Origin of the sequence: Citrobacter sp. Cpo037 (assembly GCF_030332945.1) — a bacterium.
Taxonomy (GTDB): Bacteria; Pseudomonadota; Gammaproteobacteria; order Enterobacterales; family Enterobacteriaceae; genus Citrobacter; species Citrobacter portucalensis.
In genome coordinates, this window is the sequence record NZ_JAOWGW010000072.1 from 54,825 (window position 1) to 170,167 (window position 115,343).

General features: G+C 51.3%; 105 protein-coding genes, 2 pseudogenes and 1 other annotated feature (2 of these 108 cut by a window edge). Of the genes and pseudogenes, 30 read left to right on the forward strand and 77 right to left on the reverse strand.

Annotated features, from left to right (window positions below; all coding sequences use genetic code 11):
* The 3 genes from pduV to OGX94_RS17975 form a co-directional block, all read left to right on the forward strand.
* Window positions 1–348, forward strand: partial view of a propanediol utilization protein PduV gene (gene pduV / locus OGX94_RS17965; RefSeq protein WP_126317739.1) — the 3' portion only. Its footprint begins 105 nt before the window's first position; the window shows 348 of its 453 coding nt (coding positions 106–453); its start codon lies beyond the left edge, outside the window; its stop codon occupies window positions 346–348.
* Complete coding sequence (locus OGX94_RS17970) at window positions 333–1,547, forward strand: acetate/propionate family kinase (protein WP_257661855.1); 1,215 nt, start codon at window positions 333–335, stop codon at window positions 1,545–1,547. The genes pduV and OGX94_RS17970 overlap by 16 nt, the downstream gene beginning before the upstream one ends.
* 92 nt (window positions 1,548–1,639) lie before the next feature.
* Window positions 1,640–2,506, forward strand: coding sequence for a GHMP family kinase ATP-binding protein (locus OGX94_RS17975; protein WP_003834174.1), 867 nt, complete (start codon window positions 1,640–1,642; stop codon window positions 2,504–2,506).
* A gap of 40 nt (window positions 2,507–2,546) precedes the next feature.
* Here the strand turns inward: OGX94_RS17975 and OGX94_RS17980 are convergent, their stop codons facing one another.
* The 7 genes from OGX94_RS17980 to phsA all read right to left on the reverse strand — a co-directional run bounded on the left by OGX94_RS17980 (window position 2,547) and on the right by phsA (window position 9,820).
* Window positions 2,547–2,882 (reverse strand): DUF496 family protein, encoded by a 336-nt coding sequence (locus OGX94_RS17980; RefSeq protein WP_003834176.1) that lies wholly within the window; start codon window positions 2,880–2,882, stop codon window positions 2,547–2,549.
* 238 nt (window positions 2,883–3,120) lie between these two features.
* Complete coding sequence (locus OGX94_RS17985) at window positions 3,121–4,179, reverse strand: FUSC family protein (protein ID WP_286569662.1); 1,059 nt, start codon at window positions 4,177–4,179, stop codon at window positions 3,121–3,123.
* A gap of 107 nt (window positions 4,180–4,286) precedes the next feature.
* Window positions 4,287–4,754, reverse strand: a complete 468-nt coding sequence (gene sbmC / locus OGX94_RS17990) for a DNA gyrase inhibitor SbmC (RefSeq protein ID WP_257661854.1) — start codon at window positions 4,752–4,754, stop codon at window positions 4,287–4,289.
* 123 nt (window positions 4,755–4,877) lie between these two features.
* On the reverse strand, window positions 4,878–6,050 hold the full coding sequence (gene dacD / locus OGX94_RS17995) for a serine-type D-Ala-D-Ala carboxypeptidase DacD (RefSeq protein WP_032934491.1): 1,173 nt from the start codon (window positions 6,048–6,050) through the stop codon (window positions 4,878–4,880).
* A gap of 139 nt (window positions 6,051–6,189) precedes the next feature.
* Window positions 6,190–6,957: a thiosulfate reductase cytochrome B subunit gene (gene phsC / locus OGX94_RS18000; RefSeq protein ID WP_125112533.1), complete on the reverse strand. Its 768-nt coding sequence runs from the start codon at window positions 6,955–6,957 to the stop codon at window positions 6,190–6,192.
* A complete protein-coding gene (gene phsB, locus OGX94_RS18005) occupies window positions 6,954–7,532 on the reverse strand; it encodes a thiosulfate reductase electron transport protein PhsB (RefSeq protein WP_003844270.1) in 579 nt (192 codons plus the stop codon). Before phsB ends, phsC begins: the two co-directional genes overlap by 4 nt.
* A gap of 14 nt (window positions 7,533–7,546) precedes the next feature.
* On the reverse strand, window positions 7,547–9,820 hold the full coding sequence (phsA, locus tag OGX94_RS18010; RefSeq protein WP_257661853.1) for a thiosulfate reductase PhsA: 2,274 nt from the start codon (window positions 9,818–9,820) through the stop codon (window positions 7,547–7,549).
* A gap of 399 nt (window positions 9,821–10,219) precedes the next feature.
* Here phsA and sbcB point away from each other — a divergent pair, with 399 nt between their 5' ends.
* On the forward strand, window positions 10,220–11,644 hold the full coding sequence (sbcB, locus tag OGX94_RS18015) for an exodeoxyribonuclease I (protein ID WP_164562625.1): 1,425 nt from the start codon (window positions 10,220–10,222) through the stop codon (window positions 11,642–11,644).
* Between the two features lie 59 nt (window positions 11,645–11,703).
* Here sbcB and plaP read toward each other — a convergent pair whose 3' ends face one another.
* The 4 genes and pseudogenes from plaP to OGX94_RS18030 form a co-directional block, all read right to left on the reverse strand.
* A complete protein-coding gene (plaP, locus tag OGX94_RS18020; protein WP_003834188.1) occupies window positions 11,704–13,065 on the reverse strand; it encodes a putrescine/proton symporter PlaP in 1,362 nt (453 codons plus the stop codon).
* The gene (gene yoeI / locus OGX94_RS24835) at window positions 13,055–13,117 is read right to left on the reverse strand and encodes a membrane protein YoeI (protein WP_099045591.1); all 63 of its coding nucleotides are present in this window, start codon (window positions 13,115–13,117) and stop codon (window positions 13,055–13,057) included. The genes plaP and yoeI overlap by 11 nt, the downstream gene beginning before the upstream one ends.
* A 162-nt stretch (window positions 13,118–13,279) precedes the next feature.
* A pseudogene (locus OGX94_RS18025) lies at window positions 13,280–14,264 on the reverse strand (LysR family transcriptional regulator).
* A 41-nt stretch (window positions 14,265–14,305) separates the two neighbouring features.
* Window positions 14,306–15,130, reverse strand: a complete 825-nt coding sequence (locus tag OGX94_RS18030) for an SDR family oxidoreductase (RefSeq protein ID WP_069219577.1) — start codon at window positions 15,128–15,130, stop codon at window positions 14,306–14,308.
* Window positions 15,131–15,304: 174 nt separating this feature from the next.
* On the opposite strand from OGX94_RS18030, the gene hisL reads away from it, so the two are divergent.
* From hisL to hisIE, 9 genes are all read left to right on the forward strand, one after another.
* Window positions 15,305–15,352, forward strand: a complete 48-nt coding sequence (hisL, locus tag OGX94_RS18035) for a his operon leader peptide (protein WP_100250077.1) — start codon at window positions 15,305–15,307, stop codon at window positions 15,350–15,352.
* Window positions 15,328–15,450, forward strand: a sequence feature (His leader region). It overlaps the preceding gene by 25 nt.
* 44 nt (window positions 15,451–15,494) lie before the next feature.
* Complete coding sequence (gene hisG, locus OGX94_RS18040) at window positions 15,495–16,394, forward strand: ATP phosphoribosyltransferase (protein WP_003834191.1); 900 nt, start codon at window positions 15,495–15,497, stop codon at window positions 16,392–16,394.
* Window positions 16,395–16,521: 127 nt separating this feature from the next.
* Window positions 16,522–17,826 (forward strand): histidinol dehydrogenase, encoded by a 1,305-nt coding sequence (hisD, locus tag OGX94_RS18045; protein WP_063940463.1) that lies wholly within the window; start codon window positions 16,522–16,524, stop codon window positions 17,824–17,826.
* Window positions 17,823–18,902: a histidinol-phosphate transaminase gene (gene hisC, locus OGX94_RS18050; protein ID WP_063940464.1), complete on the forward strand. Its 1,080-nt coding sequence runs from the start codon at window positions 17,823–17,825 to the stop codon at window positions 18,900–18,902. The genes hisD and hisC overlap by 4 nt, the downstream gene beginning before the upstream one ends.
* Complete coding sequence (gene hisB / locus OGX94_RS18055; RefSeq protein ID WP_032943910.1) at window positions 18,899–19,966, forward strand: bifunctional histidinol-phosphatase/imidazoleglycerol-phosphate dehydratase HisB; 1,068 nt, start codon at window positions 18,899–18,901, stop codon at window positions 19,964–19,966. The genes hisC and hisB overlap by 4 nt, the downstream gene beginning before the upstream one ends.
* Window positions 19,966–20,556, forward strand: a complete 591-nt coding sequence (gene hisH, locus OGX94_RS18060; protein ID WP_257661852.1) for an imidazole glycerol phosphate synthase subunit HisH — start codon at window positions 19,966–19,968, stop codon at window positions 20,554–20,556. Before hisB ends, hisH begins: the two co-directional genes overlap by 1 nt.
* Window positions 20,556–21,293, forward strand: coding sequence for a 1-(5-phosphoribosyl)-5-[(5-phosphoribosylamino)methylideneamino]imidazole-4-carboxamide isomerase (gene hisA / locus OGX94_RS18065; protein ID WP_257661851.1), 738 nt, complete (start codon window positions 20,556–20,558; stop codon window positions 21,291–21,293). Before hisH ends, hisA begins: the two co-directional genes overlap by 1 nt.
* Complete coding sequence (gene hisF / locus OGX94_RS18070; protein WP_003834199.1) at window positions 21,275–22,051, forward strand: imidazole glycerol phosphate synthase subunit HisF; 777 nt, start codon at window positions 21,275–21,277, stop codon at window positions 22,049–22,051. The genes hisA and hisF overlap by 19 nt, the downstream gene beginning before the upstream one ends.
* Window positions 22,045–22,656: a bifunctional phosphoribosyl-AMP cyclohydrolase/phosphoribosyl-ATP diphosphatase HisIE gene (hisIE, locus tag OGX94_RS18075; protein ID WP_000956425.1), complete on the forward strand. Its 612-nt coding sequence runs from the start codon at window positions 22,045–22,047 to the stop codon at window positions 22,654–22,656. The genes hisF and hisIE overlap by 7 nt, the downstream gene beginning before the upstream one ends.
* A 55-nt stretch (window positions 22,657–22,711) precedes the next feature.
* Here hisIE and wzzB read toward each other — a convergent pair whose 3' ends face one another.
* Entirely contained in the window at window positions 22,712–23,695 is a 984-nt protein-coding gene (wzzB, locus tag OGX94_RS18080; RefSeq protein WP_063940466.1) for an LPS O-antigen chain length determinant protein WzzB, read from the reverse strand.
* Between the two features lie 204 nt (window positions 23,696–23,899).
* On the opposite strand from wzzB, the pseudogene OGX94_RS18085 reads away from it, so the two are divergent.
* Window positions 23,900–24,148: pseudogene (locus tag OGX94_RS18085) on the forward strand (protein CapI); the annotation flags it as partial.
* 60 nt (window positions 24,149–24,208) lie between these two features.
* Here the strand turns inward: OGX94_RS18085 and ugd are convergent.
* The 32 genes from ugd to OGX94_RS18245 all read right to left on the reverse strand — a co-directional run bounded on the left by ugd (window position 24,209) and on the right by OGX94_RS18245 (window position 60,434).
* Window positions 24,209–25,375 carry a UDP-glucose 6-dehydrogenase gene (gene ugd / locus OGX94_RS18090; protein ID WP_197385730.1) on the reverse strand — a complete coding sequence of 389 codons (1,167 nt, stop codon included), beginning with the start codon at window positions 25,373–25,375 and terminating at the stop codon, window positions 24,209–24,211.
* Between the two features lie 234 nt (window positions 25,376–25,609).
* Complete coding sequence (gnd, locus tag OGX94_RS18095) at window positions 25,610–27,016, reverse strand: NADP-dependent phosphogluconate dehydrogenase (protein ID WP_125112543.1); 1,407 nt, start codon at window positions 27,014–27,016, stop codon at window positions 25,610–25,612.
* A 98-nt stretch (window positions 27,017–27,114) separates the two neighbouring features.
* Window positions 27,115–28,215, reverse strand: a complete 1,101-nt coding sequence (locus OGX94_RS18100; protein ID WP_257661849.1) for a glycosyltransferase family 4 protein — start codon at window positions 28,213–28,215, stop codon at window positions 27,115–27,117.
* 62 nt (window positions 28,216–28,277) lie between these two features.
* Entirely contained in the window at window positions 28,278–29,366 is a 1,089-nt protein-coding gene (locus tag OGX94_RS18105) for a glycosyltransferase (protein WP_257661848.1), read from the reverse strand.
* Entirely contained in the window at window positions 29,363–30,148 is a 786-nt protein-coding gene (locus OGX94_RS18110; protein ID WP_257661847.1) for a glycosyltransferase family A protein, read from the reverse strand. Before OGX94_RS18110 ends, OGX94_RS18105 begins: the two co-directional genes overlap by 4 nt.
* Complete coding sequence (locus OGX94_RS18115) at window positions 30,145–31,092, reverse strand: glycosyltransferase (protein ID WP_257661846.1); 948 nt, start codon at window positions 31,090–31,092, stop codon at window positions 30,145–30,147. The genes OGX94_RS18110 and OGX94_RS18115 overlap by 4 nt, the downstream gene beginning before the upstream one ends.
* 699 nt (window positions 31,093–31,791) lie before the next feature.
* Window positions 31,792–33,036: a flippase gene (locus OGX94_RS18120; RefSeq protein WP_257661845.1), complete on the reverse strand. Its 1,245-nt coding sequence runs from the start codon at window positions 33,034–33,036 to the stop codon at window positions 31,792–31,794.
* Window positions 33,033–33,590 carry a dTDP-4-dehydrorhamnose 3,5-epimerase gene (rfbC, locus tag OGX94_RS18125; RefSeq protein WP_257661844.1) on the reverse strand — a complete coding sequence of 186 codons (558 nt, stop codon included), beginning with the start codon at window positions 33,588–33,590 and terminating at the stop codon, window positions 33,033–33,035. Before rfbC ends, OGX94_RS18120 begins: the two co-directional genes overlap by 4 nt.
* Before the next feature lie 3 nt (window positions 33,591–33,593).
* Entirely contained in the window at window positions 33,594–34,472 is an 879-nt protein-coding gene (gene rfbA, locus OGX94_RS18130) for a glucose-1-phosphate thymidylyltransferase RfbA (protein WP_257661843.1), read from the reverse strand.
* 50 nt (window positions 34,473–34,522) lie between these two features.
* Window positions 34,523–35,422 (reverse strand): dTDP-4-dehydrorhamnose reductase, encoded by a 900-nt coding sequence (gene rfbD / locus OGX94_RS18135; protein WP_286569673.1) that lies wholly within the window; start codon window positions 35,420–35,422, stop codon window positions 34,523–34,525.
* A complete protein-coding gene (rfbB, locus tag OGX94_RS18140) occupies window positions 35,422–36,507 on the reverse strand; it encodes a dTDP-glucose 4,6-dehydratase (protein ID WP_257661841.1) in 1,086 nt (361 codons plus the stop codon). The genes rfbD and rfbB overlap by 1 nt, the downstream gene beginning before the upstream one ends.
* Before the next feature lie 369 nt (window positions 36,508–36,876).
* On the reverse strand, window positions 36,877–37,770 hold the full coding sequence (gene galF, locus OGX94_RS18145) for a GalU regulator GalF (protein ID WP_257661840.1): 894 nt from the start codon (window positions 37,768–37,770) through the stop codon (window positions 36,877–36,879).
* Between the two features lie 165 nt (window positions 37,771–37,935).
* A complete protein-coding gene (gene wcaM / locus OGX94_RS18150) occupies window positions 37,936–39,330 on the reverse strand; it encodes a colanic acid biosynthesis protein WcaM (RefSeq protein WP_257661839.1) in 1,395 nt (464 codons plus the stop codon).
* A gap of 11 nt (window positions 39,331–39,341) precedes the next feature.
* Window positions 39,342–40,562 carry a colanic acid biosynthesis glycosyltransferase WcaL gene (gene wcaL / locus OGX94_RS18155; RefSeq protein ID WP_164562619.1) on the reverse strand — a complete coding sequence of 407 codons (1,221 nt, stop codon included), beginning with the start codon at window positions 40,560–40,562 and terminating at the stop codon, window positions 39,342–39,344.
* The gene (gene wcaK / locus OGX94_RS18160) at window positions 40,559–41,839 is read right to left on the reverse strand and encodes a colanic acid biosynthesis pyruvyl transferase WcaK (protein ID WP_257661838.1); all 1,281 of its coding nucleotides are present in this window, start codon (window positions 41,837–41,839) and stop codon (window positions 40,559–40,561) included. The genes wcaL and wcaK overlap by 4 nt, the downstream gene beginning before the upstream one ends.
* A gap of 23 nt (window positions 41,840–41,862) precedes the next feature.
* Window positions 41,863–43,341, reverse strand: a complete 1,479-nt coding sequence (gene wzxC, locus OGX94_RS18165; protein ID WP_257661837.1) for a colanic acid undecaprenyl disphosphate flippase WzxC — start codon at window positions 43,339–43,341, stop codon at window positions 41,863–41,865.
* A gap of 1 nt (window position 43,342) precedes the next feature.
* Window positions 43,343–44,737, reverse strand: a complete 1,395-nt coding sequence (wcaJ, locus tag OGX94_RS18170; RefSeq protein WP_257661836.1) for an undecaprenyl-phosphate glucose phosphotransferase — start codon at window positions 44,735–44,737, stop codon at window positions 43,343–43,345.
* Between the two features lie 54 nt (window positions 44,738–44,791).
* Window positions 44,792–46,162, reverse strand: a complete 1,371-nt coding sequence (gene cpsG / locus OGX94_RS18175; protein ID WP_286569680.1) for a colanic acid biosynthesis phosphomannomutase CpsG — start codon at window positions 46,160–46,162, stop codon at window positions 44,792–44,794.
* Window positions 46,163–46,297: 135 nt separating this feature from the next.
* Complete coding sequence (cpsB, locus tag OGX94_RS18180; protein ID WP_257661834.1) at window positions 46,298–47,734, reverse strand: mannose-1-phosphate guanyltransferase; 1,437 nt, start codon at window positions 47,732–47,734, stop codon at window positions 46,298–46,300.
* Window positions 47,734–48,960, reverse strand: coding sequence for a colanic acid biosynthesis fucosyltransferase WcaI (wcaI, locus tag OGX94_RS18185; RefSeq protein WP_003834255.1), 1,227 nt, complete (start codon window positions 48,958–48,960; stop codon window positions 47,734–47,736). The genes cpsB and wcaI overlap by 1 nt, the downstream gene beginning before the upstream one ends.
* Window positions 48,957–49,436 carry a GDP-mannose mannosyl hydrolase gene (locus OGX94_RS18190; protein WP_164562615.1) on the reverse strand — a complete coding sequence of 160 codons (480 nt, stop codon included), beginning with the start codon at window positions 49,434–49,436 and terminating at the stop codon, window positions 48,957–48,959. The genes wcaI and OGX94_RS18190 overlap by 4 nt, the downstream gene beginning before the upstream one ends.
* Before the next feature lie 2 nt (window positions 49,437–49,438).
* A complete protein-coding gene (gene fcl, locus OGX94_RS18195; protein WP_003834257.1) occupies window positions 49,439–50,404 on the reverse strand; it encodes a GDP-L-fucose synthase in 966 nt (321 codons plus the stop codon).
* Window positions 50,405–50,406: 2 nt separating this feature from the next.
* A complete protein-coding gene (gmd, locus tag OGX94_RS18200) occupies window positions 50,407–51,528 on the reverse strand; it encodes a GDP-mannose 4,6-dehydratase (protein WP_003036748.1) in 1,122 nt (373 codons plus the stop codon).
* A 24-nt stretch (window positions 51,529–51,552) separates the two neighbouring features.
* The gene (gene wcaF, locus OGX94_RS18205; RefSeq protein WP_003834258.1) at window positions 51,553–52,107 is read right to left on the reverse strand and encodes a colanic acid biosynthesis acetyltransferase WcaF; all 555 of its coding nucleotides are present in this window, start codon (window positions 52,105–52,107) and stop codon (window positions 51,553–51,555) included.
* Window positions 52,108–52,116: 9 nt separating this feature from the next.
* Window positions 52,117–52,863 (reverse strand): colanic acid biosynthesis glycosyltransferase WcaE, encoded by a 747-nt coding sequence (gene wcaE, locus OGX94_RS18210; RefSeq protein WP_257661833.1) that lies wholly within the window; start codon window positions 52,861–52,863, stop codon window positions 52,117–52,119.
* Window positions 52,864–52,868: 5 nt separating this feature from the next.
* Complete coding sequence (gene wcaD, locus OGX94_RS18215; RefSeq protein ID WP_125112559.1) at window positions 52,869–54,086, reverse strand: colanic acid polymerase WcaD; 1,218 nt, start codon at window positions 54,084–54,086, stop codon at window positions 52,869–52,871.
* On the reverse strand, window positions 54,061–55,278 hold the full coding sequence (gene wcaC / locus OGX94_RS18220) for a colanic acid biosynthesis glycosyltransferase WcaC (protein ID WP_286569685.1): 1,218 nt from the start codon (window positions 55,276–55,278) through the stop codon (window positions 54,061–54,063). Before wcaC ends, wcaD begins: the two co-directional genes overlap by 26 nt.
* Entirely contained in the window at window positions 55,275–55,763 is a 489-nt protein-coding gene (gene wcaB, locus OGX94_RS18225; protein WP_032943932.1) for a colanic acid biosynthesis acetyltransferase WcaB, read from the reverse strand. Before wcaB ends, wcaC begins: the two co-directional genes overlap by 4 nt.
* Before the next feature lie 2 nt (window positions 55,764–55,765).
* Window positions 55,766–56,608: a colanic acid biosynthesis glycosyltransferase WcaA gene (gene wcaA, locus OGX94_RS18230; RefSeq protein WP_000206145.1), complete on the reverse strand. Its 843-nt coding sequence runs from the start codon at window positions 56,606–56,608 to the stop codon at window positions 55,766–55,768.
* 72 nt (window positions 56,609–56,680) lie between these two features.
* Window positions 56,681–58,843 carry a tyrosine-protein kinase Wzc gene (wzc, locus tag OGX94_RS18235; protein ID WP_257661830.1) on the reverse strand — a complete coding sequence of 721 codons (2,163 nt, stop codon included), beginning with the start codon at window positions 58,841–58,843 and terminating at the stop codon, window positions 56,681–56,683.
* Window positions 58,840–59,289 (reverse strand): low molecular weight protein-tyrosine-phosphatase Wzb, encoded by a 450-nt coding sequence (gene wzb, locus OGX94_RS18240; protein WP_003834265.1) that lies wholly within the window; start codon window positions 59,287–59,289, stop codon window positions 58,840–58,842. Before wzb ends, wzc begins: the two co-directional genes overlap by 4 nt.
* 5 nt (window positions 59,290–59,294) lie before the next feature.
* On the reverse strand, window positions 59,295–60,434 hold the full coding sequence (locus OGX94_RS18245; RefSeq protein ID WP_286569687.1) for a polysaccharide export protein: 1,140 nt from the start codon (window positions 60,432–60,434) through the stop codon (window positions 59,295–59,297).
* 654 nt (window positions 60,435–61,088) lie between these two features.
* On the opposite strand from OGX94_RS18245, the gene OGX94_RS18250 reads away from it, so the two are divergent.
* Window positions 61,089–62,672: a TerC family protein gene (locus tag OGX94_RS18250; RefSeq protein WP_032934495.1), complete on the forward strand. Its 1,584-nt coding sequence runs from the start codon at window positions 61,089–61,091 to the stop codon at window positions 62,670–62,672.
* Window positions 62,673–62,716: 44 nt separating this feature from the next.
* Here OGX94_RS18250 and asmA read toward each other — a convergent pair whose 3' ends face one another.
* From asmA to udk, 3 genes are all read right to left on the reverse strand, one after another.
* Complete coding sequence (asmA, locus tag OGX94_RS18255; RefSeq protein ID WP_286569688.1) at window positions 62,717–64,570, reverse strand: outer membrane assembly protein AsmA; 1,854 nt, start codon at window positions 64,568–64,570, stop codon at window positions 62,717–62,719.
* 26 nt (window positions 64,571–64,596) lie between these two features.
* A complete protein-coding gene (gene dcd, locus OGX94_RS18260; protein WP_003834269.1) occupies window positions 64,597–65,178 on the reverse strand; it encodes a dCTP deaminase in 582 nt (193 codons plus the stop codon).
* 91 nt (window positions 65,179–65,269) lie between these two features.
* Window positions 65,270–65,911 (reverse strand): uridine kinase, encoded by a 642-nt coding sequence (udk, locus tag OGX94_RS18265; RefSeq protein WP_003036776.1) that lies wholly within the window; start codon window positions 65,909–65,911, stop codon window positions 65,270–65,272.
* Window positions 65,912–66,226: 315 nt separating this feature from the next.
* Between udk and OGX94_RS18270 the strand changes: the two genes are divergently transcribed.
* The gene (locus tag OGX94_RS18270) at window positions 66,227–69,556 is read left to right on the forward strand and encodes a diguanylate cyclase (protein ID WP_063940589.1); all 3,330 of its coding nucleotides are present in this window, start codon (window positions 66,227–66,229) and stop codon (window positions 69,554–69,556) included.
* On the opposite strand, the gene alkA is transcribed toward OGX94_RS18270, so the two are convergent.
* A complete protein-coding gene (alkA, locus tag OGX94_RS18275; RefSeq protein WP_063940491.1) occupies window positions 69,524–70,393 on the reverse strand; it encodes a DNA-3-methyladenine glycosylase 2 in 870 nt (289 codons plus the stop codon). The genes OGX94_RS18270 and alkA overlap by 33 nt on opposite strands.
* A 136-nt stretch (window positions 70,394–70,529) precedes the next feature.
* Between alkA and yegD the strand changes: the two genes are divergently transcribed.
* The gene (yegD, locus tag OGX94_RS18280) at window positions 70,530–71,882 is read left to right on the forward strand and encodes a molecular chaperone (protein ID WP_032943940.1); all 1,353 of its coding nucleotides are present in this window, start codon (window positions 70,530–70,532) and stop codon (window positions 71,880–71,882) included.
* A gap of 99 nt (window positions 71,883–71,981) precedes the next feature.
* On the opposite strand, the gene OGX94_RS18285 is transcribed toward yegD, so the two are convergent.
* Entirely contained in the window at window positions 71,982–72,041 is a 60-nt protein-coding gene (locus OGX94_RS18285; RefSeq protein ID WP_106672390.1) for a type I toxin-antitoxin system Ibs family toxin, read from the reverse strand.
* Window positions 72,042–72,320: 279 nt separating this feature from the next.
* On the opposite strand from OGX94_RS18285, the gene OGX94_RS18290 reads away from it, so the two are divergent.
* From OGX94_RS18290 to trhP, 8 genes are all read left to right on the forward strand, one after another.
* Window positions 72,321–73,568, forward strand: a complete 1,248-nt coding sequence (locus OGX94_RS18290; protein ID WP_257661828.1) for an MdtA/MuxA family multidrug efflux RND transporter periplasmic adaptor subunit — start codon at window positions 72,321–72,323, stop codon at window positions 73,566–73,568.
* Window positions 73,568–76,690 carry an MdtB/MuxB family multidrug efflux RND transporter permease subunit gene (locus OGX94_RS18295; protein ID WP_257661827.1) on the forward strand — a complete coding sequence of 1,041 codons (3,123 nt, stop codon included), beginning with the start codon at window positions 73,568–73,570 and terminating at the stop codon, window positions 76,688–76,690. The genes OGX94_RS18290 and OGX94_RS18295 overlap by 1 nt, the downstream gene beginning before the upstream one ends.
* Entirely contained in the window at window positions 76,691–79,771 is a 3,081-nt protein-coding gene (gene mdtC, locus OGX94_RS18300) for a multidrug efflux RND transporter permease subunit MdtC (protein WP_063940494.1), read from the forward strand.
* On the forward strand, window positions 79,768–81,180 hold the full coding sequence (locus OGX94_RS18305; protein WP_257661826.1) for an MFS transporter: 1,413 nt from the start codon (window positions 79,768–79,770) through the stop codon (window positions 81,178–81,180). The genes mdtC and OGX94_RS18305 overlap by 4 nt, the downstream gene beginning before the upstream one ends.
* Window positions 81,180–82,583, forward strand: coding sequence for an envelope stress sensor histidine kinase BaeS (gene baeS, locus OGX94_RS18310; protein WP_003834277.1), 1,404 nt, complete (start codon window positions 81,180–81,182; stop codon window positions 82,581–82,583). The genes OGX94_RS18305 and baeS overlap by 1 nt, the downstream gene beginning before the upstream one ends.
* Complete coding sequence (gene baeR / locus OGX94_RS18315) at window positions 82,580–83,302, forward strand: envelope stress response regulator BaeR (protein WP_003834278.1); 723 nt, start codon at window positions 82,580–82,582, stop codon at window positions 83,300–83,302. The genes baeS and baeR overlap by 4 nt, the downstream gene beginning before the upstream one ends.
* Window positions 83,303–83,429: 127 nt before the next feature.
* The gene (locus tag OGX94_RS18320; protein WP_003834279.1) at window positions 83,430–83,762 is read left to right on the forward strand and encodes a YegP family protein; all 333 of its coding nucleotides are present in this window, start codon (window positions 83,430–83,432) and stop codon (window positions 83,760–83,762) included.
* A 159-nt stretch (window positions 83,763–83,921) separates the two neighbouring features.
* Complete coding sequence (gene trhP, locus OGX94_RS18325; RefSeq protein ID WP_003834280.1) at window positions 83,922–85,283, forward strand: prephenate-dependent tRNA uridine(34) hydroxylase TrhP; 1,362 nt, start codon at window positions 83,922–83,924, stop codon at window positions 85,281–85,283.
* Between the two features lie 338 nt (window positions 85,284–85,621).
* Here the strand turns inward: trhP and OGX94_RS18330 are convergent, their stop codons facing one another.
* The 23 genes from OGX94_RS18330 to OGX94_RS18440 form a co-directional block, all read right to left on the reverse strand.
* A complete protein-coding gene (locus OGX94_RS18330) occupies window positions 85,622–86,515 on the reverse strand; it encodes a type VI secretion system-associated protein TagO (protein ID WP_200080755.1) in 894 nt (297 codons plus the stop codon).
* 675 nt (window positions 86,516–87,190) lie between these two features.
* On the reverse strand, window positions 87,191–88,915 hold the full coding sequence (locus tag OGX94_RS18335) for a hypothetical protein (RefSeq protein ID WP_213735380.1): 1,725 nt from the start codon (window positions 88,913–88,915) through the stop codon (window positions 87,191–87,193).
* Between the two features lie 7 nt (window positions 88,916–88,922).
* Window positions 88,923–89,465 (reverse strand): baseplate complex protein, encoded by a 543-nt coding sequence (locus tag OGX94_RS18340; RefSeq protein WP_000083770.1) that lies wholly within the window; start codon window positions 89,463–89,465, stop codon window positions 88,923–88,925.
* Complete coding sequence (locus OGX94_RS18345) at window positions 89,437–90,159, reverse strand: hypothetical protein (RefSeq protein WP_200080757.1); 723 nt, start codon at window positions 90,157–90,159, stop codon at window positions 89,437–89,439. Before OGX94_RS18345 ends, OGX94_RS18340 begins: the two co-directional genes overlap by 29 nt.
* 102 nt (window positions 90,160–90,261) lie before the next feature.
* Window positions 90,262–90,849: a tail fiber assembly protein gene (locus OGX94_RS18350; protein ID WP_200080758.1), complete on the reverse strand. Its 588-nt coding sequence runs from the start codon at window positions 90,847–90,849 to the stop codon at window positions 90,262–90,264.
* Between the two features lie 3 nt (window positions 90,850–90,852).
* The gene (locus OGX94_RS18355) at window positions 90,853–93,183 is read right to left on the reverse strand and encodes a phage tail-collar fiber domain-containing protein (RefSeq protein WP_286569694.1); all 2,331 of its coding nucleotides are present in this window, start codon (window positions 93,181–93,183) and stop codon (window positions 90,853–90,855) included.
* Between the two features lie 11 nt (window positions 93,184–93,194).
* Window positions 93,195–93,788 carry a phage tail protein gene (locus tag OGX94_RS18360; protein WP_200080759.1) on the reverse strand — a complete coding sequence of 198 codons (594 nt, stop codon included), beginning with the start codon at window positions 93,786–93,788 and terminating at the stop codon, window positions 93,195–93,197.
* On the reverse strand, window positions 93,781–94,965 hold the full coding sequence (locus OGX94_RS18365) for a baseplate J/gp47 family protein (protein WP_200080760.1): 1,185 nt from the start codon (window positions 94,963–94,965) through the stop codon (window positions 93,781–93,783). The genes OGX94_RS18360 and OGX94_RS18365 overlap by 8 nt, the downstream gene beginning before the upstream one ends.
* The gene (locus OGX94_RS18370; RefSeq protein ID WP_006624195.1) at window positions 94,958–95,293 is read right to left on the reverse strand and encodes a DUF2590 family protein; all 336 of its coding nucleotides are present in this window, start codon (window positions 95,291–95,293) and stop codon (window positions 94,958–94,960) included. Before OGX94_RS18370 ends, OGX94_RS18365 begins: the two co-directional genes overlap by 8 nt.
* The gene (locus tag OGX94_RS18375) at window positions 95,290–97,404 is read right to left on the reverse strand and encodes a phage tail tape measure protein (RefSeq protein WP_200080761.1); all 2,115 of its coding nucleotides are present in this window, start codon (window positions 97,402–97,404) and stop codon (window positions 95,290–95,292) included. Before OGX94_RS18375 ends, OGX94_RS18370 begins: the two co-directional genes overlap by 4 nt.
* Window position 97,405: 1 nt before the next feature.
* Entirely contained in the window at window positions 97,406–97,597 is a 192-nt protein-coding gene (locus OGX94_RS25005; RefSeq protein WP_394854919.1) for a DUF6890 family protein, read from the reverse strand.
* Entirely contained in the window at window positions 97,594–97,863 is a 270-nt protein-coding gene (locus tag OGX94_RS18380; protein ID WP_001656609.1) for a putative phage tail assembly chaperone, read from the reverse strand. Before OGX94_RS18380 ends, OGX94_RS25005 begins: the two co-directional genes overlap by 4 nt.
* A 102-nt stretch (window positions 97,864–97,965) precedes the next feature.
* Entirely contained in the window at window positions 97,966–98,349 is a 384-nt protein-coding gene (locus tag OGX94_RS18390; RefSeq protein ID WP_284295189.1) for a hypothetical protein, read from the reverse strand.
* The gene (locus OGX94_RS18395; protein ID WP_000777032.1) at window positions 98,349–98,687 is read right to left on the reverse strand and encodes a M15 family metallopeptidase; all 339 of its coding nucleotides are present in this window, start codon (window positions 98,685–98,687) and stop codon (window positions 98,349–98,351) included. The genes OGX94_RS18390 and OGX94_RS18395 overlap by 1 nt, the downstream gene beginning before the upstream one ends.
* Window positions 98,674–98,985 carry a phage holin family protein gene (locus OGX94_RS18400; RefSeq protein WP_000980879.1) on the reverse strand — a complete coding sequence of 104 codons (312 nt, stop codon included), beginning with the start codon at window positions 98,983–98,985 and terminating at the stop codon, window positions 98,674–98,676. Before OGX94_RS18400 ends, OGX94_RS18395 begins: the two co-directional genes overlap by 14 nt.
* A 4-nt stretch (window positions 98,986–98,989) precedes the next feature.
* Window positions 98,990–99,445, reverse strand: a complete 456-nt coding sequence (locus tag OGX94_RS18405; protein WP_006624202.1) for a phage protein — start codon at window positions 99,443–99,445, stop codon at window positions 98,990–98,992.
* A 3-nt stretch (window positions 99,446–99,448) separates the two neighbouring features.
* Window positions 99,449–100,591 carry a DUF2586 domain-containing protein gene (locus tag OGX94_RS18410; protein ID WP_200080763.1) on the reverse strand — a complete coding sequence of 381 codons (1,143 nt, stop codon included), beginning with the start codon at window positions 100,589–100,591 and terminating at the stop codon, window positions 99,449–99,451.
* A 2-nt stretch (window positions 100,592–100,593) separates the two neighbouring features.
* Entirely contained in the window at window positions 100,594–101,250 is a 657-nt protein-coding gene (locus OGX94_RS18415) for a hypothetical protein (RefSeq protein WP_200080780.1), read from the reverse strand.
* 35 nt (window positions 101,251–101,285) lie between these two features.
* Window positions 101,286–101,762 carry a phage tail protein gene (locus OGX94_RS18420; RefSeq protein ID WP_000080428.1) on the reverse strand — a complete coding sequence of 159 codons (477 nt, stop codon included), beginning with the start codon at window positions 101,760–101,762 and terminating at the stop codon, window positions 101,286–101,288.
* Window positions 101,759–102,232 carry a head completion/stabilization protein gene (locus OGX94_RS18425; protein ID WP_000016519.1) on the reverse strand — a complete coding sequence of 158 codons (474 nt, stop codon included), beginning with the start codon at window positions 102,230–102,232 and terminating at the stop codon, window positions 101,759–101,761. Before OGX94_RS18425 ends, OGX94_RS18420 begins: the two co-directional genes overlap by 4 nt.
* 102 nt (window positions 102,233–102,334) lie before the next feature.
* On the reverse strand, window positions 102,335–103,039 hold the full coding sequence (gene gpM, locus OGX94_RS18430; RefSeq protein WP_200080764.1) for a phage terminase small subunit: 705 nt from the start codon (window positions 103,037–103,039) through the stop codon (window positions 102,335–102,337).
* 2 nt (window positions 103,040–103,041) lie between these two features.
* On the reverse strand, window positions 103,042–104,073 hold the full coding sequence (locus tag OGX94_RS18435; RefSeq protein WP_200080765.1) for a phage major capsid protein, P2 family: 1,032 nt from the start codon (window positions 104,071–104,073) through the stop codon (window positions 103,042–103,044).
* A gap of 23 nt (window positions 104,074–104,096) precedes the next feature.
* Window positions 104,097–105,158 carry a GPO family capsid scaffolding protein gene (locus OGX94_RS18440; protein ID WP_200080766.1) on the reverse strand — a complete coding sequence of 354 codons (1,062 nt, stop codon included), beginning with the start codon at window positions 105,156–105,158 and terminating at the stop codon, window positions 104,097–104,099.
* Window positions 105,159–105,335: 177 nt separating this feature from the next.
* Between OGX94_RS18440 and OGX94_RS18445 the strand changes: the two genes are divergently transcribed.
* The 4 genes from OGX94_RS18445 (at window position 105,336) to OGX94_RS18460 (ending at window position 109,987) form a co-directional block, all read left to right on the forward strand.
* A complete protein-coding gene (locus OGX94_RS18445) occupies window positions 105,336–107,147 on the forward strand; it encodes a terminase large subunit domain-containing protein (RefSeq protein WP_001631635.1) in 1,812 nt (603 codons plus the stop codon).
* A complete protein-coding gene (locus tag OGX94_RS18450; RefSeq protein ID WP_200080767.1) occupies window positions 107,144–108,205 on the forward strand; it encodes a phage portal protein in 1,062 nt (353 codons plus the stop codon). The genes OGX94_RS18445 and OGX94_RS18450 overlap by 4 nt, the downstream gene beginning before the upstream one ends.
* Before the next feature lie 47 nt (window positions 108,206–108,252).
* Complete coding sequence (locus tag OGX94_RS18455; RefSeq protein ID WP_200080781.1) at window positions 108,253–108,522, forward strand: Ogr/Delta-like zinc finger protein; 270 nt, start codon at window positions 108,253–108,255, stop codon at window positions 108,520–108,522.
* A gap of 112 nt (window positions 108,523–108,634) precedes the next feature.
* Window positions 108,635–109,987 carry a KAP family P-loop NTPase fold protein gene (locus OGX94_RS18460; RefSeq protein WP_200080768.1) on the forward strand — a complete coding sequence of 451 codons (1,353 nt, stop codon included), beginning with the start codon at window positions 108,635–108,637 and terminating at the stop codon, window positions 109,985–109,987.
* 96 nt (window positions 109,988–110,083) lie between these two features.
* On the opposite strand, the gene OGX94_RS18465 is transcribed toward OGX94_RS18460, so the two are convergent.
* The 4 genes from OGX94_RS18465 to OGX94_RS18480 form a co-directional block, all read right to left on the reverse strand.
* Window positions 110,084–112,684, reverse strand: coding sequence for a replication endonuclease (locus OGX94_RS18465; protein WP_200080769.1), 2,601 nt, complete (start codon window positions 112,682–112,684; stop codon window positions 110,084–110,086).
* A 14-nt stretch (window positions 112,685–112,698) separates the two neighbouring features.
* Entirely contained in the window at window positions 112,699–113,703 is a 1,005-nt protein-coding gene (locus OGX94_RS18470; protein WP_233594539.1) for a DNA adenine methylase, read from the reverse strand.
* Window positions 113,704–113,773: 70 nt separating this feature from the next.
* Window positions 113,774–114,157 (reverse strand): hypothetical protein, encoded by a 384-nt coding sequence (locus OGX94_RS18475; protein WP_180566264.1) that lies wholly within the window; start codon window positions 114,155–114,157, stop codon window positions 113,774–113,776.
* A gap of 21 nt (window positions 114,158–114,178) precedes the next feature.
* On the reverse strand, window positions 114,179–114,400 hold the full coding sequence (locus OGX94_RS18480; RefSeq protein ID WP_000366435.1) for a phage filamentation protein Fil family protein: 222 nt from the start codon (window positions 114,398–114,400) through the stop codon (window positions 114,179–114,181).
* 138 nt (window positions 114,401–114,538) lie between these two features.
* Here OGX94_RS18480 and OGX94_RS18485 point away from each other — a divergent pair, with 138 nt between their 5' ends.
* Window positions 114,539–115,000 (forward strand): hypothetical protein, encoded by a 462-nt coding sequence (locus OGX94_RS18485; protein WP_180566260.1) that lies wholly within the window; start codon window positions 114,539–114,541, stop codon window positions 114,998–115,000.
* A 4-nt stretch (window positions 115,001–115,004) separates the two neighbouring features.
* Here OGX94_RS18485 and OGX94_RS18490 read toward each other — a convergent pair whose 3' ends face one another.
* Window positions 115,005–115,343 carry the 3' portion of a hypothetical protein gene (locus tag OGX94_RS18490; protein WP_200080770.1) on the reverse strand. It continues 9 nt past the right edge of the window, so 339 of the gene's 348 nt are visible here — the last part of the coding sequence; the start codon falls outside the window, past its right edge; the stop codon is at window positions 115,005–115,007.

Here is a 115,343-nt window from a genome sequence, read left to right on the forward strand (position 1 = left end):
TGGTCTCCTACGACAATAGACACGCCGGGTGAATATCTTGAGAACCGCTGCCTGTACAGTGCGCTGCTGGCCAGCGCCTGTGAAGCAGACATTATTGCGCTGGTACTAAATGCTGACGCGCCGTGGTCACCATTTTCTCCCGGTTTTACCGGACCAATGAACCGACCCGTTATTGGCCTCGTTACCAAAGCCGATTTAGCCAACCCGCAGCGTATTTCTCTTGCGGAGAGTTGGTTAGTTCAGGCTGGTGCGCAAAAAGTATTTGTCACCAGCGCGCTGGAGAATACCGGGGTCGATGAGATGTTCATTTTTCTGAATGCAAAGGAACCTTCATGTCTCACAAAATAATGGCCATTAATGCAGGTAGTTCCTCGCTTAAATTTCAACTACTGGCGATGTCGCAGGGTGAAATGATCTGTCAGGGGTTGATTGAACGTATCGGTTTGTCTGATGCGCAAGTCACCCTAAAAACGCCAGCGCAGAAATGGCAGGAGACTTTGCCCGTAGCCGATCACCGTGAAGCCGTAACGTTGCTCCTGGAAAAACTGCTCAACCACCACATTATCAGCAGTCTGGATGAGATCGACGGCGTGGGCCATCGCGTCGCGCACGGCGGGGAATCCTTTAAAGACTCAGCGCTGGTAACTGATGAAACGCTGGCAGAAATCGAGCGCCTCGCGGAACTGGCTCCTCTGCATAACCCGGTCAATGCGCTGGGGATCGCGGTATTCCGCCAGCTATTGCCCAAAACGCCAGCCGTTGCGGTGTTCGACACCGCCTTTCATCAAACGCTTGATGAGCCTTCTTTCATCTATCCCCTGCCCTGGCGTTACTATGCAGAGTTGGGTATTCGTCGCTATGGTTTTCATGGTACCAGCCACAAATACGTTAGCTCACAGCTTGCTGAAAAACTGGGTGTACCACTCAGCGCCCTGCGCGTTGTTTGTTGTCATCTGGGCAACGGCAGCAGCATCTGCGCCATCAAAGGCGGACAATCGGTGAATACGTCAATGGGCTTTACGCCGCAGTCTGGCGTGATGATGGGCACGCGAAGTGGCGATATCGATCCGTCCATTTTACCGTGGATTGCCCTGCGAGAAGGCAAAACACCGCAGCAGCTCAACCAATTGCTCAACAATGAGTCCGGATTGCTCGGTGTTTCTGGTATCTCACCTGACTACCGCGACGTTGAACATGCCGCAGATACGGGCAATCACCAGGCTGCGCTGGCGTTGACGCTTTTTGCTGAGCGCATTCGTGCCACCATTGGTAGCTATATTATGCAGATGGGCGGTCTGGATGCCCTGGTGTTTACCGGTGGTATTGGCGAAAACTCCGCACGGGCGCGCGCTGCGATCTGTCGTAATCTGAATTTCCTGGGTCTGGCCGTTGATGAGGAAAAAAATCAGCGTAATGCCACCTTCATTCAGACGGAAAATGCGATGGTCAAAGTAGCAGTGATTAATACCAATGAAGAGCTAATGATTGCGCAAGACGTTATGCGTTTAGCGATATCTGAAACTGTGACATTGGGCATTCCTGCATAATACTGCCGCACCGCAAATTGCGGCAAATCATGGTAATAGCGCGATCGCCATGACACTATGCGCCGAGGATTGCTGATCACATAGGTGAAGACGTGGCTGTTGCGCAATGTCCCGCATCGTGCGGAGAACTTATCCAGGGCTGGATACTGGGCAGTGAGAAATTGGTCTCCTGCCCGGTTGAATGGTATAGCACCGTTGAGGTCACTTCAGGTTCACCGCTGACAGATGAACGTCCACTTTCGCGGGCGATGGTTGAGAGGTTATTGCTGCACTGGCAATACCCGGCACAAATGAGTCAGGATATTCGAATTGATGTCCAGTCAACCATTCCTGTCGCTAAAGGGATGGCCAGCAGCACAGCGGATATCGCCGCCACGGCAATCGCCACGGCGCAGTATCTGGGGCATCAGCTAGACGAATCCACTCTGGCGCAGCTTTGCGTTTCGCTGGAACCTACCGACAGCACCGTTTTCCGCCAGCTTACGCTGTTCGATCATAACGATGCCTCCACGCAAATTGCCTGTGAAGCCCAGCCTCAACTCGATCTGCTGGTTCTCGAAAGTCCGGAAACCTTGCTTACTGCTGATTATCACCGTACTCCACGCCAGTCAGGATTACTGGCAGGCGCTCCAGCGCTGAAACGCGCATGGGAAAAGGTACAGGAAGCCTGTATCAGTCAAAATCCCTATCGGATGGGTGAAGCCGCCACGCTGAGCGCGATCGCCAGCCAGTTGCTGTTACCTAAACCAAATTTTGATTCACTTTTAGCGCTGGTAGAAGAATGTGATTTATACGGTGTCAACGTTGCGCACAGTGGCAGCGTAGTCGGTCTGATGCTCGACAGAAAGCGTCATGATGTGGACTACATAAAATGGATGCTGACGCAGAAAAAATTGACGGAGCACTGGCCGGAACAGCATTTGTTGCGGATGGTAACTGGCGGGGTCGAACTGCAATAAGGGCCGCCGCTAAGCAGCGACCCGAACAAGCATAAAATCGTTACTCGGCTTTCGCTTCGCCGTTTTTCACTTCGCCCATCGCTTTCAGCTTTTTAGAGATGTCGCGGCGCTCTTTAGAGATCTCAGCGTTTTTGATGATGTAATCATCAACACGATCTTCATAATCGCTTTTCATGCTGGCGATAATGCCCTGAATCGCTTCCACGCTCATTCCAGGCTTGATGTAGTCGCTCAGGTTGTCCAGCAGCAGAACACGTTTCTGGTTGTCACGGATCTTTTTCTCAACGTCCTGGATTTCACGTTGCAGTTTGTTTTTACGACGGAACAGACGAACAAATTCCAGCACGTCCTGGAAAGAAGGCTTGGTAGTTTCCATTTTTACACCCCTGATAATGTGAGATTCGGATTCGTTAAAACAACGGCTAAAGTGGGTCAACATTACTTTCATGCCCGCCATACTTCAAGTTGCATCTGCATCGACCATGCATGGTTGAAACCTGAATTATCGAGGGTAAAGCCATTGCAGTTACCAATGGTTTTAGCCTTTTTCAGTATCATACCTCTAATCGTTGCTGAATCGAAGCAGCAGTAGAACCAATCCCCTCATCTGCTCTTTATTTGCGCAGCGCGCGACAGATCAAATGAGAGAGCAACTCCAGCTGTCGCGCCATTTCCATATTTAGCCAAACGTAGCCGTGAATGGGCGTTTCAGCGACATTATCGCCCTTATGCTCAGCAATAAGCTGACGTAACTCCACCACGGTGTCATTGAGTTTTTCCGTATTGGCAAGCACCGGTTGTGGATTACCTTCATACAATGCGTGGGTTATCGTCAGTAGCGCCTGTTGTGTCCTGAGCTGTGTTTCACGCAAAGTATGCGCATTCAACATAACAAAGTGGCTTGTACGGCTGGCCCAGAGCGCATTGATTTGCAGCTCAAGCATGCAGACCAGGTTACGATTAACCGTCTGAATAGCTTCAAAGATGGATTTTTGAATGCGGGTTTCTTTGCTGGCAGGAACGATGAGCCCACGCATTTTGACAACATCGCTTAAAAGCTGTTGTAAATGCTTTTCCAGTCGCGGTTGCTCCAGCAGGTTGGGAGATAGCGCAGCCTGATACACCCAATTGTACCCCGTTACGCAATGCGCCAGCTGAATTCGCCAGTGTATAAATGCCCGCTGCGGCCAGATACCGGTAAACAGCATTGCCAGTAATGAACCCAGAATAACATCGCCGCCGCGCCATAACGCTGTGTTCATATCACCAGCGGGGGCGCCCACAACGACCGCAAGCGTTATACCAATCAGCAACGCCTGATACGGCTTTTTACCCAGTGCCAGCCAGCCGCAGAGAAACATCGCTACCGCGCACCATATCAGCATTAGCGGAAGTGAAAAGAGCTCTAGACGAAGAGCCACCAGCCCAAGTACCGAACCCAGAATTGTCCCGCCAATACGCTCAAACGCTCTGGGGACAACGTTCCCCCAAAAGGAAATAGGCCCCATAATTACCACCAACGTAATCAGAGGCCATGTACCTTCAGGAATGTTCAACAGGCGAACCAACAGAAAAGTAAAAAGAAACGCCAGCGCAATGCGAACACCATGCACCACACGATAATGACGATACAAACGAATTTCAAAAGGACTCAGTGACTTATCTGCACGCACTCATGCACTCCGTCAGGGAATTGCAAAGAACAGAATTGTACCTGTTTTTTGAGTGAAAACATCACCCTGATGACCAGGACATTCATCCTGATTTACACCAAAAACAGTTACTTCGACTGTACCGGCACGTACATTTCAATGTCCCAGTAGCCGTCCTCCATGCCATTGTTCATATAAACTTCAAAGCAGGGTTTAGCGGCTATCGCATACGTCGAATCCTGCAGCAGGCGCTCAAAGAACTGATACCACGGCGTCGCGAAGTCATAATTTTCAACGCGCGCAACGGCGATAGCATAGTCGCCCCCCGCCAGTTCGGTCTGGATCACCCCTTCGCTGTTTTCTGGGATCTCAAAACCTTCAGGCACAGACACCACGGTATCACAACGCAGTTTTTCCACCGGAACAACGTCAGGATTGTCGTAATAAACGGCTATCCATTCCAGCGGTACGATCTGCTTACCATCGACCCACATCATTAACTGCTCGAAACCCTGCTTTACCGTTTGTTCCCACGGTCCAACCATATGGAAACCAGCAATTATGCGTTTCTCGACCTGCTTTATCTCGTACTCCATATAACCTCCGCTATTACACTGTATTTATATACAGTGTAATTTTTAGGTATGACGGCCACAAGGAATCAGTGATTATTATGTGAGCAGATTCGCACTCTTGCCAGTCAGGCACATCAGGAAAAACTACGCCTTGTGGTGGAAGTAATCGCTCAAACGCGAGAAGACGCCGCCTTCGTTGACAGACTCCAGCGTAACCAGAGGCCAGTGCGCCACCAGTTTATCCCGATCGTAGAGTTCAATTTCCCCCACACGTTGATGGGCAGCAATGGGGGCAACCAGTTCTTTCTTATCAAGAACATATTTTGCCTTGATATTAGCGACTTCGGCTTTAGGCAGGGCCATCCAGAAATCCTGCTCTGTGCCAAGGCTAATTTTTTCTTTATCGCCATACCAGATCCGTTCAATACCAACTTGCTTACCGCTACGTAAAACCTGCACGGTATCGAAGTTCTGTTGTCCCCATTGCAGCAGTTTTCGCGCCTGGTCTTCACGCCCTTTCGCACTCTCCGCCCCCATCACAACCGCAATCAGGCGGCGCTGCCCATCAACGGCAGAAGCAATCAGGTTGAATCCAGCGCCGGAGGTATGTCCTGTCTTCAGACCATCGACGTTCATGGTTTTATCCCACAACAAACCGTTACGGTTTTGCTGCGTAATTCCGTTCCAGGTAAGGCTTTTTTCACTGTACATATGGTAGAAATCCGGCTCTCCATGGATGATAGCTCTCGACAGCACAGCCAGATCGTAAGCTGAGCTATGCTGACCTGGCGCATCCAGACCATGTACCGTTTCAAAATGCGTGTCCCGCAGGTTCAGCTTTTGCACATAGTTGTTCATCATCGCGACAAACTGCGGCTGCCCTCCGGCGATGTAATCCGCCAGCGCCACACAGGCATCATTACCGGAATCAACAATTAACCCGCGACTCAGATCGCGCACAGAAACGCGATCCCCTTCTTTCAGGAACATTAAGGACGAACCGACGAATACCGGATTATCTTTCGCCCAGGCATCTCGTCCTACAGTGACAATATCTGTCGGACTAATACGCTTGCTGTCGATTGCGCGATCGACAACATAGCCGGTCATCAGCTTGGTCAGGCTGGCAGGGTTGCGCTGCTGGTGTTCATTTCCGGCTGTCAGGATTTGGCCCGTGGTGTAATCCATTAATACCCACGCCCCGGCATTAATTGCTGGAGGCTGTGGAGCGAAACTGGCGACGTCGGTCGCATACGCGGGCGAAAAAATCATCGCAAATAGTGAAGCGGCAATAAACAAACGGCGTTTCAACAGCATGTCCTCAGAAAATGGAGAAATAGCCGTTCTTTTTACGGAAGTTCTGGCGAACAAACATGGATAAATTGCAAGAAAATGTGACATAAGGCACATTTTCTTGCTGTAAGGATAGGATTTCAGATATCAACCACGTCTGGCGTTACCCTTTGCGAGGTGCTGTCTCTGCGTGATGGCTGCGATGACGATGATAGCCATCTATCATGCTGCGGAAAATCTGCCCCGGAGTGTCACCCAGCGTGCACAGGTAAATATGTGCACAGATGAACAGTAAGCCGACAATCGCCAACACCATATGCAGCACCAGCATCACAGGCCCTGCCCCTATTACCTGCGGGTAGAGGCATAACAACCCGGTGATGATTAGCAGCGGAACCAGCGCATACATGATGGCCAGATAAGCCAGCTGTTGTAGCGGGTTAAATTTACTCTCTGCCGTTGCGGCAAACGGGTGTGGTTCCCCCTTCATGATACCATACAGATAAAAGCGCGTTTGCAACAAGCAGCGTGATATCAACCCGTTAAACTTCACCCGGTAATGACAACCGTTGCCGCTGGTTGCGTTGATTAGCACAAAACCAACCCAGAAGGCCAACAAGGCGAAACCGCACCAGGTATGTACCTGCACCATCAATGCCACCGGTCCGACAGAGAAGTGCCCAAACAGGCCGCTCAGCAAAAGCAGGATAAAAAGCAGCGCATTACCCCAGTGCCAGCGGCGAACTGCCAGCGAATAGAGGTAATCCCGATGTTCTTCTCCGGTTGCCGTTTTGGGTGCCAGCATCCGACGTAACAGCGCGTGCATAACCAGGCCCGCAATCATCAGCACAATAACAACGCCTGCATAAATGAGCCACAGCGGCCAGTAGTCCGGCGCATAGTTAAGCTCTGCTCCCCAGATAGAATTCATGCTTTACCCTCCTGATGGATCTCTTTACGCCGATAAACACTCACCGGGCCGCTACGCGTATCCTGCTGGCGATAAACCTCTTTTTGATTTATCCAGTGCTGAATTTCCGGGTCGTCGCGACGACCAAATTTCAGCGCATCCGTCGGACAAACGGAAACACAGGCGGGCGATTGTCCTGTCTCCAGTCGCGTATCTGCGCAGAAGTTACATTTGTCGGCAATTCCCGTTTGCGGATTGAGATAACGGACGTGGAACGGACAAGCGGCAACGCAGTAGTCACAGCCAATACAGCGAGACTTATCCACTTGCACAATGCCATTTTCGTCGCGAAATGACGCACCGGTCGGACAAACGCTGACACACGGCGCATCTTCACAATGCTGACAGGAAACGCGAACAAACTGGAAGTGGGACAGCACCTCGGGTTCATGTTCGGGTGAACGGATCTGCACCTGTAAGCGGCTAAATCCCTCTGGCACATCATTCAAAACTTTGCAGGCAACCGTACATGCCTGACAGCCGATACAGCGTTTCTCGTCATGCAGCATGACATAAGGGTTTGTAGATTGATTCATGATGTTCTCCTTTCTCATGCCCGACGAAGCGTAACGCCAGCGGTGTGGACTACCGTACCGGAAACCGGACTGGTAACATGCGGAAGCAAATTACCGCAGTGAATACCGTGCGTTGTCGCTGCGGTTTTGGCTCCCGCCTTGGCACCAAATCCCATATAAACAAACAGCGTATCGGGCCGAATTCCGGCGGTGACCAGCGCTTTACCTTTTTCCTTGCCGGTCGCATTTTCCAGCCAGATGTCATCACCGCTTTTGATGCCTTTTTCACGGGCCGTTTGCGGGTGGATCCACACCGCGTTATCCCACATCAACTCGCTAAGCAGTGGCACATATTGCGTCGCACCGTTGGTATGAACCGCCACTTTTCCCTGGATAAAATAGAGTTCACTGTCGCCTTTGAGCGCAAAATTGCGCGCGCGCGGAATACCGTAGCCAGGCAGGAGCGTTTCCAGCTCTTCGGAATAGAGTTCAATTTTTCCTGACGGAGATTTAAAGCGCAGTTGCTCGCCATAGGTACCGTCGCTGTCAACCGCCACCGCGCCCGGATAGCGTTCCACAAACTGACGCACCGCTTCAGGTTCACGCAGCAGCAACGGAATCCCCCACTCCCGGTACCCTTTCTGACGCAATTCAGCAGATAGCGCATGATCGCCATTAAGCTGGTACAACTGACGCGTTTGCATATCCTGCCATGAGTAGAATTGGCCAAGGCCTAACTGCACGGCCAGCTCTTTCCAGATTTGCCAGCTCGGACGCGCATCACCAATAGGCTCCACTACCTGTTGGCGCAGGGCATAGGCTGGATTCAGGCCCGACATGTCTGAAACTTCTTCATCGCGCTCAAGGTAAGTACATTCAGGCAAAAGGTAGTCGGCATACGCCGCGCTTTCGCTTAAATAGACATCACAACTGACCACAAGGTCGAGCTGTTCAACGGTTTTGACCAGATCCGGTCGACAGGTAACGGTTTGGAAAGGGTTGTGTCGGGACATAATCCATCCCTTCACCGGATAAGGCGTCTGGTTTAACACAGCATCAATGATGCTTTGCACCACACCACCGCCCGCCGCGATGTACTTAAACTGCGGGGCTACCAGATCGATACGCTGCGCCGTTGGCTTGGGTAATTTGACATCGGGTTTTGCCAGCACCGGAGCGACCTTCTCTCCAGCCAGCTTATTGTAAGTTGCCGCCGCTTTTTTCTGATACAAACCGCCTTCACGCTCAATATTGCCAAGCAGCACATTGAGGGTAAAAATCATGCGCCGCATATCAATTTCTTCTTGCGAAAACGTCGCTCGATGGCCCGGACTGACGATGGCATGAGGCGCGCAGGCGGCCATTTCGCGGGTGACCCGAACAATGACATCAGCAGGCACATCCGCGAGCTGCTGCGCCCATTCCGGCGTGGTCTCTTGTACCGCTTCTGCCAGTTGCTCAAACCCCGTGGTGTAGCGCGCCACAAAGTCCGCGTCATACAGATTTTCATTGATCATGACGTGACACATGGCCATCAGCACCGGTAAGTCGCCGCCCGGTTTGAGCGCATGCCATTCATCCGCCTTGCTGGAGAATACGGACAAACGGGGATCGAAGCTGACCATCTTCGCACCCTTCTCCTGCGCGGTCATCAGCTCATGCGTATCAGCAACCTCGATCCCTTCATAGAGGTTATGGCCAAAAGAGACCATATAACGGGTATTGGCGATATCCATGGCTAAATCACCACCCATCATAACTTTAGCGGCAATGGCTTTACCGGCAGGACACGTTGATGCGTGAGTAAAGGTATTCGGTGACCCGAAAGCCGTCGCGAGGTGGAATAAATGGCCAGACAGCGAGCCGGATTTAGACGAGAAGACGACTCCCTGGGGACCATATTGCGTTTTTATTGCCGTCATTTTTTCGGCGATTTCTTTATACGCCTGTTCCCAGCTAACAACCTGCCAGTCACCGCTCCCGCGAGGTCCTGTGCGTTTCATGGGTTTAACAATGCGATGAGGGTCGTTGACCAGGCTAACGCCGCTGCCGCCGCGAGCGCAGACACGTGTCCCCTGCTGTGGCGCATTAGGGTTTCCCTGAATAAAAACCGTTTTATTATTAATCACCTGAGCCTGAATTGGGCAGCGAAAAGAACACATCTCGCACAAACTTGGCGTCAGGGATGTTTTCCCTTTGATACTCTCCGGAGAATTTCGTGCCAGTGCCCCGGGCGGGAAACTGCCTATCGCACAGGCTGAACAGCCTATACCCACTCCTCGCAAAAAATTACGCCGACTAATGCTCATATAACCTCCTGTTATTAGATATATCCAATAATTATATGGCGTTTAGATTATTTATTTTTTACATCAATCACATTTCATTACAATGCATGACAGCGAATTGACATAAATAAAAACCCATTGTTTATAAAAGATTTTTAAAGTTTCCAGAACACAACAAAGAAGAGGAAAATAACAATAATGGTTATCAGTTAGATTATTTACAAACCCGCAACTTCAAGATATTTTATTTCCGTAATTTATTTTAACAGTGCGAAATTTATTAATTAATTCCATTAATGCCCTGTTTATCTCAATTTTATTGCGTGCACAATCCAGCTTCGATAATGCCATGGCTGATTATCTCGCTATTTTTTGGTATTCTTGAACCAGCGCTAAATTGATCCCGGACATAACTGAACAATGAATGACGGCAAGCAGCAACCTGGTTTTCTCTTCCACGACTACGAGACCTTTGGTACCCATCCGGCGCTGGACAGACCCGCGCAATTTGCGGCTATCCGCACAGATAATGATTTCAACATCATCGGTGAACCAGAAGTCTTTTATTGCAAACCCGCGGACGATTATCTGCCGCAGCCTGAGGCGGTGTTGATTACGGGTATCACACCGCAGGAAGCACGTGAAAAGGGAGAAAATGAAGCCGCTTTTGCTGCACGCATCCACGCCCTGTTCACCGTACCGAAAACCTGTATCCTGGGCTATAACAACGTGCGCTTCGATGATGAGGTGACGCGTAACATCCTGTATCGCAATTTCTACGATCCCTATGCATGGAGCTGGCAGAACGATAATTCGCGCTGGGATCTGCTGGATGTGATGCGCGCCTGCTATGCCCTGCGCCCTGAAGGCATTAACTGGCCGGAAAACGACGACGGCTTACCCAGCTTCCGCCTGGAGCATTTGACCAAAGCCAACGGTATTGAGCATACCAATGCTCACGATGCGATGGCGGACGTATACGCCACAATTGCAATGGCGCAATTAGTGAAGTCGCGCCAGCCGCGTCTGTTTGATTATCTCTACAGCCATCGTAATAAGCACAAGCTGGCCGCGTTGATTGATGTCCCGCAAATGAAGCCGCTGGTCCATGTCTCTGGTATGTTCGGCGCATGGCGCGGCAACACCAGCTGGGTAGCGCCATTGGCGTGGCATCCGGAGAATCGCAACGCGGTTATTATGGTCGACTTAGCCGGTGATATTTCGCCGCTGCTCGAACTCGACAGTGACGCCCTGCGCGAGAGGCTTTACACGTCTAAAGCGGATCTGGGTGATAACCCGGCCGTACCGGTTAAACTGGTGCACATCAACAAATGCCCGGTACTGGCACAGGCGAATACCCTGCGTCCGGAAGATGCCGACCGTCTTGGCATTAACCGCCAGCACTGTCTGGATAATCTCAAAGTTCTGCGCGAAAATCCGCACATACGCGACAAAGTGGTTGCGATCTTTGCAGATGCAGAACCCTTTACACCATCAGATAACGTAGATGCCCAACTTTATAACGGCTTTTTCGGCGATGCTGACCGTGCGGCGATGAAAATCGTTCTGGAAACCGAACCACGCAATTTACCGGCGCTGGATATCTCCTTTGTCGATAAGCGCATTGAAAAACTGTTGTTTAATTACCGTGCACGTAACTTCCCGGGAACGCTGGACGAAGCAGAACAGCAACGCTGGCTGGACCATCGCCGCCAGGTATTCACACCCGAGTTTTTGCAAAATTACGCCAATGAACTGCAGTTATTGAGCCAGCAGTATGCGGATAACAAAGAAAAGTTGATGCTGCTGAAATCACTCTGGCAGTATGCCGAAGAGATTGTATAAGTCCCACGCATAAAAAAACGGAGAATATGTCTCCGTTTTTTTTTAGTTAAATGCCGTTATTACGCGACATCTTCATCGTACTGCGGCACCGGGTTGCGGAAGCTTTTGGTCACACAAGCCAGGTAAATCAGACCAATACCGGCCCAAATCAGACCCAGAACCATTGAGCTCTCTTCCAGGTTAACCCACAGCGCACCAACGGTCAACGCACCGCACATCGGCAGGAACAGATACTGGAAGTGGTCTTTCAGCGTCTTGTTACGCTTCTCACGGATCCAGAACTGGGAGATCACCGACAGGTTAACGAAGGTAAACGCCACCAGCGCACCAAAGTTAATCAGCGCCGTCGCCATCACCAGGTCGAAGTTGATTGCCAGCAGAGCAATCGCACCAACCAGAATGATGTTCATAGACGGAGTACGCCATTTCGGGTGTACATAACCGAAGAAACTTTTCGGGAACACGCCGTCACGCCCCATCACGTACATCAGACGCGCTACGCCTGCATGCGCCGCCATACCGGACGCCAGTACGGTAATGGTAGAGAAAATCAGCGCGCCAACCTGGAAGAACTTACCAGCGACGTACAGCATGATTTCTGGCTGTGAAGCGTCTGGATCCTTGAAGCGCGAGATATCCGGGAAGTACAGCTGCAACAGATAGGTGGAGACGATAAAGATCAGGCCACCAATCAGCGCAGTCAGGAAAATCGCACGCGGGATCACGCGCTCAGCGTCTTTGGTTTCTTCTGACAGGTTGCTGATACCGTCAAAACCGGTGAACGAGAAGCACAGGATGGTAGCGCCTGTGATCATCGGGATCACGTGTGCATCACCTGACCAGAACGGACGGCTGCTCGCCAGCGTACCGGCACCTTCCCCTTCGAACACGCCATAAACGACCATGCCGAGGATCACTGCAATCAGCACCACCTGCAACAACACGATTACGGTGTTGAAATTCGCAACGGATTTAAGGCTGCGCAGGTTAAAGGCTGTCATAAAGGCCACCAGCGCCACCACGAATATCCATGACGGTATCGACGGCACCAGGGCTTCAAAATAAATTTTTGCCAACAGAATGTTAATCATCGGAGCGAACAGGTAGTCCAGCAGTGATGACCAACCCACCATAAAGCCAACGGTCGGGCTAATGGATTTCTGGGCGTAAGTGTAGGCAGAGCCTGCAGACGGATAGCGACGCACCAGTTTACCGTAGCTCAGTGCGGTAAAGAGGATGGCGATCAGTGCAAAGGCGTAAGCTGTCGGGACGTGACCATCGGTCATTCCTGATACGATACCGAATGTATCGAACAGCGTCATCGGCTGCATATAGGCAAGGCCCATCATGACAACCGGAACCAGCGTAAGCGTTTTACGTAATTCCACGCGAGAGGTGTTTGGAGTAGCGTTATGCGACATGGTTATCCCCCATTACGGCGAAAACCGTCGCGTAAGCAAAAAATTGCCCCATTTTTTGTTAATCCTCAGCGACAACAACTGTCGATTTTTAAGTAAGTATCTATCCGGTACGAAGCCCGGCCTCTTTTATGAATGATTGGTTTGATGCAAAAAAATAACCGACGCGTATTAAAACGTCGGTTAATGTCATTTTTTGCAAGCGGCATATTTTGCACTAAATTGGGGAGAAATAACAAGAGATTGAAGTAGCCACAAAAGAATATTTTTTCTTAACTGATTGATTTATCAGCAGCCGTTTTCACATACACCCCTGCAATAGCACTATTTGCTAAAATTTCATCCCGCCACCAGGCACTGGCCAACCCGGCGGTCTGTTCATTCCAGCCTATCCACACGGGTTCAAAGACAATTTGTGCGACCACTTTTTTCTCAATCAGTGCGCCGCTCTCCAGAAATCGCTGCGCCAGGTAGCGCGGAATATAACCACATCCCAGACCGCTGATTTGCAATTCCAGCTTGGTTTTGAAGTCAAAAACGGTAATAGCTTCCTGATCGTCAAGCACCTGGGAACCTGAGACGTTGGCATGCTGCGCATTGTCGCCCACCACAATGGCGCGAAAACGGCGAATGGTACGACGATTTAACGGTTCCTGTTCCTGCGCCAGCGGGTGATGCGGCGCAACCACAAACACCTGTTCCAAAACTCCCAACCGTGCAAAACCAAATTCGCTCGCTGCAGGGGGTTCATGCATGGCGCCAACGATAATATCCGCCCGGCCCTGAATGAGGGCATCCCAGGAGCCGCCCAGCACGCCATTGATAAATTTCAGACGCGTCACGCTGTGGTGTTGATAGAAAGATTCGATGAGTGGGGCCAGCAGTGAAAAGGGAAACGTATCATCTACGCCAATAACCAGTTCATTCTCCCAGCCTTCGTGAAGTTTAATCGCCTGTTTTTCGAGTTCACGGACGGTGTGCAGCACCTCCCTCCCCTTTTCCAGCAGCATCTGTCCGGTGCGGGTGAACTTAGCCCGGTGTCCGCTGCGATCGAGTAGCTGAATATTAAGATCGCTTTCCAGCTTATGGACCGTGTAGCTAAGTGCAGACGGCGTCTTAAACAATTTTGCCGACGCCGCCGCGAAACTGCCCTCTTTTTCTAATGCATCGAGGATGATAAGAACGTCCAGCAGTGGTTTCATACTCGCCCCCTGGCGGTATACAGCGGCACTCTGCTGGATTGTCACTCCATTGGCATCACCAGCGGGTCGGGATACTGGTACTCAAACCCAAGCTCATTACAAATACGGTTGCCATCAATGACTTTACCTTTACCGTTATCCGTACCGCCGCGAAATTCCGGCGGCTCCATCCCCAACTGGCGGGCCATCTGCGGATAGAACACGTTACGCGCCGGATGCATAGGCGCACATATATTATAGATGTGTCCCCCTTTAGGCGCTTGCAGCAGTAACGTGATGGCAGATACTACATCGTCCAGATGCACCAGATTGACGCCATGATGTCCGTCAGGTGCCGTCTTGCCAGCGAAGAAGCGACCAGGATGTCTTCCCGGACCGACCAACCCGGCCAGACGCAAAATATCCACCGACGTACCTGGCAAATTGTGCAACCAGTCTTCAAGTTCTTTCAGGACACGACCGCTCGCCGTGACCGGATTACGCGCCGTTCCCTCTTTCACTGTGCCTTGAGCGTCACCATAAACTGACGTCGAACTGGTAAAAATAATTCGAGGGATGCGGTACGCCAGCGCACTGTCCACCAGTTCCTGCATTGCCTGCAGGTAAAATGCCTCCCCGGGACCGCTACGGCGTGCAGGCAGCGTAATGACCAGCGCATCGGCGTCCATCAGTGCATCGAGATCGTCAGCCTCACAGACCAGTTCAGGTTCCAGGCGCAGCGAGTAACTCTCGATACCGCTCATGCGGGCCGCTTCCACCCCATCCAATGTGGTTTTGCTGCCGGTAACCTGCCAGCCTCTCGCCGCCAGCGACATGGCTAACGGCATGCCTAACCAACCTAACCCGACAATTGCGACCTTTTTCATGCCTTCTCTCCTGACTTTTGGCCTATAACGCAAGGCTACGCCAGCCCACGGTGGCTGACAATTCATAGTATCAATATGAAATGAATTAATGATCAAAAAAAGCCCTTGCTTTCCGTAGCTAAAGTGGTTTAGGTTAAAAGACATCAAATGAATAAACATTCATCGAGAAAATTTATGACACGCGCTCAATTCAAACACCATCATCACCATCATCCTGACTAGTCTTTCAGGCGATGTGTGCTGGGAGACATTTAAATCTTCCAGCGGTGCATGAGCGTATGAGAAAGCCCCCGGAAGATTTCTTCCGGGGGCTTTTTTTGCGCGTGACCCAAACTGATTCAGACAGGATAACGAGGAATAAAGAATGTTAGACAACACCCGTTTACGCATAGCTATGCAGAAATCAGGCCGCTTAAGCGATGATTCACGCGAATTACTGGCCCGTTGCGGCATTAAAATTAATCTTCACACCCAGCGCCTGATTGCGATGGCGGAGAACATGCCGATCGATATTCTGCGCGTGCGTGATGACGATATCCCAGGTCTGGTGATGGACGGCGTCGTTGACCTCGGCATCATCGGGGAAAACGTTCTGGAAGAGGAACTGCTCAACCGCCGGGCCCAGGGTGAAGACCCTCGCTATTTTACCCTGCGCCGTCTGGACTTCGGCGGCTGCCGTCTTTCGCTGGCAACCCCGGTTGATGAAGCCTGGGATGGCCCGGCAGCGCTGAACGGTAAACGTATCGCGACCTCTTACCCACACCTGCTCAAACGTTATCTCGATCAGAAAGGAGTTTCGTTTAAATCTTGTCTGTTAAACGGCTCAGTAGAAGTCGCTCCCCGTGCGGGTCTGGCTGATGCGATTTGCGATCTGGTGTCCACCGGCGCAACGCTTGAAGCCAACGGTCTGCGCGAAGTAGAAGTGATCTACCGCTCTAAAGCCTGTCTGATTCAGCGCGACGGCGAAATGGCCGAAGCCAAGCAACAACTGATCGACAAACTGCTGACCCGTATCCAAGGGGTTATTCAGGCCCGCGAATCCAAATACATCATGATGCACGCGCCGAGCGAGCGTCTGGACGAGGTCATCGCCCTGCTGCCCGGCGCAGAGCGCCCTACCATTCTGCCGCTGGCAGGCGACCAGCAGCGCGTTGCCATGCACATGGTCAGCAGCGAAACCCTGTTCTGGGAAACAATGGAAAAACTGAAAGCGCTCGGTGCCAGCTCAATTCTGGTGTTGCCGATAGAGAAGATGATGGAGTGATCTGTTGCCTGATAGCGCTTCGCTTATCAGGCCTACAAGAATTGTCACAATTATTGATATTACGGGTCTTGTAGGCCGGATAAGGCAGCGCCGCCATCCGGCAACACCCGATGATGGAGTAACGACCATGAGCTTCAATACCCCGATTGACTGGAATAGCTGTAGCCCTGAGCAGCAGCGCGAACTGCTGATGCGCCCGGCAATTTCCGCCTCTGAAAGCATCAGCCGTACGGTGGCCGAGATCCTTGAGAACGTCAAAAATAACGGCGACCGGGCGCTGCGTGAATACAGCGCAAAGTTCGATAAAACCGAGGTTGGCGCGCTGCGCGTGACCGAGGAAGAAATCCAGCAAGCCAGCAGTCGCCTGAGCAACGAGCTAAAACAAGCGATGCAGGCGGCGGTGAGAAATATTGATACTTTCCACACCGCGCAGATCCTGCCGCCGGTGGATATCGAAACCCAGCCAGGCGTGCGTTGCCAGCAGGTTACCCGCCCTATCGCTTCCGTGGGCCTGTATATTCCTGGAGGTTCGGCGCCGCTGTTTTCTACTGTATTAATGCTGGCGACCCCGGCGCGCATCGCTGGCTGTAAAAAAGTGGTGCTGTGCTCACCGCCGCCGATTGCCGATGAAATCCTCTACGCCGCGCAGCTGTGTGGCGTAAAAGAGGTGTTTAATGTGGGCGGCGCGCAGGCCATTGCCGCGCTGGCGCTGGGCACCGAATCTATTCCTAAGGTCGATAAAATCTTCGGGCCAGGCAATGCATATGTGACCGAAGCCAAACGCCAGGTTAGCCAGCGTCTTGACGGCGCGGCCATCGACATGCCTGCTGGCCCGTCCGAAGTGCTGGTTATCGCCGATAGCGGCGCGACGCCGGACTTTGTTGCCTCTGACCTGCTTTCTCAGGCAGAACACGGCCCCGACTCGCAGGTTATTCTACTGACGCCAGACGCTACGCTTGCCGAAGGCGTTGCCAAAGCCGTTGAACGCCAGCTCGCTGAGCTTTCCCGCGCTGAGACCGCACGTCAGGCACTCTCCGCCAGCCGCTTAATCGTGGCGAAAGATCTGGCGCAGTGCGTTGAAATATCTAACGCCTACGGTCCGGAACACCTGATTATTCAGACCCGCAACGCGCGTGAACTGGTTGATGAGATCACCAGCGCCGGTTCGGTGTTCCTCGGCGACTGGTCGCCAGAATCCGCAGGCGACTATGCTTCTGGCACCAACCACGTTCTTCCGACCTACGGCTATACCGCGACCTGCTCAAGCCTTGGGCTGGCTGATTTCCAGAAACGGATGACCGTACAGGAATTAACCCCACAAGGTTTCTCTGCCCTGGCCTCAACCATTGAAACACTGGCCGCTGCTGAACGACTGACTGCCCACAAAAATGCCGTCACCCTGCGCGTTAACGCCCTGAAGGAGCAAGCATGAGCACTGACAACTTTCTCAGCGTCACTGATTTAGCCCGTAAGAATGTTCGCGAATTAACGCCCTATCAGTCTGCCCGTCGTCTCGGTGGTAACGGCGATGTCTGGCTCAACGCGAATGAATACCCCACTGCCGTGGAGTTCCAGCTCAGTCAGCAGACGCTGAACCGCTACCCGGAGTGCCAGCCGAAAGCGGTGATTGAGAATTACGCGCAGTATGCTGGCGTCAAACCGGAGCAGGTGCTGGTCAGCCGCGGCGCAGATGAAGGGATCGAACTGCTGGTGCGCGCGTTTTGTGAACCCGGTAAAGATGCCATTCTCTACTGCCCGCCGACTTACGGCATGTACAGCGTCAGTGCCGAAACGATTGGCGTTGAGTGCCGCACCGTTCCGACCCTTGAGAACTGGCAACTGGATTTGCAAGGCATCGCGGACAAGCTTGATGGCGTGAAGGTAGTCTACGTTTGCAGCCCGAACAACCCAACCGGTCAGCTGATAAACCCGCAGGATCTGCGTTCACTGCTCGAAATGACGCAGGGTAAATCTATTGTGGTCGCTGATGAAGCCTATATTGAGTTTTGCCCGCAGGCCACGCTGGCAGGCTGGCTGTCTGAGTATCCGCATCTGGTGATATTACGCACGTTGTCCAAAGCGTTTGCGCTCGCCGGTTTACGCTGCGGGTTTACGCTGGCGAACGAAGAGGTTATCAATCTGCTGTTAAAAGTGATTGCCCCTTACCCGCTCTCTACGCCGGTGGCAGATATCGCCGCCCAGGCGCTGACGCCGCAAGGGATTTCCGCCATGCGTAAACGCGTAGAGCAGATCCTGGAAGAGCGTCAGTATCTGGTAGATAACCTGAAAACAATTCGCTGTGTAGAGCAGGTATTCGATTCTGAAACCAACTATGTTCTGGCGCGCTTCACCGCATCAAGTAGCGTATTTAAATCTTTGTGGGATCAGGGCATTATCTTACGAGATCAGAATAAACAACCTTCGTTAAGCGGCTGCCTGCGAATTACTGTCGGAACCCGTGAAGAGAGCCAGCGCGTCATTGACGCCTTACGTGCGGAGCAAGTATGAGCCAGAAGTATCTTTTTATTGACCGTGATGGAACCCTGATTTCCGAACCGCCAAGTGACTTTCAGGTCGATCGCTTTGACAAACTCGCCTTCGAGCCGGAAGTTGTTCCCGTTTTACTGAAACTGCAAAAAGCAGGTTTTAAGCTGGTTATGATTACCAACCAGGATGGACTCGGAACCCAGAGTTTCCCACAGGCTGATTTTGACGGTCCGCATAACCTGATGATGCAAATTTTCACCTCTCAGGGCGTGACGTTTGATGAAGTATTGATCTGCCCGCACCTGCCAGCGGACGAGTGTGATTGCCGTAAGCCAAAAGTGAAGCTGGTTGAACAGTATCTGGTTGAACAGGCCATGGATATGGCGAACAGCTACGTCATTGGCGATCGGGTGACCGATATTCAGCTCGCTGAAAACATGGGCATTAGCGGATTGCGTTACCATCGCGACACCCTAAACTGGGCGATGATCGGCGAGCAGTTGACCAAACGTGACCGCTACGCACACGTTGAGCGTAATACAAAAGAAACGCAGATTGACGTCAAAGTCTGGCTGGACCGCGAAGGCCGCAGCAAAATCAATACTGGCGTTGGCTTCTTTGACCACATGCTGGATCAAATCGCCACCCACGGCGGTTTTCGCATGGAGATTGCCGTCAAGGGCGATCTGTATATAGACGATCACCACACCGTTGAAGATACCGGTCTGGCGCTGGGCGAAGCCTTAAAGCTGGCGTTAGGCGATAAACGCGGTATCAACCGTTTTGGTTTTGTACTGCCGATGGATGAGTGCCTGGCACGTTGCGCGCTGGATATCTCCGGCCGCCCACACCTGGAGTACCGCGCGGAGTTTACCTACCAGCGCGTTGGCGATCTGAGCACGGAGATGATCGAACACTTCTTCCGTTCACTCTCCTACACCATGGGCGTCACCCTGCACCTGAAAACCAAAGGCAAAAATGACCACCACCGCGTGGAAAGCCTGTTTAAAGCCTTTGGCCGTACGCTGCGTCAGGCGATTCGTGTAGAAGGCGACACGCTGCCCTCTTCAAAAGGAGTGCTGTGATGAACGTGGTGATTCTGGACACCGGCTGCGCCAACCTGCACTCGGTAAAATCTGCCATCGCACGTCATGGATACGACCCGGTTGTCAGCCGTGACCCGGACGTGGTGCTGCGCGCCGATAAACTGTTTCTGCCGGGCGTCGGCACCGCGCAGGCGGCTATGGACCAGTTGCACGAGCGCGAACTGATTGAACTGATTAAAGCCTGTACGCAACCGGTACTGGGGATCTGTTTAGGTATGCAACTGCTGGGCCGTCGCAGCGAAGAGAGTAACGGTGTCTCCCTACTGGGCATTATTGAGCAGGACGTCCCGAAGATGACCGATTTCGGTCTGCCGCTGCCGCATATGGGCTGGAATCGCGTCTATCCGCAGGCGGGGAACCGTCTGTTCCAGGGCATTGAAGATGGTGCGTATTTCTACTTTGTACACAGCTACGCTATGCCGGTAAACCCGTGGACCATCGCCCAGTGCAATTACGGCGAACCGTTTACCGCGGCAGTACAAAAGGACAATTTCTTTGGCGTACAGTTTCACCCGGAACGTTCGGGCGCGGCTGGGGCACAGTTGCTGAAAAACTTTCTGGAGATGTAATGATTATTCCGGCATTAGATTTAATCGACGGCACGGTGGTGCGTCTTCATCAGGGCGATTACGCTAAGCAACGTGATTACGGCAACGATCCTCTCCCCCGTTTGCAGGATTATGCAGCCCAGGGTGCTGAAGTGCTGCACCTGGTTGATTTAACCGGCGCGAAAGACCCGGCACAGCGCCAGATCCCGCTGATCAAAACGCTGGTCGCTGGCGTCAACGTTCCGGTTCAGGTTGGCGGCGGCGTGCGTACAGAAGCAGACGTGGCGGCGCTTCTTGACGCAGGTGTGGCGCGCGTGGTGGTGGGTTCGACGGCGGTAAAATCCCCCGAGATAGTCAAGAGCTGGTTTGCCCGTTTTGGTTCCGACGCGCTGGTACTGGCGCTGGACGTTCGTATTGACGAGCACGGTAATAAACAGGTTGCGGTCAGTGGCTGGCAGGAAGATTCCGGGGTTTCACTGGAAGAACTGGTTGAGACCTATTTATCCGTCGGCCTGAAGCACGTGCTGTGCACCGATATCTCCCGCGACGGCACGCTGGCCGGCTCAAACGTCGCGCTGTATGAAGAAGTGTGCGCCAAATACCCGCAGGTGGCATTTCAGTCATCTGGCGGCATTGGCGGAATCGAGGACGTAGCGGCCCTGCGCGGGACCGGAGTTCGCGGCGTGATCGTCGGACGCGCCCTGCTGGAAGGAAAGTTCACCGTTGAGGAGGCCATTCAATGCTGGCAAAACGCATAATTCCTTGTCTGGACGTCCGTGACGGGCAGGTGGTAAAAGGCATCCAGTTCCGCAATCACGAGATTATTGGTGACATCGTCCCGCTGGCAAAACGCTATGCCGATGAAGGCGCAGATGAACTGGTGTTCTATGATATCACCGCTTCCAGCGATGGCCGCGTAGTGGATAAAAGCTGGGTATCACGCGTGGCGGAAGTGATCGATATTCCGTTCTGCGTAGCTGGCGGCATTAAATCCATCGACGATGCGGCGCGCATTCTCTCCTTCGGGGCGGACAAAATCTCCATCAACTCCCCGGCGCTGGCCGAACCGGAGCTTATCACCCGTCTGGCGGACCGCTTCGGCGTGCAGTGCATCGTGGTGGGCATTGATACTTGGTATGACGCCGACACCGGTAAATATCATGTAAATCAGTATACCGGAGATGAAAGCCGTACCCGCGTCACGCAGTGGGAAACACTGGACTGGGTGCAGGAGGTCCAAAAACGCGGCGCGGGCGAAATCGTCCTGAACATGATGAACCAGGACGGCGTACGTAACGGTTATGACCTGGAACAACTGAAAAAAGTACGTGACGTTTGCCACGTCCCGCTGATTGCCTCCGGTGGCGCGGGCACCATGGAACACTTTCTCGAAGCCTTCCGGGATGCCGACGTTGACGGCGCGCTTGCCGCCTCCGTCTTCCACAAACAAATTATCAATATTGGCGAATTAAAAGCGTACCTGGCAACACAGGGCGTGGAGATCAGGATATGTTAACGAAGCAACAATGCCGCGAGCTGGACTGGGAAAAAACCGACGGACTGATGCCAGTCATCGTGCAGCATGCGGTTTCCGGTGAAGTATTGATGCTGGGTTATATGAACCCGGAGGCGCTGGATAAAACGCTCGAAAGCGGCAAAGTAACCTTTTTCTCGCGGACCAAGCAGCGCCTGTGGACCAAAGGAGAGACCTCCGGTCACTTCCTGAATGTGGTGAGCATTGCGCCTGACTGCGACAACGACACCCTGCTGGTGCTGGTTAACCCGATTGGCCCGACCTGCCATAAAGGCACTTCAAGCTGCTTTGGTGACGCCAGCCACCAGTGGCTGTTCCTGTATCAGCTGGAGCAACTGCTGGCCGAACGTAAAACCGCTGACCCAGCCAGCTCCTACACCGCGAAACTGTATGCCAGCGGCACCAAACGCATCGCACAGAAAGTGGGTGAAGAAGGCGTAGAAACCGCGCTGGCCGCGACGGTGAACGACCGTTTTGAGCTGACAAATGAAGCTTCTGATCTCATGTATCACCTGCTGGTGCTGCTGCAAGACCAGGATCTCGACCTGACGACAGTGATTGAGAATTTACGTAAGCGTCATCAGTAAGTTGCAGATATGAAAAAACCGGGCACTGCCCGGTTTTTTGTTGTCAGCTTTAGACTTACTCAGCTTTGGCTTTGTAACCACGCAGAGCATTTCGCCCCAGCACCACGCCTGCACCAATCATCCCACCGAGCAGAACCGCCAGCACGAGGGTAATCGCTTTTTTCGGGCTGTCACGACGAATCGGTAACGTTGGTTTCATCACATAGCGGTAGGCGTGTAACTCAGCCCCTTCAAGCTTAAGGCTTTCGATATCCAACAGCTTTTGCTTGGTCTGGAAGTAGTTATCAGACAATATCAAAGGGCGTGTAGATTCGTGCTCAATCATGGACTTCAGGGCATCACTACCCAACAGGAACATACTGTCCTGCGTCACATCCTGCGTCTGCTGAATTTGCGGCTTAATCACCCCGGCCTGCTCTGCATAACGCAGCGCTTCCTGAATTTGCTTAATTCGCAGATCTTTTTGCTCCTGAGCGACCACTTCCTGAGTTTTCAGAGAGTCTTGCAACGTGGTTGTTTGCAACTTGATATTATCAACCAGGTCAAGCTCCAGCTCTTTAGCAACCTTTTCATCTGTTTGTTGAATGTATTCGGCGAGCTGACGCTGAGCGTCTTCTGGTGAGCTACCCACATAAGAAACCGCCAACGGCAGCGGTTGGCCTTTAACAGATTGTTCAATTGACAGTTTCTGTGGTTCTTCCTGATTATCAAGCGTTTCAGCCAATGCAGAGAGAGAAGTACTGAAACGACCAACCACGTTTGTCTGCAGTTCAGTAGCCTTGGGGGCGCTGACACCATACAACACATTGAGGGCGTTGTTATATGTGGCGATCTGACCAACATCCGGTTGAGTAATAATGGCTGTTGAGGTCCATTTCTCCTTAGCAACTGCCAGATAGCCCACAGCAAGCACTATGGCAATAACAATCGCGATAACGATTGTTACTTTCCCACGCCATAACTGTACCAGTAAATCAATCAGATCAATCTGTTCCGGATCGTGACTGCGCCCGGACATGTTGTTATCACTTACAGACATAGAAACCCTAGATAAGGAAAGACTTAAACTGGGATTAGTTTAGCTATAAATTGAGGCAATGCCATAGGATTAATGATAAAAAAATCAAATTGTTTCAGGGATTTTGATTGGTTTTTCAAACACTACTGGAATACGATACGTTTATAAAGTGGACTGATGCAGACACGCAATGGACGTAGAGACGCGCAAGCCCGCGGCCAGCATGCGCCCTATCACGTCGACAATATCGGCAATAGTTAACCGGTTGAGCTAATGGACTATATCCAGGCTTTGGAAGATGCACTGAGTATTGAAGCGAAGAAAAATATGCTACCGCTACTGCCAGGTGATGTGCTGGAAACCAGCGCGGACACTAAAGCACTGTATGAGGTAATTGGTTTTAAACCTGAAACCACGATAAAAGATAGGGTGAAGAACTTTGTTGACTGGTACCGTGATTTCTACAAAGTTTGATTACTGGCCTGATTAAAATAAAAAAGGCCTTATATTAAGGCCTTTTTTATGGAGACGAGATTAATCACTACCAAACAAATCGCGGGTATATACTTTTTCTGCAACATCAGCTAATTCTGACACCATGCGGTTAGAAATAATAATGTCTGCTTCGTTTTTGAACGTATTAAGATCACGCACTACCCGAGAGTGGAAAAATTCGTCCTCTTCTACGACGGGTTCGTAAATAATCACGGGCACGCCCTTTGCCTTAATGCGCTTCATGATGCCCTGAATGGATGATGCACGGAAATTATCGGAACCGCTTTTCATAATTAAACGGTATACGCCAACTACTTTAGGTTGACGGGCAAGAATAGAGTCTGCAATAAAGTCCTTACGCGTACGGTTAGCATCAACGATTGCGCCAATAATGTTATTCGGCACAGATGCATAATTCGCCAACAGCTGCTTAGTATCTTTCGGTAGACAGTAGCCGCCATAGCCGAATGACGGATTGTTGTAGTGATTACCGATACGCGGATCCAGGCACACTCCTTCAATAATCTGCCGTGAGTTCAGACCAAGGCTTTCGGCATAGCTATCCAGCTCGTTAAAGTAGGCCACACGTAACGCCAGATAGGTGTTAGCAAACAACTTGATGGCTTCGGCTTCAGTCGAGTCAGTAAATAAGGTCGGGATATCTTTCTTCACCGCCCCTTCCAGCAGCAACCCGGCAAAGCGCTCGGCACGTTCAGAACGTTCACCAATAACAATACGGGACGGGTGCAGGTTGTCGTATAGAGCTTTACCCTCACGCAGGAATTCAGGGGAGAAGATGATATTATCTGTTCTATATTTTTGACGCATTGATTGAGTAAAACCGACAGGAACTGTCGATTTTATTATCATTATGGCATCTGGATTTATTTCAATAACATCCCTTATGACTGACTCGACACTGCTAGTATCAAAGTAATTAGTTTTAGGATCGTAGTCTGTTGGGGTTGCAATAATAACAAACTCTGCACTCTGATAAGCGTAGTATTTATCTAGTGTAGCTTCGAATTTTATATCTTTTGATTGCAGATACTGTTCAATTTCTTGATCAACTATCGGAGACATCCTATTATTTAGCATCTCGACACGTGAGGGAACAATGTCCAGAGCAATGACCTTATGATGTTGGGCGATAAGAAGACTATTTGACAGACCAACATACCCAGTACCAGAAATGGTGATTTTCATTTCATGCTCTCAGTATTATCTTAATATTTAATCATGATGCCGTACATCTTGATAAGAGGATAATGTTTTAACTTTTTTTTGAATATCATGTCAACGAAGCTTAAAACAATTAAGATTTTCTTTATCAGATTACGCCAGGAATATTAAGAAAAGATTAAGCAATCAACTTAAATCAATAGAATTTGAGATAAAAAAAGCCCGGTCAAAAAACCGGGCTAGTGTACGTCAGAAGACTTACTCCATCCATTCGGTGTGGAATACACCTTCTTTATCTGTGCGTTTATACGTATGTGCACCAAAGTAGTCACGCTGGGCCTGGATCAGGTTAGCCGGCAGTACCGCAGAACGGTAGCTGTCGTAGTAGGCTACCGCTGCTGAGAAGGTCGGTACCGGAATACCGTTCTGCACAGCATAAGCCACTACATCACGCAGCGCTTGCTGATATTCATCAGCGATATTTTTAAAGTACGGAGCCAGCAGCAGGTTCGCGATGCCTTTGTTTTCAGCATACGCGTCAGTAATTTTCTGCAGGAACTGCGCACGAATGATGCAGCCCGCGCGGAAAATCTTCGCGATTTCGCCGTAGTTCAGATCCCAGTTGTACTCGTCAGACGCCGCACGCAGCTGAGAGAAGCCCTGTGCGTAGGAGACGATCTTGCCCAGGTACAGCGCGCGACGGACTTTCTCAATGAACTCGGCTTTATCGCCAGCCAGTTTAGCCTGCGGGCCGGACAGCACTTTAGATGCCGCAACGCGCTGGTCTTTCAAAGAAGAGATGTAGCGCGCGAATACAGACTCAGTGATCAGCGACAGCGGTTCGCCCAGATCCAGAGAGCTCTGGCTGGTCCATTTACCGGTGCCTTTGTTCGCCGCTTCGTCAAGGATCACATCAACCAAGTATTTACCGTCTTCATCTTTTTTGGTGAAGATGTCTTTAGTGATGTCGATCAGGTAACTGCTCAGCTCGCCTTCATTCCACTCGGTGAAGGTGGTAGCCAGCTCTTCGTTAGACAGGTTCAGGCCGCCTTTCAGCAGGGAATAAGCTTCAGCAATCAGCTGCATGTCGCCGTATTCAATACCGTTATGCACCATCTTCACATAGTGACCTGCACCATCAGCACCGATGTAGGTTACGCACGGTTCACCATCTTCGGCAACAGCGGCAATCTTGGTCAGGATAGGCGCAACCAGCTCATACGCTTCTTTCTGGCCACCAGGCATGATAGATGGTCCTTTCAGAGCGCCCTCTTCACCGCCGGATACTCCGGTACCGATGAAGTTAAAACCTTCCGCGGACAGTTCACGGTTACGACGGATAGTGTCCTGGAAGAAGGTGTTACCACCATCAATGATGATGTCGCCTTTATCAAGGTACGGCTTCAGGGAATCGATAGCAGCATCAGTTCCCGCCCCTGCTTTTACCATTAACAGGATACGACGTGGGGTTTCAAGAGACTCGACGAACTCTTTCACCGTGTAATAAGGAACCAGTTTCTTACCCGGGTTCTCGGCAACAACTTCTTCAGTTTTCTCGCGGGAGCGGTTGAAGATGGAGACGGTATAACCGCGGCTTTCGATGTTGAGCGCCAGGTTGCGCCCCATCACTGCCATACCGACGACGCCGATCTGTTGCTTGGACATTACATACTCCTGTCATTTTCGATAACTAATGGTCAGATAACACATTGTAAGAAACATCGGTAAATACATTGGATTTTAAAAAAAATACAATAAGAAAATTAACTTTTATAGACCTTACTTACAGAATCGTTACGCGCATTGAGAGTAAAGTGGTTCTGTACGTAGATTCTGGCATTTTCTGCATGCTGCGACAACATATCAGGATATTGATAATACTGTTTTATTAAAAAAGCCAATTTCTCATCATCAGCAACCTCAAATAAAAATCCGTTATATCCATTTTTAACAAGGTCATTATTTCCTGGTATATTTGTTACCAAACATGGTAGCCCACAACTCATGGCTTCGAGTATGGCTAGCGGCATCCCCTCCCAAAGTGAAGGTAAAACAAATATATTATGCTGTGGTAACAGTTCAGCGATATTATCCTTCCAGCCAAGGAAGTTTATATTCTCGGAATAATTACTAGCAAGATTTTTCAGTTCATGCATAAGTTCACCATCACCAACGTAGGTGACGCTGACACAAACATTTTCATCAAGTAACTTTTTTATCGCACGAAAGAGTGTTTTAGGATCCTTCTGCGGCCACAGTCTGCCAACCATAATGAGTTTGATCTTTTTTGACGACTTAGCAGTCATATTTGGAACAAACTTATCAGTGTCAACTCCATTAGGTATTATATGTACTTTTTCCGCTGAATATCCCAACCTGTTGATAGCAATATTTTTATCGCCTTCATTAAGGACGATCAGTTCATCAGTAAAAAACTTCGCAAACCACTCTAAAAAAAGATATAGAAAATATGTTTTTTTAGACGTTGCAGCAGGAAAAGCATATCCATGCACTGTATGGATAACTTTCCGAACACCCGCAAATTTAGCTGCAATACGTCCAAGCACACCAGTTTTTGATGAGTGAGTATGAATTACATCAAAATTCTCTTTGCGTATCAATTTAAATAATGCTAACAGCGCCTTCAGATCCCTGACAATAGAAATCTCACGACAAAATTCTGGAATAGTATAGCAAGGAACATTAATTTCGTTTAACGCATCTGTCAATGGGCCTTCGTTTGCGCACACAAGCGAGTAATCAAAATCCCTCTTCAGGTGCATTATTTCATTAAGGCTGACTCGCTGTACACCACTTAACAAGGGAAGTAATTGTACATGCAATATTTTAATTCGTTGTTGCATAAATAACAATACGCTCGACATTTGATAGTATATGAACTGGTAATTAAACCATAGATTCTACATTAGAACTCATCTTTGTATATTGATATCCAATGCTGTGTAATGTTTTGGAGAGAGAAAAGTCTCAATATTCGTTTACGATTATTTACGCCTATATTGTTTCGTTCTTCATGAGACAAGCCTAACGCAGTATTAATCTCATCCAGCAATCGAGATGGATTATTAATAGGTACAAGGAATTGTGTAGACCCCATGACTTCACTAACACCTCCGGCATCGGTTGCAATGACTACCCTGCCACAGGCCATAGCTTCAGCGACAACTAAACCGAATCCCTCCCACGCTGAAGAAAGAACAAAAATATCGCTAGCGGATAACCATCCTTCTACATTTTTTTGTATTCCCAACCAATGAACTCGATCTGATATTCCTAACTGCTGAGAAAGCGATATCAATTCATTTTTAAGCGGCCCCGCTCCAATTATCGCCAATTTTGTTTTATAAGCAGGATCTATTTTGGCGAAAGCATGGAGTAGATTAGGATAATTTTTTGCAGTTGTTAATCTGCCAATTGCTATTAACAACTGCGTGTCCTCAGATATCCGTAGTTGATTACGTAGCCGCATACGTGAATCAGAAGAAAAGGTAAACCGATTAGTATCGATACCATTATAGACTAAAATCATGCTTTCCCGCTTTGCGGCTTTGGATTGTATGAAAGCTTCAACGGCTTCCTGGCTTACGTTGGTTGAAATATCAGCAAGGCGATCGGTGAGTCGATAAGCTAACATGCGAACTTTTCCACCCTCGTTAGTATTGTGTGCAGTACAAACTAAGCGCGGAATAGACAATGTTAAACGTAATAATCTTGCAAAGATATTAGCATGAACCATATGGCTATGAACAACATCAGGCTTTATTTTTTTTATGAGTTTCCGAGTCTTAATATATGCTTTGATAAATCCAAGAATTGTTTTATCCATACTAAGAGTAATAACCTTTACCTTTTCATTAGGAAAAACCTCTTGAATATTAACAAGTGAAATGATGGTAATGTCATGATTCAAATCAGCCAAAGCATTAGCAAGGCTACATACTTGCATCTCAGCGCCGCCCATTCCTAGCCCAGTAATGATCATAACTATTTTCATTTCATCTTCTCATATATGAAGCACTGAAAAAAACGAATCATCATCTTTATTTTTTTTATAATTTTTGTTTCGCGAAAAAATTGATCTGCATAAAAAACACGAAAGCTATATGGATATTTTTTCAATTGTTTCTTGAAGTTTTTAGTAAGACCATCATCAAGAAACTCGGCTAAATAAATGACCTTGTTCGCGTTGAATCTAATCTTACCTTCATCCGTTATCTTATTCCAAATATATAACTCAGGAATAAACCTCTCATTTTTATAGAAAGGAAATGGATGTTGTAACATACTCCATTTTTTGAAACAGTAGGCTAAATCAGCTTGAAAAACACCACTTGCTTCAGTTGCACTCAAATAAATTATTGGTTCTTTAAAGTTAGGAGGAACACCCCAAATAGAACCTTCAAATGTTGCTCTTCTAAACCCGACACCAGAGAAAGAGATTTGTGTCTTTTCTGCTTCTACTATCTCAGCTATTAATGAACTTACCGCATCATTAGTTAATGCGTCATCACTATCCACAATAAATATATAATCAAATTGGCACAGTGGCAACCCCGTATTAATAGCACCAGGCTTACCTTTGTTTTGTTGATACAAATAATTAATTCGTATCTTGTTCTCGGAAATAAATGTATCAATTAAAATTCTAGACTCGTCAACACTTCCATCATCCACAATTACCCATTCAAAATTCAAGCAATCTTGCGAACATAAAGAATCATATAATCTTTTTAAGGTATGTTGTCGGTTGTAGGTCGGTGTCATAATTGAAATCATGCGTCAAACTTCCTTCGCAAAAAAAACTTTATCAAAAGCATTAAAAAGCTATTATTCAATGAAAACCTCCCTCGAATTAAATATTTCAACTGTGTTGACTTATTATTGGCATGACCAAATTTAATAAAACAGCGAAATGTTTTTGCTCTTTTTGCGTCTAACCTATTCCCATAAGTTTCAAAAAAAGACTCTTTAACAATAAAATGTTTTTTAGAAAGCAGATAGTTTACTTCAGAATTAATTTTCCCAATTAATTTTTCAATTAGTTTTCCATTAAAACTTTTCATCCCAGTCACAGCCTTCGCGTGCTGGCGGTAAAGCATAAGCTTTTTGGGTAAAAAATAGACTTCACCAAGCGCATGAGCAGCCAAACTGGCAATATCATCATGAAGGTAGATCGCACCCTTATATTCTGATAAAAATTTAACCATTGCTTGGTTAAACATAATAGAACACCCTTGATACCCGCCATTAAAAAAAAGGAATCCACTTAGATCATTTGCATGGTTATGAGATATGCCACTAAAGTCAATGTCCCCGGTTTCATCAGAAAAAGCATACCCGTCAGCATACACAATAGAGGGATTATTGTTATCTGCCAAATTCACACTTTCGGCATATTCAACCATATCACTAATTTTATTTTCAAACCAAATATCATCTTGATCGCAAAAAATGGTATATTCAGAATCAGAATACTTAGCTAATGAAATAAAATTTTTCCCCGGCCCCTGACGAGATATATTGTTATTGACAAAATGAATCCTGGCATCCAAACACTCAAATTCTGTAATAATATCAATAGTGTTATCATTGGAACCATCATCCTGAATGAATAATTTCCATGACTTAAATTTTTGTTGTTGAAGAGAGAGCAATTGATTTCTTAGATGCTCGCCTCCGTTATATGTCGCCATCAATATAGTTACTGTTTTATTTTGCATATTACCGTGAATCACCATAATAAAAACATAAAAAATAGTTTGATATTATCAGAAAGACTAGCTATTGGATTATTTGCAAAAAAAGAGGATACTTACAGCAAGTACAATATAAAAACGAGTTAACTTTACTTTGCCAAAGCACAAATAAATGCAAAAAAACTCCGTATAACATAGCACCTAAATCTACACTATATAAAGAAAAGTCTTGGTAAACAGTTATATAGCATTGTATAACGTTAATTGGAACCGAAACATCAATATAATTGAGAACTGTCAGCATTGCTTCAACTACAGACAGCCCCATTTTATCTGTAACTGCATACAAAAATCTAAAAGTTTATTCCTCTGTACAGCTTCGAAAATTTTCTACAACGACTTCATTTATTTGAACAATAGTACTGTAAATTAGCGTTGAATGAGACGGTTCATCAATGGTTAAAATAAAACATATAGTAGCGTACCATATCAAAAATGTATAAGCTTTGATGGATGGAAATTAATAACATCATTAGAAGTGATTCATTCAATTACGCTTACCAGAAACCATGCGATACAATGCGAAATAAAGGCCAGAACAAATTAATTTTAATATAATTAGAAACGCATCTAACTTTAGAAAAGACTTCCATAACAGATATATATCATGGCTAACTAGCCCTTCTATTTGATGATGACCATTTTTATCTTATTAAGCTATAGTTATCTATCAAGCTTTCGGTCAATTAGAGACAATAATAAATAATCCACACCCATTCTTATTGTCCAAGCAATGGCTGCACCAATAATGCCGTGGTTTTTTATCAAATAAAATAACATTGCCAAATATGGTACTAATTCAAAAAGATGGATATAGGCCGTAATCCTTGCAAATCCACGCGATTGAATGCTTGCAAAAGGCACCTGAGCCAACGAGTTCAATACAAATCCAACTAGCAAAATAGACAGTACCATTGCTGATAATCCTGCAAACGCGGGTCCCATCCAAAGAGTCATCATCCAATTCCCTGCCACTAGTCCAATTAATAGCAACGGTAAAGTTATTAACAGCAACAACAAGGTTACTATTTTTTTACTACGTCTTCTTTCAATTGCGTTGGTTGACGAACTTAACCGAGGGAATATGGCTCGGGCAAATGCTCCGGGGATAATACCTAATCTTGCTACAGCTTCAGATGGTGCTGTATAAAATGCAACAACTGCAGCACCTAGCTGGTTAGAAACGATAAACCTGTCAAAATAAGCCATCAGTGGACTAATGATATTACTGACTGTGATCCAACCTCCAAACATCAATAAACGTTTCAGCGTTGAGCCGCTAAAAAAAAGTTTCGATTGAATTATAATATTCTTACACAGAAAGAAAGCAAAAACCAAACAAAATAACCTTGATATAACCAATCCGATAATAGCGAATTCTAGAGTTGGGCGAATGTAAATAAAAACCACAGGTAATAAAGAAAGCAGTGAGCCAGTGATGGATTTATAAATATTAAGAATACCGAATCTTTCTTCTCCTTCAAGAATGGCTAACCATATCTGTGTCACAAGAAAGATTGGAATTGAAAGTGCTAAAATTTTTAAAGAATTCACAACATGCTGATGTAGAGCAGAACTAATCTTGAGTAGATCAGTAACCGTATCGCTAAAAAAATATAGTACCAGTGTTGCGATGACACCCATTATTATAACCAACAATGATGCCGTAGATATTATTTTCTTTTTTTCTTCCAACTCATCACGAAAAATAGATATTTCTCGGATGACAGCACGGGTTAACCCCACATCAAAAATACTGGCATAGCCTACTATTGCGAGTGCAAGAGTAAATATACCGAACATTTCCGCACCTAATACCCGCCCCAATAGTCCCAAAGCAGGAATAGTGATAATCGCAGGTACAATATAGCCAGCAACATTCCAGATGCTATTTTTTATTATACTCATTCAAATAGCTCATTCACCGGAATAGTATTCAGCAGAGAAGCTCCCTCATCCTTAGGTGAGAGTTTCAAATCGACATTAATCGGCCACTGGATGTTGAGGTTCGGATCGTCATATCTGATGGCCCGTTCCGACTGCGATTTATAGTAGTTAGTGGTTTTATACACAAACTCAGCTGTCTCACTCAGCACCAAAAAACCGTGGGCAAATCCTTCAGGGATCCACAGCTGCCGCTTGTTATCAGCAGAAAGAGTGGCCCCAATCCACTGACCAAACGTGGTAGATGATTTACGAATATCGACTGCAATGTCATAGACTTCGCCTTCGATGCAGCGAACAAGTTTACCCTGAGCATATGGGGCTAACTGAAAGTGTAGCCCACGCAATACACCTTTACTAGATTTAGAGTGGTTATCTTGGACAAATTCAACTTTTCGTCCGATGGCATCCTCAAAAATACGTTGATTATAACTTTCGAAAAAGAAGCCACGATTGTCGCTAAATACCTTCGGTTCAAAAATCAATACGTCAGGAATAGCGGTTTTAATCACATTCATTACTTAGTAACCTTTAATCATTTTCAGCAGGTACTGACCATAAATATTTTTAGCGAGAGGGGCCGCCAGTTTTTTGACCTGCCCTGCATCAATAAAGCCTTTACGAAAGGCGATCTCTTCCGGACAGGAGACTTTCAGCCCCTGGCGTTCTTCTATGGTCTGGATAAAATTGCTAGCTTCGATCAGACTTTGATGTGTTCCTGTATCCAACCAAGCGTATCCACGGCCCATAATAGCTACAGATAGATCACCCTGCTCTAGGTAGAGCCGGTTGATATCGGTAATTTCCAATTCGCCTCGGGAAGACGGCTCTAGACACTTAGCCATATCCACTACCCGGTTGTCATAAAAGTAGAGACCTGTCACCGCGTAGTTACTTTTGGGTTCCAAGGGCTTCTCTTCAAGTGATATAGCTGTACCATCGCGATCAAATTCCACGACTCCATAACGCTCGGGATCGTTGACATGATAAGCAAAAACAGTCGCGCCACACTCTTTATTCAAGGCGGCCTCTAGCTGCTTAGGAAGATCATGTCCGTAGAAAATGTTATCACCTAGTACCAAGGCACAGTTATCGTCACCAATAAACTCTTCACCAATAATAAATGCCTGGGCTAGGCCATCCGGCGTCGGTTGTACTTTATACTGTATATTTAGTCCCCACTGGCTACCGTCGCCCAATAACTGTTCAAATCGCGGGGTATCCTGTGGGGTACTAATAATCAAGATGTCACGAATCCCTGCCAGCATCAGCGTGGAAAGCGGATAATAGATCATAGGCTTATCATAGATCGGCAGCAGTTGCTTGCTTACAGCCATAGTGACTGGATAAAGACGAGTTCCTGAGCCGCCAGCTAAAATAATCCCTTTACGCGTTTTCATTTCATCATCTCTTTGTGTACAAAATGCCCGCTCACGGGCATTAAAAAAGTTCAAATCGCCGTTGTCGTGAACAACTCATTCAGCATACGTTTTACACCAACGTCCCACTGCGGTAATACCAGATCAAAGTTATTCTGGAATTTGTCGGAGTTCAGGCGAGAATTTGTTGGGCGGCGTGCGAGTGTAGGATACGCACTGGTCGGCACCGCATTTAAATGGGTTAATGCCAGTTTAATTCCTGCTTTACGGGCTTCGTCGAACACCAGTGCAGCATAGTCATGCCAGGTCGTGGTTCCACCCGCAACCAGGTGGTAGAGTCCAGCTACGTCGGGTTTGTTCATCGCAACACGGATAGCATGCGCCGTACAGTCCGCAAGAAGTTCAGCCCCGGTTGGCGCACCGAACTGGTCGTTAATCACCGAAAGCTCTGCACGCTCTTTTGCCAGTTTCAGCATCGTTTTCGCAAAATTATTACCCTTACCTGCATACACCCAGCTGGTTCTGAAAATCAAATGGTTGGCGCAGTGCGTCTGAAGCGCCTTTTCTCCCGCCAGTTTGGTTTCACCGTAAACATTCAGCGGCGCTGTAGCATCCGTTTCGCGCCATGGTGTTTCGCCGGTGCCAGGAAAAACATAGTCCGTGGAGTAATGCACCACCCACGCCCCGATTTCTGCGGCAGCTCTGGCAATTTCCTCCACACTGGTCGTATTAAGCAACCGGGCAAATTCAACTTCGGACTCAGCCTTATCTACTGCTGTATGGGCAGCTGCATTGACGACAACGTCAGGCCGGATACGACGCACGGTGTCTGCCACTCCCTGCGGATTACTAAAGTCACCACAATAATCAGTTGAATGTACATCTAACGCAATCAGGTTCCCCAGCGGGGCTAGTGCACGTTGCAATTCCCAACCCACCTGGCCCGTTTTACCAAACAGCAGAATATTCATTACTGGCGTTCTCCGTAATTCTGTTCGATCCACGTCTTGTAGGCGCCGCTTTTCACATTTTCAACCCATTGCGTATTCGACAGATACCATTCAACAGTCTTACGGATCCCGCTCTCGAAAGTTTCCAGCGGCTTCCAGCCCAGTTCATCGCTGATTTTCGCTGCATCAATCGCATAGCGGCGATCGTGTCCAGGCCGGTCAGTCACGTAAGTAATTTGATCGCGATAAGAACCCTCTTTCGGCACGATTTCATCAAGCAGATCACAAATAGTATGTACCACGTCCAGGTTTTTCTTCTCGTTATGACCACCGATATTGTAGGTTTCACCTACAACTCCCTGAGTCACAACTGTATACAACGCTCGGGCGTGATCTTCGACATAAAGCCAGTCGCGAATCTGGTCGCCTTTGCCATAAATTGGCAATGCTTTGCCTTCCAGCGCATTCAGAATCACCAGCGGGATTAGTTTTTCAGGGAAGTGATACGGCCCATAGTTATTGGAACAGTTGGTGACAATCGTTGGAAAACCATAGGTGCGCAGCCATGCGCGAACCAGGTGATCGCTGGATGCCTTTGAAGCAGAGTATGGGCTACTCGGCGCATAAGCTGTCTTTTCAGTGAACAGAGGTAACACATTACCGGCAGTCACTTCATCTGGATGTGTTAGGTCGCCGTATACTTCATCTGTGGAGATATGATGGAAACGAAATGCCTGTTTTTTACCTGCATCCAGCTCGTTCCAGTAGCCACGAGCAGCTTCCAGCAGTACATAAGTACCGACGATATTCGTTTCGATAAATGCTGCTGGCCCTGTGATGGAGCGGTCAACGTGACTTTCAGCTGCCAGGTGCATCACCGCATCCGGTTGATGAGTGGCAAAAATACGCTCCATTGCCGCTTTATCACAGATATCCGCGTGTTCAAAATAGTAGCGATTATTTTCGCTGACTTCGGCAAGGGACTCCAGGTTACCGGCGTAGGTAAGTTTATCGACATTAACAACGGTATCCTGAGTATTTTTAATAATATGACGAACTACTGCAGATCCAATGAAACCCGCTCCACCAGTAACTAGTATTTTCACGTTTAATTCCGAATATCGTTTATACGAATACTATTAATATGCTGGCACATAATGCACGTTTCTGGGCATTATGCACGCTACCGCCCCTGGCTTTGCAGCAACCAGAGCACTACTTAATGATAATGACGTAACTAGCCTCACCAGTTAGCGCGAAGCTATCTAAAATTCAAACGCTAATTGTCTTACCAAATGCGACCAGAAACAAGAAAAAATCCAACAAAAAACAGATTAAACTTGGTAGGTTAACTTATTGTAATCCTTCATTTTTAATATAAAAAACGACAGTAACATTCCATTGCCTAAAGCACAGACGCTGGGATGTTAGCTGCCGCTATTTTTTCTGGCTTACCATCACAAAGACGTGAACTTCTATTCGCTCAGTAGCTTCTCGATGCTCTTACGGAACTTCGGACCTTCCTTCAGATTACGCAGTCCATACTTAACGAATGCCTGCATGTAACCCATCTTCTTGCCGCAGTCGTAGCTGTCGCCTGTCATCAGTATAGCATCAACAGACTGTTTTTTAGCCAATTCTGCAATAGCATCAGTTAACTGAATACGTCCCCAGGCACCTGGTTCAGTTTTTTCCAGTTCTGCCCAAATATCAGCCGAAAGCACGTAGCGCCCTACGGCCATCAGATCGGAATCCAGCGTTTGCGGTTGGTCGGGTTTTTCAATGAACTCAACGATACGGCTGACTTTACCTTCGTTGTCCAAAGCCTCTTTGGTTTGAATAACAGAGTATTCAGACAGATCACCTTCCATACGTTTAGCCAGCACCTGACTGCGCCCGGTTTCATTGAAACGTGCCACCATGGCAGCGAGGTTGTAGCGCAACGGATCCGCACTTGCGGTATCCAGAACGACGTCAGGTAATACCACGACAAACGGGTTATCGCCAATGATAGGGCGAGCACAAAGAATGGAATGCCCCAGACCCAGCAACTGAGCCTGACGAACGTTCATGATAGTCACGCCCGGAGGACAGATAGACTGAACCTCGGCTAATAACTGGCGCTTAACACGCTGCTCAAGGAGTGATTCGAGTTCGTAAGAGGTGTCGAAGTGGTTCTCAACTGCATTCTTAGACGCATGAGTCACCAGAACGATTTCTTTGATACCGGCAGCTACAATTTCGTCGACAATGTATTGAATCATCGGCTTGTCTACGATCGGCAGCATCTCTTTAGGGATTGCCTTCGTGGCAGGCAACATGTGCATCCCCAGACCCGCTACCGGAATAACTGCTTTCAAATTAATCATTAAGTCATTCACCTATTCAATTGTTGTTGAATTATAGCTTTTTAGCTTGTTTTAGCCAGTATGAATTACATTACTCCGATGCCGCGTATGTTACGCCGCTTAACTGCGGAATGCAGTAATCTTAATCCCAGGCGGGTACAACTTTTGCCAGGAATGGTCGCAAAGTTACCTCCCCTGCCCCGGCAGTCGAAAATTCACCGCTTCGACATTCACCACCTGATGGTTTACCCGATCGATGTCAACTGAATTTTGCCCGCTTTCGTTTACCGCATGGATATTCGCCAGTGATAACAAGGTATCCTGCTTAGCCATAAACTTGCCGCGCACATCCTGGCGTAGATCGAAGTGCATCTTGAGCGCGGGTCCTGTTGCGGATTGCTGCATCACTCTGATGTTACGTAAAAAAAGGTGCTGCGGTTGGTTGTGCAACTCAAGCGTGGCTCGCTTCATCTCAACGTTGGTGATGGCCACGAACGACGTTGCATTACCTGATGAGATCTGAATGCCGCGTAATTTATATTCAAGTTTTGTGTTATCCAGATGGATATTATTTAACTTAAAGTTCTGCGGAATGGATAAATATCGTCCTTTAATAACACCGTAGCCAATGAGCATACCTGCGCTATTTTCCATATTGATATTATCAATCACGAAATTATCGCATCCATAAATAGCGACCGTCGCATTATCGATGCCCGCTTTCTTACTAAAATCTGGGGTAATATTTCGTGCAGTGATATTACGAATGATAAAATGTTTGCCGTTCTCTACATGGACTAGCTGTCGACAGTCGGTACCGGTGATATTCGCCACGACAAAGTTTTTTACCGCCAGTTCATCGGGATAGGAATTGTCATAGGTACTGCCCGCCAGTCCGATGCCGATGCCCCAGTTCACGTTGCCATTGGTACAGTTAATACGTTCAATGACATGGTCAGAAATGAGGATGTTGCTGTCGTTGATCGCCACATTCCACTCAATGGCATCTCCCTGTAGATCGCTAAAACGGCAGTTTGTAATCTTTACGCCGTCCATCCGGTTATGGAAGCCCTGACGTAGGATCCCATAGTTAGCGCGTGTGACGGTAATATCATCGATAACCAGATTACGCATCAGCCTCGGTGTTTTGCCGCCGATATAGATTTGCGTCACCGGGCCGAAACCACTCATGGCAATCCCTTTTATCACGCAGTCCGAACCGCGCACATCGAGGGTAACATTCCTTAGGCTCCCGCCCTGCTCACCCATCACCTTACATCCATCCTGCAGAATAAAGCGCCCTCGGCCATTGCCGCTTATTCGCCCTTGCAGGTGTAGCGTTTTGCCTGGCGGAATAACGACAGCGGTATTGAGATCCTTACATTCCAGTTCTTTGGGTACGACTACCGTTTGTCCTTCTTTGAACGCCTGCCGGAAAGAAGCGACCCAATCCTTTGGGTTGTAATCCTGAATGTTGACGCTATCCGATGATTCAAGCGCCCGGACAACGGGAGAATGCAGCACGACAAGCGCAGAGCCTGCCGTCAGAAAAGTACGGCGTGAGAGTTTGTTCTCTGACATACAACCTCGATTTACATCGTTTGCAGCAGACTGGCTAACTGTTTATTGATCGCTAGCTGATTAAATTCAGTTTCAATTTTTTCGCGCGCACACAGCACAATCGGCTGTACCTGCTCACTATCGAGCAGGCTAAATGCCGTTAAACGCTCTGCCAGTGCCTGCGCGTCATTTTCCGGTGCCAGCCAGCCAGACTTGCCCGACTCGACCAGCTCAGGGATCCCACTGTGAACGGTAGAAATCACCGGAATACCTACCGCCATCGCCTCCATCAGCGCCACCGGGATCCCCTCCATATCGCCGTCTCTTCCGGTAATCGACGGCAGTAAAAATACATCCGCCTGCTCAAGCATCTCCTTTACCTGATGACTGGGCTTAAAGCCAGGCATCTCAATCACGTCATCAAGTTGATATTGCTCGATCAGCGTACGTAAACGACGCTCCCAAGGGCCGATACCCAGGATGCGATAACGAAATGAGACGCCCTGCTCTTTTAACTGTCGACAGGCTTCGATGGCGACGTGCAGTCCTTTTTTCTCGGTTAACCGGGCGACAGAGATAATTTCCAGCGGTGCAGCTGGTGCTTTCAGTTGGCGAGGGGTAAAACGCGTCATGTCGATACCCATACGCGAAACCGCGATTTTTTGCGGCGGGCATCCCATGTTTTTTAAACGTCCGGCCCAGAGATTGCTGATGGGTAACATCAAATCTCCACGTTGAAACAGTTGCTGATACTCAGGGGTATAGCGGGTAAGCACATCCCGATGCGAAACATCGACGCCGTGAAAAACCGTGGCGATTTTTCCGCGGATCATCCCAAGCTCACGCAACTTGGCGGCGGTTACGCCTGCCGGCCCAAAATGAGCAATAAAGACATCTGCCTGAAACGCCTGCGGATTCCCGCCGCAAATAGCCGCCAAAATCAGATTGCGCGCCTCCTCGCCATAGCGTGCAACATTAAGCGCCTTCCAGGTCGCTGCGCGGGTGAGACCGTGCAGAGCCGCCGCGGCCCTATATTTCAGCTTCGCCAGTTTGCTTTCCGGTTCATTGAGCAACCAGCGCGTTTTTTCACCCAGCCGGTAGGTATTAAATGAGGCATGCGTATTTTCAAGATCGCCCTTCTGCAAAGCGACAATCTCCACGTCGTAGCCCATATCGATAAATGCGGTTATCTGATTGAGTACAAAGGTCTCAGAAGAGAGCGGAAATTTAAGCAGGAAAAAGCCAATCTTCATTTTTCCCCCTCAATACGCGTTAAAACCGACTGCACCATGTGTACCCCGCGTTCGCGTTCACGTGTCACAGCGTCCCCAAGCCGTATGTTCAGTTCAGGTAACTGTCCGAGGGTATCGGCGACCTTTCCTTCCAGGCTGCCATCGAGCAGGTGGCGAATATCGACAGCCATCTCCGGTAACCCCAACTGTTGCATAATCCCTGCCGATTTATGCTCGTAGTTAATGGCGATGGCAGGCGTCATAAAATTCATCGAGATGATGGCCGAGTGTAAGCGAGTACCCACCGTCAGATCGCATGCTCCCAGAATCTTCCCCATCTCCAGATCGTTAAGTTCATCCATCACCACGTGATATCGAGCCGGGTCGTTAACATACTGGCGCAGGTTTAACGCCACCATGCGATCATCTTTGTTGTAACTATCAATACCGGTGCAGGTTGACAGTGCAATCACCTGGTAACCTTCATCGAGGATGCGGTTCACCACCCCGGCAAAGGCTTGCTCATAGGCCTGCTGCGTTGTCCCCAGACGCTTATCAAAAGGGGCCAACTCGCGTAATGTAATGGCAACGGTCTTCTGTTTAGCCGCCATATCTAACCAGTGCTGTACCGCATAACCTGGCTCAAAATCCTCATGATGATTGTCGACCAGCCAGGCCGTATCCACGCCTGTTTCAACTTTATCCGTGGTTACTTCGCTGCGCTTCATCAGATCAAGACTGACGGATTCACGTAAAATCAACGCATTACAGTGACCAAACACGTAGTTCGCCAGTTGATTAAACTGCTCATCCTGGAATGGCCCCACGCTGTGACCAATCATGTACAACGGTTTTTTCGCCATAAACGAACACAGGGCATGTTCAAACTGCGGTACGCCATACAGATCGACAAAGAACGATCCGCCGACCTGGATGATGGCGTCATAGCGCGACAGCAGACGAACAAAATCGGTAAAACCCTGGGCGATAGCGATATTGCGCAGATTACCGGAGTCGGTAACACGCGAGAGCAGTACCTGATGCTGATAGCGGCGACGCAGCACTTTCTTCACGCGCCCCATAACACCCGCTGCGTTGTTGTGTTGCTTCATCTGCGAATACAGCGGATCGCCCATCACCGGGCGGTTCAGCAACCATGAGGAGCTCACCGGGTAACGGCTCATAACATCCACTTCAGTCTCAGGACGCAACGCGTTAATGGCATCCAGCAAACCGCGCAGGATCGCGCTATCCCCTCGGTTCCCGCAGGTATGGTTGCCCAAAATTAATAGTTTCATTATGACCTCTTAAAGCGTTGTTCTTATCCTGCACGGAGCAAGGTTTTCATTTTTTCACTGCGACAGAGCTGGCGTTTTATTTCCACCACCAGCGGATGACGCGACAGCACCATCATTAGCGCAAACGCCAGCGCCCCTGCCGCTATCTGGCTCCCCAACAACACGCCCAACGACAGTTGCCCATGCAGCAACACACCCAGCGCATAACTCACCACAAGGGTTGGCAAGGAGAGATACAACGGCAGCCAAAGACTGAGCATGTACTGGCGGTAGCTGGGGCCAAGAACAGGTTTAATCATCACGAAATAGCTGAGGACTGTGTTAATCACCTGGACCAACAAAAAGCCCAGCGTCACGCCAATTGCCCCGGCCAGATGTCCACCGATGAAAATGGCGGGAATAAACAGAAAGGTTTTGAACACATTGAATTTAAAGCTGATATCAACCCGCGCTTTCGCCATCAAAAGCGATCCTATTGGATTCCCCACCGAGCGCAGCAGCCCAACAATGCACAGCAGTTGCAGGATGGGGATAATGCCGTTCCACTTCTCGCCGAATACCAGCGGCACCACGTTATTCGACACCACCATCAGTCCCAGCAGCGCCGGGAAGTTGATAATCCCAACCACCGACAGCAGTTTGTAAAAATTCACTCGCAGCTTTTCACTGTCGTCCTGGATTTTGGCAAACGCCGGAAACAGCACGCGGGTGATAATCGGGTTCAGTTTGATCGGGGGGACAACCGCCACATTCCAGGCGAGATTGAATCCGCCCGCCACGCCAGCTCCCAACGTGCGGGCTAAAACCAGCGTGGAAAGGTTGGTATTGATGTAATTGATGATGCTGTCTGCCGTCAGCCACGCACCAAAACGCAGATTCGACGAAACCGATGCCAGCGAAAAATGCAGCCCCGGACGGTAAATCCGGCGACCAAAATAGCCGAGCAGCAGCGTACGTAGCGTACTGTTTACCAGATACCCGAGAATGGCCGTCAGTGCGAGCGGCCAGAAATGGGCGCTGACTACGGTAAAGGTAAAACCGGCCAGTACCGAACTGGTTTCAATCATGCCAATTTTGTTGAAGGCCAGCTCTTTTTGCATCAGCGCGCGAAACTGCTGCCCGTGCGGTATCACCACAAACGCCAGTGATAATGTTTTGATAAGCAGTGCCAGTTCTGGGTTGTTGAGCACATGGGCAATCGTCTCGCTCAGCAGAAACATCGCCACGCATACCACGATACCCAGCCCAACGTTGAGCCAGTACAGCGTGGTCAGTTCAAGATAGCCAATCTCTTTACGCTGAATAATTGAGTTGGCGATACCAAAGTCAGACAACGTATCGGCCAGCGCGATGATCACCAGCGCCACGGTTAACAACCCGAACTGGTGGTTATCAATAATCCGTGCCAGTACGGTCATCTGGATAAGCCCCAGACCAATGATGATCACCGTGGCAATCGCCGACCACTTTGCGCCGTTAAGCGTTTTTTCTCGTAAGCTCATGTTAATACGCCGCTTTGTTGACAAAGCCTTTGAATACCGTCAGAAAAACAATTTTGATATCGAACCACAAGCTCCACTCGCGAATGTATTCGAGGTCAAATTCCACACGTTTTTCCATTTTTTCCAGCGTATCGGTTTCACCCCGCCAGCCGTTGATTTGCGCCCAGCCGGTAATCCCCGGTTTCACCTTATGGCGTAACATGTACCCCTCGATCAGTTGGCGATACTGTTCGTTATGCGCTACCGCATGTGGGCGTGGCCCGACGATAGACATGCCTCCGGTCAGCACGTTAATAAACTGCGGCAGTTCATCGAGCGATGTTCGGCGCAGGAAATTCCCCACAGGGGTAACGCGCGGATCGTTTTGCGTCGCCTGCGTCACCACCGCGTCGTTTTCCATCACTTTCATCGAACGAAACTTCCAGACTTTGATCGGTTTGCCGTCCATGCCATAGCGGGTCTGGCGGAAAATCACCGGTCCTTTGGAGGTCAGTTTTACCAGTAGCGCTATGCCACACAGCACCGGAGAAATAAGCAGCAGGATCAGCGAAGCCAGCACGATATCTTCCGCGCGCTTTAACAGACGATTAATCCCCGAGAGCGGCGTGTCATACAGCGGCACCACCGGAATGCCGTTCATCTCTTCAATCCGTGAATGCAGAATGTTGAAGGTAAAGACATCAGGAATAAGGATCACAGAACAGGTGGTATCAGCCAGCTCACGCACCAGTTTTTTGACGCTGGCGCCATCGCTCATCGACATGGCGATATAAACGTTATGAATGCGTGAGGCTTTGGCGTCATCCACCAGTTGTTGCAGATTACCGGCCCAGTCGCGGGAGTTTTTTCCAGGGATAGGATCGTGATAGACACCTGCTACTTCAAACCCCAGCCACGGTTCATGGCGAAAACTGTCCAGTAGCATTTGTCCGGCTGGCAGCTCACCTGCCACCGCCACCCGACGAGTGTTGTACCCGCGATTGCGCATCCATCCCGCGCCGTAGCGAATAAACGAACGGCACAACACCAGGCCAACGCTGGATAGCAGATACCACGCCAGCCAGACGGCGAGACGGTTGTCAAAATCGTTATTAAAGGCGATCAGACCTGCGCAAAAAATCAGACTCAGCGTCCAGTTTTGCAGTAACAGCACCAGCTCAGTGGAAATTTTGACACCACGCCAGGAGCGATAAAAATCCGTTATGCCACCGAGCATCTGAAAAACGACCAGCGTGATCAGCGCCACCAGCAGGTGCATGTACAGGAAAGGCAAACCGCTTAATTCGCAGATTACCCACAACCCGCCAAACATGATGGTGATATCTGAAAAGCGTTGCACCATCGAAATTAACGACGCATTGGTTTTGGCGCGTTCGCGCTTTTTTAGATGTGTCATCGTGGTTCCTGTTAGTCACCCTTTGCCCAGCATCGGGCAAAGGAAGCACCAGCATTACTGATTCAGTAACGCCAGAAGAGTGCGCGTTCGCGCTTCCATCAACGGAATATCTCCGCGCGATTCCACGTTCAGGCGCACCACCGGTTCGGTATTGGATGAGCGTAAATTAAAGCGCCAGTCGACAAACGACATGCTGATACCGTCCGTTCTGTCCACCGACAACGCCTCACGGGAAAAATGCTGCTCCACGCGCGCAATCGCCGCCGTCGGCTCTGCCAGCGTACTGTTTATTTCTCCGCTCGCCGGGTAGGCCACCATCCGGTCACGAACCAGTTCGCCCAGCGACTGCCCTTTCAGAGACAGCAGCTCCGCCACCAGCAGCCACGGGATCATTCCGCTGTCGCAATAGGCAAAATCTCGGAAATAGTGGTGCGCGCTCATTTCACCGCCATAAATGGCATCTTCACGGCGCATCCGCTCTTTGATAAACGCGTGCCCGGTTTTAGACATCACCGGTTTACCGCCTGCCGCCGTCACCACATCCACGGTGTTCCAGGACAGGCGTGGGTCGTGGATAATTTTCGCCCCCGGATTCTTCTCCAGAAACGCTTCCGCCAGCAGGCCGACAATGTAGTAGCCTTCAATGAACTGACCTTTTTCATCGAACAGGAAGCAGCGGTCAAAATCACCGTCGAAGGCAATCCCCATATCCGCGCCGTGTTCAATCACTGCATTGCGCGTGTCGGCCCGGCATTCCGGCAGCAGAGGATTGGGAATACCGTTGGGGAAGTTGCCATCCGGCATGTTGTGAATTTTGATGAACTCGACCGGCACGCCCAGCGCCTTAAAACGGGCTTCAATGGCGTCAACCACCGGACCTGCCGCGCCGTTGCCGGAATTGAGCGCCAGCTTCATTGGTTTCAGGTTGGCTGGATTGATGTAACCCAGCAGGTGGTCAATGTAGGCATCACGGGTAGTAATGCGCTGGTAGCGGCCACGTTTTGTCTCATCAACCGCCGGGAAGTCATTGGCTTCCGCCAGGCGCTGCACGTCGCGCAGACCGGTATCACCGCTGATAGGTCGAGCCCCTTCCCGCACCAGCTTCATGCCGTTGTAATTCATCGGATTATGGCTGGCGGTCACTTCAATACCGCCGTCAATGCCCAGGTGGAAAGTGGCAAAATAAATCTCTTCGGTGCCCGACATACCAATATCCAGCACATCCACGCCTGCATCCTGCAGTCCTTTCGCCAGCGCCAGCTTCAGCGTCTCACTGGTCAGGCGCACATCGCCACCGAGGACAATGGTTTTTGGCTTCAGTAACTCACCGTAAGCGCGGCCAATACGCCACGCGATATCTTCATTCAGCTCTTCGCCCAGCCTGCCGCGAATATCGTAGGCTTTGAAACAGGTTAATTTCGTCATGATTTACCCTTCTTCAGGCAACAGGAGGCCCTGACTCTTAATGAGCCTTTTAATGAGTGTTAAATGCATTTCCCGGCGCGCTTCGCTTATCGGGCCTACGGTGTTGTAGGCTGGATAAGCGCAGCGCATCCGGCATCAGGTACGCCCGTATCTGTCCGCAAACCGCACCACATCATCCTCATCGAGGTAAGATCCGGAGCGCACTTCAATCAGATCGAGCGGGATTTTCCCCGGGTTCTCCAGACAATGGGTCGCCCCCAGCGGAATATAGACAGACTCGTTTTCAGCGAGCAGTTTAATGTCGTTATTGATTGTCACCTTCGCGGTACCAGCCACCACAACCCAGTGTTCAGCCCGGTGATGATGCATCTGCACGGACAATCCCTCACCGGGTTTAACGGTAATTCGCTTCACCTGGTAACGGTCTCCGGCATCAATAGAGTCGTACTTGCCCCATGGACGATAAACTTCACGGTGAATATGGTGTTCATGGCGTCCGTCAGCTTTAATTTGCTCCACCACTTTTTTGACGTCCTGCACCGCGTTGCGATCGGCTATCAGCACCGCATCTTTGGTCTGCACCACCACCAGATCCTTCACCCCGACGGTCGTCACCAGGCCAGACTCGGCATACACGTAGCTGTTTTCCGTTTTATGGCTAATGACGTCACCATGATGCACATTGCCTTCAGCGGTATGGGCGCTGATTTCCCACAATGATGACCAGGAGCCAACATCGCTCCAGCCTGCGTTCATGGGCATCACCACCGCATCGGCCGTACGTTCCATTACCGCATAGTCCACAGACTCTTCCGGGCAGGCGAGAAACGCCTGTTCATCAACGCGGATAAAATCAAGATCGGGGCCAACCGTACTCATGGCGTTTTCGCAGGCCTCAAGAATGTCGGGGCGATATTTTTTCAGTTCTTCCAGATAGCGCCCGGCCCGGAACAGAAACATGCCGCTGTTCCAGTAGTAGTCGCCGCTCGCCACGTAAGCCTGCGCGGTTTCCAGATTGGGCTTTTCAACAAACTGCGCCACCTGAAAAGCCACGGCGTCGGTATTGGATGGCGAAACCTCGCCGCGACGTATATAACCATAGCCGGTCTCCGGCTGGTCCGGCACGATGCCAAACGTCACCAGCTTACCCGCGCTGGCGTAGGGCATTGCATTGCGAACCGCCTCGCGAAATGCCTCCTCGTCGGCAATCATGTGATCGGCCGCCAATACCAACAGCAGCGGATCTTCCCCCGGACTTTGACGTTTTGCCGCCAGCGCGGCCAGTGCTATCGCCGGTGCCGTATTGCGCCCGGCGGGTTCGAGAATAATATTCTCAGTCAGCTTGTGCAGTTGTCGTAGCTGTTCCGCCACAATGAAACGGTGTTGTTCATTACAGATAACCACCGGGCTTTCGCACTCCACGCCGTTCAGACGACAAATCGTTGTCTGCAGCATGGTGAGGTCGCCTTTCAGGCACAGGAACTGCTTTGGATACAACACGCGGGACAGAGGCCATAAACGGCTACCCGAGCCACCGGCCATCACCACCGGAAAGAGTTTGCTTTGACTCATCATGTACCCCGAATATCTGCAATAAATTGGCTCAGCACGTTTTCTTTATCCAACGTGCGTTCGGCATACTCACGTGCCACCGTGTTCACTTTTGGCATGGTTAACGCCTGTTGAATCCCGCCAACCAGCGCATTCATTGATTCAGGTTCGACACACACCGCGATGCCTGGGTGAGCGTCACACAGCTGACCCAACTCGGTCTCAGGTTCGGCGGTAATCACCGCGTTACCACCAACGGCGAGGATATTGGTCAGTTTGGAGGGCAATACGGCATCCGCCGCACCGCGCTTTTGTACCACCAGATGGCAGTCCGCCATCTTGAGCAGCGCAGGCAGCGCGTCATAAGATTGCAGCGGAAAGAACATCACATTGTTCAGGCCGCGTTCACTAGACATACTCTCCAGCCGCGCTTTCCCCCCGCCCTGCCCGACAATCACAAACAGCCAGGGCTGTTCGCTCAACAGGGCCGCTGCGTCGATCACACTCTCCAGCCCTTGCTTTTCACCGATATTGCCTGAGTAGAGAATGATTTTTTTATCATCAGGCAAGCCCAGTTGCTGGCGCAACGCCAGAGCATCGGCATCGTTCACGTCACGAAAACGTGTTACTTCTGACCAGTTCGGAAAGAAAATGACCTTCTGTGCATCAACGCCCTTCTCCTGCGCTTTATTCATCATTGAGCGAGAAATGGTCGAAATATGATCCATATTCAACAGCCCACTGCGCTCAAAGGCGCTGGCCAGTTTTGCCACCGCGCCACGCTTGCCTTTGCCCGCCATGCCAAGCCCCAGCATGGCATCGACTTCGTAATCCTGAATATGCAGCAGCGTGCGCGCCCCGGACAGCTTCGCCAGCAGGCGCATGCCCGGCGTACAAAACAGCGTCGGCACTACCCCAATGATGCGATCCGGTTTCCAGCGGCGCTGCGCCAGCAACGGGAAGAAACTACTCAGGGCGAAACTACCTAGATGCAGCACACGCTTGAGCGTAGAAGGCTGCTCAGGCACATACAGCGGACAACGCCAGACGATGGCATCGCCCTCTTCACGACGATAGCGCCAGGATGAATAGCGACCGTTGACCTTCCACTGCGGATAATAAGGCGGCGCAGTGATCACCCGTACGTCATGCCCCTGTTGCGCCATCCACTCCACCATTTCACCGGTGTATTTACCGATACCGGTCAACTCCGGCGAATAGTTGATGCCATACACAAGGATCTTCATAGCCCGGGTACTCCGGCCTGACTCTTCTCACAGAAGTAAGCCCGGCTGTTGTCGTGCACGTGGTCACTGGTCAGAATCTCTTCAATTGCCAGCCAGCGGTACGCGTCATGTTGAACGTCAGGCAGCTGCAGGTCGTTTTCCGACACCCGCAGACGAAATCCCAGCACGATGTAATGCGTTGAGAAATCTTCCCCGGAAAAGTTGTCGTCATAGAAGTGCTGCCAGACCCCGTAAAACTCTGCAGCGGACAGCGGTAAACGTAACCCCAGCTCAGCGTCAGTCAGCCGCTCAAAGGCCGCGCGCAGCGGTTCATCTTTTTGCACCCGACCGCCGGGCACGAACCAGTACCCCTGCGCCGGACGATTGAGGCGCTTGCCAAGCAGAAATTCGCCGTGGGCGTTTTCCACGATCAAATCGATGGAAATCAGCGGAGTTGAACGTACAACGGTGGCAAAATCCTGATGACGTAAAAACATGCTTACCCCCGGTAACGCTGCTGGTTTTCAAGGAACCACTGATATGTACTGGCAAGCCCCGCTTCCAGAGATATCTCGTGATACCAGCCCAACTGATGCAGACGCGTAACGTCGAGCAATTTGCGCGGCGTGCCGTCCGGTTTGCTGGCGTCAAACACCACGCGCCCCTTGTAACCCACAACCTGCGCGATGGTCTGGGCCAGTTCACGGATGGTGCAGTCCACGCCAGTGCCCACGTTGATATGCGACAGCATTGGTTGGGTATATTCCTGCAACACTTCCTGAGCCAGCTCCATCACGTGGATACTGGCCGCCGCCATATCGTCGACATGCAGAAATTCACGCATTGGCGTCCCGCTTCCCCACACCACCACATCCGGCGTATTTTGCTCGCGAGCCTCATGAAAGCGGCGCAGCAGAGCCGGGATCACATGCGAATTACTCGGATGAAAGTTGTCATGCGGTCCGTACAGATTGGTCGGCATCACCGAGCGATAATCACGGCCATACTGCCGGTTATACGATTCGCACAGCTTGATACCGGCAATTTTGGCAATCGCATACGGTTCATTGGTCGGTTCAAGAGTCCCCTGCAACAGTTCACTTTCAGCGATTGGCTGGGTGGCTTGCTTGGGATAAATACAGGATGACCCGAGAAACAACAGTTTATTCACGTTATGCAGATGAGCTGCATGAATAATGTTGCTCTCAATCATCATGTTTTCATAAATAAAATCAGCAGGATAAGTATTGTTTGCCACAATCCCCCCTACTTTTGCCGCCGCCAGATAAACCTGATCAATGTGTTCAGTGGCGAAGAACGCCTGCACCGCACCGGCGTCCAGCAGATTAAGCTGGTCGCGGGTACGCAGCACCAGCTCTACGTTATTTCGCTGCGACAATTGTCTGACGATGGCGGCCCCCACCATCCCGTGATGGCCCGCCACAAAAATACGTTGTGTCTTCATCCTTAGTACTCCAGCGCGATAGCGACCTCGTAACCGTGCGACTTGAGCAGGGAATGTTTCTTCGCCGCATCAAGATCGTTGGCAACCATTTCCGAGATCATCTGGCGCAGTGTGATTTCCGGTTTCCAGCCCAGTTTTTCATGGGCTTTGGCCGGATCGCCCAGCAGCGTTTCCACCTCAGCCGGACGGAAGTAGCGCGGATCAACGGCAATCATGACATCCCCGGGTTTCACCCCCGGCGCATCGTGTCCGGTCACAGAAACCACGATGCCTTTCTCATTCACGCCCTCACCTTCAAAGCGCAATTTAATCCCCAGCTGAGCGGCCGCCATTTCTACAAACTGGCGCACGGAATACTGCACGCCGGTGGCAATCACGAAATCTTCCGGCTTATCCTGCTGCAGCATCATCCACTGCATCCTGACGTAATCTTTGGCATGCCCCCAATCGCGCAGTGAATCCATGTTGCCCAGGTACAAGCAAGACTCCAGCCCCTGAGCGATGTTGGCGATCGCCCGGGTAATTTTGCGAGTAACAAAGGTTTCGCCGCGGCGCGGAGACTCGTGGTTGAACAAAATGCCGTTACAGGCATACATCCCGTAAGACTCGCGGTAGTTGACGGTTATCCAGTAGGCGTACAGCTTGGCAACGGCATACGGCGAGCGCGGATAGAACGGCGTGCTCTCTTTCTGCGGGATTTCCTGTACCAGACCGTACAGCTCAGAGGTGGACGCCTGATAAAAACGGGTCTTTTTCTCCAGACCAAGGAAGCGGATCGCCTCCAGTAAACGCAAGGTGCCGATCGCATCAACGTCTGCGGTGTATTCCGGTGAATCAAACGACACCGCGACATGGCTCATGGCGCCCAGGTTATAGACTTCATCCGGTTGGACTTCCTGTAAAATACGGGTCAGGTTGGAGGAGTCGGTCAAATCGCCATAGTGCAGATGAAATTTGGGATTGCCTGAATGCGGATCCTGGTAGATGTGGTCCACACGTTCGGTGTTGAATGATGAAGCGCGACGCTTAATACCGTGTACTTCATACCCTTTTTCCAGCAGAAGCTCTGCCAGGTAAGAACCATCCTGCCCGGTTACGCCAGTAATGAGAGCGACTTTTGACATGTTATAACCTCTTCAGTGATCCCCTCAGGGAGTAACTTTCTCGACGCGTTCGCGCGTGACTACTGCGGGATTTCCCCGACAAATGACATTTGCTGGCAGCGATTTAAATACGCTGCTTCGTGCTCCAACGACGGTGCCATCGCCAATCGTCACGCCAGGCGCGACAAAGACATCTGTCGCCAACCAGCATTTAGCGCCAACCACAATCGGCGTGGCGTTAATATCAAAATGTTGACTGGCATAATCATGACTCCCGGTGCATAAATAACTTTTTTGTGAAATAACCGCGTGGGCGCCAATCGTAATATCACCTAACGTATATAAAACCGCGTCGTCACCCACCCAGGCATAATCTCCCAGGGTTAATTTCCACGGATAAGTAATTCTTACTGAAGGCCGAATGACTACGTTTTTTCCTATTTTTGCGCCAAACATTCGTAATAAAAATGCACGCCAGCGATACATGACCTGTGGAGACCAGCGAAATAATGTTGCTTGCACTGCCCACCATAATTGCACTTTAATAGCGCCACCGCCGCGAAAACCTCCAGGCACTTCAAATCCGCTTAAATCTTGCATACTATGCCCTTACGTTTTCCCATATAAGGTTTTAGTTTTACCAGTTGTGCGCAGACGTAAATATTCTGACAATCCGGTCCAAAAACCTGGCATGTGTAATATCTGGCGCTGTACTTTTTTGGCATCCCGACACAATTCCAGATTATTCGTCGTTGACACTCCGCCCATGGAAAATTCCGACACCAACCCGCTCAGTTTTTTAAAAGCGTAACCGGACTTGTATAATTGGGCTGCCAACGCGTAATCAGACGATATTTTATATTGCAAATCATAATGCCAGACATTCAGTCCTGAGAGCGGAAAGAATATCGCCTGATGGCTGGCGGGCAGGCTGTGATAAATATACCAACCTGGTTTTGCCCGGCGCTTAATTTTGTTGCCATTGCCGAAATCCAGCAACGCATCGCCAATGACCATGGTTTGGTCGCTCTGCGTTTTTAACTGGCGGATAAAATGTGCCGCATCCGCATGCAGAATATCCCCGGAGTTGAGGAACAGCGCGAACCGCCCGCGCGACATCGCGATGCCTTTGTTCATCGCATCATAGATGCCGTTATCCGGCTCGCTGACAAACCGTAACCGGTGTTCCCCACTGAGCCCTTCAAGAAACGCCGACGTACCATCCGAGGAGCCGCCATCAACAACAATCCACTCAAAACTGATATCACCCGCTTGCGCCAGATGTGCCAGCGATGCGTGAGTTTTGACGATCCCTTCCAGATTGCGAAAGGCGACGGTAATGATACTGAGCAGCATGTGAGTTACCTCGCGATATTCAGCGCCTTGCGCAATATAAACGGACATACAATTAAAAATGCGTATTCCGGACTAAATACTGAACCTGTAAAAAACAGGGACAACGGTGTAAAAAGATAAAGCTGCACCCGATAATTCTGATTATCGCCAAACGCATTGATCATCATTTTCATGACCTTCCCCATGTACCATAGGGCTAATATCACCGCGAACCATGAAAAATAAATAATCAGCAGATACAAACCATTGTCTATTGTTTTACCGACATCTGCACCGTTAAAAATTCCGAATGACGCGACGTATTCATAAAGTGAGCCAAATCTCACTACGCCATCAACATTCAGTAATGAATAACCGACCATCACCAATGGTCCTACGATACGATAATACGATGACGAACCTTCAGTTCCTAAATCACCAAGCCGCGTTGCGATGTACGGAAAAGCAAATATCACCCCAACTAAAAACACGCTTAATGAGATTATCGCCAGCGGTAGCTTCTTTTTTATCGCATCCTTATTCAGGTACTGGAATGCCCACTCCAGGAGATAAAACAAAATAAACGTCATTACCCCTGAAAAAGATCCTGATAATATTACCCCTGCCAGAATCATAGCATCGGACTTAGGTGTTTTGATACCAAACTGTTTGATACTGAGCCAAATTGAGATTAACGCCAGAGCGAAGAATGCCGGTTCGAAATAGAGTGCGGTGGTACGTTTCCCACCAAACTTAATAAAATTCAGAACATAGCTGTTACTGTAAATAAGATATTTCGAAATAACTTCCATTAAACTGCTGCCGCCGCTGAGAATTATTTGTGCCATTTCAACCGCAGCTAACCCCACCACCAGCCCCACCACCAGCCAGAAAAAACGCAAAATCTTAATGTAGTTATGCGGTGAAATGGTTTTGAAGCGAATACTCCACACCATGCCAATAATCACCACGGTATAAACAAACAGCATCGCTGACGTTACGTACTTGCTGGCATCCAGTGATTGACCGAACAGGTAGTTAAACGCCGTCAGCCCGCCCCCCACGCCCAGTGCGATCATTAATTTTTTGATATTGATGCGCTCGACAAACAGCAACAGCAGAACGGGCAAGAACGTGACGATGGTTATCGGGAAGCTCTCGCCAAGCTGGGCAAGTTTGACGTTAACCAGCAGATAAAGCAGTGGTAGCACCAGATAGCTACAGATTCTGATAGAACGAGACATATTCCTCCAGCATCTGTTGCCCACTGTATGCCACCCGACTGCGCTGGCTGAACGCGGTAAGGGACGTGTCAAATACCGCCTGCGCAATGTCTGATTTTTTCAGCTGCACCAGCTGCAATACGTCCGCTTCGCTGAACGTTTTGCCGCCTGATTTAGCCAGCACTTCCTGCGCGGCATCGCTGTGTGTGGCAATTACCGGTACGCCGATGGAAAGTGCTTCGCACAGAATCAGCGGGTAGTTATCGACACGGGAGCTGAACACCAGTCCATCCATCTGGTTAAGCGCACTCATCAACGTGCGCTTATCGCTCTCAAAACCGTGGTTGATGACGTTATCTCCCGCAAATGGCGAAAATTTGCCGAAGGTATGCAGCTCAATTTTGTCCCCAAGCGCGGCAATCGCTCGCACCAGTTGTTGACTGGTTTTGCCGTCATAGCGTAGGTCATGAGCCACCACGGCAATTTTCGGCCGACCGCTCTCCGCAGGCATCGCGGGTAGTTCGCCAAGAATGGCTTCAGTTGCCACATCAATGCCATTATTGATAATACAGCAGCGTCCCACGCCATACAGGCTGTTGAATGCCTCGGCCACATGTTGACTGGGCGAGATAAACTGGCAACCCAGCGCCAGCATGGCACGGAACATCTGCCGCTTACCGGGCAACTGCTGATGGGCTTTATCGACTTTTACCGGCGGATAATTGCTGAGCGTTGGGCATTTCTGGCAGCCCGTTTTCCAGCCTTCGCAGCCATCAGTAAAGGCACAGCGCCCGGTCACGCTCCAGTGATCGTGCAGCGTCCAGACGAAGGTGATATCCGGTTTATGCGCCTTCACTTTTTGGCAAAAAGAGACCACCTCTTCCAGGTTCAACCAGTAGCTGTGCAACACATGAAAATGCAGTACCAGCGGGCCGCAGGTGCGGGTAACTTCACGGTATAACTTGTTGAGATTGCCAAACATGTCGCGGTTCGCGAAACGAAACAGCGCAATGTTCGCCGCCGACGTCAGGCGCGGCGTATATTTGATAACCTGCGGGTAATTCGCATGACTGGCGCTTTTTTTACCGCCTTTGCCATAGCCATAGACAAACCGCGACGACAGCCCTTTTTCCAGCGACCTCAGATGCAAATCTAACGCCACGCCTGCCGCCCCACCTTCTGCGAGTCGGACATTAAACTGTAATATCTTCATTTTATTACCTTCACCCGTGCCTTCTCGCCCACGACCAGCGTATTGTCCGGGACGCTATCCACCACAACGCTCCCGGCGCCAATCGTCACGTTATCGCCAATAGCAACGTCGCCGAGCAGAGTGACATTGGCCCCCAACTCAACGCCGTTACCGATGACCGGACAGGATGGATCGTTGGCACCAAGATTGCCGATAGTGACGCCGTGGCGTAGGGTAAAATCATCCCCCGCCACCACGTGTTTATTGATAACCACCCCATAGCCATGATGGATGGTGAAACGACGACCGATTGATGCAGCAGCCTGAATTTCATAGCCAAACAGGCATTCGGTGATAAGGCGGTACATCACCAGCACCGGGGCGGCCCACAGGTTGTTTATGATATTTTTTTTACGCCAGACGGAGCAAAAATGGGCAATCCGATAGGCCGCCACCATGCAGCAGGGGCGCAGACTCCAACCGTTCGCGCGTAAATCTTCCAGCATAATTAGCGTCCTCGCAGTCCGTCGGCCAGACGCTTACTGTTGCGAACAGAAAGCAGCGTCAGCAGCGTGCGCCAGTTCATCCGTTTGTTGCGGATCTGATAGAGGGTAAACAACTGATATTTCTTGCTGGCCCGGTCAAATTTGCCTTTGTGCTTGCGGTAAAACTGAAAGTAGCCGGAGAATTTATTCGGCGATGAGGTAATACGCATCTCGCCGTGATTCACATGCAGGATCTGCGTCGCCTCTTTGACCTTCCACGGTTTGCCATACGCCACCACCATGCGCAGGAAGATGTCGTAATCCTGCGCCGCTTTCAGCGTGGTATCGAACAGGCATGCTTTAAACCGCCATGCCCAGGTAAATACCTGATTACCAATGATGTTGCGCTTATAAAACCTGCGGCGTGAATAAACGGACTTCGGATAGAGCGGCAGACTGGTCGGCTGCGAATACACTTCGCCCTCACAGACATAGTCATTGGCATACAGAAACGCCCGTGTGACCAGTTGATGCCGATACTGCAGGAACACGCTCAGGCGGTTCGGCGTCCATTCATCATCATCATCAATCCCCGTAATGTATTGCCCGTTGGCCTGCATAATGGCCTGATTACGCACCGCGCAGGCCCCGGAGTTGGTGGAATTATGTGTATACGACACGCGCGGATCGTTGAGTTCCTCAACAAACTGCTGCAACTGCTCATATGAGGAAGAGCAATCATCCACAATGATCATCTCCCAGTGAGGGTAGTCCTGGCGCAACACCGATTTAATCGCCCGAATGGCCAGCTGCTGGCGGTTCCAGGTTGGCATATAAATTGAAATTAGCGGGTTTTCTGTCGTCATTTTCGTTTCCGGATAGATACGCTTTTGTAGGCCGGATAAGGCGTTTTTGCCGCATCCGGCAGGGTTGGTGATTTATTTCGCATCCGACGTGTATTCGTATTCGTAGTAGCCGTAATCCTGATACCCGCTGGCACGACGGAAGATCGAGTTGAGGATCACCCCTTTCACCTGAATGCCATTTTGCTCGAAGCGACTCAGGCTGGTTTCCACCTCTTTCAGCGTGTTGACCGCATAACGCGCCACCATCAGCGTGGTGCCGACATGACGGCCAACAATCGCCGCATCGGTCACCGCCAGAATTGGTGGAGTGTCAATCAGCACCAGGTCATAGTGCGAGCTGGCCCAGGCAATCAGTTCGCCGAAACGCTCGCTCATCAGCAGCTCGGAAGGATTGGGAGGGATTTGACCGCGAGGGATCAGATCAAAATGCGGAATCGATGTCGGTTTGGCGCTGGATGAGATATCCCCCTTGCCAATCAGGATCTCAGACAGGCCGTTGACGTTATTGGTACCCAGCAGTTCGTGGGTATAGCCTTTGCGCATATCGCAGTCGATCAACAGCACGCGTTTGTTGGTCTGGCTGATGACTGCCGCCAGGTTGGCGCAGACAAACGTTTTGCCAATCGACGGGCTGACGCCGGTCAGCATCAATACGTTGTTACGCGCCTGCATCATGGCAAAGTGCAGGCTGGTACGCAGGCTGCGGACCGCTTCTATGGCGAGATCGGTTGGATTACCCACGGCCAACAGCTGGCTTTGCTTGTAGCGTTTCACACCTTTAATGGTCTGAACGTTATCACGTGCTTTTTGCCATTCGGACAGCGGAATACTGGCATACACGCTGATACCATGCTCTTCCAGTGCCTGCGGGCTTTCAATACCGCGATTAAACAGAGAACGCAGCAGTACGCCCACCACGGAAAGCATCAAACCGAGAATGATACTGCCGAGAATAATCAGCGCCGTTTTCGGCTTCAGCACGCCAGGCTGGGCAATCGCGGGATCGACAATGCGCACATCGCCAACCGTACTGGCCTCGGTAATCTTCAGTTCCTGTTGCTTGTTCAGCAACTGCATATAGACCTGCTGACCGGACTCCACATCACGCGTCAGACGAACAATTTCCTGCTGCGTTTTCGGCATCGCCGTTACGCGCCCGTTCAGCTTACTTTTCTCATCTTCCAGCGCCTGGCGTTTTTCCAGCAGCGTGCGGTACGCCGGATGCGCTTTGGTGAACAGCTTGGAAATCTCCGCTTCTTTGAAGGTCAGTTCATTCAACTGCGCATCGATATTCACCATCGAATCCAGTACCGCTTTGGCTTCCAGCGGCAAATCCACGGAGTCTTTATCCTGACGAAAGGCGTTCAGCTTGTTTTCAGCAACGTCCAGCCGATTACGCACCTCAGGCAGTTGCTTTGCCAGAAACGCCAGACTTTTGGCGGCCTCTTCGGATTTACGTTCCACATTTTGTTGCAGATAGTTGCGGGTAATACTGTCGAGGATCTGGCGGATTTGCTCGCGGTCTTCGCCGGTAAAGGTCAGGCTCAATACGCCGGTGTCTTTGCCCGTTTCCGTCACCATCAGGTTATTTTGCAGGGTGTTTATCATGCTCAGCGTGGAGAATTTGCTGACGGTAAATTGGCTATCCGGGCTGGCATGAATCGCCTCAACCAGCATTGTCACGCCATCGTGTTCCAACACCTTGCCGACTTGCCCCCGGGCGCTAAAACCCCCGTCACTCACCAGTTGATAGCTTGTGTCATTCAGCACATTGAGCGTGAAGGTCTGTTCATTCATTGCCTTTGGCAGCGTGAAGGTGGTCACATTAACCGTTTCGTTCTGACGCCCCATCAGCCGGTCCCAGCCCGCGCCAAAAATAGGGAATGTATCTTTGGTAACGGCGATATCGAGGTTAAGATCGTCTACCGTTTTCCCTAATACCAGACGCGACTGGATGAGCTGAATTTCCGCTTCCGAGGCCGGCGGTTTGTTCGACAACGCCGAGCCAATATCCTGCACCAGTGAATTTCCGGTATTTTGCTCAATTTGCACCAGCGCGTCCGCACTGTAGATGGGTGTGGCGAACAGCGTGTAGACCGCGGCGCACAATGCAAAAGCCGTGGTAATGCCAAGAACCCACCAGCGGGCTTCCACCACCGTTGCGACCAGACGACCAATATCGATTTCATCATTGCCCGTTACCGGCGCAGCAGACTGTTTTACTTTTTCTGTCATTGTTTTCCCTGCTCTGCGTTCAGTGCCTGAGCCCATTGGCGGGCAGACCGTTCAAGTAATGCGTACACCGCGTCAAACGAATCACGGCTTTTACGATACGGATCGGGAATTTCGCGCTCGCTGTCCCAGTGCCCAAAAAGCATCACTTTGCCGCGCATCTCCGGCACCATTTCACACAGGGCAGAGATATGGCGCTTTTCCATGGTCAGGATCAGGTCATACTCCCGGCACATTCGTCCCGTGATCTGCCGGGCACAATGATTATCCAGGGACAAGTTGTGCGCCTGCGCCACGCTAATGGCGCACGGATCCGCGCCTTTCCCCACCAACGCCCCAAGACCGGCAGAAGAGACCGTTAACGCCGGATGAAATTGCCTTAACAAGCGCTCTGCCGTCGGGGAACGACAAATGTTCCCCACACAGACAACTAAGATTTTGTTAAACATGATGATTACCAGTTGTGAAGGTCGCTGGCCGTGTCCGTCATATAGCGAACACCGCTAATAGTCGGCAGCAACTGATTGATCAAACGGTTCCAGCGAGCAACCGGCGCGGTAGTGACGTACACCACATCGTATGGCTGGAGTCGGAATGAAGTCGCCATCACCAGCGACGTCGCATCCGACATATCAAGCTGATAGATATTGGCGATCTTGCCGTTGTTCCCGCCCTCGCCTTTCAATGGTCGAATAACGAAAATACCGCTGGCGTTGGAGGTGGTCAGGTCGATACCTTCGGCATTGCCCAGCGCTTCGGTAAGCGTCATGCCGCTGAAGTCCATTTTGAGGGTGCTCTGTTTTTTCACTTCCCCCATTACGAAGACTTTCAGATCGTCATTACGCGGAACAAACAGAATGTCGCCAGGATAGAGCAGACGGTTCTGGCTCAGGTCGCCATTTTGCATCAGCGCTTGCAGTGAAATACGTTGCTCCTGCCCTTTATGAGTCAGCACAACGTTGCGCCAGTCTGCTGCCTCGGTGAGACCGCCAGCGGCGTTAATGGCATCGAGAACGGTAAGCGGTAAGTTGGTGATGGCCTGCTGGCCGGATTTGTTCACCTGCCCGGAGACATAGGCCTTCTGCGAGCGGAAAGCGGCGATATTAACGTCCACCTGCGGGTCAGCAATGTACTTCGCTAAGCGCCCGGTAATATCACTACGAATCTCTGCCAACGTTTTCCCTACCACGCTGACTTTGCCGATGTAGGGGTAAAACATGGTGCCATCAGGCTGCACCCAGTTGCCGGTATCGCTTGAGCTACGGTACTGCCCGGCTGGCGTGGTGAGTTCAGGATGGTCCCAGACTGTCACATTCAGGACATCCCCCGGGCCGACCCGGTACTGATATCCGGAAATCTCCTGGTCCAGCGACATATTAGGCTGTGCAACATTTGGTCGAGGACGTAATTGTTCGACCAGCCGTGGCGTGAGTGGATAAACATTCACCATGCGATCGATATCAAAATCAGCGTCCTGCTGTTTAATCACATCTTTGCCCATCGTAGACATATTGCTGCCCGGAAGCACGGTACAACCGTTTATCAAGATCACCGATACCAATACTGGCATCAATTTAAGTTTGGATTTCATCATTGATTATTTATCACTTTGGCAGAGTATTTATCACATGCAATCTAAATAGCGACTTCGCCTGTACGTATTTACCTTGCCGTTAATTGAAATGGAATTTAACTGGCATCAGTCCTAAAAAAATGTATTCATCTGCGGTCTCTTGACAGAATAATTTAGGCTTGTTTCAGGCGACCAGACACGCTACCGCCCCTGGCTTCACTAGCTACCAATGCACTGATTAATTTAAATTTTTATCTTCTCCTTTATTTTCATCACATTTACAGCGTTAACGCATCGGGAATGGCGCCACTGATTGATGAGGAAATATTTATCTTTTGATTATTACCGCAAGAATTGTTGCAGCTATGCGAATATCAGGCAAGATAACAACCCGCCGATACCTGGCTTTTAAGATTAATATTAAGCGTCGGATTTATATATTTTTAGGATTTTATTGATATTGACAGTATTGATATAAAAATATTTCACCTGCGATATTTCCTAAATATGTTTAGATTAATAAAATCATTTCCTGTAGTTACATTAAGGCTATTATCCTGCGTCTGTTCTGATATAACCGACAGAGAAATCCCTTCTCGCCATTGCATTTTTCGCCAGTTTTACCCATGATCGAATTGTGACAATTGTCATACAACTATGGGTATAGCATTTACTATGGAATGGATTGCCGATCCGTCAATCTGGGCCGGACTGGTCACGTTAATCGTGATCGAACTTGTTCTTGGCATTGATAATCTTGTTTTTATTGCCATCCTCGCGGAGAAATTGCCCCCTGCCCAGCGGGATAAGGCGCGTATTACCGGGCTACTGCTGGCGATGGTTATGCGCCTGCTGCTGCTGGCATCAATATCCTGGCTGGTAACGCTGACCACGCCGCTGTTCAGCATTCGCGATCTCAGCTTCAGCGCCCGCGATCTGATCATGCTGTTCGGTGGTTTCTTCCTGCTGTTTAAAGCCACTATGGAGCTCAACGAACGGCTGGAAGGGAAAGACAGCGATAACCCCACCCAGCGTAAAGGCGCTAAGTTCTGGGGGGTGGTCGCGCAGATCGTGGTGCTGGACGCCATCTTCTCTCTGGATTCCGTCATTACCGCTGTTGGCATGGTCGATCACCTGGCGGTGATGATGGCGGCAGTCATTATTGCCATCAGCCTGATGTTGCTGGCCAGCAAGTCGCTAACGCGCTTTGTTAACAGCCATCCAACTATTGTTATTCTGTGTCTGAGCTTCCTGCTGATGATTGGTTTCAGTCTGGTGGCCGAAGGGTTTGGTTTCCATATCCCGAAAGGTTACCTGTACGCGGCCATCGGCTTCTCGGTCATGATCGAAGCATTGAACCAGTTGGCTATCTTTAACCGTCGTCGCTTCCTCTCAGCCAACCATACTCTGCGCCAGCGCACCGCCGAGGCGGTAATGCGACTGCTGAGCGGGCAAAAAGAAGATGCTGAACTGGATGCCGAAACCGCGGCGATGCTGGCGGATCATCATGAAGGTCAAATTTTTGCGCCTCAGGAGCGGCGGATGATTGAACGTGTGCTGAACTTCAATCAGCGTACCGTCAGCAGTATCATGACCTCGCGCCACGATATTGAACATATCGACCTCAATGCGCCCGAAGCAGAAATCCGCGCCTTACTGGAAAAAAACCAGCATACGCGTCTGGTGGTCACTGGCGAAGACGAGCAGGAGGAACTGCTGGGCGTGGTGCATGTCATCGATTTGCTGCAACAGTCTCTGCGCGGCGAGCCGCTCGACCTGCGCGTATTGATTCGCCAGCCATTGGTGTTCCCAGAAACTCTGCCGCTGCTTCCGGCGCTTGAGCAGTTCCGTAATGCCCGCACACATTTCGCGTTTGTAGCCGATGAATTTGGTTCCGTCGAAGGGATTGTGACGCTGAGTGATGTGATGGAAACCATCGCCGGCAATCTGCCAAACGAGGTAGAGGAAATCGACGCCCGCCATGATATTCAGAAAAACGCCGATGGTTCGTGGACCGCTAACGGACATATGCCGCTGGAAGACCTGGTGCAGTACGTCCCTATCCCGTTAGACGAAAAGCGTGAGTATCACACCATTGCCGGGCTGTTAATGGAGTATTTGCAGCGCATCCCGAAAACCGGGGAGGAAGTTCAGGTTGGCGACTATCGGCTAAAAACCCTGCAGGTGGAAAATCATCGCGTGCAAAAGGTCCAGCTGATACCGCTACACGGTGAAGAAGAGATGGATTACGAGGTGTAAGTCACGAGCCGGATGGGGCATTAGCCACCATCCGGCAATATGAATCAGAGCTTATCCAGCAACTTTTTAACATCTTTGCCGTTGCGGGAATCTTTATTGCGATCTGCCCAGTCATTCAGACGACGTTTTGCTTCATCCTGCAGATGCTTACGCAAAAGCTGATCAACTTGCAGACTGTAGTTCAGTGATTGCCACTGGCCATAGACCCTGAGAGGAACCGGGGTGGCCTTCAGGAAACTAATCAACTTACTTTCGCCATCCCAACCGCCCAGCACGCGAATGTTAAACAGCGTGTCGCAATTCTGCTTCACCAGATCTAACGTTCCTTTGCCGGTTAGCGCCAACATCGCGGACTCCCCTGCCATGTTATCCAGCGTCACCTCTCCGTTATCCAGCGTCATATCGGTTACAAAATGATCCAACCGGGTCACGTTATCGAGGTTTTGCTGAGATTTAACATCCCCACCGCTGCGTTCTACAGCCTGTTGAATCATCTGCTGGAAGTTCATCCCTTCCATTCGCGTATCGTTCATTTCGACATGGGCCTGCCCTTGCCAGCTATGGCGAAACGCCCGGGCATCAATATCTGAGCCGGAAAAATCCCCTGCCAGCGACAGCTTGCCGGTGAGTGCGATGGGGTAATCAAAGGCCTTCAAAATAGTGCCAATTTCCACACCTTCCAGGCGCGGATGAAAGACCGCTCGCGGTTCTCCCTTTCTGGCATCCAGCGTGCCGGGCAGTGAGATCAGCCCGCCATCACTTTTTCCCTGCAACTGCGCAATGTTCAGTAAGCCGAACCGGTTGTCTATTTTTGCCGAGACATTCTCAAACGCCATTTTCCGCCACTGCACTTTGTCAGCCTGCAAAGCGATGTCGGCCGAAAAGCCTTTGAGTCCCTGATACGAAACGGCATCAACCTGGGAAGCAATGACGGGGCGCACCAGCGTTGGCTGACTCTGACCTTGCTGAACGTCACCGTTTGCTGTCGCCGCTGCGTCATGTTGTACGAGCAGATTATCCAGATTGAGCTGGCCAAATTTTAGGTCGACGGCCCATTCCGGTTTTTCCAACAAGGCCACATGCGCTTGCCCAGAGAAAGAAGAGTCATTAGCGGTCAAATTTATCTGGCTAAACGAAAGCTGTTTTTTCTCTTCCAGCCATTGCGCCTGAAGATGTCCCTGACCGTTGATTCCCTGCGGCGGCAGATCGGCCCCCTGCAGTTGCCAGCTTAACTGCGCAATATTCGCAGATAAGTTGTGCGGATAATCGGAGGCATCGACCGTGCCGTTAAAGGATAACGCGAGATCGCGCTGATCGCGGTTCACACGCCCGGAAAAATCAAACGTGCCGCGGTGCTGGCTATCTTGTTCCATCTCCAGACGAATATCACGAACGGTAACTTGTTCGTCGTCTTCATGCTGGAATACCAGAACACTGTCGGCAACCCGCAAACGGGCGATATCAAACGACCACCCTTTGTCTTCCGCCAGATCGGGGAACATATTGTCTTTTGGGGCAACGGGCGCATCTTTAGCGCGCACCGCCTCAGTTTTCGGGGTCAGTTGAATCACTGCGCCTTTGAGCATCACCTGCTTCACGCTGAGCTGGTGGCTCAACAGCGGCCATAACGCAACGTCAAGACGCATATTGTCGGCACGAACCAGAGGTTCGCTGGCGCCTTCAGCTGTTAACACCACTCGCCCTGAGAGGATACTCAGTTGCGGCCATACGTGCCAACGCAGGGGGCCATCCAACTGCAGCTGATATCCGCTACGTGCGGCAACCTGCTTGACCATATACGCGCGGAAATCATTCGGATTAACCAACAGTACTAACGCAGAAAAGCCGGCCACCAGCACGACCAGAAGAATCATCAGCGTCGTCAGAAATCGTCTCATGCTATCCCCAATGGACTGAAAAACACTCAGTCTTTATCGATCCGGCTGGCAACGGCGCCCTGCTGGTCGCGATACTTCGCATCCTGACGACGGTTGTATGGCCGCGCTGCCGGACCGGAAAGCGGTTCGAAACTTAACGCGCCAATCGGCATGCCCGGACGCAGAGCCAGGGGTAATTTTCCGGAATTGTAAAACTCCAGTACGATACAGCCAGACCAGCCCGGATCGATACGGTGTGCGGTGACGTGTACCATCAGTCCCAGACGAGCCAGCGAAGAACGGCCATCTAACCAACCGACGAGATCGGAAGGCAGCGTCACAGATTCAAATGTTACTGCCAGCGCAAGCTCACCCGGATGCAAGAAGAATGCCTCGCCGTCCTTGAGGACGATTTCATCACTCATCACGCGATCCAGCGCGGCGCTGACTTCATCTTTCGGTCCGCTCAAATCGATATACGCCGCTGTATGACCGCGGAACGTACGGAATTTGTTGCCAAGACGCACATCTACCGTGGCGCCATTGATTCGCTCGACAGGAGGGCGTGGAGTGATCGACAGGCGACCTTCATCCAACCAGGCTTCAATATCTCGGTCACATAAACGCATGGCACTTTCTCCTTTCGTGCTTCAAACCCTTAATGCCAGGTGCGTTAAGGGTGAACCAGGTTATCACTGAACGGTACACAATTCGCTGAACTTATTCAAAGAACTGACTGATTTTAGCCTTCAGAATATCGATGGCGATGCGGTTTTTACCCCCGCGCGGCACAATGATGTCGGCGTATTGTTTTGAAGGCTCAATAAATTGCAGGAACATTGGGCGGACGGTTTTCTGGTATTGCGCCATCACCGAATCCATTGAACGACCACGTTCATTCACATCGCGCTTGATACGGCGCATCAGACAAATATCCAGCGGCGTATCAACAAAAATAGAAAAGTTCATCTCATCGCGCAAACGCGCATCCGTCAGCAGCAAAATGCCTTCCAGGATGATGACTTTCTTCGGTTCGATATGAATAGTGTCTTGCGTACGCGTGTGCTCAACATAGCTATAAACCGGCAGCTCAATGGCAGAGCCGCGTTTCAGCGTTTGCAGATGTTGAAACAGCAGGCTGTGGTCCATCGCGTTCGGATGGTCGTAGTTGGTTTTTACGCGTTCTTCCATCGACAGATGGCTTTGATCTTTGTAATAGCTGTCTTCGGGAATAACGCCAATATGTTCGTCACCGACTTGTTCACGCAATTCGCGATAAAGAGTACTGGCAATAAGGCTCTTGCCGGAAGCCGATGCGCCGGCAATGCCGATAATGACGCACTGATGGGACTGATCAGTCATAAATTTAGCGACCTGATTAACCTGGATGTAAGGAAGGGCGGCGCCGAAACGCCAAACGCGGCAATTATAGGGATTTCAGCGGCGCGATGCCACCCCAGGCTGCACCAATGCTGTCCCTGTCGCAAATTAAAATGGTCAGATTTAGAACAGCCGCTATATTTATTCACCTGCCTTAGGAATTAATAGCTTGGGAGTGTTAATTTATGAGCAGCTGGCGTATAAATTGTAAATTGTTTGTACTAGCATAATCCCAGATTAAATGTGATGCGTTCGGCATCTCTGCTGGGCGACAACGGCTATTTGGGTAGAGTGGTAATGAGTAAACAATCCCAACATGTTTTAGTTACCTTACCCCATCCTCTACTGCGCCTGGCCAGTTTAGGTCTGGTGGCTTTCATCTTTACGTTGTTTTCGCTGGAACTGTCACGTTACGGCGCACAGCTTGCACCGCTGTGGTTTCCAACCTCTATCATGATGGTGGCTTTTTACCGTCACGCGGGAAAGATGTGGCCAGGGATCGCGCTGGCTTGCTCATTCGGTAGCATCGGCGCCTCTTTACTTTTTTTCCCCGGACAGTCGCTTAATTTCTCCTATACGGTCATTAACATTATTGAGGCTGTTGTTGGCGCAATGTTATTGCGTAAACTGCTGCCCTGGTACAATCCCTTACAAAATTTGAATGACTGGGCGCGCCTGGCATTTGGTAGCGCGGTTGTTCCGCCACTGTTGGGCGGCATATTGATGTGGTTGTTGCTGCCGAAGGACACATCATTAAATACCTTTCTCATTTGGGTACTGTCAGAATCCATTGGCGCACTGGCGTTGGTGCCGTTAGGTTTACTGTTTAAACCACATTACCTGTTGCGCCATCGCGACCCGCGATTATTGCTTGAGACCCTGATTACCCTGCTGGTGACCTTAACGCTCAGTTGGCTGTCCATGATGTACATTCCATGGCCATTTACCTGCGTTATTGTCCTGCTGATGTGGAGCGCTGTCCGTCTGCCGCGTATGGAGGCGTTTTTAATATTCCTCAGCACCGTGATGATGGTTTCGCTGATGCTGGCTGCCGACCCTTCGCTGCTTTACACCCCGAAACCGAACATGATGACGGACATCCCCTGGTTGCCGTTTTTGATGATCCTGTTGCCCGCTAATATGATGACCATGGTGATGTACGCGTTTCGAGCCGAACGCAAGCACATTTCAGAAAGCGAGTCACGCTTTCGTAACGCCATGGAATATTCCGCGATTGGCATGGCTTTAGTCGGTACCGAGGGACAATGGTTACAGGCCAATAAAGCCTTGTGCCAGTTTCTGGGCTATAGCCAGGAGGAGTTACGTTCACTGACCTTCCAGCAATTGACCTGGCCGGAAGATTTGAACAACGACATTGAACAGCTGAACATGCTGGCACGCGGAGAGATTAATAGCTATTCCATGGAAAAACGCTATTACACCCGCGCAGGCGACGTCGTCTGGGCGTTGCTGGCGGTTTCGTTAGTGCGTCATAGCGACAATACCCCACTCTACTTTATTGCGCAGGTTGAGGACATTAACGACCTGAAGCATACCGAATGGATCAACAAACGGTTGATGGAGCGCATCACCCTCGCCAATGAAGCCGGGGGGATTGGGATTTGGGAATGGGAACTCCAGCCTGACGTGATCAGCTGGGATAAACGGATGTTCGATCTCTACGAAGTTCCTGCGCATATCAAGCCCAGTTGGCAAGTCTGGTATGAGTGCGTGGTACCCGAAGATCGTGAGTACGCCGAAAATGTGATTCGTGATTCACTGGCCGCACGGGCTCCGTTTAAGCTTGAGTTTCGTATCGCGGTAAAAGATGGCATACGCCATATCCGTTCGTTGGCCAACCGGGTACTGAATAAAGACGGTGAAGTTGAACGCTTGCTTGGTATCAATATGGATATGACCGAAGTCAAGCAGCTTAACGAAGCGCTGTATCAAGAAAAAGAGCGCCTGCACATTACGCTGGATTCAATCGGCGAAGCGGTGATTTGTATTGATGTCGATATGAACGTGACCTTTATGAATCCGGTCGCTGAGAAAATGAGCGGCTGGCAGCAGGACAGTGCCATCGGCATTCCGCTATTGACGGTACTACATATTACTTTTGGCGAGAACGGTCCGCTGATGGAAAATATCTACAGTGCTGACATGTCGCGTACGGCAATCGAACAGGAAGTGGTCCTGCATTGCCGTAACGGCAACAGTTATGACATTCAGTACAGCATCACGTCTCTCAGCACCCTCGACGGCGGCAGCATTGGCTCAGTGTTGGTTATTCAGGACGTCACAGAGTCACGGAAGATGCTCCGTCAGCTTAGCTACAGCGCCTCGCATGATGACCTGACGCAGTTGGCAAACCGGGTCAGTTTCGAAAACCATCTAAAACAATTGCTGCATTCGGTACACGATACGCACCAGCGTCATGTGCTGGTTTTTATCGATTTGGATCGTTTTAAAGCGGTGAACGACAGCGCGGGTCATGCCGCTGGCGATGCCCTGCTGCGTGAACTCTCAGCGCTTATGCTCAGCATGTTGCGATCCAGCGATATGCTGGCGCGCCTGGGCGGCGACGAGTTTGGTCTGTTGCTACCGGATTGTAATATCGAAAGCGCCCGCTTTATTTCAGGTCGCGTCATCAGCGCCATTAATGATTACCACTTCATGTGGGAAGGCCGCTTACACCGTATTGGCGCCAGCGCAGGGATTACGCTCATTGATGAGAAAAACCATGTCGCGACCGATGTGATGTCTCAGGCCGATATTGCCTGTTATGCGGCGAAAAACAGTGGGCGTGGACGCGTCTGCGTTTATGAACCGCAGCAAAGCCAGGGTCATGACGCGTGTAGTCAACTGACATTGGATGAGCAAAGACACACCATTATGCACAACCCAATGCTGATGATCGCCAGAGGTGTGGCTTCCCCACGTATACCGGAGACGTTTAGCTTCTGGCTTCTCTCGCTTCGCTTAGGCACCGCTGAAGGTGAAGCCATTGAGGAGCAAGCCTTCCGCGCCGGGCTGGTCGATCCCGCGTTAAGCAAGGCGCTTGACCGTCGGGTATTTAGCGAGTTCTTCCAGAATGCTGCCCCAGCCGTCGCCAACAAGGGTCTCAGTATTGCCCTGCCCCTTTCCGCCGCCGGCCTGCTCAACACAGAACTTATCGATGAGCTGCTGGAGCACTTGCAACACAGTCCACTACCGCCGCGATTGCTGCATCTGACCGTTCCGGCAAGCGTCATCAAAACCAACCCAACGCAGGCGATATCCGCCCTGCATCGACTGCGTCAGTACGGTTGTCGAATTGTGTTAAGTCAGGTTGGTCGCGATTTAGAGCTTTTTGACAACCTGAAATATCACATTGTCGATTACCTGTTGCTCGACAGCGAGCTAAGTGCCAGCGCTCCCGGCAACCTGATCGACGAAATGTGGGTGTCCATTATCCAGGGTCATGCCCAGCGCCTGGACATAAAAACTATCGCCGGCCCGGTGCAGTTGCCACTCATCATGGATACGCTTTCTGGCATCGGTATTGATATGATTTATGGCGATATTATTGCCGACGCCCAACCGCTGGATCTGCTACTGAATACCAGTAATTTCGCCATCAACTGACGGCTGCCAGCCATCCGTATACCAGATATGCAACAGCGCATAGGAGCGCCAGGGTTTCCAGCGCTCTGCATACCGTCGGATCTGGGCCGGTGTCATGCCGGGAAAACGCTGCTTAATCAGATAATCATCCGGCAGAAAAACGTCCTTCGCCTGCCAGCCGCGCAGTGCAAAGTAGTTGGCGGTCCAGCGTCCTATCCCGGGAAACGTTTGTAGCTGCTTAACGCCTTGTTCGATATCGGTAGGGGTTGTTGTCGCGAGCGCTCCCTCAAGCATTGCGCGAGCCAGATGAATCAACGCTTCAGCGCGTTTGAGCGGCATTCCTAACGCTTTCAGGTGCAGCGGATCGGCATTGGCAAGCGCTTCCGGCGTAGGAAAACACACATACTCGGGTGCATCCTCCAGCGCTTCCCCGTAAGCATGCGCCACTTTCGCCGTCAGTTTCGCGGCCATCAATACGCTGACTAACTGCCCTAAAATCGCCCGCACCCCTTGCTCAAACGCATCGACACATCCCGGCAGGCGCAGTCCAGGACGCGCCGCACCGAGGCTACCCAGCGCGGCGATAATTTGCTGCGGGCAACAGCCAAGATCGAACAAGCGCGTTATTTTTGCCAGGCACTCGGAAGCTACCGGCTGTAACCCTGTGCTCAATGTCACGTGTAGCACGTTGGCGTGCAGATCCGGGACAACGCGCACCAGACCACGATGTCCCCCTACGGACAGGCTTCTGACATAATCCAGCTTTCCTACGGTTTCGACACCTTCAACCGCACGGGCGGCAAGAAACCCCAGCATCCAGGGCCAGTCATAAGGCGGTTGCCAGCTCAGCGTGAACATTCAGTTTTCCTTTTTACGCAAACCTACAGCATAAACGGTATTCAATCAGTACGCCTTGCTTTCATATTCCAGTTGTCGGGGCGTCAACTATTCGTTAAAGTCACGCCCCTTCTTCACTGGCATGGGGATTTTTACGGTGTTTATTGGTTTTGACTACGGTACGGCAAACTGTTCAGTGGCCGTTATGCGTGACGGGCAGCCTCACCTGCTCAAAATGGAAAATAACAGCACGCTGCTACCCTCAATGTTGTGCGCACCAACGCGCGAAGCGGTTAGCGAGTGGCTGTATCGCCATCACGACATCCCAACTACGGACGATGAAACGCAGGCGCTGCTTCGCCGCGCGATGCGCTACAACCGCGAAGAAGACATCGACGTTAACGCCAACAGCGTGCAGTTCGGTCTGGCATCGCTGGGTCAGTATATTGAAGACCCGGAAGAGGTGTACTTCGTTAAATCGCCAAAATCATTTTTGGGCGCCAGCGGTCTGAAGCCGCAGCAGGTTGCGCTGTTTGAAGATCTGGTCTGCGCAATGATGCTGCACATTCGCAACCAGGCGCAAAGCCAGTTGCCGGAAGCTATCACCCAGGCCGTGATTGGTCGGCCCATCAACTTCCAGGGATTAGGTGGGGATGACGCCAACACCCAGGCGCAGGGTATTCTTGAACGTGCGGCCAAACGCGCCGGTTTTCAGGATGTCGTCTTCCAGTACGAGCCGGTAGCGGCGGGACTGGATTACGAAGCGACGCTGCAGGAAGAAAAACGCGTGCTAGTGGTAGATATTGGCGGGGGGACGACCGACTGTTCACTGCTGCTGATGGGGCCGCAATGGCATCAGCGTGCCGATCGCGAAAACAGCCTGCTGGGACACAGTGGCTGCCGCGTAGGCGGGAACGATCTGGATATCGCGCTGGCGTTTAAACACCTGATGCCGCTGCTGGGTATGGGCGGTGAGACTGAAAAAGGTATCGCCTTACCGATTCTCCCCTGGTGGAACGCGGTCGCAATCAACGACGTTCCCGCGCAAAGTGATTTCTACAGCAGCGCCAACGGTCGATTGCTCAACGATCTTGTCCGCGACGCAAGAGAAGCCGATAAAGTCGCTCTGCTGCTTAAAGTCTGGCGCGAGCGTCTGAGCTACCGCCTGGTGCGCAGCGCAGAAGAGAGCAAAATCGCGCTTTCTGACCAAACCATTGTAACGGCGGCGATACCGTTTATCAGCGACACGCTGGCAACCGATATCAATCAACACGGACTGGAAGCCGCGCTCAATCAGCCCCTGGCGCGCATTCTGGAGCAGGTCCAGCTGGCGCTGGACAACGCGCAGGAAAAACCGGACGTGATTTATTTGACCGGCGGCAGCGCGCGTTCACCGCTGATTAAAAAAGCCCTCGCCCAGCAGCTTCCCGGAATCCCTATCGCGGGTGGCGATGATTTCGGTTCAGTTACCGCCGGACTGGCCCGCTGGGCTGACGTTGTTTTCCGCTAAGCCGCTCGCATGCTGAAAAGTGTGCATATTGACATCATCCTTGCTGTGGCTTATTTTCAGGAGTGAGGGTTAGGGAGGGTTTCCCCTCCCCCTGGTGTCTTAGTAAGCCGGTAAGCTAATGACTAAGAGTATCACCAGTATGATGACGTACTTCATCATAACCCTTTCCTTATTTTGGCCCCTTCCTCGGGAGGGGCTTTCCCGTTCCAGCGTCCCTCTGAAATCTCTGGCTTTCCTCCTTTTTGCCTTGTCAGCACTCTATCGCACAATTGCGCATTCGCTATCTTCACCACCGATTGTTGCGTAACGCCTCGCAAAGCCGCGTCAGCATTCAGACGAATCCCGACAGTGTTTCATAATTCCTCCATTTTTCTCCCTTGTTCACTGGCTAAACTAGTATCATTCCGCGAATCGTTTCAGGATGAGAAACTCATAACAATGAAAGGCAGTAATAAATCCCGCTGGGTGATAGCAATTGTGATCGTCGTGGCCGCCGTCGCCGCCATCTGGTTCTGGCAAAGCCGCAGCGCATCCCAGGGAACCGCACCGGGCGCGACCAAACCCGCGCAGCACACGGCGGGGTCAGGACGGCGTGGAATACGCTCCGGACCGTTGGCTCCCGTGCAGGCTGCCACCGCCACCGAGGAAGCCGTGCCACGCTATCTGACAGGGCTGGGGACCGTTACTGCCGCAAATACCGCCACGGTGCGTAGTCGGGTGGATGGTCAACTCATCGCCTTACACTTTGAGGAAGGACAACAGGTGAAAGCCGGCGACCTGCTGGCAGAGATAGATCCCAGCCAGTTCAAAGTTGCTCTGGCTCAGGCGCAGGGACAACTGGCAAAAGATAAAGCCACGCTGGCGAATGCCCGTCGCGATCTTGCCCGCTATCAACAGTTGGTTAAAACCAATCTGGTCTCCCGCCAGGAACTGGATGCCCAGCAGGCGCTGGTCAACGAGACGTTAGGCACAATCAAAGCGGATGAAGCCAGCGTCGCCAGCGCTCAGTTGCAGCTCGACTGGAGTCGGATAACCGCGCCTGTCGATGGTCGTGTCGGCCTGAAACAGGTCGATGTCGGTAACCAAATTTCCAGCGGCGATACCACCGGAATTGTCGTCATTACGCAAACGCATCCCATCGACCTGATATTTACTTTGCCTGAAAACGACATTGCTACCGTGTTGCAGGCACAAAAATCGGGGAGCCAGCTGAAGGTCGAAGCCTGGGACCGAACCAATTCGCAAAAGCTCAGCGAAGGCGTCCTGCTCAGTCTCGACAATCAGATTGATGCCACCACCGGAACAATCAAAGTTAAGGCTCGTTTTTCCAATCAGGATGATGCCTTATTCCCTAACCAGTTCGTTAACGCCCGCATGCTGGTCGACACACAACAAAATGCCGTTGTGATCCCAACTGCCGCCCTGCAGATGGGCAACGAAGGCCACTTTGTCTGGGTACTGAATAGCGATAACAAAGTGAGCAAACATCTGGTGAAATCGGGTATTCAGGATAGCCAAAAAGTGGTGATCGCCGCCGGGCTGTCTGCGGGCGATCGAGTCGTGACCGACGGTATCGATCGTCTGACGGAAGGCGCAAAAGTCGAAGTCGTTGAGGCGCACGACGCCTCTGTTTCCGATGAGAAAACAGCGCCACGCGGATACGGCAAAAAAGGAGCCAACTCCTGATGCAGGTGTTACCTCCGGACAGCACAGGCGGACCATCGCGCCTGTTTATTCTGCGCCCCGTCGCCACCACTCTGCTGATGGTCGCGATTTTGCTTGCCGGTATTATCGGCTATCGCTTCCTGCCAATCGCCGCCTTACCTGAAGTGGATTACCCCACGATTCAGGTCGTTACGCTCTACCCCGGCGCCAGCCCGGACGTCATGACCTCGGCGGTCACCGCACCGCTTGAACGTCAGTTCGGGCAGATGTCTGGCTTAAAACAGATGTCATCACAAAGTTCCGGTGGCGTATCGGTCGTTACGTTACAGTTTCAACTGACGCTCCCGTTGGATGTTGCCGAGCAGGAAGTTCAGGCCGCGATTAACGCCGCCACCAATTTATTACCCAGCGATCTCCCTAACCCTCCGGTCTACAGCAAGGTAAACCCGGCAGATCCGCCGATCATGACACTGGCGGTCACTTCCAGCGCCATGCCGATGACGCAGGTGGAAGATATGGTCGAAACCCGCGTCGCGCAGAAAATCTCTCAGGTATCCGGCGTGGGTCTGGTAACACTTTCCGGAGGGCAACGTCCGGCGGTCCGCGTGAAACTTAACGCTCAGGCCATTGCCGCACTCGGTCTGACCAGCGAAACCATCCGTACGGCCATTACCGGTGCCAACGTCAATTCAGCAAAAGGGAGTCTTGATGGCCCAACGCGTGCCGTTACCCTTTCAGCCAACGACCAGATGCAGTCCGCAGACGAATATCGTCAGCTCATTATTGCCTATAAAAACGGTGCGCCGGTTCGTTTGGGCGATGTCGCCACCGTCGAACAAGGAGCAGAAAACAGCTGGCTGGGCGCATGGGCCAATAAGCAACAAGCTATAGTGATGAATGTTCAGCGCCAACCTGGCGCGAACATCATCTCCACGGCAGACAGTATCCGCCAGATGCTGCCGCAGCTTACCGAAAGCCTGCCCAAATCGGTTAAGGTCAGCGTACTTTCCGATCGTACGACCAATATCCGTGCGTCCGTAGCGGATACCCAATTTGAGTTGATGCTGGCGATTGCGCTGGTAGTCATGATTATCTACCTGTTTTTGCGCAATATTCCGGCAACCATTATTCCTGCGGTCGCCGTACCGTTATCGTTAATCGGTACTTTCGCGGTGATGGTATTCCTCGATTTCTCCATCAACAACCTGACCCTCATGGCGCTAACCATTGCGACAGGTTTTGTGGTGGATGACGCTATCGTGGTTATCGAGAATATTTCACGCTATATCGAAAAAGGCGAAAAACCGCTGACTGCTGCCCTGAAGGGCGCGGGCGAGATTGGTTTTACCATTATCTCTCTGACATTTTCACTGATCGCCGTACTGATCCCACTGCTGTTTATGGGAGATATCGTAGGTCGATTGTTCCGTGAGTTCGCTGTGACGCTGGCCGTAGCGATTCTGATTTCCGCCGTTGTCTCGCTCACTCTTACGCCGATGATGTGCGCGCGTATGCTGAATCAGGCCTCATTACGTAAGCAAAACCGCTTCTCCCGTGCCTCAGAGCGAATGTTTGATCGCGTTATTGCCGGGTACGGACACTGGCTGGCGAAAGTGCTCAACCATCCGTGGCTCACGCTCAGCGTAGCGCTCGGCACGCTGGCGCTGAGCGTTATGCTATGGGTCTTTATCCCCAAAGGCTTCTTTCCGATCCAGGATAACGGCATTATCCAGGGAACGCTACAGGCGCCACAGTCCAGCTCATTTGCCAGCATGGCCCAGCGCCAGCGTCAGGTTTCAGATGTCATTCTGAAAGATCCGGCAGTAGAAAGCCTGACCGCTTTTGTCGGTGTGGACGGCACTAATACGGCATTGAACAGCGCGCGCTTACAAATCAACCTTAAGCCGCTGGATGAACGCGACGATCGGGTGCAGAAAGTGATTGCGCGCCTACAGGACGCGGTTGACAGAGTTCCCGGCGTTGACCTTTATCTTCAGCCCACTCAGGACCTGACGATTGATACTCAGGTTAGCCGGACGCAATATCAGTTCACGCTGCAAGCAACATCCCTTGATGCCCTCAGCACCTGGGTTCCACAACTGATAGCAAAACTAAATCAGCTACCGCAACTGTCCGATGTCAGTAGCGACTGGCAGGACAAAGGGCTGGTAGCATATGTGAACGTCAATCGCGACAGCGCCAGCCGTTTAGGCATCAGCATGTCAGATGTCGACAACGCCCTGTACAACGCCTTCGGCCAGCGACTGATTTCAACCATCTACACCCAGGCAAATCAGTATCGCGTGGTGTTAGAACATGACACCAACAATACGCCAGGGCTTGCGGCACTGGATACAATACGTCTGACCAGTAGCGACGGCGGCATAGTACCGCTCAGCGCGATCGCCAGTGTTGAACAGCGTTTTGCCCCGCTGTCGATTAACCACCTCGATCAGTTCCCGGTCACCACCATCTCGTTCAACGTGCCAGACGAGTGGTCGCTGGGTGATGCGGTACAGGCCATTCTGGATACCGAAAAAACGCTTAACTTGCCCGCAAATATTACCACCCAGTTCCAGGGCAGTACGCTCGCCTTTCAGGCCGCGCTGGGAAATACCATCTGGTTGATTGTGGCTGCGGTTGTCGCGATGTATATCGTCCTCGGCGTGCTGTATGAGAGCTTTATTCACCCAATTACTATTCTCTCCACGTTGCCGACAGCGGGTGTCGGGGCGCTTCTGGCGTTAATGATTGCCGGGAGCGAACTGGACGTCATCGCGATTATCGGCATAATTTTGCTCATCGGTATCGTCAAGAAAAACGCCATCATGATGATCGATTTTGCCCTTGCCGCGGAGCGCGAACAGGGAATGTCACCACGCGATGCCATTTTCCAGGCCTGTCTGCTGCGTTTTCGCCCGATCCTGATGACTACACTGGCGGCACTGCTCGGCGCGTTGCCGCTGATGTTGAGTACCGGCGTGGGCGCAGAGTTACGTCGCCCATTAGGTATTGGCATGGTCGGTGGGCTGCTGGTGAGTCAGGTATTAACCCTGTTTACCACCCCGGTGATTTATCTGCTGTTTGACCGTCTGTCGTTGTACGTGAAAAGCCGCTTCCCGCGTCAGGAAGAGGAAGCGTAAATGAAATTTTTCGCGCTTTTCATTCATCGTCCAGTGGCGACCATTCTCATTTCGGTAGCCATCACCCTGTGCGGCATACTCGGATTTCGTCTGCTGCCGGTCGCTCCGCTGCCGCAGGTGGATTTTCCGGTGATCATGGTCAGCGCATCGTTACCGGGTGCCTCACCCGAAACGATGGCGTCCTCGGTCGCAACTCCGCTGGAGCGCTCGCTGGGGCGCATTGCGGGCGTGAACGAAATGACATCAAGCAGTTCACTTGGCAGTACGCGTATTATTCTCGAATTCAAATTCGACCGTGACATCAATGGCGCGGCGCGGGACGTTCAGGCCGCAATTAACGCCGCGCAAAGTCTGCTACCCAGCGGGATGCCGAGCCGACCAACATATCGCAAAGCCAACCCTTCCGATGCGCCAATCATGATCCTGACGCTAACATCGGACACGTACTCGCAAGGTGAATTGTACGATTTCGCATCAACCCAGCTGGCGCAGACCATCGCTCAAATCGACGGCGTGGGCGACGTGGACGTTGGTGGCAGCTCACTGCCTGCCGTGCGTGTAGGGCTTAATCCGCAGGCGCTGTTTAACCAGGGTGTGTCGCTGGATGACGTGCGTAGCGCAATTGACAACGCCAACGTGCGTAAGCCGCAGGGTGCTATCGAGAATGATACTCACCGCTGGCAGGTCCAAACCAACGATGAGCTGAAAACCGCCGCCGAATACCAGCCGATCATCATCCACTACAATAACGGCGCGGCGGTGCGACTGGGCGACGTTGCGTCTGTAACCGACTCGGTGCAGGACGTACGCAACGCGGGGATGACCAATGCCAAACCGGCCATTCTGTTGATGATCCGCAAGCTACCGGAAGCCAATATCATTCAGACGGTAGACAGCATTCGCGCCAAATTACCGGAGCTACAAACGCTGGTACCGGCCGCCATCGATCTGCAAATCGCCCAGGACCGCTCGCCGACCATTCGCGCTTCACTGGAGGAAGTCGAACAGACGCTGATTATCTCCGTGGCGCTTGTTATCCTGGTGGTCTTTGTTTTCCTGCGCTCCGGGCGTGCGACGCTGATCCCCGCGGTAGCAGTCCCGGTCTCGCTGATCGGTACCTTTGCCGCTATGTATCTGTGCGGATTCAGCCTGAACAACCTGTCGTTGATGGCGTTAACCATTGCCACGGGATTTGTCGTCGATGACGCCATCGTGGTGCTGGAAAATATTGCCCGCCACCTGGAAGCAGGAATGAAGCCTCTCCAGGCAGCGTTACAGGGTACGCGCGAAGTGGGATTCACCGTGCTTTCCATGAGTCTGTCGCTGGTGGCGGTGTTCCTGCCACTGCTATTAATGGGCGGATTGCCTGGGCGCTTGCTGCGCGAATTTGCCGTCACGCTGTCGGTTGCTATCGGTATCTCGCTGCTGGTGTCGCTGACATTAACACCAATGATGTGCGGCTGGATGCTCAAATCTAGCTCCCCGCGCGAACAGTCTCGCAAACGGGGTTTTGGTCGTGTGCTGGTGGCGCTGCAACAGAGTTACGGCACCTCGCTTAAATGGGTGCTGCACCATACGCGGCTGGTAGGCGTGGTGTTGCTTGGCACCATTGCGCTGAATATCTGGCTTTATATTTCCATCCCCAAAACCTTCTTCCCGGAGCAGGATACGGGTGTATTGATGGGTGGGATCCAGGCCGACCAGAGCATCTCATTTCAGGCCATGCGCGGCAAACTGCAGGACTTTATGAAGATCATCCGCGACGACCCGGCGGTGAATAACGTCACCGGTTTTACCGGTGGTTCGCGGGTTAACAGCGGGATGATGTTTATTACCCTCAAGCCACGCGATGAGCGCCGTGAAACCGCTCAACAGGTGATCGACCGCCTGCGCGTCGCGCTTTCAAAAGAGCCAGGTGCGAATCTGTTTTTAATGGCGGTGCAAGATATTCGCGTTGGTGGACGCCAGGCCAACGCCAGCTATCAATACACATTGCTGTCCGACGATCTCGCGGCGCTGCGTGAGTGGGAACCGAAGATCCGTAAGGCGCTTGCCGCCCTGCCCCAACTGGCAGACGTTAACTCCGATCAGCAGGACAATGGCGCGGAGATGAATCTGATTTACGATCGCGACACCATGTCTCGTCTGGGGATCGACGTGGCAGCCGCCAACAGCCTGTTGAATAATGCTTTCGGACAACGACAGATCTCTACCATCTATCAGCCGATGAACCAGTACAAAGTGGTGATGGAGGTCGATCGACGTTACACCCAGGACATCAGCGCACTGGACAAAATGTTCGTCATCAACAATGACGGTAAAGCGATCCCGTTATCGTACTTTGCCAAATGGCAGCCGGCGAATGCGCCACTGTCTGTGAACCATCAGGGCTTGTCTGCCGCCTCAACCGTGTCGTTTAACCTGCCGACAGGTTCTTCACTGTCAGAAGCGACAGAGGCCATCAACAGAACCATGACCCAGCTCGGCGTCCCTTCCACGGTTCGCGGTAGCTTTGCCGGTACCGCACAGGTATTTCAGGACACGATGAATTCGCAGGTGATCCTGATTATCGCCGCCATCGCCACGGTCTATATCGTGCTGGGTATGCTGTATGAAAGCTATGTCCATCCGCTGACCATCCTCTCCACGCTACCTTCGGCTGGCGTCGGGGCGTTGCTGGCGCTGGAACTGTTCAATGCCCCGTTCAGCCTAATCGCCCTGATAGGGATCATGCTATTAATTGGCATTGTGAAGAAAAACGCCATCATGATGGTCGATTTTGCGCTGGAAGCGCAGAGAAACGGCAAGCTACAGCCGGAAGAAGCTATTTTCCAGGCCTGCCTGTTGCGCTTTCGCCCAATAATGATGACCACGCTGGCGGCGTTGTTTGGCGCGTTGCCGTTGGTGTTATCCGCAGGAGATGGCTCTGAACTGCGTCAGCCCTTGGGGATAACCATTGTCGGTGGGCTGGTCGTGAGCCAACTCCTGACGCTGTACACCACGCCCGTGGTCTATCTCTTTTTCGACCGTCTGCGTCTGCGTTTTTCGCGTAAAAACAGCAAACCGGTAGCAGAGTTATGACAGAACTTCCCGACAGCACCCGCTGGCAACTTTGGATTGTGGCATTTGGCTTTTTTATGCAGTCATTGGATACCACTATCGTTAACACCGCGCTTCCCTCGATGGCGGCAAGCCTCGGGGAAAGCCCGTTACACATGCATATGGTCATTGTGTCATATGTTTTAACTGTTGCCGTGATGCTGCCCGCCAGCGGATGGCTGGCGGACAAAGTTGGCGTGCGTAATATCTTCTTCACCGCCATCATCCTGTTTACGCTTGGCTCGCTGTTTTGCGCCGGGTCCAGCACGCTCAACGAGCTGGTGATGGCGCGCGTCTTACAAGGCGTTGGCGGCGCGATGATGGTGCCGGTCGGCAGGCTAACGGTGATGAAAATCGTCCCGCGTGAGCAATATATGGCGGCAATGACGTTTGTCACTTTACCCGGTCAAATCGGCCCGCTGCTGGGCCCGGCGTTAGGCGGAATTCTGGTTGAATACGCCTCCTGGCACTGGATATTTTTGATTAACATTCCGGTTGGTATTGTCGGTGCGATAGCGACGTTAATGCTGATGCCCAACTACACCATGCAAACCCGACGTTTCGACCTCTCTGGGTTCGCGATGCTGGCGGTCGGCATGGCGGTACTGACGCTGGCGCTCGATGGCAGCAAAGGAACCGGCCTCTCCAGTATCACGCTGGCGGCGTTGGTTATCTGCGGGGTGTTGGCTATTGTGCTGTATCTGAAACACGCCCATCGTAATCCGCGTGCGCTATTCAGCCTGAATCTGTTTCGCACACCAACCTTCTCGCTAGGTCTGTTCGGCAGTTTTGCCGGACGCATCGGCAGCGGCATGTTGCCGTTTATGATACCGGTGTTTTTACAGATTGGCCTCGGTTTTTCACCTTTTCATGCCGGGCTGATGATGATCCCGATGGTGCTGGGCAGTATGAGCATGAAGCGCATTGTGGTGCAGGTCGTTAACCGCTTTGGTTACCGTCGTGTGCTGATTACCACTACGCTTGGCCTTTCGCTGGTCAGTCTGTTGCTAATGACCACGGCACTGCTGGGCTGGTATTACGCCCTGCCCTTCGTGCTGTTTTTACAGGGAATGGTCAACTCAACGCGTTTTTCATCCATGAACACGCTTACGTTAAAAGATCTGCCTGACGATCTGGCCAGCAGCGGTAACAGCCTGTTGTCGATGATCATGCAGCTATCGATGAGTATTGGTGTGACCATCGCAGGCCTGCTGCTGGGCATGTTCGGCCAACAGCATATCGCCATCGACAGCGGAAGTACGCATACCGTCTTTATGTATACCTGGCTGTGCATCGCCTTCATTATTGCGCTGCCCGCCATTATTTTTGCCCGCGTGCCGAACGACACGCAAACCAACGCGGTGATTTCACGGCGCAAAAGGAGCACCTGATGAAGTTCTGGCGGCCCGGTATCACCGGCAAACTGTTTCTGGCAATTTTCGCCACCTGCATTGTGTTGCTGATCAGCATGCACTGGGCCGTACGCATTAGCTTCGAACGTGGTTTTATTGACTATATCAAGCACGGCAACGAGCAGCGGCTGCAAATGCTCAGCGACGCATTAAGCGAGCAGTACGAGCAGCACGGCAACTGGAGATTCTTACGCAATAACGATCGTTTTGTTTTCCAGATCCTGCGCTCTTTTGAACACGATAACGACGATGATAAACCGGGCCCAGGCATGCCGCCACACGGCTGGCGTACACAGTTTTGGGTTGTCGACCAAAATGCCCGCGTGCTGGTCGGCCCGCGCGGCCCAGTTCCTCGCGACGGCATGCGCCATCCCATACGCGTTAACGGTAGCGAAGTGGGCGCCGTGATCGCCTCTCCTGTAGAACGCTTAACGCGGAATACGGATATCAATTTCGACATGCAGCAAAGACGATCCAGTTGGCTTATCGTTGCGCTCTCCACGATCCTGGCCGCGCTGGCGACGTTTACGCTGGCGCGCAGCCTGCTGGCCCCAGTTAAGCGGTTGGTGGAAGGCACGCACAAACTGGCAGCGGGCGATTTCACCACTCGCGTTACGCCAACCAGTACGGATGAGCTGGGCAAGCTGGCGCAGGACTTCAACCAGCTCGCCAGTACGTTGGAAAAAAACCAGCAGATGCGTCGTGACTTTATGGCCGATATTTCTCACGAACTGCGTACGCCGTTGGCGGTGTTGCGCGGTGAACTGGAGGCCATTCAGGATGGCGTACGCCAGTTTACCCCTGACTCCGTTGCCTCGTTGCAGGCTGAAGTCGGTACGCTCACCAAACTGGTTGACGACCTTCATCAGCTCTCCATGTCAGATGAAGGCGCGCTGGCCTATCAGAAAACATCGCTGGACCTCATCCCCCTATTGGAAGTGGCAAGCGGCGCATTTCGTGAACGCTTCGCCAGCCGTGGATTGACCATACAGCTTTCGCTCCCCGACAGCATGACGGTATTTGGTGACAGGGATCGTCTGATGCAGCTGTTCAACAACCTGCTGGAAAACAGTCTGCGCTACACCGATAGCGGTGGCGGGTTGCATATCAGCGCCGAACAACGCGAACGCATGGTATTATTAACCTTCGCAGATTCCGCTCCTGGCGTAAGTGACGAGCAGTTACAGAAGCTGTTTGAACGATTTTATCGCACCGAAGGCTCGCGCAACCGCGCCAGCGGAGGTTCTGGATTGGGGCTGGCGATTTGCGTCAATATCGTACAGGCGCATAATGGTCTGATTCGTGCCGCCCATTCGCCTTTTGGTGGGGTTAGCATTACAGTAGAGTTACCGCTGGAACGCGATTTACAGAGAGATGTATGACTGAGTTACCCATTGATGAAAACACACCGCGTATTCTGATCGTGGAAGATGAGCCTAAGCTGGGGCAACTGCTGATCGACTACCTGCGGGCAGCGAGCTATGCCCCTACGCTGATCAACCACGGCGACCTTGTTCTTCCTTACGTGCGCCAAACGCCGCCCGATCTGATCTTGTTGGATCTGATGCTGCCCGGTACCGACGGTCTGACTCTGTGTCGGGAAATCCGCCGCTTCTCAGAAGTCCCCATCATGATGGTAACCGCTAAAATCGAAGAGATTGATCGCCTGCTGGGGCTGGAGATCGGTGCTGATGATTATATTTGTAAACCTTACAGCCCGCGTGAAGTTGTCGCGCGCGTAAAAACGATCCTGCGCCGATGCAAACCGCAGCGCGAACTGCAACAAATGGATGCAGAAAGCCCGCTTATCGTCGATGAAGGCCGTTTTCAGGCCTCCTGGCGTGGGAAGATGCTCGATTTAACGCCCGCCGAATTCCGCTTACTTAAAACGTTGTCACATGAGCCGGGAAAAGTGTTCTCCCGTGAACAGTTGCTCAATCATCTCTATGACGATTACCGCGTCGTTACCGACCGCACCATCGACAGCCATATTAAGAACCTGCGACGCAAGCTGGAGTCGCTGGATGCCGAGCAGTCGTTTATCCGCGCGGTCTATGGCGTGGGGTATCGCTGGGAAGCCGACGCCTGCCGAATTGCTTAAACTCTCCTGCCCTTCAGGGCTCCGTGAGCCCTGGTAACTAGCAACTCTCCAAATATCGCTCATACTCTTTCTGACAATACTGTCGTCAATAACTGTTTGATATAAAACTTTTAATCAAGGAGTTCATATGGCTGGTTGGTTTGAATTAAGTAAGAGTAGCGATGATCAGTACCGCTTTGTTCTTAAAGCTGGGAACGGGGAAATAATCCTTACCAGTGAGCTTTACACTACAAAAGGCGCTGCAGAAAAAGGGATCGCATCTGTCCAGGCTAACAGCCCTCTGGATGAGCGTTATGAGAAAAAAACAGCGGCTAATGGCAAATTACATTTCAACCTGAAAGCTGCAAACCACCAGATTATTGGTAGCAGTCAACTGTATGCGAATGAACAGTCACGCGAGACCGGTATTGCTTCAGTTAAGACCAATGGTGCCAGTCAGACGATAAAAGATAAGACCTGATAATTACTCGCTCAGCCGGGTAACGCAACGCTGTCGCCCGGCGTTTTTCTTTACCTGACTTCCTCGCAGCGCTACAATGCCCGCCCTTAATATGGGGGCACTCCCCTAACCGCCTCATTGAGTGAGGCGAGTCTGACCTGTCATCAGAACGAGAAAATTATGTTTAAACCGGAACTCCTTTCCCCGGCGGGAACGCTGAAAAACATGCGTTACGCTTTCGCCTATGGCGCAGACGCTGTGTATGCGGGCCAACCGCGTTACTCACTGCGCGTACGCAACAACGAATTCAACCACGAAAACCTGCAGCTCGGCATTAATGAAGCTCATGAACTGGGTAAAAAATTCTATGTGGTGGTTAACATTGCCCCACACAATGCCAAGCTGAAGACCTTCATTCGTGATCTGAAACCGGTGGTGGAAATGGGGCCGGATGCACTGATCATGTCAGACCCTGGTCTGATTATGCTGGTGCGCGAAAACTTCCCTGACATGGACATTCACCTTTCAGTACAGGCTAACGCCGTAAACTGGGCGACGGTGAAATTCTGGAAGCAGATGGGGCTGACCCGCGTGATCCTCTCCCGCGAGCTGTCGCTGGAAGAAATCGAAGAGATCCGCACCCAGGTGCCGGATATGGAGCTTGAGATCTTCGTTCACGGTGCGCTGTGTATGGCCTACTCCGGCCGTTGCCTGCTTTCTGGCTATATCAACAAACGTGACCCTAACCAGGGTACCTGCACCAATGCCTGCCGCTGGGAATACAACGTGCAGGAAGGCAAAGAAGACGTGGTGGGCAATATCGTACATAAATACGAGCCTATCCCGGTACAAAACGTTGAGCCTACGCTGGGTATCGGCGCACCGACAGACAAAGTCTTTATGATTGAAGAAGCCCAGCGTCCGGGTGAGTATATGACCGCGTTCGAAGACGAACATGGCACTTACATCATGAATTCGAAGGATTTGCGTGCCATTGCCCACGTTGAACGTCTGACGCAGATGGGTGTGCATTCCCTGAAGATCGAAGGCCGCACCAAGTCATACTATTACTGTGCACGTACCGCGCAGGTCTATCGTAAAGCCATTGATGATGCCGCAGCCGGTAAACCGTTCGACCCGCAACTGCTGGAAACGCTGGAAGGTCTGGCACATCGTGGTTACACCGAAGGGTTCCTGCGCCGCCATACACATGACGACTATCAGAACTACGAATACGGTTTCTCTGTTTCCGAGCGTCAGCAGTTTGTCGGCGAATTCACCGGCGAACGTAAAGGTGAACTGGCAGCCGTACTGGTGAAAAACAAATTCACCGTCGGCGACAGCCTGGAGCTGATGACCCCACAGGGCAACATCAACTTTACTCTCGAACAGATGGAAAACGCGAAAGGCGAAGCGATGCCGGTTGCGCCGGGCGATGGTTACACCGTGTGGATGCCTGTACCGGAGGATATCGATCTGAATTATGCATTGTTGATGCGTAATTTTACCGGTGAGTCCACGCGCGACCCGCATGCTAAGTAGTTAATTACGGTTATTTTTCAGCGTTCGGAAGATTCTTAGAAATCGATCACATACCGTTTCGTTCATTAAGGGTATTATCCCCTCCGCTGAAAAACATAACCCATAAATGCTAGCTGTACCAGGAACCACCTCCTTAGCCTGCGTAATCTCCCTTACGCAGGCTTATTTTTTGCCTGTAATACACTGAAATAAATGGATTTATTTCTTACAATGTCCACACATTGACCACATCAAACAAACCCCGTCCGCAAAACGGGGTTTTTTCCATATTGGTGAGTTTATTTTTTGTCAGACTTTTTGCTTAAATGTGTAGTGTAACCATTTGTATTAAAAGTCAATTACTTCCATCCACATGCTTTTTGAAGTGGTTTCATTGCTTCCGATAAACCAGCAAGATCAAATGTCGCACTGACAGGCGTTTCGTTATAGGGGGTTATCTTTGTGTACATTTTATCCGCTTTCGCTAAGGCTCTAATGAAATCAATATCACTGCCTCTGTAAAAAACAGCTTTTGTATCCGTGGAAATCGACCAGTTTTTTTCGACCGCTTTTTGCTTATCCAAACGATACAACATGCTCGTTTGTTCGAGTCCTAAGTACACATCCCAGTTAATAAAAACTTCAGTTTTCTTTTCACGGCAGGCCACGTAAATTGTCGGTGTAACACTCTCTCCATAAGGCGTTCTGATGTAATCATTACTAGACAGTGAAAGAATTACGTTTTTTGAGTCGTCCACCGGAGATGTAGTAACAGAAGTCTGCCACTTACCGGGATTTGCTACAGCTGTATGTGTTGATTCATTATCACCCGATACAATTTGCGGGAATAGCTTGTCATAACATGCCAACCGTTTAGTTCCGTTAATCTCGCTTCGGCATTGCGACAATGCCGCACCATCCGGTTGTCGAATTTCTGCGGTTACAGGCTGAGGTGCTGACGTTTCCGAAACTGTAGATGACTTAAAAGTTGGCGAGAAGAATCGATCATAGCAGGACAGTCGCTTATCGTTATCTTTCTCGTCTGGGCATTGATCTCTGCTTTCAAACTTCTGAGCGTTTTCTTTGCGTGTGGGTGGTATGGACTTATCGTAACAAGAAAGCCGATCTGCATTACTTTCTATGGCCCGACACTCAAGCACGGCATTGAAGTTTTTATGTTCATTCGTTGCATGGGCTGTAGAAGCACTAAGTGCTATAAATGACACCCCGATAGTAAAAACATACTTTTTCATTCGCTCATCCTTACAGCTAACTAGCGTCATAACCTTAATCCCCTTTGTTTGTCCATCACTTGTCAATTAATACAAACGCTTGAAGTTTATCTTGCTTATTTTTATTAACAAGAATGTAGCCGTGCTTATGTAGTTGATTTCGCATCCACCATAGATCTTTTTTTCATTTTTCTGCGCCACGCTTTGCAAGACGACGAATTCAAGCAATCTGCCGCCAGCCCGCACTGCGCAAGGCTTCACGATATCCGCACCCGAAAACCACCGAACGCCACCGAATCATTTTGATCGTCACGGAAACCAAAACGATCCTTTTAAAAACATCATGTTATCCAGTCGGTTAGCGACTGGCGACGCAGTGACTTTTGCAAAGTGCTGCAAATCTTTGCGCAGCGTGCAAACGCCCGCAGGATGCAAAAGCCCAGCAGCGGCGCAGGCTGGCGGGGTGCTTTGCGCAAAATTTCTTTTGCAAAATTTTTATGATCCAAACTGCGCAGGCGGGTGCGGTGTAGCGCCGTTTCCGTCCTGGATCCGCTTCCGTCTGCCTGCTGTCGCTTACGCTGTAGGCCGCTGTTGAACGAACGAAAGAAAGGCCGCACGATGGCGACCTTTAATATTTGCGCCTGCTGTGGCGCGTTCTGTGGTGTCTGGTGAGGTGTGCGGTTATGCCGCTTTTTATCAGGCTATCAGGGGGCCGTATTTGCTTTTCAATGTACCGGTTTTAGTGGCCGTTGCGTTGAACTGCGTAGCCTGCCCGCTGGCCCCTGTATTGGGGTGAGTATGTGACGCGGCAGTCTCTGCCAGCTCCCTCACCACATCCAGGGTGTCGGTAAGTAGCGTCAGGACGTTAATCTCTTCGCTTCCCAGTTTTACCACCGGGGCAATCAGCTGTTGCGCCTGGGCCACACTTCGGCGGATGCCGCTGATTTTTTCAGTCAGTGCGCCGCTGACGTTTGACGTGACATTCCCTTTCACGTCGTCTGTCACATTGCCCGCGACGTCCCGTTTCACGTTCCGGCCAACACTGACGGAATTGTCCTTGCTGCAGGTCACTGTCAGGTTGCCGGATGTGCCAACGCTGTAATCCCCCTCGCTGATATGGACCACCGCCCCGGCCAGAAGTGTGGTCGTGCCCAGCACGGTTGTTTTATCCGTTGCCTGGACCGTTGTTTCACGGACAACCACTTTGCGGATCTCTTCATCGGTGGTGACTTCGCGCATCATGGAGTTTTCGCGGATTGTCTGGTCTGTCTGGCGCTCCCAGTCTCCGGCAACGGTCACGCGCTGCGATACACCATCGCGCTGTTGCTGCAACTGCTCACCGGGTTTAACCGCTGGCAGGTTATGACCCTCCGCCATAATCTGGCGCACAAAGGGCTTATCCTGCCGCCCCTCAGTGAACCCGACTTCAACCAGCGTTCCAGGGGGCGGAAACTGGAACATTCCCGACTCGCTGCCCGCCATTGGTACAGGTAGCGGAACGGCAGAATAAACCGGCGTATTTGCGGCTGGCTTGCCGTCTTCGTCAAGCAGCTGGAGATCTACGGCATAGCGCGGGCGGAATGGATCGGCAATATTACCCCCTGACACATCCTCGCTTGGTGCTTCCACCCTGGCGAATTTTGGAAGATGCAGGCCGCTTGCCAGCTCCGGGAATGCGTTTTCAATCTGCCGCTGAATGGGTGATTTTTGCAATGGTTGGCCGTTGGCTTTGTTGCGGGGCTGCCAGGTGATTGCCATGTCGTCGTTATTTAGCCGGACCTGGTTCAGCCGCTGGCCGTTCACTTCCACACCCGGTCGCAGGCTCTGAATCATCGGCACAACCATTGAATTACCGCCCGCCGATGCCTGGCTAAATTCGTGCGGGATCTCCACTGGCTTACCTGCAAAAAGACTGTGCTCCGCAGCGCCGACGAAGACGTCCCCGTCCGGCAGCTGATACCAGAGATAATCCGTCACTGAAAATGCACGGCCCAGACTGGCAAGAAGCTGATAGCCCGTGCCGCTGTGCGTAAAATGAGGGATCGGTTTATCTGCATAAGCAGCGCCGACCGGCGTTGTAACAGCCAGCCCGCTTTGTTCACTTATCCAGTCAGTAATCTGGCGCAGCGTTGGATGCTGGAAAGAACACGGCCACAATTTATCAAAGATGCCTACCAGCTCACGCACGAACAACCGGCATGTTCCATTATCAGCAGGCTGTGACCGCTCGACATACCCGGTAAACCAACGCAAGACCAGACCATCATAACCAACATCGATACGCACCATTTTGCCGGTGTAATCTGTCTCTGTCCCCGCCGTAATAAACCCCCGACCGCACGCGTTCAGCTCTAGCACGATATTGCAGTCAATCAGATGGACCGGATCAGAGGAAAGGTACAGGCGTTTAATTGGTTTCATCGTTTAATTACCCCAGCGCATCGTTGACCGGCTTTAAGACCTTTTCTTCAAACCAGCTCATTTTGTCGGCTGGCTCGTCAGCACCGGCAGCCGAACCCGCGCCCTTTGACCCCGTTTGCTTGGTGCTGGCCGTCGCATTACCTTTGCGGGCCTGTCGTTTTTCCGGGACGCTGCCTTTTTCACGCAGGGTAAAACTTACCTGCCAGGCAAGGCGATCCTCCTGCGGTACGGCATCAATCTGGCCGGTGAACGTGGCTTCACGAAGGTTGATAGCCGTTGCCGTCGCATTGGCGACGCGGTACTTTTTCAGTGCGCCGCTGGCTTCGGTTGCGGATGCCAGCTGGAAAAGCCGCTGTAAAACGGCTTCGTCGTCGAATGTCACCAGACCCGACACGCGCAGCTCTTTGGCCTTGATACCCTGTTCAGCATTGGCCGTGCTCGATGTCTGGCCCGACTGGTCCTTCTCCTGAAACTGCATGGAAGGCGAAACCAGCATGTTCTGCATGGCGATCCCTTCACCATCAAGCGCGAGTAATGCGGTCTGGCTCATGTAGCATCTTCCCTAAGTCAGATAACGAATCCCCGATAAACATCATCGCGGCGGTATGCACTGCCGTTGTTTGCGGGATGCCTTTCAGCAATTCAGCGGCAGCAACGGCATAACTTCCGCTGTAACTGAATGAAAAAATATTCGCGCTGGCGGCTTTCAGGTCGTCCAGCCCCTGGCTGAGTGAGGCCAGCAAACCGGCCCGTTCCTGAATAAATCCCGTAACCTGATTTTTTAGATCTGTTGTGGTTGTACTGACTGCGGCGGCCAGCTGCGCGGCGGCAACTCGCTGGGCATTCAGCGCCAGCCGGTTGGTTGAGACTGATAACGGCGCACTGGCTGGCAATACATCGGCTTTAACCGGCAACTGCATTTTTACCGTGCTGAGTTCTGCGGCCGCTACTGCCATTCGGCTTACCTGCGTAAAAACGGGGGCAGGAAATACGGTGGACAGTTTATTCAGCCCCTGCATAAAAGCGTCGTGGGTATTCTCCGCCACCATCATGACGATGACATCACCGCTACCGCCACCGGATAACAGTTTTTTTGCGAGATATCCCATCGCATTGGCCGGACTGAGATAACCGCCTGAATCCGTGTTCTGTCCCAGCCCGTAAACCCAGGGATGCGCTGGCACAATGGAACAGGCCAGCGCCCCCATATCGTCAGCAATCTTTACAACCGATTCACGCCACATCCCCCGGAACCTCCATTACCAGCATAACTACTACACTCAGCAATTGCGCCACCATTAACCAGCAATTTTCGAGCAGTATCATCATCCAGCGAAGTCTGAACTTCACTTCGCTGTACTGACTTGAGCTGCACTATTTATCGTTTCTACTAAACCAACGTTTTGATTACCAGGAGGCGCTGGCCATTCGGGTTTTGAGGTATCTACCCGATTCACCATGACGCTGTAGCGTTCCCAGATTTCAAGCAAGGTGATTTCGTCACTGGTAGCAATATCCAGCTTCACCGCCCGTTCAAGCGGAGCAATTGCCGCCATAGCCTCTGCAAGCAGGCTGGATTTTTTTCTTTCGGCCTGCTCTATTAACTCTGATTGCGTATAAACACGAGGAGATACTTTCCCGTCCCGATACTGCCAACCGCCATCGATCCAAACGTCATCGAATGACGTGTTGTACTCCACCTCCGCAACACTTTTGTCGACTGGCCAGAGCGTCGTTATGTCACGGGAAAAAGAGCGTATAATTCCCTCGTCATCAATGACAAGTTTCATTGTATCTGTGGCAAATTTCTTCTGTGCTTCATACCAGTCCGTTCCATCTTCTGCCCGCAAAAACATTACGTTGTGCTTTTCAGCTAATTCAGCCTGTTCACCTTCCACAGGATGATAGCGAGTAAATCTTTTAAAAAACTGCATTCTTTATACCCGTCCAATTGTGAGCCAGTTACCATTGATATTCTGCTGAATCCAGGTGTAATAAAATCCCTCGTTGTTGTCCCATTCCCCATTGACCTGAGAGCCAATTAGCACACCTCCGGCTGGCACCAGGCGCTGACCTGAGTTTTTCTCTGCGTCAATATAAGCCACGCCTGATTGTCGGATATTTTGGACAAAGTTTTGCGATACCCACGCTTGAGTTGCGTAATTATCTTTTGGCTGATAACGAGCATCAAAGTTTTCGTAGTTGCCTGGCAAAACCCGATTGCCGCATACCCAATCCGCGTCAGTATTCATGAAGGCCTGCCCATCACTTCCATTTGCTGTGCGGGACTTATTAATCATGTAAATGCCGAACTGATTATTACCCAGCCCGCCAATTATGAAGTGTCTGTCATGATGTTCCTGTCTGACAATTGCCGACGCGCCGTCATTGTCCACAGGTGTAACGTTGGTAAAACAAGGCTGCCTGCGCAAGTCTATCCAACTGCCAGTCCAACCAAATACCTGCACGGCATCAGGAACAATTCTCATCACCTGACGACCATTGGAATAACTATCAAGTACACCGTCGCCGTTCTGTTTTAAACCGGTATCAGCGTCACCCAAAACAATTGAATTCTCGCCCAGGACATTATCAACCCCAATACCCAGTGAGCTGCTAATCTGAGCACCACCGCTGGCGAGTAATTTATGTTCCATCATAACCTCACCCGTTCTCAGATTAATACTGAGTGGGCGCAGTGGGCCGATATCGCCATTCTCCCCCTGATTTTCCAGCGTTGGGATAAGATGCAGGCTCTCTTCCGAACGCCGGAAAATCAGACCTAGTTGTTCATCAAATATCCTCAGGGCATTAGCTCCATGGATTTTCAGTTCACCGAGCATTGTGTCGCCTGAGCGTTTCAAATCTCTGCGCCAGCTTGGTGAATAGTCATCACCATGATTGATGTAAGTAAACTGAGCGCTGAGTGTTCCTCCCCCCGTCGAGGCTGTAGTAACACGAATGGTCATCGCGACACGGTCGCCCATCACCTCGACTACAGCCCCAGCCAACTGGATATTTCCGCATCCTGTATCCGTGATAGTTCGGTTATCACTGTAAGACCATGAACCTTTGCACATCCAATATGGATGATTAAATGCCCCCTGATTTTCAAGCCAGACAATAAACTCCGCAGTCGTCCAGTTGCCGCCTCCACCAATGCTTATTCCTCCACTGAAAGCCCTCGCAGCACCGATATTTCGCACGAATAAATCTTTGTCGGGAATATCCTTGCCGTTCTGGCCTTTAGCAAGACGCACATTGGCGTTATCCATCGCGATTTTTACTGCTTTCGACGTTGCGGCCAATTCTTCACTGGCGCTGTCTGTCGCACTGCTTAACTGGGTGAACCCCTTCTCGCTGGTCGTGGCATCTGGATGATTTCGGGACTTCTCATGCTTTTTCAGCGCATCACTGGCCGCCTGGTCGTTCAGCGTGCCTTTCGGGCGCAGGTCTGTGATATTTCCGGCAGCATCAATACTCGCCACCGCAAAGACATAATGCTGCACGCCGCCCAGCACATAATCGGCAAGATCTGCGACAACGGTGATTTTGCTCTGTACTGCCCATTCGCTCGTTAACGTCCCGGTCCAGCTGACATCAAGCCAGATCTTTGTCGGCTTCGCGGATGCGTTGATGTTCAGGTCTGAGGGCAATTCAGCGCGTAACCCGGCGACGTATCCTGCCCCCTTTGTGACAAAAAATTGATTGCCGGTTTTGGCTACCAGATAGCCCGAATCAAAAAAAGCCGCTGCGCCATACAGATCGATATTTTCGCGGCGCTGGCGTTCATCCATTGCCGCCAGGCGGGCAGTGAAATCAATCTGCCATGTCTCTGCCGGGGTGGTAATTTCCGTTGCTTCCCTGGCTCCGCTGTATTCCATCAGCATGGAACGGACCAGAACGTTTCCCTGCTGGCCGTTCGCATTTTTGATTTTGCGCTGAGTCGGGGCATGAATAATCATCGCCAGTGTGCCGGAGGCTTTATTTGCCAGCCCGATCCAGTTGAAATCATAATCGCCCACATCCGCCCCCAGTGTGACGGAATAAACGACAGAATTTTCATTCACAACGCCGGTTTTACTTACCGGCAGGCGATCAACAATTTTATCCGCTGCGGGCATTGTCTCGGTATTATCAATCGGCTTATCAGTATCCAGTCCCGGAATATACGCGAAAATAAATTCATCCAGCGTGACGGGCTGATTATTAATTGCCTGCTGGGCTTTCCACTCTGTAAATACTTTTGTAATAACAGCCTGTGACATAGGTCTTTCCTCTACTTCAAACTTGCGCTGTACGTTGCTTCGGGCTGGTTATTCACATCACCCAGGGTGGCAGGCCAGCAAATATATTCCCCCTGATACCAGCCAATATTAATATTCAGCGGCAGGGCGGTGATCACTTCAAACTGGTAACGGCGGCATGTGCGCCCGTATTTGCGGATGATTTCCAACAGGAGATCGCCATTTTCCGCAATCTGGCTGTTTGTCACCCGAACGACAATTACATCCCAGTCGAGTCCGTCCTGCCGTTCAAGTAATTCAACGTAACCAATCCCCAGCCGCTCAAAAATGGCAATAAAGCCCGCCACCTCTCCAGCCTGCTGCGCATTGATGAAAGCGTAATTCACACGCTTGCGGAAGACGTCGAGCGGCTCCCCCTTGAACCGAACGATGTCGCGTTCCCATGCAATTAGGTTTAATAGCGATTCGGGGCAGACCAGCGGATCAAACTGCTTTAACGGCCAGGTGATCCACCCGTACACCTGCGACCAGAACTTCACGCAGGCCCGGAGCAGCCTGGCGGGGTCGCCTTTGTTCATCCACGACGGCAATTTCAGACCGGCAAGCAACTTTGAAAACTCAGTCATTTTCAATCTCCACCGTTAACCCTGACAGGCGCGGAACCGACAGTTCGCTGACAATATCCGTCAGTGAAAAATGCAGTGAATCGACAACCGGAAAAGCCTTGTGGATCTCGCGCCCCAGATTCGAAAAGGAATAGCGCGAATAGGGCTGCGTCTTCTTAACGTCGTAATTGGCGTTCTCGCGAAACGCGCAACGAATCAGGTCGGTAATACCGGTTTTTAACGCGCTCAGGTCTTCCGCTTCCATGTTTTCCACGCTTTTGACGTAGACCGTTACCGCCAGGGTGTGGCTGGTTTCCGGCATGGCATAACACTGGAGATCATCACCGTGTCCGTGGTGGCCCTGGGTATTCACATAGTCGTTAACCGCATCAATAAAGGGCTGCGATATTTCGCCGCTGTCCAGCAACAGGTAAGCATTTGCCGTACCCGGCCCACGCGGGGCATCGTGCAAAAAGTAAATGCGATCAACGCTCAGTCCCAGCACGCTGGCAATCATGCTGCGGTAGATAGCGTCAGAATGGTAATTGCCTACCAGATTAAACTGGTTGCGGGTGCGGTCGCGCAGCTCGTCGTCGCTTTCCTCGTTAGCCCCTGGCGTAATCAGCCATTCGTCCTCATTGACCGCACTGGCGATCCCGGCCACCGCAACGGGTAAGATCCGGTAATAACCGGGCGCAAGGTTATAGCCGCTGCCGTTTCCGGTCGCCGTGACGGGAACCAGCCCGCTTTCAACCCCGGCAGGCAGCGTCACATCTTCATTCACCGCTAGCACGTAAACCACGCCGTTAATACGCTCGGTTTGCACCAGGGTTCCGGCAGGCACGACGACCACATCCGCCGCGTTCAGCTTGTAGAACCGCAGCACGCCAGCGGCAGCGCTGGCCGGTTTAGGCACAATATGGACCGCCCAGGCCAGCAGGCGCAGCATGGGACCGGTGGCCGTCGCAACAAACATATTGCGCAGGACCACATCGATCAGCGCCGCACGCAGCCATAACACCGGCGTGGTGACAATCTTCGAAATCAGCCGCCAGAAAGGTGACATTCTCGACGTGTTTGTGACAAACCCTTCCGCCTGCACGGTGGCTTTAAACGCTGCCGTAATTTCGGTCTCTGTCGCGGGCATCCCGCTGTCATTCAGTACCTTTTCAAAATCAACGTCGGGTTTCTCAGTCATAGTTAACCTCTGTACTGACAGGGCCGAAATCGTAGGTTTCCGCCGTGACATACAACCGCGAAAGGGTTTCTTCGGTGATCACTATGGTTCCAGGGACCAGACGTTCGTCGCTTTCCACCAGTAAGGACAACTGCGTCAGCACGTCCCCGCGCATTGTCGGGCTACGTTCACCGATCAGGCGGGTGGTGATACCGCTTTCCAGAATGCTGTGAATAATGTCCTGGGTGATGCTGTCGCGGTTATCGCAACGGCGCGGCTCGTTGCCGCTGTCCAGCGTGAAATCGCCGTCAGTGATCAAAAGGTCGATGTATAACGGTTCGGTACTCATCCTGCGTTAAGCTCCTGCCATTCAGCCAGCTGGGCCGGGGTGATTCCATTGGGGGCGTTGATGTAGGTATCGCCCCACGATTTACGGTTATCAACGGCGGTTTTGCTGTCGGTTTTAACCTGACTCATCAGGCCGCCGCGTGGAATGTCTGCATTAATTCGGTTCCCCGTCAGCACGGACGGGCTGTTCAGCTTCGACGAACCTGCAGCACTGTCAGGAATGACCGCGTTTGCCGGAACGGCAGCCGCTGCCGGTGGTGAAACGGTTTTCAGGTCGATATTGACACCGGGGATCTTGTTTAACTTCTCAACAATCCAGTTATAGGTAGACGCAAAGGTACTTTTGAGGACGTCAAAAAGTTTGCTGAATACCCCGCCGATGGTTTGTGCGAATCCTTCAAAGGTGGCAAGCGGGGAAAGACCGGCAAAGAAATCAACCACCACGGCCCAGCCGTCAGTGATGGACTGCCAGACCCGCGCAAACACCTGGCCCACCTGTTCAGCGACTGACATCACCCAGGCAAAAGCCGCCGTATTCATGACTGCTGCCGCCAGTTCTTCCCAGTGGGTGACGACGTACCAGACCCCCACGGCCAGAAGCGCCAGCGCGGCAATAATCAGGGTGATCGGACTCATCAGGAATTGCATTGCCGCTCCGGCAAACATGGTCGCCGCACCGTAAACCCGCATGGCAATAGCCCCGGCCTTTAACGCGATATTCCATGCAGCAAGCGCGATGCGGCAGACACCCGTCCACAGCGCCAGCAATTTTGACTGGATCCACAATGCAGCCAGGCCAATGCGCGTTGTCAGCAGGGACGGACGCAACAGGTTGAGCGTCCATAACAGGAGTTTCCATGCGCCACCCAGCACCTTAGCAATTGCGGCAAGCCCCATCATGGTGAAGCCAAAGACCCCCATCACGATATTGACCGCCGCTCCGGCCAGCCCGAAGGACAGCACGCCCAGGGTGATGTAACCCAGCCAGCGGGCAATATTCGGGAACATATCCAGCCAGCGGGCAAATTTTGTCCCCACGTCGGCAATACGGTTCATCAGCGGTGACAGGATAGGGATCAGCGTGTTACCAATCGCCACGCGAATGGCAAAGAATGTCGCTTTGATACGCTCCCACGGCTCAGCCATTCGTTCGGCCATTTCCTGGGCGCGTTTCATCCCGTCATTTCGGCCCAGTTCGGTGATGCTGCGATTTAATTTATCCTGCTGGCCGTACAGCTTTTTGATAACGTCAGCACCACCACCGAACGCGGCGTCCAGCGCCTGTTGTGCCTTGACGTTCCCTTCGATGCTCTGCCCGTATTTGCCCTGGAGTTTTTGCAAAATGTCGCCCATCGGCAGCATTTTGCCGGTGGCATCGACAAAGCTCATACCCAGCTTTTCAGCGGCAGCCGGGGCGCTGCGTAAAAACTGCTCGTAGATCCCGCTGGCCTCAGTACCCAGCGTGCGCGAAAGCGTACCCAGGACGGCGAACTGTTCATCCAGGCTGACGCCAAAGTCAGCACCGGCGCTTTTCGTCCCCTCGATAAGCTCCTGCATGGTCTGCATTTTCACGCCGAAGTTTTGCACCATGTACGCGGTTTTCCCTGCCAGCTCTTCGGCAAAACGCACATGGCCCAGACTGGACAACTCCGCGTTGAAACGTGACGCCATCGCGCCGATGTATTCGCCTGCCTCTTCGCCGCTGGCCTTGACGCCTGCCGCCAGGGTATTGGCCGCGATGGTGACGCGGGGCAGGTCCAGATCGGACAGGCCCGCCATTGCGCCTTTCATCGCATAGCTTGACCGGACCACATCAACGGCCCCTTTGCCGTAGCGCATACTGAATCGCATGGCTTCGCCGGACAGACGCTTCAGCGCGTCCTCTGCCACGCCTTTGGAACCCACTTCTGCAAGTGCGGCGTTCATCTCATACGCCGGACCCACTACGCCCGCGATGGACTGCGCCACGCCCCAGACAGCCGCCGCACCGATCCCGATTTTTGTAAAAGACGCCTGCGATTTTTCAGCAAAGCCGGACAGCGAAGACTGGGCCGTTTTTAACGGCCGCGTCAGCTTATCGATCAGGCTCAGGGTAAAATCCAGGTGGCTCATATCAGTTTCCGTTAAATGCGATGGCTATCCCTTCCGCCGTCTTGCTGGCGCGGGTCTGGGCGAAATATTCGTCCAGCCACAGGGCGCGGGCGATGCTTTCTTCGTCGTCGTGTTCGTGCGGGAGGTAATAGCGGCGCAGGGCAAGATATTGCTCAAGCGCATTCGTGCGAATGGCCGCTACCCGCGCCGTCAGTTTTTTACTTCGATCTCAAGTTTGGGTGAGTAAATCTCGTTAACCTTCTCGACGATCTGCATTTCGCAACCCGGATAATCTTCCATCAACTTGTTGAGCGACTCTTTACACTCGGCATCAACAATGCGGCCCAGATACGTCACCATAGGGGCAACCTTATTGGTCATGGTCATTTCGTTAAGCAGGTTGTTAAACGCGGTTTTATTCGGCTCAAAGCTCAGATTTACGCCCGCCACGGTCATGGCGATTTTTTTCGGTTTACTCATTGTGCTAATTCCTTACGTTGTCGAATGATGCCCACCAGGGAGTTATGTCGGGCGGCGCAGTCGGTATACATCTGCCGGTAGGCTGTCAGCGCCGCGTCAAAGTCATTTCCGGTCGGTCCGGCCAGACGTGGCAGCGTGACCGGGCAAAGTGTCAGCTGGTTTTCCTGATAATTTTCGTTCGGCTTGATCTGCACTTTTGTTGAACAACCGGACGTAATTATCAGAAGCGCAAACGTTGCTAAAAACCGGCTTAATGGTTTCCGTGCGGATAACCCGTTCCGTGTGAATTTCATTGGCCCTCAGCTCCGCGAGTTTTGCTTCCAGCGCTTCACCAGACTGCTGCGTCACCTCAACAACAATCTGGCGCGTTTGTTCTGCCGCTTCACTGGCAGCGAGTTTCAGCTTTGCATCGTGCCAGTCATGCGCCTGCCAGCCCGCTGACATTGCAGCGACCAGAATCAGCAAAAGACCCAGCAAATTGCGCATCAGCGAACCCCGTTATGCTCAAGACTGAAATGGTTCCCGTCCGGCTTACTGAAACGGCCACCCCACGATCCGCCGATAGATTCCCAGTATTCGCCCAGTGGGCGATATGCGGCGCTGTCGGTCTGGTATTCGCCGTTAATAAACAGGTTAAAATCCACCGCCAGGCGCTGGGTATGCAGGCTGTTAGTAATGCCGCTCCCTTTTTTTGCGTTAAGCGCGGCCTGTTCCGGCGTGCGGTACGCTTCGCCAAACGTCAGGCGATAACCCTTTTCTTCGGCAAAATGAATCAGGTTGGCGATCATCACCGTGAAAAGTTGCTGTTTTTCACTCAGTTTCATTGCGCTTGCTCCCCCATCGCTTGATATACATGTCCAGGCAGCGCTTTAACCCCGCCTCAATAAACGCACTTCCCAGAATGCCCAGGGCGCAGGCCAGCCCAATGACGACCAGTTCCGGCATATCGGGGAATTTCAGCAGAGGGATTGCGGCCAGCGGTGCGACCGCAGATCCCAGAATCATCCGCCCGACCAGAAGACGGGTTGTGATTCGCTCATTGCTGACCATCAGTTGCCCCAGACCGATCACGGCCCCGATAAGCAACAGTTTTTCAAGCAGTGACGTTTCTCCGTTCATCATCGTGTCAGCCTTTCAGATCGCGAGTGTCACGGGCTGACAGGTACGGCACGCCGTCAATCGCGACAAAGTCCGGGCTTGTCACCATGAATTTAATTTTCTTCGTGGTTTTGCTGGCCTCGTTGGGGTTGATGTTGACGATGTCAGACAGCGAAGGAACGCAGCCAAACACCTCGATTTTTTCTTCGTCGTCACCGGCATTGGCATAGAACAAAAAGTCCTTTGCCGGAATCGCCCGCCAGGAACCTGCCGAACGGGCCACGGCGGTAAACTTTTTAAAGTTCTGGGAATCGACTTCGATTTCCACATCCGCCGAAACTGACCCTTTCGTGTGGCCGTTCGGGACGCCGCGGGTTTGCGCTACCGCGCTGTTGTCCGTAATGGTGACGGTGGCGTTTTCGACGTGAATCATGATGCCGTCGTAGTTCACATCGAATGATCCACCGCTAATACGTTCAGTCATTGATTAGCTCTCCAGTGAGGTGTCCAGTTCGATGCTGACGCCGATTTCTTTCGCGCTCTCATACGGTCGAACCACAAGGTAAATCTGTACCGCTTCGTTACTGGTCCAGGTGATGGTGATGTCACCGTCCTTTGGTGGCTTCACTTCGCCCGGAAATTCGACGCCATTGATCTGGGTTGAAATCGCCATTTCGCGCAGCGGCTTGCCGAAATAGGTTTCATGCGCGGCGATGCTGCCCGGTGTGCTGTTCAGTGAACGATCGGCAATTTTGGGGATTGCACGCAGACGGACGCGGCGGGAGGCTTTATCAACCACGCGCACGTTTTCAATCACCTGGTAATCACCGCCTTCAACGTCCAGGGTGCGACCGTCAGCCCAGTAGATGCCGTCATAATCGTGATACCACATCGGCACGCTGTAGCGGTTTGCCTGCAAGGACTGCAACACGGCCAGATCAATTTCTGCCCCAGTCCCGTCGACCGGCAGACCGTCGCAGCCCAGCGCGGTGACTGCGCCGGTTGCAACGCGGGCGGGGCTGTCTGCCACCGTCACCGAACGGTTACACAAGCGACCGACCAGGACGCCGGGTTCGTTGCCCCACAGACGCGGGACCAGTTGCACCCCAGGCGATGCAATACCGTCCTGGAGTGTTGCCAGGCGCGTCACATAGTCGCTCCACGCTTCGTCCTTTTCCGGCCCACCCACAGCAAGGGCAAACCAGATAAAACGCCCAAAACTGGCCTGTAAGGTGACGCGCATTTCCGTTGCGCGGTTAATGGTGGCCGCGTCGGCGGTATCAAATGCCAGGACAACCCCTTCCACGGATGCCACGCTCTGGGCCTGTTTGACCGCGTTCATCCAGTCTTCGTCTGGTTTGTAGCCCTCGGCGTCCTTGTCTGGCTCTGCCAGCACATGCACGTAAGCAAACCAGTTCTGACCGGCGTTATTGGCCGCTGCGGCCACCATATTTTTTAACGGGCTGTCTTTGTCGCCCAGGGCTTTATCCAGATCGCTGCCGGTATTCAGCGACTGGGTTTTCCCGATGTTAGTGTCGCCGTAACCCACAAAGAGGATGACGCGCTCGACGTCGTTCGTTGTGCCGTTGAAGCGGTTTTTCTGACTGACGTTGACATTCGGCCAGGTCATTTTTACCCCCTGATTTGCTGCGCGGTGACGTCCCAGCCGAAGCCGATTGCCTGCATTTGCCGCGCAATAATTTGGTTAAATTCGTCGTTGCTCACCCCCAGAAAAACGCGCCCAGGAATATCAATGGTCCATGTGCGTTTTGAGGGTGTGCCTTTCAGTTTTCGAATCAGTAATCCCGCCTGGGCCATGCTCATGGTTTCCATGATTTGCTTGCTGGACGGTTTAACCCAGCGCTTGCCCTTGCGGGTTTTGTAGCCCAGCGCCCGCAGGCGCTTGGCCTGTCGCGGTAGCGCGGGCTGGTCAGCCTGCGGCTTGCGCGGGGCGTTACTGGCTTTCATCTGGATCCGTGCGCCGTCCTGCTGGACCGCACCGACCAGGCCCGCCGCGATGGGCTTCGTCCCGTTCCGGTAGTTCCCGCCCTTGAGGTAAATTCTTACCCCCTGAATCTCCGGCATTTCACGAACGGCCAGCAATTTGGGCAGACCTTTTAACATCTTCTCTTTGCCACGCTTGCGCGGCTCCCACGGCGTACCGTCCGGGGCCGCCTGCTGGCGCTGGTGACGTTTTGCCGCAGTAACAATGCCCAGCTTTGCAATACGCCATAAAAGGCGCTGGCGCTTACGCGGGGGAAGGTCAGCTTTTGCCAGCGTTTCCCGCATCTGCTTTAGCTGTTGCTGGTTCAGCTCCCCACGGATCACGACGCGTCACCACGCTGGACAATAAATTCCAGTTGCGACGCCTCCCAGATTTCGGGGTTTACGATGTCCCATTTCTTGCCCTTGAAAGGGATCGGTCCTTTTTCCACTTCACGCAGGACCAGCGGATCAACCAGCGGGACAACTACATCCAGAATGCATGACCCTTCGTCGTCGAACTCCGGGTCCACGGTGGGATCGGCTAACTTCAGCTCGTCGCGCAGCTCGTTGGCGAACTCATCCACCCAGGCCAGCACCAGGGCATAAATCAGCCCCGGCGAATATTTGCGGTAGGGGAAGTCATCCCACGACAAACGGGCGGTGTAAGTCAGCACTCCGATCCGGCGCTGGTTGTTCCCCAGCGCTTTGGCGTTGCGTACCAGCTCGCAATCCTCCATTGAACTGGAAAACATCTGCATGGCATCAGGCGGCAGATTTGCCGTAATAAACGCCGTCAGGCTTTCAAGCTGGCTCATATCAGATGCACCCCTACGCGTGGTTGCCGCAGCATGTTTCGCATCACGTTGGCCGCCTCGGCCAGCAGGCTGGCGCGGGTGTCCTGGCTTTCCTGCCCCGGATGCGATTCACGCCGCCCGATGGTGGCGAACTCCCCCAGTAAATCGGCCTTTGCGCGGGCGTAGACCGCTTTTTTGTACTGGGCTGTTAACTGGGTTTCGTCGCCCATCTTTGCACCCGGTACATCTGCGGCCCGCTCGCAGGCTTTCGCGTTCCAGTACGTCACCACGTCGGCCAGCGCGTCGTTTACCTCAGCAATAGCAGCCAGCAGGGCCACGCCTGCGGTTTCTGGCGGCAGATCAGCGGGCAGCGTGCGCACCTTCTGAAACTCGGCCAGATCGAGATCGGGCCAGAATGTCACGCCGTTGGTGATCGCTGTTGGCGTCACCGTCACTGGCTTGCCGCTGATACTGAAACTTGGGCCACTCATTGGCGCACCTCGGTTTTGCAATAGAAACGGGCTAACGGGTTCCACGGCCAACAACCGTATGGTTGATGCCTCCCCCGCGCCCGTCCCGGCTTGCGGGAGTCGTTAAAGCTGGGTCAGGCCGTTAATCCGGGCGCGGATTTTTTCGCGCATGGTCTTAACTCCGGCGTTTTTGTTGTACGCAGCCGCCTGGGCCAGCAGGGCGTCGGCCTGTTCCAGCGTGTTCACATCATCCACGGCAGTGGCACGCGGTTGGCCCTTCTCGTCGCGCAGCAGGTAAAGACCGGCGAACTTGAACCACTTCGCGTTAATGTCTTCGTGCAAACGCCACTTTTCGCGGATGTTTTCAAACGTGCGGCTGAAATAGGGTTCGATGCTGTGACCGGCTTCCGCCTGCATGATCGCCCACTCCAGCACCGTGTCGGCCACAAAGGCAGGCAGGTTGCTTTTGAAGTTTTCCGGCGTGGCCTGGTTCTCACTGATAGCCACGTCAGCCCAGTCCAGCGCCTTGCCCATTTCCCCCGTATCGAACAGCCAGATCACGCAGTAAACCAGGGCCGGATTAGCAAAGCGGGTATCACCGGCAAGATATGCCTCAACGGTCGGCATCCAGCGCGGCAAAAGGACATCGCGTTTCAGCTCGATGCGGTCTTCCGTGCGCTGTACGCTGCGAAGCATTGCGACATCTTTTTCCAGCTCCAGCATTTGAATGTGAAAGCTGACCGGCGATGCCGTCAGGGCTTCGCGATTATCCAGCGCCTTTGCGGCTTTCATGCGTGCTCGGTGTCGTTGACACAGGGTCATAGCCATTTTTACGCGCCTCCCTCCGGTGCTACCGGATCGGCGGCAAGGGTGATTTTGTCGAACGCTGCATACAGCTCGTCATGTTCGACGGCGTAACCTTCCATGCGCAAATAGTTGTTTTCAAACTGCTTGCGGTCGTCACTCCAGTCGGCTTTGCGCTTACGGGTTCCCGACTGCGTATAAATATGCAGGTTGCTCAGGGTGGTAATGATGAGGCGACCTTCCGGCATAAATGGCGGGGTGTATACCTGCTTACCCGCAATCTGACGGTTCATCAGCTGCGCCGCGACTTTCTCAGTTGGACGGTCAACCATATTCATCATGGTTGTGGCGTCCTTCCCAATCAGGTCACCGGAAATCAGAACGCAGAGGTTCGGGTCATTGCGGTAATGCTCCAGAATGCAGGTATGCAGCAGGTCAGTGACTGCCGCATCCAGCGACACATAATCCGCGCCCGCGCCACCCAGCGTGACCGCATCGGTGATGATTTGCTCTGGCGTACGCGTTTTGACAATCTGGTGCCAGCCGATGTTAACGTCTTCACCGTTCGGGTTGTTTTCCGGGTCGGTGGTCTCGGCAACACTCACGCCGTTAAACGCCACGCGCAGCATATCCAGCGCAAATTGCTCATTGCTGAATGCCTGAATCAGCTGGAAGAATTCATCTTCACTGCCGGAGTTTGCCCAGTTGGTCAGCGTGTCATAGTCCAGGAATGAACCGGAATCCGTTTCCGCGAGAGCGTAAGTATTACCGCTGACGCCCAGGGAACGGGAAAAACGCCCGCCTTTCTTACGCCCGGTATAAATACCCGGCTTGCCGGTACTGATAACCTGGCCGGTGGTCTGCTGGACATCTTTCACATTCACCAGGCGCAGGAATTCGGAAGACTCCAGCAGCGCCTGACGCAGCAAGGTTTCTTTCGGTGGCGTGATAGCAAACATCTTTGAGGTGTCGCGCACGCCATAAGATTCAGCCAGGGCTGCGGTAAAACTTTGCAGCATTCCCTCGGCCTGGGCAGATAGTTGTTGCGTATGATGCATTTTATTTTCCTTAAAACAGGCGCTTAAACTAATTCACGCGGTTTTTTGTCGCCCGCAGGCGCATTGCCAGGACGACGCGTTCCGTTACTTTCCATCGCTGACAGCTTGGTCATGACGGTGGTCAGTTGCTCGGACAGGTCGTTCAGCGGGTTACCGGCTTGACGGCCTGCGGAAAACTCACGGCGGCGGTTGCGGGTACGCTGACGACGCGCCGGGGCTGCGCTGAATTTTTTCATCGCTTTTGCCAGGTTGGCTTTGGCGACGCTGAATTCTTCCGCTTTGACTTCGTCTTCCGGGTTCCCTGCAACTTCCTCCGCCAGATCTGCCACTTCGGCGGCAGCGTCTGCGATTTCGTCAGCAATGACGGCCACTTCGTCGGCGGCCTGTTCCGGTGTATTGACCGTGTCAGCGTCACCCGCTGCGGCGTCTTTACCGCTTTTAACTAAATCCAGTAATTGCTGGATGAGGGCTTTTAACTCTTCCATTTTTTCTCCGTCGCCCTCAGAGGGCTTATCAGTGTTTGGCTCTGGCGTTGGCGTAAAATCTTTACTGGCCGAAAATAAACGAGACCAGAAAGAATCTTTTTTATCCGGTTTACTTGTCTGTAATTTTCCTAAGCTGAATGTTTCCAGACTCCCGCGCTCGGCGTCTTTTTCTTCACCGGCTAAAACAAATTTAAGTTTTTCCGTTCCCAGACTTGCCGGAATATCCGTCACAGCCAGCCCGAAAAGATATTCACGACCACTGCCTGCAAAATCAGTGACAAATTCGGCTGACGTAAATAACTTTTGCCCCATACGGTTGGCATCAATTAAAAATTGATTTGGGATTAACTGGGCATATAACTTCGTGACGTCACCTTCCGTTTCCACTTTCAGCGCGTCCACTTCACCCAGGTTGCAGGTAAATTCACGCTCGCCAATATCGTATTGCGGGTGGTGCGGCCAAATCATGGCGGTGTAGGTCTTGCGGGTGTAGGTTTCTGCCGCATCAATCAACCATTGCGGTTCAATGGTGCGACCGTCCACAGCCTGTCCAGATGTGGCAATGCATAGCCAATCCGTGCGGTAATGAGATTGCGGCATAACTGACCTTTATTGATGAATTTAAATAACAATGATTCGGTTGTGGTGGTCAGTATTGCGAATTGATTAAAACAGCGCGACCGCTTTATCTCTTATGTATTCGGTTATAACTGGATAGCCACTTTTTACCGATATTTAATTATCAATTCTGCAAAATAATCCCGCCATAATAGCCGCATGGCTAAATATTCCGATGAATTAAAAGAAGCGGCCCGCACGCTTTATATAAAAAGCTGGACGCCGAAAGATATTGCGCAGGAACTGAATATTCCACCGCGTACAATTTACCACTGGGCTGACGTCGGGAAGTGGGCATCACTGCTGCCTGTTGAATCGGTGGAAAATGTCATCGCCCGCCGTATCGACCAGCTCTCCCGCCGCGAGAAAAAAACAGCGCTGGAACTGGAAGAACTGCGCGATCTGATTGCTCACCATGTGAAACTCATGGCGCAGCGCAACAAGCACGCCGAAAAGCTGGCAGAAATTCAGGCCCAGAAAGCGGCTTATGATGGTGAAGGGTACTGCCTCAGCAGCGCAGGCGGGGAACCAGGGGAAAGAAAGCGCAGGTATAAGAAAAACGACGTTTCCGGTATTACAGCGGAAATGCTCGACACCTGGGCGCGGGAACATCTCTTCGAGTACCAGCTGCACTGCCGCGAACATAAAGGCGAAGACTGGCGCTTCATTCTGAAAAGCCGCCAGGTGGGTATGACCTATTATTTCGCCTGGGAAGCATTCGAAGACGCCGTCATTACCGGTGACAACCAGGTCTTTTTCTCTGCAAGCCGATCCCAGTCGGAAATCTTCCGCGAATACATCGTCCAGATCGCCCAGAACCATTTCGGCGTGACGCTGACGGGTAAAAATATCCGCCTCAGTAACGGCGCAATACTGCGCTTTTTGTCCACGAACGCCAGCACCGCGCAGGGCTTTAACGGCCACCTGTATGGGGATGAGGTTTTCTGGATCCCGAAATTCACGCGCCTGCATGAAGTTGCCAGCGCAATGGCAACGCATAACAAATACCGCACGACCTACTTTTCGACGCCCAGCGCGAAAACGCACCAGGCTTACCCGGTCTGGACTGGCGAAGCCTGGCGCGGGGACGACCCGAAACGCAAAGGTGTGAAGTTCCCGAACGAAAGCGAAATGCGCCAGGGCATTCTTTGCCCTGACCAGATCTGGCGCTACATCATCACGATGGAAGACGCTATCGAAGGCGGCCTCGGGGCGCTTGTCGATATTGAACGGCTGCGCAACAAATACAGCCCGACCGCGTTCGCCATGCTCTACATGTGCCAGTTTGTTGACAGTAAGGACGCGGTTTTCAAGTTCTCCGCGCTTGTCGGCTGTGAAGTGGACCGGGCCACATGGGGCGACTTTGATCTGACCGCTGCGCGGCCCTTCGGCAATCGCGAAGTATGGGCAGGTTTTGACCCGTCGCGCTCCGGCGACAACTCAACATTTGTGTTAATCGCGCCCCCCATAGAGGACGGCGAGCGCTTCCGCGTGCTGGCCGTCTGGCAATGGCAGGGTTTTAACTTCAGCTGGCAGGCCGACCAGATAAAGCAGCTTATGCGCCGCTTTAACATCACTTACATCGGGATCGATACAACCGGCATAGGTAAAGGCGTTTATGACCTTGTCAGCAAATTTGCGCCACGCGAAGCCACACCAATTCTTTACAGCGTCGAAAGCAAAAACCGCCTGGTGATGAAGATGATCGACGTTGTCGAGCGTAAGCGCATCGAATGGGCAAAAGACGCAGTAGACGAAACGAACAAGGAGCGCGTCGAAATTCCGGCCAGCTTTATGGCTATCCGGCGCACGACAACCAACAGCGGCAACGCGCTGACGTTTGTTGCCGAACGTTCAGACGCGACCGGCCATGCAGATGTTTTCTTCGCTATCTCGCACGCCGTAATTAACGAACCTATCGATCACGAATATGACCGCCCATCGGGCTGGTACTTTGGGAAAGCAGCATGACAAAGAAACAGCGTAATAATAAAAAATTCAGGTCCATGACCGGCAACAAGGTTGAAACCTTCACGCCAGGGCGCGGAAGCGTGATCACCTTTGGCGAACCAGAACCCATCCTGACTACCGGCACTGATTATCACAATATCTGGTATGACAATGAGTATGACCACTGGCGACTCCCGATTGATCGCCTGGCGCTGGCCCAGTTGCCGAACCTTAACGGCCAGCACGGCGGGGTACTGTATGCGCGGCGCAATATGGTGGCCGGTGGCTATATCGGCGGCGGCCTGACGCCTGACCAGGTCGAACAGGCTGTCTTTGATTACCTGCTGTTTGGTGACGTCGCTATCCTGAAAATTCGTAACATATTCGGGGAAGTGATCGACCTGCTGCCGCTGCCGTCGCTGTATCTTCGCTGCCGAAAAGACGGGTCGTTTGCTGTTTTGCAGGAAGGGCCAGCACTTATCTATGACCCGGAAGACATCGTCTTTTTTAAAATGTACGACCCGCGCCAGCAGGTGTATGGCCTGCCTGACTATATTGGCGGCATCCATTCGGTGTTACTCAACAGTGAGGCAACCATCTTCCGACGCCGTTACTACAACAACGGGGCGCACATGGGCTTTATTCTCTATACCAGCGATCCGAATCTTACGCTGGAAATGGAAAACGAAATCAAAGAGAAGATTGCCCAGTCCAAAGGGCTGGGTAACTTCCGCAATATGTTTATCAACATCCCGAAGGGCGACCCGGAAGGGGTTAAAATCATGCCAGTGGGCGAAGTCAGCGCAAAGGATGAATTTGCCAACATCAAAGGGATCACCGCACAGGATATCTTTACCGCTCACCGTTTCCCCGCAGGCCTGGCAGGAATCATCCCGACCAATGGCGCGGTAATGGGCAACCCTGAAACCGCCCGCACAACCTATCGCAAGGATGAAGTTATCCCGTTGCAGCGCAAGCTAATGAACGGCGTCAACAATGACCCGGAGATCCCCCCACATTTGCACCTGGTTTTTGAAGTGGATATCCCGGCAATTACCGCCGAAAAGGGCGAAAAATGAGCGCAGTTAAGTTAAAATCATCCCCATTGTTAGCAATGGCGTGCGGGATGGTGAACATGCGAGTTTTTAAAATTAAATGTCCTGAATGCGGCTCACCGGCCATCATTCGCAAATCTGACTGGAAAGATAAAAAACTGGCGTCTTTATACTGTGGCTGCACGGAAGTGGAATGTGGTCATACATTTGTTTATAGCGTTGAGTTTTCACATACCCTCAGCCCCAGCGGGCTGACCGGCAACAAGCTGGTTAAATTTCTGATTGACCAACTCAAGCCGGAAGAACGACAATTTGCATTGGATCTCCTCAACGGACAATAAGCATAAAAAAACCCTGCAAAAAGCGAGCTTTTACATTATGAGTTATGTAATGTTACTCGCTATTTTGTTACATTCATGGTGCATTTTGCCTTAATATCAAAGGAACATAGATATGCGATTAACTGCTCCAATCAAATCCTTTTCTGATGGTTTTTCCGATAATGACGATATTTTTGACAGAAAGAAACTACACGATACTATTATGCGAGTTGCTACCAACGCGCCTGATAAAAGTTTAGTTTTAGCGCTAGATGATAAATGGGGCAATGGAAAAACTTCATTTGTAAGGATGATGGAATCAGAGATTAACAAAAATCATTCAGATGATTTTGATGTCATATACTTTGATGCGTTCAAAAGCGATTATCAATCTGACCCATTTGTCGCATTAACATCAAGCATATATTCCCTTATAAGTAAAGAAAATGGAAAACTAAAAACATTATGCGAGGAATTATTAAGTGCTGGTAAAAAAATAGGCGCTTCATTTGCGATAAACAGTGCTAAATTTGCAATCAATACTCTATCTGGGGGGCTACTATCCGGAACGGTTCTTGAAAAAGCTAGCGATGTGATAACTGACTCTATATCCTCTCCAGTTGAGGAATATATAGAGGGAAAAATAAAAAATAGTGAAAATGAAATAGCAACCATAGAACATTTCGGTAAATTATTAACTCAAATATGTAGGCAAAGTGGTAAAAAGATATTTTTCATAATTGATGAACTGGATCGCGCCCGCCCCGACTTTTCTTTAGATTTATTAGAAAAAATCAAACATATTTTTTCTGTCGAAGGAGTGATATTTTTATTAGTAGTCAATCGCGAACAATTTGAAAAGAGCATTGAGTGTCGTTATGGGAATATTAACTCCAGATTGTACCTTAATAAATTTGTTCATTACTGGTTTTCTCTTCCGAAGATAAGTTGCCTATCTCAAACTGAGTTCAATTATCATCATCACTCAACAATAAAAAAACACCTACTTACGATAGATAGTGATAACAACTTATTTGTCCGAAACGGCCCGCTTGTAAATACCCTAGCTTATTTGCTGGATGTTAATGGTTGTTCATTACGTGAAGCTGAGCGTTGTTACTCAGTATTTGCAGTTATTGCCAATCCAAATAAAATAAACAATTTTACCGCTGATGCGTTTAAAGTAGCTATGGGGTTAGTTGCTTTCCTCAAAGTTCATGATTCTGAAATGTTATCCAATATCATATACAAGAAATATGAACTTCAAGAAATACTACCTAAGCTTTCAGTGAATAACACCCACGCAGAATTTGTTTCTGAGATTTACTGGATAGACCATTTGTTACAATATCACTACATGTCAGATGAAGAACTACAAAAAGCCGACGTTAACAAGCGTTTTTCAGACATACAAAGTTACTTTGGAAGAAGAGTACCAATTTTAGAAAACATGTTTGAAACCGTTGAAGGGTTTGATATCAATTAATAACAATTTTTTGCGGGCTCTTTACTGCCCGCAAAATCGCTCGAACCGGCGCAACGAGTTGTGTCGCCCCTCGCGATTGATGTCATCTGTTTGCGGTTAGCCCTTCACCACCTCAATCATTTTTTGATATTCCCCGAACGGGTCTAACCGTAGCTTTTCAGTATCAATGCCGTGGTTATTCCGCAGTCGCTCCCACAATCTGCCGACTTTCTCAGAATCACTTAGTTGTCGATGGGTGATAAGCACCCCACTGGAATTAGCCCGATGAATCCTTTCCCCGTCATTTAGGCTGGCCCCAGCCAGCAAAGACGCTGCCAGCGCTTCGCTAAGTTCCAGCCCGTAAATATTCGCCTCTAACATTAGTTCGGTGATTACCGGGGCCAGCTCAGTGCGCCGGGCATCCTCAGCCATACGTCTGGACTCTAATTTCTGTGCGGCAGCCTGCCAGGCTACATCTAAATCACTGCCAGGGTGATATGGGGGATCGACGTTCCGACGTGTCGGCGGTGCTTGACGAAGCCGTTTCCACAATTTGCGACGCTGGGAATCGGTCATGCTGTCAAAATCGGATATTTCATCATCTGAATTTTCTGTCCTTACCTCGCCTTCAGATGAAAAGTCGGTGATTTTTTCGTCTTCCGTAGAGTTATTGACAGAACTCCAAGCGTCGCCGGTTGGCGACGGCAAAAGATCAACCCCCAAACCGGGGCCGTTTTGGGCCTCGGTGTTAGCTTTGTATTTGGCGCGGATTTTCCACTTAACCAGACGAGTGCAAATACGGGAGGCATCACCCAGACGCGGCGACCAGACCCCGAAAACCTTTTCGGGGATCTCACAATAAGCATTCATTTCATCAGCTGGCTGATAGGCTAGACGGACGACATAGTTTTCACGCGGGATCAAAACACCACCCTGGCGGATGATGTAGGTAGCAAAGCACCCGACATCGGCAGCGGCGCAAACCGCATCCATTGCAGGATCCACAAGCAACGGCGCACCGCGCTTGAAGGTATTGTCAATTTTCTGGCGGGTCGTGATCTGATTGCTCAGTTTGCGCAGCTCGCGGTAAACCGATATGGGCGGCTGTCCGATGGGCTGAAACTGGCGGATGCGGTGGAGTGACGCCCAGGCCATTGCATATTTGGCTGTTTCATTCAGCGGCTTGCCGCTTTCGTCGTCCAGTTCACCGGCCAGCGCGTGACCGTCGATATTCTTCGAAATGTATTTGGCGATATACGCCGTTGCTGACCCTTTCCGTGGGTCCATTTTTTTTGACTTGAAACGAGCACCGGTATTGCGGCCCAGCTCGTCGCGGTCTTCCGCAATGAAGTAGGCGCGAAGGATCGCAACCGTGGCTTTAACCTGCTCTTGTGGCATAAATAGCAACGCGTGCCAGTGTGGCGTCCCATCGTGATGCGGTTCGGCGACGCGGAAGCCATAAGGGCGCAAATCTTCGCGTTTCAGTTTGGCGGTTGCCCGGTTCCATACACGGCATAAATAGCGCTGCGCCTGGGCGACGGTGGAATGATTCCATTTGGCGTTATGGTGGCCGGACGCAATATTGCTGTGATATTTCGACGGGCAAGTAATGGTCAGGAAGATGCCAACATCGCCGCGACTTTGGGCGACAAGTTCAACCCCAGCCATTCGGGCCATAAGCTCATGGCGACGAATAGCCGGGTTAGACGTGGATTTATTAATCATTTCCTCAAGCGACGAAACGTTGCCGTCTTCGTCTACCAGTTCATGACTTTTGAAAAAATCCCGGTTCTTACGGCGCTGTTCCTGCCACTCGATCAGGCTGGAAGCGCTAACGTAGACGTGCGCTTTTTTATTTACCGCGCCAACAGCACGCAGCTGGTTCTCGCGCCAGTCACAACGCAAGCGCCAGATTTTGCGCCCCCACCAGTCAGGTGAAGCCATACGCAAAATGGCCGTGCATATGCGCTCGCGTTCCCACGGCGCATACCATGCAGGCGGCACAATACGAAGCGCCAGCATTTCGCGGCCCAGGTGGCAATAAAGCCAGTCCAGTTCTTCGACGTTCATGTCGGAAACATTCCGCCCCAGGGCTTCGCATTCCGTCCCAAGCATTTCAGCCATGCGGCTGGCGATCTCATTAGCGGCGCTTAGTGCCTCCCGCTTTGTGAAATCAGCCAGTCGTTGCCAGCGCCCGAACCAGTACGCGGCCAGTTCGCCGGTGAGATCAGGCGAAACACCTTGCCTTGTGCGCACAACATCAAGACGCAGCAATGATTTTTTCACGGTCCCCATAAGAAAATCATTGGTGTGTCTGGCTTCACGGTTGGCCCGTAACCATTCAATTTTTTTGCGCCAGACTTCACGAATGAAGAACGGCTCTGATAATAAACGCGCTTCGACACCTTCCGACGTATTGGCCCAGGCTGCCGCCGTAGCTTTGGCGGCTTCCATTTCCTGCCGGATTATATTTTGATGGACGGCCAGTGGCAGGCCGCACGGTTCGTACCTATCCAGCGCCTGGATAAGCGCGTTACGGTCGCGAACATCGTCGGGGTTGTAACCGGCGCGTTTGAAGATGTGATCGATGTGTTTTTTTACGGCAGGATGATGCGCCACCGCCCCGGCAAGCGGGGCGATTTTTTTCGGTTCGTAGGTGTACAGGCCAACAGCTGGGCGCGGCGCGTTCCAGGACCATGCAAAAGCGGCGTCAGACATGGGATGCCTCGCTATTACCACGTTTCCGGGTTATCGGACGGCTCGCAAATATCGCAGTTGCCTCGACAATCAAACGACCATCCCTCCTCACATGCGGCGATACCTGGGCAACATTTCGCACAGTGACCACCTTCATAGCGCCCGCAGCCATCACAGACAGGCAGCACGCCGATTACTTCACTGGCGGCCCCTCGGGTAATGGCGTTCGCGCTGACAGAACGGTTAACGCTGATTTCCTGGAAGTTGAAAGCGCGATAAATCTCGCGGGTAGCTGGGGTGTCGCTATTTGACAGGATCACCGGCGAACCAGTAAGGCGGTTAGTATCCAGCAGGGCGGCAGCTAACTGGCGATGCTCTTTAATGCCAAACGGGGCAGTGTGGTATTGGGTGAAATTAGCGGTGTCGCTTGCTGGCAGGTATGGCGGATCGCAGTAGATAACCGCGTCACTACCAATCATGATTTTTAACGTGCTCTGGAAATCGCAGCACACGAAAATAGCTTTCGTGTCGTTAGCTTTTTCAGAGAATAAACGGATCTGTTCTTCCGGGAAATAAGGCGGGGTTTTGTGTCGCCCAAAGGGAACGTTATATCCACCCTGTTGGTTGTAGCGTACTACGCCGTTATATCCGTGACGGTTCAGGTAAAGAAATTGTGCTGCACGAAGAATCTTGCCCGTGTCCGGTCCGTCCTCAAACACATTGCGCGATGACAGAAGGTCATGGGCGCGAGCGTTGAAATCGTCGCGGATCCACTTATAGCCGTCTTTATCGCCGTACACTTTAAACAGCGGGCGAGCAGCGTCTATCACCGCATCAGGCCAGCGGGTTATCTGGCGATACAGGTTAATTAAATCTGGGTTGATATCACTCAGGATATAACGGCGATATTCAGTATTGAGGAAAACAGAAGCACCGCCGACAAACGGTTCCACCAGGCAATCGGCTTTTGGCAGAATCGGCAGCAAATCAGGCATAACGCGGCCTTTACCACCGGGCCATTTAACGAGAGATCGAATCATTTTTACTTTCTCCAGGGTGCAAGAAGCCCGACGCGTTAGCGTCTGTTTCTTTTATGTGGGTAGTTAGTTATTAATTGACTGCGTTATCTGGCGCGGGTGGTTTGTCGCGTATCGCCTGAATTTCGGCGCGTGGTGCGGCGTAGTCCTCAAATTCCCACGGCATTGATGCTGCAAATTCGGAAAGGCGCTTAATGCCCATCAAAAGGCACGTTTGCTCCTTTTCGGTTAGATTTTCGTAAGTGCAACCCAACTGTTTGGCGGTCAGTTTCGGCATTCCGGCTATGTATCTGGACGCATCGTTTGCCAGGATGAAAATCACCTTTTTATAGGCATCATCCAGGCGGTTAAACCGGGTTGCAGTGTCGTTCACGCGTGAGGCGTTCAAACTTGCTTGCAGTCGCGCCCGTTGCTCTAAGAACTGGCGGCGGCCAGGCTGTTGTCCTGTCTTATCCATCAACATAACCACCTCCCCGAACTACGCAAAGATGCCCATTAAGCGGGAAAACCAGCGGCGCTTATTACGCGGGCGCGACATAAACGGTACACGGCAGTTTTTAACAAATTGAACATCTGCCGCTTTAGGCTGGAAGAACCGCCCGTCCGGGGTTTCAATCCAGCCGCGTTGATGCTGACGGTGGGTGATCTGCTGGCCGTGGGTGAGCAGGCTGGCAAGTGAAGGGCATTGTGTTAAGTCCATGTTGATCTCCGTCATATTCAAAAAGTGCCGGGATACAACCCCACGCCCGGCGCGTGTTTCCTGTGATAACATCGCTATGCCTGTGAAACTTTGAGAGGTGAATCAGGCATAACAATCACCAACACAGAAGGAGTTGTAATGAAATTCAATGTTTTTTTAAAAGTAAACCATGGCGCACACTGGGTTCTCTCCTCCGGCTCACCTATTTTTGAAAGCACTTTATTTGAAACACGGCCAGAGGCTATTAATGACCTTGAAAAATTTGTAACCGGCATGGAATCACCAACATTTATTGACAATGACAATAGCGATAGCCCCTCCCCAGCAACAGTTATTTTCAAACAGATTGATTCCCGCTGGCATTGGACATTATTTTTTTCATTCAATGGAGTACGATCTAAAATCGCCGAAAGCTCAGAAAAAGGCTTTGACTCATTAGAACTTGCCAAACAAAAAGCCAAGATTTTCTGTAATTCAATTGTCGACGCTCCAATTCTTGACCAGTTTGATATTGCCATTCCTGGCCTGGGCTTCACAAAATCCTTTGAACATGCACATAACATCGGCGACATTCACCCATCTAGTAAATGGGTAAAGTAAGCAGTCATTGTGGCGTTACAATTTTTCTTGTGCGGGGTGGAACATCTCGCACGGTTTCATCATCAACAATCAATTCATAAATTTGAATGCTGTTATCAGATTTTGATATTTCATCAAATACCTGAAAAAGAAAACTCATGAATTGCTCATAAGTAACAGTAGGATCAATAAACCCTCCCGCAACACATAACAAAGGTGTTAGTCCTGAGTTATTCACTACTGAGATACTATTCAACTGATCAAGACGAAAAAAATAATTACCGGCCGGTGTTCTTTTATCATTTATATGAATAAACACATTTGATAATGCTATATGACTATCTGAGAGTTTAAAGATTTTTGC

Bases quoted from the DNA above. Each gene is read 5' to 3' on its own strand.
- OGX94_RS17970 (WP_257661855.1), top strand. From the start codon at position 333: ATGTCTCACAAAATAATGGCCATTAATGCAGGTAGTTCCTCGCTTAAA.
- OGX94_RS17980 (WP_003834176.1), bottom strand. From the start codon at position 2,882: ATGGAAACTACCAAGCCTTCTTTCCAGGACGTGCTGGAATTTGTTCGT.
- sbmC (WP_257661854.1), bottom strand. From the start codon at position 4,754: ATGGAGTACGAGATAAAGCAGGTCGAGAAACGCATAATTGCTGGTTTC.
- dacD (WP_032934491.1), bottom strand. From the start codon at position 6,050: ATGCTGTTGAAACGCCGTTTGTTTATTGCCGCTTCACTATTTGCGATG.
- phsC (WP_125112533.1), bottom strand. From the start codon at position 6,957: ATGAATTCTATCTGGGGAGCAGAGCTTAACTATGCGCCGGACTACTGG.
- phsB (WP_003844270.1), bottom strand. From the start codon at position 7,532: ATGAATCAATCTACAAACCCTTATGTCATGCTGCATGACGAGAAACGC.
- phsA (WP_257661853.1), bottom strand. From the start codon at position 9,820: ATGAGCATTAGTCGGCGTAATTTTTTGCGAGGAGTGGGTATAGGCTGT.
- sbcB (WP_164562625.1), top strand. From the start codon at position 10,220: ATGAATGACGGCAAGCAGCAACCTGGTTTTCTCTTCCACGACTACGAG.
- plaP (WP_003834188.1), bottom strand. From the start codon at position 13,065: ATGTCGCATAACGCTACTCCAAACACCTCTCGCGTGGAATTACGTAAA.
- OGX94_RS18030 (WP_069219577.1), bottom strand. From the start codon at position 15,130: ATGAAAAAGGTCGCAATTGTCGGGTTAGGTTGGTTAGGCATGCCGTTA.
- hisG (WP_003834191.1), top strand. From the start codon at position 15,495: ATGTTAGACAACACCCGTTTACGCATAGCTATGCAGAAATCAGGCCGC.
- hisD (WP_063940463.1), top strand. From the start codon at position 16,522: ATGAGCTTCAATACCCCGATTGACTGGAATAGCTGTAGCCCTGAGCAG.
- hisC (WP_063940464.1), top strand. From the start codon at position 17,823: ATGAGCACTGACAACTTTCTCAGCGTCACTGATTTAGCCCGTAAGAAT.
- hisB (WP_032943910.1), top strand. From the start codon at position 18,899: ATGAGCCAGAAGTATCTTTTTATTGACCGTGATGGAACCCTGATTTCC.
- hisH (WP_257661852.1), top strand. From the start codon at position 19,966: ATGAACGTGGTGATTCTGGACACCGGCTGCGCCAACCTGCACTCGGTA.
- hisA (WP_257661851.1), top strand. From the start codon at position 20,556: ATGATTATTCCGGCATTAGATTTAATCGACGGCACGGTGGTGCGTCTT.
- hisF (WP_003834199.1), top strand. From the start codon at position 21,275: ATGCTGGCAAAACGCATAATTCCTTGTCTGGACGTCCGTGACGGGCAG.
- hisIE (WP_000956425.1), top strand. From the start codon at position 22,045: ATGTTAACGAAGCAACAATGCCGCGAGCTGGACTGGGAAAAAACCGAC.
- wzzB (WP_063940466.1), bottom strand. From the start codon at position 23,695: ATGTCTGTAAGTGATAACAACATGTCCGGGCGCAGTCACGATCCGGAA.
- ugd (WP_197385730.1), bottom strand. From the start codon at position 25,375: ATGAAAATCACCATTTCTGGTACTGGGTATGTTGGTCTGTCAAATAGT.
- gnd (WP_125112543.1), bottom strand. From the start codon at position 27,016: ATGTCCAAGCAACAGATCGGCGTCGTCGGTATGGCAGTGATGGGGCGC.
- OGX94_RS18100 (WP_257661849.1), bottom strand. From the start codon at position 28,215: ATGCAACAACGAATTAAAATATTGCATGTACAATTACTTCCCTTGTTA.
- OGX94_RS18105 (WP_257661848.1), bottom strand. From the start codon at position 29,366: ATGAAAATAGTTATGATCATTACTGGGCTAGGAATGGGCGGCGCTGAG.
- OGX94_RS18110 (WP_257661847.1), bottom strand. From the start codon at position 30,148: ATGATTTCAATTATGACACCGACCTACAACCGACAACATACCTTAAAA.
- OGX94_RS18115 (WP_257661846.1), bottom strand. From the start codon at position 31,092: ATGCAAAATAAAACAGTAACTATATTGATGGCGACATATAACGGAGGC.
- OGX94_RS18120 (WP_257661845.1), bottom strand. From the start codon at position 33,036: ATGAGTATAATAAAAAATAGCATCTGGAATGTTGCTGGCTATATTGTA.
- rfbC (WP_257661844.1), bottom strand. From the start codon at position 33,590: ATGAATGTGATTAAAACCGCTATTCCTGACGTATTGATTTTTGAACCG.
- rfbA (WP_257661843.1), bottom strand. From the start codon at position 34,472: ATGAAAACGCGTAAAGGGATTATTTTAGCTGGCGGCTCAGGAACTCGT.
- rfbD (WP_286569673.1), bottom strand. From the start codon at position 35,422: ATGAATATTCTGCTGTTTGGTAAAACGGGCCAGGTGGGTTGGGAATTG.
- galF (WP_257661840.1), bottom strand. From the start codon at position 37,770: ATGATTAATTTGAAAGCAGTTATTCCGGTAGCGGGTCTGGGGATGCAC.
- wcaM (WP_257661839.1), bottom strand. From the start codon at position 39,330: ATGTCAGAGAACAAACTCTCACGCCGTACTTTTCTGACGGCAGGCTCT.
- wcaL (WP_164562619.1), bottom strand. From the start codon at position 40,562: ATGAAGATTGGCTTTTTCCTGCTTAAATTTCCGCTCTCTTCTGAGACC.
- wcaK (WP_257661838.1), bottom strand. From the start codon at position 41,839: ATGAAACTATTAATTTTGGGCAACCATACCTGCGGGAACCGAGGGGAT.
- wzxC (WP_257661837.1), bottom strand. From the start codon at position 43,341: ATGAGCTTACGAGAAAAAACGCTTAACGGCGCAAAGTGGTCGGCGATT.
- wcaJ (WP_257661836.1), bottom strand. From the start codon at position 44,737: ATGACACATCTAAAAAAGCGCGAACGCGCCAAAACCAATGCGTCGTTA.
- cpsG (WP_286569680.1), bottom strand. From the start codon at position 46,162: ATGACGAAATTAACCTGTTTCAAAGCCTACGATATTCGCGGCAGGCTG.
- cpsB (WP_257661834.1), bottom strand. From the start codon at position 47,734: ATGAGTCAAAGCAAACTCTTTCCGGTGGTGATGGCCGGTGGCTCGGGT.
- wcaI (WP_003834255.1), bottom strand. From the start codon at position 48,960: ATGAAGATCCTTGTGTATGGCATCAACTATTCGCCGGAGTTGACCGGT.
- OGX94_RS18190 (WP_164562615.1), bottom strand. From the start codon at position 49,436: ATGTTTTTACGTCATCAGGATTTTGCCACCGTTGTACGTTCAACTCCG.
- fcl (WP_003834257.1), bottom strand. From the start codon at position 50,404: ATGAAGACACAACGTATTTTTGTGGCGGGCCATCACGGGATGGTGGGG.
- gmd (WP_003036748.1), bottom strand. From the start codon at position 51,528: ATGTCAAAAGTCGCTCTCATTACTGGCGTAACCGGGCAGGATGGTTCT.
- wcaF (WP_003834258.1), bottom strand. From the start codon at position 52,107: ATGCAAGATTTAAGCGGATTTGAAGTGCCTGGAGGTTTTCGCGGCGGT.
- wcaE (WP_257661833.1), bottom strand. From the start codon at position 52,863: ATGCTGCTCAGTATCATTACCGTCGCCTTTCGCAATCTGGAAGGGATC.
- wcaD (WP_125112559.1), bottom strand. From the start codon at position 54,086: ATGTCTCGTTCTATCAGAATCTGTAGCTATCTGGTGCTACCACTGCTT.
- wcaC (WP_286569685.1), bottom strand. From the start codon at position 55,278: ATGAAGATATTACAGTTTAATGTCCGACTCGCAGAAGGTGGGGCGGCA.
- wcaB (WP_032943932.1), bottom strand. From the start codon at position 55,763: ATGCTGGAAGATTTACGCGCGAACGGTTGGAGTCTGCGCCCCTGCTGC.
- wcaA (WP_000206145.1), bottom strand. From the start codon at position 56,608: ATGACGACAGAAAACCCGCTAATTTCAATTTATATGCCAACCTGGAAC.
- wzc (WP_257661830.1), bottom strand. From the start codon at position 58,843: ATGACAGAAAAAGTAAAACAGTCTGCTGCGCCGGTAACGGGCAATGAT.
- wzb (WP_003834265.1), bottom strand. From the start codon at position 59,289: ATGTTTAACAAAATCTTAGTTGTCTGTGTGGGGAACATTTGTCGTTCC.
- OGX94_RS18245 (WP_286569687.1), bottom strand. From the start codon at position 60,434: ATGATGAAATCCAAACTTAAATTGATGCCAGTATTGGTATCGGTGATC.
- OGX94_RS18250 (WP_032934495.1), top strand. From the start codon at position 61,089: ATGGAATGGATTGCCGATCCGTCAATCTGGGCCGGACTGGTCACGTTA.
- asmA (WP_286569688.1), bottom strand. From the start codon at position 64,570: ATGAGACGATTTCTGACGACGCTGATGATTCTTCTGGTCGTGCTGGTG.
- dcd (WP_003834269.1), bottom strand. From the start codon at position 65,178: ATGCGTTTATGTGACCGAGATATTGAAGCCTGGTTGGATGAAGGTCGC.
- udk (WP_003036776.1), bottom strand. From the start codon at position 65,911: ATGACTGATCAGTCCCATCAGTGCGTCATTATCGGCATTGCCGGCGCA.
- OGX94_RS18270 (WP_063940589.1), top strand. From the start codon at position 66,227: ATGAGTAAACAATCCCAACATGTTTTAGTTACCTTACCCCATCCTCTA.
- alkA (WP_063940491.1), bottom strand. From the start codon at position 70,393: ATGTTCACGCTGAGCTGGCAACCGCCTTATGACTGGCCCTGGATGCTG.
- OGX94_RS18290 (WP_257661828.1), top strand. From the start codon at position 72,321: ATGAAAGGCAGTAATAAATCCCGCTGGGTGATAGCAATTGTGATCGTC.
- OGX94_RS18295 (WP_257661827.1), top strand. From the start codon at position 73,568: ATGCAGGTGTTACCTCCGGACAGCACAGGCGGACCATCGCGCCTGTTT.
- mdtC (WP_063940494.1), top strand. From the start codon at position 76,691: ATGAAATTTTTCGCGCTTTTCATTCATCGTCCAGTGGCGACCATTCTC.
- OGX94_RS18305 (WP_257661826.1), top strand. From the start codon at position 79,768: ATGACAGAACTTCCCGACAGCACCCGCTGGCAACTTTGGATTGTGGCA.
- baeS (WP_003834277.1), top strand. From the start codon at position 81,180: ATGAAGTTCTGGCGGCCCGGTATCACCGGCAAACTGTTTCTGGCAATT.
- baeR (WP_003834278.1), top strand. From the start codon at position 82,580: ATGACTGAGTTACCCATTGATGAAAACACACCGCGTATTCTGATCGTG.
- OGX94_RS18320 (WP_003834279.1), top strand. From the start codon at position 83,430: ATGGCTGGTTGGTTTGAATTAAGTAAGAGTAGCGATGATCAGTACCGC.
- trhP (WP_003834280.1), top strand. From the start codon at position 83,922: ATGTTTAAACCGGAACTCCTTTCCCCGGCGGGAACGCTGAAAAACATG.
- OGX94_RS18330 (WP_200080755.1), bottom strand. From the start codon at position 86,515: ATGAAAAAGTATGTTTTTACTATCGGGGTGTCATTTATAGCACTTAGT.
- OGX94_RS18335 (WP_213735380.1), bottom strand. From the start codon at position 88,915: ATGAAACCAATTAAACGCCTGTACCTTTCCTCTGATCCGGTCCATCTG.
- OGX94_RS18340 (WP_000083770.1), bottom strand. From the start codon at position 89,465: ATGAGCCAGACCGCATTACTCGCGCTTGATGGTGAAGGGATCGCCATG.
- OGX94_RS18345 (WP_200080757.1), bottom strand. From the start codon at position 90,159: ATGTGGCGTGAATCGGTTGTAAAGATTGCTGACGATATGGGGGCGCTG.
- OGX94_RS18350 (WP_200080758.1), bottom strand. From the start codon at position 90,849: ATGCAGTTTTTTAAAAGATTTACTCGCTATCATCCTGTGGAAGGTGAA.
- OGX94_RS18355 (WP_286569694.1), bottom strand. From the start codon at position 93,183: ATGTCACAGGCTGTTATTACAAAAGTATTTACAGAGTGGAAAGCCCAG.
- OGX94_RS18360 (WP_200080759.1), bottom strand. From the start codon at position 93,788: ATGACTGAGTTTTCAAAGTTGCTTGCCGGTCTGAAATTGCCGTCGTGG.
- OGX94_RS18365 (WP_200080760.1), bottom strand. From the start codon at position 94,965: ATGACTGAGAAACCCGACGTTGATTTTGAAAAGGTACTGAATGACAGC.
- OGX94_RS18370 (WP_006624195.1), bottom strand. From the start codon at position 95,293: ATGAGTACCGAACCGTTATACATCGACCTTTTGATCACTGACGGCGAT.
- OGX94_RS18375 (WP_200080761.1), bottom strand. From the start codon at position 97,404: ATGAGCCACCTGGATTTTACCCTGAGCCTGATCGATAAGCTGACGCGG.
- OGX94_RS18380 (WP_001656609.1), bottom strand. From the start codon at position 97,863: ATGAGTAAACCGAAAAAAATCGCCATGACCGTGGCGGGCGTAAATCTG.
- OGX94_RS18390 (WP_284295189.1), bottom strand. From the start codon at position 98,349: ATGCGCAATTTGCTGGGTCTTTTGCTGATTCTGGTCGCTGCAATGTCA.
- OGX94_RS18395 (WP_000777032.1), bottom strand. From the start codon at position 98,687: ATGAAACTGAGTGAAAAACAGCAACTTTTCACGGTGATGATCGCCAAC.
- OGX94_RS18400 (WP_000980879.1), bottom strand. From the start codon at position 98,985: ATGATGAACGGAGAAACGTCACTGCTTGAAAAACTGTTGCTTATCGGG.
- OGX94_RS18405 (WP_006624202.1), bottom strand. From the start codon at position 99,445: ATGACTGAACGTATTAGCGGTGGATCATTCGATGTGAACTACGACGGC.
- OGX94_RS18410 (WP_200080763.1), bottom strand. From the start codon at position 100,591: ATGACCTGGCCGAATGTCAACGTCAGTCAGAAAAACCGCTTCAACGGC.
- OGX94_RS18415 (WP_200080780.1), bottom strand. From the start codon at position 101,250: ATGCGGGAAACGCTGGCAAAAGCTGACCTTCCCCCGCGTAAGCGCCAG.
- OGX94_RS18420 (WP_000080428.1), bottom strand. From the start codon at position 101,762: ATGAGCCAGCTTGAAAGCCTGACGGCGTTTATTACGGCAAATCTGCCG.
- OGX94_RS18425 (WP_000016519.1), bottom strand. From the start codon at position 102,232: ATGAGTGGCCCAAGTTTCAGTATCAGCGGCAAGCCAGTGACGGTGACG.
- gpM (WP_200080764.1), bottom strand. From the start codon at position 103,039: ATGGCTATGACCCTGTGTCAACGACACCGAGCACGCATGAAAGCCGCA.
- OGX94_RS18435 (WP_200080765.1), bottom strand. From the start codon at position 104,073: ATGCATCATACGCAACAACTATCTGCCCAGGCCGAGGGAATGCTGCAA.
- OGX94_RS18440 (WP_200080766.1), bottom strand. From the start codon at position 105,158: ATGCCGCAATCTCATTACCGCACGGATTGGCTATGCATTGCCACATCT.
- OGX94_RS18445 (WP_001631635.1), top strand. From the start codon at position 105,336: ATGGCTAAATATTCCGATGAATTAAAAGAAGCGGCCCGCACGCTTTAT.
- OGX94_RS18450 (WP_200080767.1), top strand. From the start codon at position 107,144: ATGACAAAGAAACAGCGTAATAATAAAAAATTCAGGTCCATGACCGGC.
- OGX94_RS18455 (WP_200080781.1), top strand. From the start codon at position 108,253: ATGGTGAACATGCGAGTTTTTAAAATTAAATGTCCTGAATGCGGCTCA.
- OGX94_RS18460 (WP_200080768.1), top strand. From the start codon at position 108,635: ATGCGATTAACTGCTCCAATCAAATCCTTTTCTGATGGTTTTTCCGAT.
- OGX94_RS18465 (WP_200080769.1), bottom strand. From the start codon at position 112,684: ATGTCTGACGCCGCTTTTGCATGGTCCTGGAACGCGCCGCGCCCAGCT.
- OGX94_RS18470 (WP_233594539.1), bottom strand. From the start codon at position 113,703: ATGATTCGATCTCTCGTTAAATGGCCCGGTGGTAAAGGCCGCGTTATG.
- OGX94_RS18475 (WP_180566264.1), bottom strand. From the start codon at position 114,157: ATGGATAAGACAGGACAACAGCCTGGCCGCCGCCAGTTCTTAGAGCAA.
- OGX94_RS18480 (WP_000366435.1), bottom strand. From the start codon at position 114,400: ATGGACTTAACACAATGCCCTTCACTTGCCAGCCTGCTCACCCACGGC.
- OGX94_RS18485 (WP_180566260.1), top strand. From the start codon at position 114,539: ATGAAATTCAATGTTTTTTTAAAAGTAAACCATGGCGCACACTGGGTT.